We start from the raw sequence: 111,395 nt of genomic DNA on the forward strand, positions 1-111,395 counted from the left end.
AGGCGATGTCGGTGCCGAGCAGCGAGCGGGCTCGTTGCACGATCGCCTGGAGCACGGCGTCCACGTCGCGTGGGCCCGCGAGGTCGTGGGCCGTCTCGAAGAGGGCGGACAGCTCGGCCTCCCGCCGGCGCCGTCCCTCCAGCTCGGAGCGGACCCGCAGCGCCAGCAGCTTGGCGTGTTCGAGTGCCGCGATCCGCTCGCCGGACCCTCCCTCGGCGCGGGCGAGCAGCACGGGCCGGTCGTACGCCTCGGCGGCCGCGCCCCGGGCGAGCAGCTCGAGGAACGGCGCGTCGGCGTCGTAGGTGGGACCGAGGGCTGCCGTGGCGCCCTCCAGGTGATCGCGGGACATGCTCACAGGATTCCTCATCGCCGGGCCGCCCCGTCAGACCTGTGGACAACTCCGCCGACGCGGGAGGGCAGGGTGCTCGGTGCGCTCAGTGCGCGGTCCAGCCGCCGTCGAGGACCAGCGAGGTACCCGTGACGAAGGACGCCTGCGGGCCGCACAGGTACGCGATGGCCTCGGCGACCTCCTCCGGCTCGATGAGCCGTTTGACGGCGCTGTCCCGCAGCAGCACGTCGGCCAGTACGCGTTCTTCGGGCACGCCGTGCGTCCGCGCCTGGTCGGCGAGCTGCCGCTGTACGAGCGGGGTGCGCACATAGGCGGGGTTCACACAGTTGGAGGTCACACCGTGGGGCGCGCCTTCGAGGGCGGCGGTCTTGGAGAGGCCCTCGAGCCCGTGCTTGGCGGCGACGTACGCCGACTTGTAGGCGGAGGCGCGCAGTCCGTGCACGGAGGACACGTTGACGATGCGGCCCCAGCCCTGCCCGTACATGTGGGGCAGGGCGCCGCGGATGAGCCGGAACGGCGCCTCCAGCATCACGGTGAGCACCGTGTGGAAGACGTCCGGCGGGAACTCCTCCAGCGGGGCCACCCGCTGAAGCCCGGCGTTGTTGACCAGCACGTCGGTCCCGGCGGCGGCGAGTTCGGCGGCGTCCAGGTCGGTGAGGTCCAGGACGTACGGTTCGACAGCGCCGGGCAGACCGGCCGCGCTCCCGACGAGCGTCTCCAGTCCTGCCGCGTCCCGGTCGACGGCACGGACCTTGGCCCCGGCGGCCGCGAGCCGCAGCGCGCAGGCCCGTCCGATGCCGCCGGCCGCGCCGGTGACGAGGGCGGTGCGACCGCCGAGGTCGAGCGAGGGAGTGGCGGGGCCGGGAGCGGTGACCTGGGGCGAAGTCATGCGATGAGCCTAGGCAGAGCCGGATCCTCGCCCCATGTGGTCACGGCCCATACTTCACACGGCAGGCGTGGTCTCGAACCACGTGGGTTCGTCGGCGAGCGCCTGCTTGATGCGGAACAGCTGCCCGTCCTGCATCGGCGGCAGTGCGTCCAGCGCGAACCAGCCCACCTCGACGGACTCGTCGTCGTTGACCCGCGCCTCACCGCCCACGGCCCGGCAGCGGAAGGTGACGTCCATGAACTGGCATTCGTCGCCGTTCGGAAACTCCATCCGACTCCCGGCACGGACCAGGACGACGCGCTCGGGGACGCAGTGCACGCCCGCCTCCTCGTACACCTCCCGCACCGCGCAGTCCGCGGGCTGCTCGCCCGGTTCCGGGATGCCCGAGATCACGCACCACTGGTGGTTGTCCGCGCGCTGGCCGAGCAGCACCCGCCCCTCGTCGTCGAAGACGACGGCGCTGACGCCGGGGAGCCAGAGCAGTTGGTGGCCCGCGGAGGCCCGGATCTCGGTGATGAAGTCAGGAGTCGGCATACGGCGACCCTATCCGGGCCGCCTGTTCAGTCGGTGGCGCTCCGTCGGGCCCGCACCCCGGCACCGATCGCCCATCCCAGGCCGCCCAGGGCGACGAGCACCAGGGCGATCTCGGGCAGGATGCCGAGCTTCGTCGCCGGCGTCTCGGAGGAGCGCAGGGGCACCTTCTGCACCAGGGAGTCCGCGACGAACATGCCGGTCTTCTGGGTGATCTTCCCGTCCGGCATGATGATCGCGCTGACGCCGCTGGTCACGGGCACCGTGACGGTACGGCTGTGCTCGACGGCGCGGACCCGCGACATGGCCAGTTGCTGGTAGGTCATCTCGCTGCGGTCGAAGGTGGCGTTGTTGCTGGGCACGGAGATCAGCTGGGCGCCGTGGGTGACCGTGTCGCGCACGGCCCAGTCGAAGGCCGCCTCGTAGCAGGTGGCGAGGCCGACCTCGGTCCCGTCCATGTCGAACACGCCCGGCTTGCTGCCCCGGCTGAAGTCCTGGCCGACCATGGAGGTCCAGTTCTCGTTGATGGCGCCGATGAACGAGCGCAACGGAAGGTACTCGCCGAACGGCTGGACCTGCCGCTTGTCGTACGTCTGGGTGGGCCCCTTCACCGGGTCCCACAGGATCTGCTCGTTGTAGAGCTTGCCGTCCCGCTCGACCACGCCGCCGACCGAGATGGGCGCGTTGATCGCCTTGGCCGCCTTGTCGATGACGGCGGCTGCGTCGGCGTAGGCGAAGGGGTCGATGTCGGAGGAGTTCTCCGGCCACAGGACGAAGTCGGGCTGCGCGATCTTGCCCGCCTTGACCTCGGCGGCCAGGTGCTCCGTCTCGCGCGCGTGGTAGTCGAGCACGGCCCGGCGCTGGGCGTTGAACTCCAGACCGAGACGGGGGACGTTGCCCTGGATGACGGCGACCGTCGCGGTGCCGTCCTCCGCCTTGTCGCTCACCAGCGAGCGGGCGGCCAGGGCGCCGACGACCGGGACGGCCACGCTGAGCAGGGCCAGGGCGGCCGCCGACCGCCGCACCTCACCCGAACGCCGCCGCTCCAGGACGAGGCGCACGACCTCGTACAGGCCGAAACCGCACAGGACGACGGCGAAGCCGAGTACGGGGGTGCCGCCGACCGCGGCGAGGGGGAGGAACACGCCGTCCGCCTGGCCGAAGGCGATCTTGCCCCAGGGGAAGCCGCGGAAAGGCACGCGCGCGCGTGCCGCCTCGCCGGCGATCCAGAGCGCGGCCGCCCACAGCGGCCAGGCCGGCAGCTTGGACACGGCCGCGACGCCCACGCCGACCAGCGCGACGAAGACCGCCTCGATGACCACCAGGGCGAGCCAGGGCCCGGGACCGACCTCGACGCCGGTCCACACCAGGAGCGGCAGCAGGAAACCCAGCCCGAAGAGGTAGCCGAGACCGAGGGCCGCCTTCCAGCTGCGCCCGCGCAGCACCCAGCCGAGGACGGCGAAGGCAGGCAGCGCCAGCCACCACAGGGTGCGCGGCGGGAAACTGACGTAGAGCAGCACTCCGGAGAGCGCCGCTGCGGCGGCCGGGACGAGGCGCAGGAGCCGCGCGCCGCGCGAGGCCCGCGCGGCCTGGGGCTCCAGCTGGTCCGGCTGGCCCACGGAAGTTGCGGTGACGGTCACTCCGGGAGTGTACGGCGAGTGACCTTTTGGCCGACAGCGCAGTCCGTGGGGCGGTCTCCGCTTGCCGCACAACCCGGCGCAACTCATCCACAAACCGCCCATCAGCCGTTACGGTGTGCCAGTGCCCCAGTCGCTCGCGGGCGGCCGGGGTCCGTCACGGTTCAGGTCCGTCACGGTCGGGGGGCGACCGGGTTCGGGGGGACGGGTGGGTTCCACGGGGATGACGTCTGCGGCCGACGCGGACGCGGACGCGGACGGGGAAAGACGAAACGTTTCTGACGCGGCGGGCGTGGTCGTGCTCGGGGCCTGCGCCATCTGGTCCCTGGTCACCGCCACCGTGCACGGCGGACGCCCCGAGGGTGTCCTGCTCGCGGTGCTGGCGGTGGCCGCCGGCTATGCGGCGGGGCGGATCCTCGGGGTGTTGCTGCCGGTCGCCGCGCCCTGTGCCGGGGCGCTGGCGGGGCTCGCCCTGGCGGTGGCCCGGCCCCGGCTCGCTCCGGGCCCCGAGATCGTCGCGCCGCTGGGCCACGCCGGTGCCACCGCCGCGGTGCTGACCCTGTCGGCCGGTGCCGCGTGCTGCGCCGCCTGGGCGACGCGCGTGCCCGTGCTGCGGTTCGGGCTGTGGCTGCTCGCCGGAGGCATCGCGGTGACCGGGGCCCTCCTGGGCTCGACCACGGCCGTGGTGACCTGTTGCGTGGTGCTGCTGTGCTCCCTGGCCGCCGGCCGGATGCGCCACCGGGGGCCGGCTCTCGCGGCCCTGGCCGTGGCCGCCGTCCTGGTGACGGGCCTGATCTGGGCGGTCGCCGGGAACGCGCTGTCCGGCGGCCTCGTCGACTCGCTGACGGACCAGTTGACTCCGCACCGGGTCGATCTGTGGCGCGACGCGCTGGGCATGGCCCGTCGGGAGGCCGGCCTCGGCGTGGGCCCCGGGCGCTTCGGAGAGCTGAGCGGTACGGCGGCGCAGTCGACGCTGTCCGACGGCAAGCCGCACTCGGCGCCGCTTCAGCTGGCCGCGGAGCAGGGTGTCGTCGGTGTGCTGTTGCTCGCCGCGGCCTTCTGCTGGGTGCTGTTCGCCCTGTGGCGCGCGCCGCGCCCCACGCCGGTCGTCCTGACCGCGGGTGCCGCGCTCACGGCTCTGGCCGCCGTCGCCGCGATCGGCAACGCGCTGAGCTTCACCACGGTGTCGGTCGGCGCGGGGCTGCTGGCCGGCCTGGCCACGGCCCGACCGCTCGCCGAGGAACCCGGGGCGCCCGAGGCCCGGCCGGAGTTCGACCGGGGCATGCGCCACGACGACCGCCCGGCCGCCTGACCTCGGCGCGTACCCGGTGAGGGCTTCAGGGCGTGGTGCCGGGGGTGCCCGTCCGCAGCCGGTCCCGGATGACGCGCACCGCGGACTCCGCGTCGTCCACGGTGATCGTGAACGTGTGACCGTCCCAGAGCCGCAGCACCACGCCCTCGCCACGGCGGACGACGACGGCCGTGCCCTTCTCCGGCCGCCAGCGATAGCCCCAGCCGCCCCAGTGGCGCGGTGTGACGAGCGGTTCGAAGTCGACGCCGGCGACATGGGCCAGCGGGATGCGCCGACGCGGCAGCCCGATGTGGCCGCAGCGCACTTCGAGCGACTCCTTGTCGAGCTTCAGGTCGACGTGGACGAAGGCGAGGGTGCCGAAGAGAACCAGCAACCCGGCGGCGATACAGCCGACGACGGACATGGCGAGCGGAGCGATGCCGGACGTCCACGCGGATTCGACGGCGAGCTCGACGCCGAGCGCCATACAGGCGGCGCCGACGAGCGCCAGCACCCACTGGAACCGGTTGGTGGCGCGCCCGGTCCAGACGTCGGGATGCGGGGCTTCGGCATGCGGGACGTCGGGAAGCGGGATGCTCTCGTCGTGGGGGTGGTCCCTCATATTCATGAGGTTACTCAGGTTTCGCTGCGCCGGTAGCACGTTGCGCAGGGTGACTGCTCCGCCTGGCGGCGGGCGGCCCCAAGGGGCCGGTCCCGTGTCCGTCGGTCACTGGGCGGGGCTGACGGCCTCCAGCAGCCGGCCTTCCGCGTAGGCCAGGGCGGGCGCCGGGAGACCGCCGGGACGGCCGCTGAGGAGAACCGTCACGGTGCCGAGCTCCGCCGCCTCGGGTGCGGGGCGCGCGCCGATGCGGCGCAGTGCCTGCGCGGCCACGGCGCCGGCCGAGCCGTGCAGGACGAGCGGCGGCCGCTCGGGGCGCTGCACGGCGGCACGGATGCGGTCGGCGACCAGTTCGTAATGGGTGCAGCCCAGGACGACGGTCGTTACTTCCTCCGGGGTGAGGGCGGCGGCCGCGGTGATCGCGGCATCGATCGCCGCCTCGTCCGCGTGCTCGACCGCCTCCGCCAGTCCCCAGCAGGGCACCTCGGCGACCGTGACGTCTCCGGCGAAGTCCTGGATGAGGTTGCGCTGGTAGGGGCTGCCGGTGGTGGCGGGTGTGGCCCAGATCGCGACGGGGCCGCCGCCGGCCGCGGCGGGTTTGATCGCCGGAACGGTGCCGATCACCGGGATGCCGGGTTCGAGGAGGGTCCGCAGCGCGGGCAGGGCGTGCACGGTCGCCGTGTTGCAGCCGACGATGAGGGCCTCGGGCCGGTACGCGGCGGCGGCCACGGCGACGGCCACGGCACGCTCGGTGAGGTCCTGCGGGGTGCGCGGCCCCCAGGGCATGCCGTCGGGGTCGAGGGAGAGCACGAGATCGGCGTCGGGGCGCAGGCGCCGTACCGCGGCGGTGGCCGCCAGGAGGCCGATTCCGGAGTCCATGAGCGCGATCTTCACCCGGCCACCATAGACGATGTGCTCTTGCGGCCCGGTGGCGTGGGGCAGACTGCGCGCGTGAGCGCCATCGTGTGGATCGCCGCCGTGACTCTGGCCGCCTGGCTGTGGCTGCTGCTCTGTCAGGGCTTCTTCTGGCGCACGGACGTCAGGCTGCCGGCCCGGGAGGAGCCACGGGAGTGGCCGTCCGTCTGCGTCGTCGTCCCCGCGCGCGACGAGGCGGCGGTGCTGCCCGCGAGCCTGCCCTCGCTGCTCGCGCAGGACTATCCGGGGCGGGTGGAGATCTTCCTCGTCGACGACGGCAGCTCCGACGGCACGGGAGAACTGGCGCGCACGCTCGCCCGGCAGTGGGGCGGGCTCCCACTGACCGTGGACTCGCCGGGCGAACCTCCCGCGGGCTGGACCGGGAAGCTGTGGGCGGTGCGTCACGGCATCGGCCTGGCACGCGCGCGTGAGCCCGAGTACCTCCTCCTCACGGATGCCGACATCGCGCACGGGCCCGACAGTCTGCGGGAGCTGGTGGCGGCGGCGCGCACCGGAGGGTTCGACGTCGTCTCCCAGATGGCACGGCTGCGGGTGGAGAGCCTGTGGGAGCGGCTGGTGGTACCCGCCTTCGTCTACTTCTTCGCGCAGCTCTACCCCTTCCGGCGGATCGGCCGACGTGGGGCGCGGACGGCGGCCGCGGCGGGCGGTTGCGTCCTGTTGCGCACCGACGCGGCCGAACGGGCGCGGATCCCGGACGCCATCCGGCACGCCGTCATCGACGACGTGGCGCTCGCGCGCGCGGTGAAGGGCGCGGGCGGCCACATCTGGCTGGGGCTGGCCGACCGCGTGGACAGCGTGCGCCCGTACCCGAGGCTGCACGATCTGTGGCGGATGGTCTCGCGCAGCGCCTACGCGCAGCTGCGGCACAGTCCGCTCCTGCTGACCGGCACGGTGCTCGGCCTCGCGCTGGTGTACCTGGTGCCGCCGCTCGCCCTGCTCGGCGGGCTCGCCGCCGGCAGTGCGGCCACCGCGGTGTTCGGCGGTCTGGCGTGGCTGGTGATGGCGGGGACGTACGTCCCGATGCTGCGCTACTACCGTCAGCCGCTGTGGCTCGCTCCCCTGCTGCCGTTCACCGCGTTCCTCTATCTGCTGATGACGGTCGACTCCGCGGTCCAGCACTACCGGGGACACGGCGCGGCCTGGAAGGGCCGCACCTACGCCCGTCCGGACGCCGTCGCGGACGAGGGCTGAGCCGTCGTACAGGGACCCCTATATCAAAAGAGGCCCCCGACCACAGGGGCCTCTATTTGCGGCCCGGCGTCCAGTTCATGCCCCACCCGTAGGTGTGGTCGACGGTCCGCTGCGGGCTCACCCCGCGCTCGGGCACCAGGTAGCGGGCCTCGCGCTGGACGACGAGGTCACCCCCGTTGTTGGTGATCAGCGCGAGCGCGCACACGGTCGAGGGGACCGTGCACTCGTCCAGGGAGAAGTCGATCGCGGCGCCGAACTGAGGCTGAAGCGTGACGGTGGCGTGCAGGTCGGCGAAGGAACGGGCGCCCTCGTAGATGGTCACGAAGACGAGGATGCGCCGGAAGTCGTTCTTGTGGTCGAGGTTCACGGTGAGGTTCTCACCGCTTGCCACGGCGCCGGTGCGGTCGTCGCCGTCGAGATGGATGTACGGCGGTTGGTGCAGGGCGCCGAAGGCGTTGCCGAGGGACTGGACCACGCCCTTGCGACCGTCGGCGAGCTCGAACAGGGCGCACAGGTCGAGGTCGAGGTCGTTGTGCATGGCGACCGCGCGGCCGCGCTTGCTGCCCCACCCCGAGAACTGCTTGCGCACCTCCCAGTTCAGGTTCACGCGCAGGGCGCCCGAGGTGCCGCCCTGCTTGCTCAGGGACACCGAAGGGGCGGCCTTGGTCAGCGTCACCTTGGTCAGCCGGACCGGCGCGACGGGCGGTATCGGCGGCGGGGGCGGCGGGGCCTGGTGGACCGGCGGGGGCACGGTGGCCGGAAAGGCGGGCATGGTCGGCGGCTGGGCCGGCGGCGCCTGACGGGTCGAGGGGGCCGGGGCGGCAGTCTGCTGTGGCTCGTCGACGGCGATCCCGAAGTCGGTGGCCAGGCCTTCGAGACCGCTGCCGTAGCCCTGGCCGACGGCCCGGAACTTCCAGGCGCCCTGGCGGCGGTAGAACTCCCCCAGCACGAAGGCCGTCTCCACCGTGGCGCCGGCGCTGTCGAACCGCGCCACGACGGTGCCCTGCGCCGCGTCCCGCACCTCGATGTAGAGGTCCGGGACCTGACCGAACGAGCCGCCGTCCGACGAGGCCGCCAGGACGATCGTCTCGATCGCGGGCTCCACGCGCGCGAGGTCGACGAGAAGACTGTCGGTCACCCGGCCTCCGGCGTCGCGCTTGCCCTCGTGGCGGACGGCTCCGGAGGAGTGGGCCGGCTGGTTGTAGAAGACGAAGTCCGCGTCGGAACGGACCTTTCCGCCCACCAGCAGCAGTGCCGACGCGTCCGCGTCCGGAACACCCGTTCCCGAGCGCCAGCCCAGTTCGACCCGCAGTGCCGTGGTCGGCACCGGAACATTGGACCCCTTCGACATTGACATGTACGCCCCCATCGCGTGTCAGTGCACCAGGCCGCGCGCCTCGGCACCCTCAGGTTGTCTTTCCGGCCAACCTATTGCGCGGGACGGTGAACTCCCATCGGGAGCGCAGGATCAGCCCTGACCAACCGCGGGTAACCCGCTCGGAACTCGGCCTTTACACGATCGGAAGGACGCTCGCCGTCCTTTTTTGCCAAGTTCGCTCGCATTGGGGGTCCGAGGTCACGGCGGACACGGAAATCAACCCTCTTATCGGTCTCCCCAACCAGCACATCGTGGGCTTAACTTATGTGCCATGACCTCCCCCCGCTCCACCTATGGCGGCGGCTACTACGCCTCCTTCCCGGACACTCCGATCTACGACTCGCTCGTGGCCGAGCGGGGCACCCCGCAGATCGCCCCGATCCGGGTCCCCGCCGCGTACGACATGGGCAGCAGCAACCTGCCCGCGTTGCCGTCGGCGCTGCCCGCTCTCCCGGCGGGCCCCTCGCAGTCCTACGGCTACGGCTACCCGCAGGCGCAGCAGCCCGCGCCGTTGCAGCAGGCTCCGGCGGCGTACATCCCGCCGCAGGCCGCCGCGCCGCGCGGCTACCCCGGACCCCAGGCGCAGCAGCAGCCGCGTCCGGCGGGCCCCGGCACGGGATACGACGCCATGCGCCCGGCCGCTCCCCGGCCCGCCGCGCCCCAGTACCAGGACCCGTACAACCAGCAGTACCGGGGCTACTGAGCCCACGGGGTTGTCGGTGCCACCTGGCAGGATGACCCCATGGGGCATGTGCAGCTGCTGTCGATTCACGTCCATCCGGTCAAGGCGTTCCGGGGCCAGGCACCCCGGGAGGCCGTCGTTGAGCCCTGGGGGCTGGCCGGGGACCGACGCTGGGCGCTGATCGACGACGGGGGAAAGGTCGTCACACAACGTCAGCAGCCGCGCCTCGCGCTGGCCGCCGCCGAGCTTCTGCCCGGCGGCGGTGTCCGTCTGTCCGCGCCCGGTCTGGAGCCGCTGACCGTGCCGGTGCCCGAGCCGGTGGGCACGGTGTCGATGGAGATCTTCCGTGACAAGGTGGAGGGGGTCCTCGCCGACGACACCGCGCACGCCTGGTGCAGCGCCCACCTCGGCGCCGACGTGCGGCTGGTGCACATGGACGACCCCGCGACCCGCCGGCCCGTCGACCCCGGGTATGCGCGGCCCGGCGAGACCGTCACCTTCGCCGACGGATATCCGCTGCTGGCCACCACGACCGCTTCCCTCGACGCCCTCAACTCGCTGATCGCCCAGGGCGAGCACGCCGAGGAGGGCCCGCTGCCGATGAACCGTTTCCGGCCGAACCTGGTCCTGGCGGGCACCGACCCGTGGGCGGAGGACGGCTGGTCGCGCCTCACCGTCGGCGAGGTCGAGTTCCGGGTCGCCAAGCCGTGCGGTCGATGTGTCGTGACCACCACCGACCAGGACACCGCGGCACGCGGCAAGGAACCGCTCTCCACCCTGGGCCGGCATCGGCGCCTCGACGGCAAGCTGGTCTTCGGACAGAACCTGGTGCCTCTCTGTCACGGCACGATCAGAGTCGGCGATCCGGTGCGCGTCATCGCATAGTTCCGGCCGAGGTCGGAGGCCCGGCGATCCACGGGAACCCCCGCCCGGCTCCGGAGCGTTGGGATTGCGTGAGAAGTTCATGAGAGGTCCCGGGCTCTGGTGATTTCGCTCTCTCTTTCCCCGGGCTCGCGCGTGAACGGCTCCGACGGGGGTTATCACGGAGCGGGAAGGGGGTGCGGGCGGTGCGAGCGATCGGCGGAATCTGGCGCTGGCGACACAACCCACTGCGCCGTACGACGGATCTGGTCGAGGCGTGGGTGGCCTTGTCGGCATTGCTGCTGATCCTCCTCGTCGCGCCCGTGGTGGGTTCCCTCGTCGGCGCCGTGGCGCAGGATGTCCTCCAGCAGTCGGTCCACGAGCAGCGGCAGTCCCGCCACGAGGTCACGGCCACCGTGGTGCGGAAGGTGGCCGGTTCGCCGCTGGAGGTGGACCCGGAGACGGCCACCGGCCGGGAGACCCGCACCCGGGTCGTCGCGGACTGGACGGCGCCGGACGGCACGGCACAGCACGGCACGGTCCTGGCGGGCCTCAAGACCCCGCACATCGGCGACCACTTCGAGATATGGACGGACGGACACGGCGCTCTGGTGGCCCGCCCGCTGGACTCCGCCACGGCGACGACGCACGCCGTGCTCGCCGGCTTCGGCGCGGCCCTGCTCACCGCGGGCGCCGTCGAGGGCGGTCGGCGACTGATCGTCTGGCGCATGGTCCGTCGCCGATACGCCCGTTGGGACCAGGCCTGGGACCGGGCGGGCCCGGACTGGGGCCGCACCGGCACCGGCAGCTGACGGCCTTCCGTCTCTGGTCAACCCACCACCCGCGCGCACGCTACGGTGGTCCGGCCGAACCATTCGGCATCAAGCCGCGTACCACGAGGTGGGGGCACAGCAACGCCATGGCACAGGGCACGGTCCAGGTGACGCACACCGGCACATCGAGGTGGCGGCGCCGCACGGGTGAGTACGCATCGCTCGCCGCCGCCCTGGAGGCCGCGGCCGAGGGTGACGTCCTCACCATCGCTCCCGGAACCTATCGGGAGAACCTGGTCGTGGAGCGGTCGGTGACGCTGCGCGGCCCCGAGGGCTCCCCCGGTTCCGTGCGCCTCGCGCCCTTGGACGGGGTGCCGTTGACCGTCCGCGCCTCGGCGGTGGTACAGGACCTGCACGTGGAGGGCCAGGACGCGGCCGCGCCCGCGGTGCTCGTCGAGGACGGCACACCGGAGCTGCTGGACCTGAGGATCGTCACGCGGTCCGCGGCGGGCATCGAGGTGCGGGGCAGTGCCCGCCCGACGGTGCGGCGGTGCACCGTCGACAACCCGGCGGGCATCGGCATCGCCGTGGTCGACGGCGGCGGTGGGGTCTTCGAGGAGTGCGAGGTCGTCGCGGCGGGTCAGGCCGGCGTCTCGGTGCGCGGCGGCGCCCACCCCCGGCTGGAGCGCTGCCGGGTGCACCACACGTCGGGCGCGGGTCTGAGCGCGACCGGCGACAACTCCTCTTTGGAGGCGGTGGGCTGCGAGGTCTACGAGGTCAGGGGCAGCGGTGTCCAGATCACCGCCCGGGCCACCGCGCACCTCACCGACTGCGATGTGCACCGCACGACGTCCGACGGCGTCACGCTCGACACCGACGCCGTGCTCACCCTGGCCGACTGCCGTATCCACGACATCCCGGAGAACGCGGTCGACCTGCGTTCCCGTTCCGTACTGACGCTGACCCGCACGACGGTGCGTCAGTTCGGTCGCAACGGACTGTCGGTGTGGGACCCGGGCACGCGCGTGGACGCCAACCAGTGCGAGATCTTCGACAGCACCGGCGACTACCCGGCCGTCTGGGTCAGTGACGGCGCCACGGCGGTCCTCGACTCCTGCCGGGTGCACGACGTGCCCGACGCCCTGTTCGTCCTCGACCGGGGCTCCCGCGCGGACGTCGTGGACAGCGACCTGTCCCAGGTGCGCAACACGGCCGTGTCGGTGAGCGACGGGGCGACCGCCCAGCTCGACGACTGCCGGATCCGGGACGCGGCGACCGGCGCGTGGTTCCGCGACCACGGCAGCGGCGGCACCCTCAACAACTGCACCGTGGACAGCACCCAGACCGGCGTGATCGTCACCAAGGGCGCCGACCCCACCGTCGAGCGCTGCACCGTCGACTCCCCCGCCGAGGCCGGGTTCTATGTGTCGGCCGGCGGCCGTGGCACCTTCCTGAACTGCCGGGTGACGAACAGCGGCGGCTATGGCTTCCACGTGATAGACGGCAGTCGTACGACGCTGCGCAAGTGCCGTACGGAGCGCTGCGCGCGCGGCGGTTACGAGTTCGCCGACGCCGGGGCGGACGCGGGCACGGGCTCCGGTCCCGTGGTCGAGGACTGCACCAGCGACGAGAGCGCGGGCGTGCGGACACCCGGGGCCGCGGCGGCGCCGGAGACGGTGGTGCAGACGACCGCGCAGTCGGCGGGTCTGCTGGGCGTGGTTCCCGAGCAGCGGGTCACCGCGCCGGAGCCGCAGCGGGCCGCCGGTGGGCCGGAGACGTCGGTGCGGACCTCGAAGGACGTACTCGGCGAGTTGGACACGCTGGTGGGCCTGGAGAGCGTCAAGCGCGAGGTGCGGGCCCTCATCGACATGATCGAGGTGGGCCGGCGCCGTCAGCAGGCGGGGCTCAAGGCGGCGTCCGTCAAGCGCCATCTGGTCTTCACCGGCTCCCCCGGCACCGGCAAGACGACGGTCGCCCGCCTCTACGGCGAGATCCTCGCCGCCCTGGACGTGCTGGAGAAGGGCCATCTCGTCGAGGTGTCCCGCGTCGACCTGGTCGGCGAGCACATCGGCTCGACGGCGATCCGCACCCAGGAGGCCTTCCAACGGGCGCACGGCGGTGTGCTGTTCATCGACGAGGCGTACGCACTGTCGCCGGAGGACGCGGGCCGCGACTTCGGCAAGGAGGCCATCGACACCCTGGTGAAGCTGATGGAGGACCACCGGGACTCCGTGGTGGTCATCGTGGCGGGCTACACGGCGGAGATGGAGCGCTTCCTTTCGGTCAACCCCGGTGTGGCGTCCCGTTTCTCACGGACCATCACCTTCGGTGACTACGGCCCCGAAGAGCTGTTGCGGATCGTGGAACAGCAGGCCGAGGAGCACGAGTACCGGCTCGCTCAGGGCACCGCGGACGCTCTCCTGAAGTACTTCACGGAGCTCCCCAAGGGACCCGCCTTCGGCAACGGGCGTACCGCGCGCCAGACGTTCGAGGCGATGGTGGAGCGGCACGCCGGCCGGGTCGCCCAGGTGGCCGAGCCGAGCACGGACGACCTGACCTTGCTGTACGCGGAGGACCTGCCCGAGCTGCCCTGATCCGCTCAGGTGCGCTGCACGGGCAGCTCCGGTCGCAGCCGTCCCAGCAGCATCTCGCGCTCCTCCGCGAACGCCGGGTCGGCCTGGTAGTCGGAGTGGCCCAAAATGGGCGCGGGCAGCGGGTGTTCCTCGGTGCGGCCGTACGCCAGCGGGTCCGCGAGGGGCTCGCGGTCCACCTGGGGGCCGCAGTCGTCGCCGGACAGCCGGACCGGGCCGCCGATGGGGTCGGTGAGCCGGTACAGATTGCGCCAGCAGGCGATGTCCTCGTGCAGGGCGGCGAGCGCGGCCGGGCCGAAGTGGGCCGGGAACCAGCGGCCGTAGAGGCGCTCGATCGGGGAGCCGTAGGTGAGCAGGGCGACCCGTTTTCGGTCGGAGGGTTTCAGCTGCCAGGCCGCGGCGGCCGCGAGGACGCTGCCCTGGGAGTGACCGGAGATCACCAGACGTCCACCCGTGGCGCGCGTCCAACTGGCCATCCGCCAGGTCAGGTCGGGGACCGCGCGCTCGGCGTAGCAGGGCGGGGCGAAGGGATGCGCGGCGCGCGGCCAGAAGGTGCCGACGTCCCAGAGGATGCCGATCGTGCGCCGCGCGGAGGGGTCCTTGTAGGCACGCCGGCCCCAGGTGACGAAGAGTACGAAGCCGAGGCCGATGAGCCAGGAGCCCATCGCCTGTGCGGTCTGGGCGGCTCCCTGGACGAAGGACTGGGCGCCGTCCGTGGCGCGGACCGGGGTCTTCCCGGTGCCGAAGGCGCCGACGAGCGCGCCCGCGCCCAGGAGCAGGGTCGCGGTGGAGACGACGGCGACGAGGAGCGGGCCCCGGTCGGTGAGCGTGGCCATCGCGCGGGCGCGGGCGATGCGACGGGTGCGGGCCGGGTCGCCGGGCCCGACCCCGTACTCGCGGCCCACCGCGTCCTGCTCGGCCCGGGTGAGCAGCCAGGTCTGCCGGCCGAGCAGTCCGCACAGCGCCAACAGGACGACGAGCAGCACGGGAATGACGGACGCCTGCCAGGTCAGGAGCACGGGCGGTCCGTCGAGGAAGGTCCCGGTGCCGTCCAGCCAGTCCGACACTCGCTGCGACACCCCGCCGGACATCACTCCGCCGAGCGCACAGGCCAGCATCGCGACCGCCGGCCCGCCGAGCCCGCGCAGGGCGCAGCGCTCCTGCTGGACGAGTTGAACCCGCTCGACGGCGGTGGCCCCGCTCGAGTCCGCCGGCGCGGAGCGCTCCCGTGGGCAGTGGTGCAGGACGCGGGCGACGACCGCGAGGGCGATCACCAGGGCGCCCTGGGCGAGGGCGAGGCCGCCGAAGGTCGCGTCACCGGGGAGCCGTCCCTCGGAGTGCCAGCCGGGGCGCTCCCACCCGGCGTACACCAGGGTGAGGGCGAGCAGGACGAGGGCGGCCAGCGGCAGCCGGTGGACGAGGTGCGCGTCGATGCGGCGGTCGAGGCGGTGCTCGCTGCGGCCCCGGCGGCACACCACCCACACCGTGGCCAGCGCGCCCGCCACCAGGGACGCCTCCAGCAGTCGGCCGAGCCCGTCGAGGAGGGCGGGGCCGCCGGGTCGGCGGTCCTGGCGTACGGCCGCCGTACCGACCGCCGCGGCCACGGTGAGCAGTCCCGCCGCGGTGTGTGCCGCGCGCAGGCGGGCCACCAGGCGGCGCCCGTACCAGAAGCCGGGCCGGCGGAGTGCCGTGTGACCAGGGCCGTTCTCGGGTTCGGACGCGCGGTCGAGGGGTTCCTGGGACTCGTACGCCCGCCAGGTGCGGTGGGACAGGTACCAGAGGAGGCCGACGAGGGCGGTCGGGACCAGGGCGGCGAGGGCGAGCCGGCGGCCGGGCAGGCTCCACCAGCCGCCGTCGGAGACCGCCGGCGAGAGGAAGCCGAGCCAGGAGTGACGCTCGGCGCACGCGGTCGTGCCCGCGCACTGCCAGGCGGTCAGGTCGAGGGCGACCTCGCAGGCCGCGGCGACGAGCAGCACCGTCAGGCTCAGCGCCGCGAGCCGCACGAGCAGCCCGTACAGACGCACCGCGCGGATGCCCTCCCGGGCGGCGGGGCGCATCCAGTGGGCGAGGTTGACGACCATGAACGGCAGCAGCAGGAGCCACAGGGCGCGGGTGCCGTTGCCGGAGGTGAGGTTGGACCACACATAGGCCTCGGGAACCGGGGCGTCGCGGCCGCGGTCGTCGGCGGGGCCGGTGTCCGCGGTGACGTCGTCGGCACGCCGGAACACGGCGGCCGTGTCGTCGCCGGTGATCCGCACCGTGCGCGGATCGTTGAGCATCTTCTCGGGCGTGGCGCCACCCACGCCGTGGACCAGGAGTTCCAGGGCCGTTCTGTCCGCTGAGGCACGTTCCACTGTTCGCACTTCCCCCGTGACACGCCTTCGACATGTGTCCGTGCGGACATAAGGATCGCCACTTCACAGGCTTGATACACCTCCCGTCACGGAACCTCCCCGGACCGCGTGAGGAACGCCCACGCCACGCAGGAGTGGCATGCACGCGTCGGGGTGGTGGACCAGCTGTGAGCAAGCCGTGCGAGGATGGGACGCCCCCGCACCCGAATCGGCGAGAATGGCCTCGTCGGAGCAGGTGAACGGGCCTGTCGGACGGGTTGAGGGAAAGGACCGGAGCGTACGTGAGTGAGAATCAGAACCTCCTCGCGGAGCAGCGCCGCGCCCTGATCCTGGACGAGGTACGCCGCCGGGGCGGCGTACGGGTCAACGAGCTGACCCGCAAGCTCGGCGTGTCGGACATGACCGTGCGCCGCGACCTGGACGCGCTGGCGCGCCAGGGTGTCCTGGAGAAGGTGCACGGCGGCGCGGTGCCGGTCGTGGAGGCGAGCACCCACGAGCCGGGCTTCGAGGCGAAGTCGGGTCTGGAGCTGACCGCCAAGGAGGACATCGCGAAGGCGGCGGCGGAACTCGTCGCCCCGGGCAGCGCGATCGCGCTGTCGGGCGGTACGACGACGTACGCGCTGGCGCATCATCTGGTGGACGTGCCGGATCTGACCGTGGTGACCAACTCGGTGCGTGTGGCCGACGTCTTCCACGTGGCGCAGCGGACCTCGGGCCCCCGGCAGGGCGCGGCCACGGTCGTGCTGACCGGCGGGGTGCGCACGCCGTCCGACTCGCTGGTGGGTCCGGTCGCCGACCAGGCCATCGCGGCGCTCCACTTCGACGTGCTGTTCCTCGGGGTGCACGGGATATCGGCCGAGGCCGGTCTGTCGACGCCGAACCTCGCGGAGGCCGAGACCAACCGGCGCCTGGTGCAGTCGGCGCGCCGGGTCGTGGTGGTCGCGGACCACACCAAGTGGGGTGTGGTGGGCCTGAGTTCGTTCGCGGCGCTGGAGCAGGTCGACACGCTGGTCACGGACGCGGGGCTGCCGGAGACGGCGCGCGTGGAGGTCTCCGAGCATCTGCGGCGGCTGGTGGTCGCGGGCGAGCCCGGTGAGGGTACAGACATCTGAAGGGCCTGCGGCTAGGGTGGCGCACCCGTTTCCTCGCCATGAGGAGGTTGCGCGCATGGCTCACCGGTTGCGCCCCGAAGGGCTCTCGTTCGTCGAGACCGCTCCTGTACGGCTGGTTTTCGCTCGGGAGGTGTCCGCTCCCCCTGAGGTCGTCTTCCGCGCCCTCGCCGAGGACGTGTCCGGCTGGGCGGAGTGGTTCCCGGCCGTGACGTCCGTCCAGCCCCTGGACGACGGCGCGGGGCGCGACGTACGACTCAGGGGCGGCACGCGTTTCCGGGAGACCGTGCTCGTGGCGAAGGAGCCGGAGCTCTACGCCTACCGCGTGGACGTGACCAACGCGCCGGGCGTCCGGGCGCTGGTCGAGGAGTGGCGGCTGTCGCCGGCCGGGGCGGGGACGCGGGTGCAGTGGACGTTCGCCGCCGACGGCAACGGGGCGTTCCGGGCGGTCCTGCGGCTGGCGCGGGCCGGTCTGGGGCGGTCGTTCCGGGACGCGGTGACGAAGCTGGACCGCCGGCTGACCCCGTGAGGGCCCCGGCCCGTCCGCGGGCGGCGCGTACCGGAGGTCAGGCCGGCCACACGCCTGTGGCCAGCAGCGATTCGATCGCGGTGGTGTACGGGGCGATGTCCAGGCCCTGCTCGGCGAGCCAGGCGTCGGAGTAGTACTTGTCGAGGTAGCGGTCGCCCGGGTCGCACAGCAGGGTGACCACGCTGCCGCGATGTCCGTCGGCCACCATCTCGGCGACGATCTTCAACGCGCTCCACAGTCCGGTGCCGGTCGAGCCGCCCGCCTTGCGGCCGATGGCCCGTTCCAGGGCGCGTACGGCGGCGACGCTGGCGGCGTCCGGGACTTTCATCATCCGGTCGACGGCACCGGGCACGAAGCTGGGTTCCATGCGCGGCCGTCCGATGCCCTCGATGCGTGAGCCGCAGTCGCAGGTGACGTCCGGATCGCCGGTGGTCCAGCCTTCGAAGAAGCACGAGTTCTCGGGGTCGGCGACGCAGATGCGGGTGTTGCGCTGCGTGTAGTGAACGTACCGGGCGAGGGTCGCGGAGGTGCCGCCGGTGCCGGCCGTGGCCACGATCCAGGCGGGCTCCGGGAACCGCTCCCACTCCAGTTGGCGGAAGATGGATTCGGCGATGTTGTTGTTCCCGCGCCAGTCCGTGGCCCGTTCGGCGTAGGTGAACTGGTCCATGTAGTGACCGCCGCTGTCCGTCGCGAGGCGGGCCGACTCCTCGTACATCGTGCGGGAGTCGTCGACGAAGTGGCACTGGCCGCCGTGGAACTCGATCAGGCGGATCTTCTCGGCGCTCGTCGTGCGCGGCATGACCGCGATGAAGGGCACGCCGATCAGCTTGGCGAAGTACGCCTCGGAGACGGCCGTCGAACCGCTGGACGCCTCGATCACCGGACGGCCCGGCCGGATCCAGCCATTGCACAGGCCGTAGAGGAAGAGCGAGCGGGCGAGTCGGTGCTTGAGGCTGCCGGTGGGGTGGGTCGACTCGTCTTTGAGATACAGGTCGATGCCCCACTTCTCGGGAAGCGGGAAGCGCAGCAGATGGGTGTCGGCCGAGCGGTTGGCGTCGGCCTGGACCTTGCGGACGGCTTCTTTCAGCCAGTCGCGGTAGGCGGTGTCGCTGCGGTCGACGTCGAGGGTGGCGCCGGTCCTGCTCTGCTGGGGGGTGGTCACGGCGGGGCTCCTTCAGGCTTCGCGCCGACGGTGGTCCGCGCGGCCGACACACCGATCATAAGCACCAGCCGCACGCTTCTCACCTGCATAAACACACCTTTGAGAGCCTCAAAGGCGGCCCTGGGGGGCGGCTTTGGGCGCGCGGGGGCGCATTCCCGCGAATGCTCCGGACGGGTACCGCCGAGGCGTCGTGCGCACTGGTGCTCTACGCCGGGCGCGGGCAGACTGCACCGGGTCGGGCGATGGTCCGGGCGGGGTGATGACGCCGGTCCGGACGCGGGTCCCGGACGGGGGCGCACACTGGATCGAGGACGGGTTCGATCACGACGCGGGCTGGATCACGACCCACGCGGGTGCACGGTTCGGCTCGCCCAGGCACACAAGGGGGCGGGGAGGCATGGCGGAGCCGGAGTTCACGGCCACGGGCGTGCGCATCGGCAAGCGGCTGCGTTCGCTCACCCGAGCCGGCCAGGTCCGGATCAACGACGGCAGGCTGGAGCTGCTGACCAGCTACGGCAGCGAGATCGACAGCGCGCCCGTGCAGGCGGTCCGCGCCTCCAGGCCCTGGTTCGCGCCGGAGGACCGGGCACTGGCCGACCTCAACGGCAAGCGGTATCTGCTGACCCTCGGCGACCACGACCCGGCGCCGGGCGAACCGGGGCCACCCGCGGCGCGCCGCTTCATCGAGGCCGTGCGCAGGGCGGCGGGGCGCGGCGGCTGAGCCGGCGCCGATGAGGCCGGACGGGTGGCCGGGCCGACGCGAGTTGCGGCACCGCTGCCACTGCGCCACTCTGGTCTCACGTCACTCTGGGTTTACCGGCGATAACGCTGCGAACCAGCCCGCCGGCCACGACAGCAGGCGGCCGCCTTGCGCAGACGCTCTGCTCGATCCGAATCCCGTGTTCTTCCGGACCTAAGTCGGGGAGTCGCAGCCGTGATCACCAACCCGAACAGGCACTGCACGGTCGAGCTTCAGGCCCTGCCGTCGCGGATCGGCCAGGTCCGCAGAATCGTATCGGCGCAGTTGCGCTACTGGCATATGGATCCGCTGATAGACCGCGCCGCGCTCGGTGTGACGGAGCTGTTGACCAACGTCCACCTGCACGCGCAGCCCGACAAGCTGTGCGTCGTGGAGATGGAGCTGCTGCTCGACCGGCTCACCGTCTCCGTGCGCGACCACGACCCGCGCCTGCCGGTGGTGGGGGTCGTCGACGACGAGGCGCTCGCCACCTGTGGGCGCGGCCTGGCCATGGTGGCGGCGGTGAGCGAGAGCTGGGGCGCCCGGCCGGACGGCGAATCCGGCAAGGTCGTGTGGTTCACGCTGCCCGCCCCTGTCGCCACCCGCGAGCTGTCGGCGCGTCCGCCGCGTCGTACGCCCCGGGAGCAGGCCCCGCCGCGGTTCACGGAGGTCGTCTCCGTCGACGACCTGCGGCCCGCACATGCCCCCGCCCGGTCGGCCGTCGTCGGCTGACCGGGCGGTGACGTCACCTTCGGGGCGTTGGCCCTGGGCCGCGGTGACCGGTCCCTGGGAAGTACGCCGTTCGGGCGTACGTCACTCCGTGGCGATGGCCCGCAGCACGTCCAGGTGTGCCGCGCGGCGGGCCGGACGGAGCCCGGCGAGGGCTCCGGCGGCGATGCCCACCAGGGCCACCACGGCGAGTCGCGCGGGCGGCAGCGCGAAGGCGAAGGCGCTGTCGCTCGACCCGTCGGAGGCCCGGACGAGCACCCAGCCGAGGAAGGCGCCGAGGGCCAGGCCGCCCACCGTGCCGAACGCGGCGACCAGGACCGACTCCCAGCGGACCATGGCCCGCAGCTGGGACCGGGTCTGGCCGACGGCCCGGAGGAGACCGAGCTCGCGGGTGCGTTCGTGGATCGCCAGTGTCAGCGTGTTGGCGATACCCAGCAGGGCGATGAGGACCGCGAGGGCGAGCAGGGCGTAGACCAGGGTGAGCATCATGTCGATGCCGCCGGCCGAGGACTGCGCGTACTCGTCGCGGGTCTGCACCTCGGGGTTGCCGTATTGGGCCGCGACCTTCTCCACGGCAGCCTTGCCCTCGGCCGTGCTCACGCCGTCCGCGAAGGAGACCGCGAGCAGCGTGTCGGCGTCCTGGGTGCGGTGCGGGGCCCAGGCCTCGCGGGTGATGACGTAGTCGCCGGCGAGTTCGGAGCGGCCGTAGACCGCACGTACGGTGAACGTCCTCTCGTCGCCGTCGGTGAAGGCGAGCCGGGCGGTGTCACCGGTGGTCAGGTGCCGGCGGTCCGCCTCCTGCCGGGTGATCGCGATGCCGTCGGTCCCGAGGGCGCCCAGGTCGCCCTGGACGGTGCCGAGGTCGAAGGTGCGGCGCAGTGCGACCGGGTCGGTGACGGTCAACGCCCGCCCCTTCCCGTCGACTTCCGCGACTCCCCGGCCGAGTCCGACGGCCGTGTCCACCTCGGGCAGCTCGCCGAGGGCCGCGGCGAGCCTGGGGCTGAGTCCGCTGCCGCCCGCGCCGAAGGAGGGGGTGCTGACGGCTACGTCGCCCGCGAAGGAGCGGGAGACGGTCTGGTCCATGGTCGCCTTGAGGGAGGCCCCGAACACGGTGAAGAGGGAGACCACGGCGACGCCGATCATCAGGGCGCCGGCGGTGGCCGCCGTCCGCTTCGGGCTGCGCAGGGCGTTGCGGCGGGCGAGGCCCCCGGTGACGCCCCGCAGCCGGTCCAGCGGGCTGCCGAGGACGCGTACGGCCGTGCCGGCGGCGACCGGACCGAGGACGACGAAGGCGACCAGGGCCAGGACGGCTCCGCCGCCCGCCGGCCATACGGACGGGGAGACCGACACGCCGGTGAGGGTCACCGCGACGGCGAGGGCGAGCAGGCCCGCGCCGGTGACGGCGCGCGGGCGGGAGGCGCCGGAGGAGTCCACGGCTGTCTCGCGCAGCGCGGCCAGCGGGGCGGTGCGGCCGGCGCGCACGGCGGGCAGCAGCGCGGACCCCAGGCAGACCAGGACACCGACCACGAGAGGGAGGGTCAGCGACAGCGCCCCGATCACCAGGTCGCCCTCGGGAAAGGGGAATCCGATGGCCGGGAACAGTGCCTGGAGACCGGCGGCGATACCGATGCCGCCCGCGAGTCCGGCGGCCGAAGCGGTCACGGCGACCGCGGAGGCCTCGACGAGGGTGGCCTCGGTGACCTGGCGGCGGGAGGCGCCGAGAGCGCGCAACAGGGCGTTCTCACGGGCGCGTTGGGCCACGACGATCGCGAACGTGTTGTGGATGGAGAAGGTCGCGACCAGCAGGGCCACACCGGAGAACACCAGCAGGAACGTGGTGAAGATCGTCAGGAACTGGCTGGCGATCATGTCGGTGTTCTCCTGCGCGGACTCCTGACCGGTGATGGCCTCGACGCCCTTGGGCAGTACGGGAGTCAGCCGGTCGACGAGCTCCGACTGGCTCACTCCCGGGTCGGCGCGCACGACGATGCTCGTCGCCCGGCCGGGCCTGGCGGTCAGGTACTTCTCGGCGTCGGCGCGGGTCATACCGGTGAAGGTCACCTGGGCCATGCCGTCCTCGCCGCCGAAGGTCGCGAGTCCGACGATCGTCACACGCACGGGGTCGGGGGTGCGCAGCGTGGTGGTGTCGCCGATCTTCAGGTCGCCCTTCTCGGCGGTGCCCCGGTTGACGACGACCTCGCCGGACCGGGCCGGCGCGCGGCCCTCCGCGAGCCGGTAGGGGTTGAGCTTCGCGTCGGTGATCCAGTTGCCGGCGAGGGTGGGCGGTCCCTGGCCGCCGATCGGTTCGCCGTCAGCGCCGACGAGTTGCCCAGCGCCCTGGATGTCGGGGGCGACGGCCGCGACGCCGGGGACGGCCTCGACGGTGTCGACCAGGTCCGTGGGGACGGGCCGGCGCACGCCCTGGCTCTCGCCGGGGGTGGTGATGGTGTCGGCGCCGCGCACGACGGCGTCGGTGCCCGCGGTCGCGTTGCCGAACATCGAGTCGAAGCCGGCGCGCAGGGTGTCCCCCATGACCAGTGTTCCGGCCAGGAAGGCCACGCCGAGGAAGACGGCGAGGAAGGTTCCGGCGAAGCGGCGACGGTGGGCGCGGAGGGACGAGAGGCTGAGCCGCAGGGACGCGTTCACGACGGCACCTCGAAGGCTTTCATGCGGTCCAGGACGCGGTCGGCGGTCGGGGACTCCATCCGGTCCACGAGCCGTCCGTCGGCGAGGAAGACGACCTCGTCGGCGTGGGCCGCGGCGACCGGGTCGTGGGTGACCATGACGACCGTGCGGCCGGTCCGGCGTACGGTGCGGGCGAGGAGCCCGAGCACCTCTCCCCCGGCGCGGGAGTCGAGGTTGCCGGTGGGCTCGTCGGCGAAGACGACGTCCGGTCTCCCGGCGAACGCCCGTGCCACGGCGACGCGTTGCTGCTGGCCGCCGGAGAGTTCGGCGGGCCGGTGGTGGAGCCGGTCGCGCAGCCCGACGACGTCCACGAGGGCGTCGATCCACTCCGACTCGCCCCGCTCGCCCGCCAGGTCCAGCGGCAGCCGGATGTTCTCCTCGACGGTCAGGGTCGGCACCAGGTTGTACGCCTGGAAGACGAACCCGACCCGGTCGCGGCGCAGAAGGGTGAGGCGACGGTCGTCGAGCGTGCGCAGTTCGGTGTCGCCGATGTACGCGGTGCCCGAGGTGAGGGTGTCCAGGCCGGCGGCGCAGTGCATCAGGGTGGACTTGCCCGAGCCCGACGGGCCCATGATCGCGGTGAACCGCCCGGCCGGAAAGGCCACGTTCACCCCGTCCAGGGCCCGTACGGCGGTGTCGCCGACGCCGTACACCTTCACGGCGTCGACGACCCGTGCGGCGTTCCGCGTGGCCGTGGTGGCGGTCGCGGTGCTCATGCCGCACCGCCCTTGCCCGTGCGGCCGAACTGCTCGTCCAGAACGGACAGCCGACGCCAGTACTCGTCCTCGTCGATCTCACCGGAGGCGAAGCGACGGCCGAGGACGGCCAGCGGCGAGTCGCCGGTGGGCCGGGGGTCGCCGGCCGCGCCCCACGGACCGCGGCGGCCTCGCCACACCGTGCGGCGCAGGAGCGTGACGACGCCCACGACGACGGCCGCCCAGATCAGCGGGAAGAACAGGATCCACGGGCCGGGTCCGCCACCGTCCCAGTTCGCCAGAGTGTTCATCTCGGGTCATCTCCTCATTGGGTCTGCGTGATGCCTCGAGCGTCCCGCCGGGCAGGGGTCCGGGTCGTCGTACGGCCAGCGGCAGTGCGCGTACCTCGCCGGGAGTACGCGCGCGTGTCCCGGCTGCTCCTTGAGGGCTGTTCCACAGGGCTCGACTTCTGTAACTACTAGTATGTACAGTCGATTCATGAGCACTTCGGAGCGGCTGATCGAGTCCACCCGGGAGCTGCTCTGGGAGCGCGGTTACGTGGGGACCAGCCCCAAGGCGATCCTGGAGCGTGCGGGCGCCGGGCAGGGCAGCATGTACCACCACTTCAAGGGCAAACCCGACCTCGCCCTGGCGGCGATCCGGCGGACGGCCGACGAGATGCGGGCCACCGCCGAGGGAGTACTCGACGGGCCGGGCACGCCGTACGAGCGCATCGAGGCCTACCTCACGCGCGAGCGGGACGTGCTGCGCGGCTGCCCCATCGGGCGGCTGACGATGGATCCGGAGGTGATCGCGAGCGACGAGCTGCGCGAGCCCGTCGACGAGACGATCGACCGGATCCGTGAACGGATCGCGCACCTCGTCGAAGAGGGGAAGGAACAGGGGCAGTTCGGGGCCGGGCTGGACGGCGAGGCGATCGCCGCCACCGTCGTCGCGACCGTCCAGGGCGGGTACGTGCTGGCCCGCGCGTCCGGTTCGCCGACCGCCTTCGACGCGGGGGTCCGCGGGCTGCTGTCACTGCTCGCACCTCGTCCGACCGACTAGGAGGCCCGATGCACGCCATGCAGTACGAACTCACGCTCCCCGCCGACTATGACATGAGTGTCATCCACGCGCGCGTGTCCCGTGTCGGGCATCTGCTCGACGACTGGGAGGGCCTCGGCCTCAAGGCGTACCTGCTGCGCGAACGCGGGGTGCGCGGTTCGCCGGTCAACCAGTACGCGCCGTTCTACCTCTGGAACACCGTGGAGGGCATGAACACCTTCCTCTGGGAAGGCGGCTTCCAGCAGCTGAGCGACGACTTCGGGCGTCCGACGGTCCGTCAGTGGACCGGTCTGGCCTACGAGGAGGGGGTCGCCGCCGGTTCCCCCGCCCGGTTCGCCGTACGGCGGCGCGAGCCGGTCCCGGACGGGGTGGCGCTGTCCGAGGTGGCGCGGGACGCGGTGGACGAGGTGGGGCGGCTGGCGCGGGAGGAGGGCGCGGTGCTCGCGGCGGCGGCGGTGGACACGAGCCGCTGGGAGAGCGTGCACTTCTCGCTCTGGGAGCACGACACGCCGAAGGCCGAGGGTGACCTGTTCCAGGTGCTGCATCTGTCGGCGCCCGGTCGGGCCGCCCTGCCAGGGGGCCGGCAGTGGTGAGCGCCGTGCGGACCGTGCTCGGGGACCTGCCGCCGGAGCGGCTCGGCGTGTGCGACGCGCACGACCACCTGTTCTTCGGCAGTCCCCGGCTGCCCGGTCAGGAGCTGAACAGCCGCTCCGCGGCAGGTGCCGAGCTCGCGGCGTTCCGCGCGCAGGGCGGTGACGCCGTCGTGCAGTGGACGCCGTACGGTCTCGGGCGGCGCGCGGCGGATCTGCCGCCGCTGTCCCGGGAGGCCGGGGTGCAGGTGGTGGCCGCGACGGGCTGCACCAGGACGTCCACTACGACGAGTCGACGCTCGACGGTCTGCGGCACCGGCTCGCCGAGGTGTTCGTGGCCGAACTGACCGAGGGCATCGGGACGTCGGGGGTCCGCGCCGGGCTCGTCAAGGTCGCGGGCGGGTTCCACGCCCTCGACGCGCACACCCGCTGGACCATGACCGCCGCGGCCGAGGCGCATCACGCGACGGACGCGCCGATCGCCGTCCATCTGGAGCTGGGCACCGGCGCACTCGACGTGATCGACCTGCTGTGCGGGGAGTTGGGCGTGCCGCCGCACCGGGTGATCCTCGGGCATCTCAACCGCGCGCCCGACGGGGTGGTGCACCGGCAGGCCGCCGAGGCGGGCTGCTGGCTCGCCTTCGACGGGCCGTCCCGCGCCCACCACGCCACCGACTGGCGGATGCCGGACGCCGTACGGGCCCTGGCCGATGCCGGTTTCGGCGACCGGCTGCTGCTCGGCGGCGACACCACGACGGCCGCGGCCCGTTCGGTCGACGGCGGCCCCGGGATGCCGTATCTGCTGCGCCGGGTGCGGCCACGGCTGGCGCTCGCCGTGGGTGAGGAACTCGTGGCGCGGATCCTGGCGGAGAATCCGGGGCGGGCCTTCGGCGTCGAGTGGCGCTGAACGCCGGGCCCGGGCTCGCAACGCTCAGGGGGACGCCTGGTCGCTGTCCTTCAGGGCGCCCCAGCCGTGCCAGCGGTCGATCTCGATCCAGGCGCTGACACGGGAGCGGACCCGGTCGGGGTACGGCTTGCCCGTGTAGTGGGTGGAGATGCGGTCGATGTCGGCCAGGCCTGCGTCCTCGTGCAGCTCGGTCACCCGTCCGATGAGGGTGACGTGCGTGTACCAGTTGTCCGAGTCGAGGACGGTGAGGGTCACCCGCGGGTCGCGGCGCAGGTGTTGGAGGCGGACGCGGCCCTCGTCCAGGCTGATCAGGACGCGCCCGTCCTCCCAGACGTACCAGGTGGGGGTGGAGACGGGGGTTCCGTCGGAACGCAGGGTCGCCATCACACAGGGGTTGGGGCGGCCCAGCAGTTCGACGGCCTCGGGCGGCAGCGGGGGCTTGGACACGGGATCTCCTCGCGGTTCAGGCGTTCTTGTCGAAGCTGGCGAAGTAGGCGGCGGCCATGTCCTCGTCTCCGTGGCCCTGAGCTGCGGCCCGCTCCAGACGCTCGGCACTCGCCGCCGCCACGTCCAGGCGGACGCCGTTCTCGCGGCCGGCCTCGACGATCAGACGCGCGTCCTTCGCCGCCGTAGCCACCGCGAACTGGGCGGGCGAGAGCCGGTCCTCGAGGATCAGGCCGGTCTTCGCCCTCAGGTACCCCATGTCGAGCGGGCCACCCGCGATCAGCTCGAAGAACGCGTTCGGGTCGACATCCAGGGACTGCGAGAGGGCGAGGACCTCGCCGGCCGCGGCGGTGGCCGCGATGACCCAGCTGTTGGCCACCAGCTTCAGGCGCGTCGCACTGCCCTCGCCGCCGTCCTCGCCCGTCCAGACCGTCCGCGCGCCCACCGCGTCGAACACCGGCGCCACCGCGTCGCGGTGCTCGCTCGGGCCGGCCGCGAGCACGGTCAGCTGACCGGCTTCGGCGGGTTGCCGGGTGCCCAGGACGGGCGCGTCGAAGAAGACGAGGTCGTGTGCGCGGGCGAAGGCGGCCAGGTCGCCGACGGCCCCGGTCCCGGCGGTCGTCGACTGCACCCAGACCGCTCCGGCGCGCAGGCCGGGCGCGGCCTCGCGCATGACCTCCAGGGCGGCGGGGCCGTCGTAGAGCATGGTGAGGACGACATCCGCACCCTCGACGGCCTCGGCGGGGGTGTCGACGACGTGGACGCCGTCGGCGGCGAGCGGCTCGGCCTTGGCGCGGGTGCGGTTCCAGGCGCGCACGGTGTGGCCCGCCCGGGCGAGGTTGCGGGCCATCCCGGCGCCCATGATGCCGGTGCCGAGGACGCCCACGGTCAGTTCGTCTGTCATGGCCTCAACCTACTTCGACGCAGCGCCGACCAGGCCGTCCAGCCACGCCTGGTGGCCGCTGAGCATCGGATTCGGCCGCTCGCCCGCCAGGGCAGCCGCGGGCTGCCCGAGACTTGGCTCGCCTGTGGGTCAGGATGCGGACCCGGCCGCCGGGCAGATCCTCCAAAAGGGTGTCGGCGCGGGGTCGGCGGCAACTGACGTACAGACCTTGTCCGTTGAGCCCGCCCAGGTCAGGATGTGAGTCTGCTCCAGGGGGTGCTCATGCGGATCCGGTACGCCGCCGCGGCCTGCGCCGCTCTCGCGGTGCTGGCCTCGTCGACCGGCTGCACGGTGCCGGGGGCGGGCAGTACGGGCATCACGGTGACCGAGGAGGGGCAGCCGGTCGGAGTGCTGATGGTCTGTCATCACCACATCGACAGTGCCGTCCTGTACACCGGCGACGGCGACGAGTCCGAGGGCGTGGGCAACTGGAGCCGTGCGGAGCCTGCCACGGGCTTCGTCACCTGGTCACTGCGCACCGGAGGCGGGGGCTGGAGCGTCGACCGGCAGCCGCCGGCCACGCTCGAACGGCAGCGCACCTACGTCCTGTACGGAGCGACCGAGGACAGCTCCTGGTCGACGACCGACGTCTCCTTCACGCTCGCCCACCTGGCCGCGCTCACCCCGGGCCGGGTGCGCTACTTCGCGGGCGAGGTGCCGGGCGCCGACGACGACGGTTATCTCACCGCGTCGATCGAGGACTTCCGCGCGGACGCCTGTGAGGACGACTGACCCGCCACTCCACCCCATACTTGACCGATCATTCTTGTTTGATCTAGCGTCACCTCATGGCCAGGACCAAGGAATTCGACCCGGATGCGGCCCTCCAGTCGGCGCTGGAGCTGTTCTGGCGGCGCGGCTACGAGGCCACTTCGATGGCGGACCTCGTCGAGCACCTGGGCATCGGCCGCGCCAGTCTCTACGCGACGTTCGGCAACAAGCACGACCTGTACCTGAAGGCGCTGGACCGGTACGGGGAGAAGCACCAGCCGCTGCTCCTGGACGAGTTGTCGCAGCCGGGGCCCGCGCTCCCCGCGGTGCGCGCCGTGGTGCGGCGGTTCGCCGCGGAGGCGACGGACGAGGCGAGCCGGGCGTACGGGTGCCTCGTCACCAACACGGCGGCGGAACTGGCCCCGCACGACACCGCGGCGGCCCGCCGGGTCGAGCGCAGCTGGGAGCACCTGGAGACGCTGCTGGAGTCGGCGCTCGTGCGCGCGCGGGCGCAGGGCGAACTGCCGGCCGGGCGGGATCCGCGCGGGCTGGCGCGCATGCTGCTGGTCCTGCTCCAGGGGCTGCGGGTGGTCGGCAAGGCCTCGCCCGATCCCGCGCGGGTGCGGGACGCGGCGGAGCAGGCGCTCACCCTGCTGGACTGACCGACCCCGGCCCATGGCAACCGTCGGGGTCGCTTTCACCTGCCCACATACTGGAATGATCGGTCTTGAAAGGACTGTCATGTCTTGGAACCGCTTCTCCGGCCGCACCGCACTCGTCACCGGTGGGGGTTCCGGCATCGGACGCACCCTCGCCCTGGCCTTCGCCGCCGAGGGGGCCCGGGTCGTCGTGGCCGGGCGCACCCGCGCCTCGCTCGACGAGACGGTCGGGCTCGTCGAGCGGGCCGGCGGGACGGCGTTCGCCCGGGTCGCCGACGTCTCGCGCGCCGCCGACCTGGACGCGCTCGTCCGGGCGGCCGTCGACCGCTTCGGCTCGCTCGACGTCGCCGTCAACAACGCGGGGGTCCTGCGGGCGGGACGGCCGCTCGCCGACGTCGACGAGGAGGACTGGCGGTCCATGCTCGACACCAATCTGACCGGTGTCTTCCTCGCCCTGCGGGCCGAGGTGCGGCAGATGCGGACACAGCCGGGCGGCGGCGCGATCGTCAACGTGTCGTCCAACATCGGCGTGCACCGGCAGATCCGGGGCCTGACCGCGTACGCCACGAGCAAGGCGGCCGTGACCGCCCTGACCCGTGGTGCCGCGCTGGAACACCTGGGCGACGGCGTCCGGATCAACGCCGTCAGCCCCGGCCCGTCCGAGACGGCCATGTCGCTGCGGCCGGGCGAGTCCGAGGACGAGCGTGCCCTGCGGATGAAGGAGCAGTCGCCGCTGGGCCGGGTGTCGTCGACCGAGGAGGTGGCCCAGGCGGTGCTGTATCTCGCCTCGGACGACGCGGCGTCCGTCGTGGGCACCGACCTGGTGATCGACGGCGGGGCCGCGCTGTAGAGCAGCCGTGCAGTGGACCGGCCGTGCAGTGAGCGACCCATGCGGTGGGCCGCCCCTGCGGCAGACCGGGCAGGGCCGTGCGCAGCCGCCGCGTCTCACACGGGGCCCAGCGCCCCCAGCGGGTCGTCCAGCACCGGCTGCCAGGCCAACTCGGCCGCGCCGACCAGGCTGTTGTGATCGAGGGAGCAGGCGAGGATGGGGACGCCGCCGCTGCGGCCCCACAGGCTCCGGTCGGCGACGACGGCGCGCAGCCGGTCGGGGTCGGCGTCGAGGAGGGTGCGGTGCAGACCGCCGAGGATGATGCGGTCGGGGTTGAGGATGTTCACCAGACCGGCCAGGCCCAGACCGAGCCGGTCGATCAGGGCCTCGGCGGCCATGCGGACCACCGGGTCGCCGTACTCCTCGCGGATCAGCTCATTGGCCTGCTGGAGCAGAGAGCCCTCGGGACCGGGTTCGCGGCCCGCGGCGGTGAGGAGGGCGAGCGGGTCCGCCTCGACGTCGAGACAGCCCCGGCTGCCGCAGTAGCAGGGGCGGCCCTCGGGGTTGACGGTGAGATGGCCGACCTCCAGGGCGAGGCCCGAACTGCCCGTGTGCAGACGGCCGTCCAGCACCAGCGCGCCGCCGACACCCCGGTGCCCGGTGGCCACGCACAGCAGGTCGCGGGCGCCGCGTCCGGCGCCGTGCCGGTGTTCCGCCAGGGCGGCGAGGTTGACGTCGTTGCCCACGAACCCGGGGCCGGTGATACCGGCGGCGCGGATCCGCTCGGCGAAGATCTCCCGCACGGGCGCGCCCACCGGCCACGCCAGGTGCAGGGGGTTCAGCGCGAGCCCCTCGGGTTCGGTGACCGCGGACGGTACGGCGAGTCCGGCGCCCACACAGGGCCGGCCCGTCTGCCGCAGCAGTTCGGCGCCGGCCTCGACGGCGGCGCCGAGCACCTTGGCGGGATCGGCGTCGACGGTCTCGCAGCTGGGCGTGGTGGCGACGATCCGCCCGCCGAGACCGACCAGCGCGGCCCGGAACCCGTCGGCGTGGACCTGCGCGGCGAGGGCGACCGGGCCTCCCTCCGCGACCTCGAGCCGGTGCGAGGGGCGGCCCTGCGAACCGGCGGCGGCACCCGGCCGCGCGTCGACCCTGATCAGGCCCAGCGCCTCCAGCTCCGCTGCCACCGCGCCGGCCGTCGCGCGGGTGACGCCTAGTTCGGCGGTGAGCACCGCGCGGGTGGGCGCCCGCCCGGTGTGCACGAGCTCCAACGCGGGCCCGAGCGCACCGCGCCCCCGGTCCAGCCGCGCTCTCGAGGTGGTCCCATCCCCCGCCGGCCGGGGGTCCGCCTTGCCGCTCATGAGGGCGAGTCTCCCATGATCCGTTCCTCAGGTGGCGTCGGGGAAGCCGCTCACCCGCAGGGTGATGTTCAGCCGTCCGGTCAGGCCGAGGCCGGCCGGCGCCGTGCCCGGCAGGACCCGCGGCACCCCGTGGTACGCGAGCCGCGACGGCCCCCCGAACACGAACAGGTCGCCGCTGCGCAGCTCGACGTCGGTGTAGGGCCGGGTCCGGGTCCGCGGGTTGCCGAAGCGGAACACGCAGGTGTCGCCGAGGCTGAGGGAGACCACGGGCGCGTCGGACTTCTCGTCGGCGTCACGGTGCATGCCCATACGGGCGTCGCCGTCATAGAAGTTGATCAGTGCGATGTCGTACGCGGCTCCCCGGGCCTGGGCCGGTCCCAGCGCGTCGGCCACCGCGCGCCGGCCCAGCTCGCCCAGCCAGGCGGGGAAGGGCTTGACGGGCGCGCCGTCACCGTCGCCGACCGTGCGGGCGTAGGCGTACGGGTACCAGTGCCAGCCCAGGCAGACCTGGCGGGCGGTCATCGTGCCGCCGCCGGGCGTACGGACCGTGCGCAGGCCGGCCGGCGGACGGGCCCAGTCCCGGCAGGCCCGGAGCAGCTCACGCTGGTGTGCCGGGTCCACCCAGTCGGGCACATGCACCGCGCCCGGCGCGACCTGCGCACGTTCCCGCGGAAACAGCTCGGAGTCCATGGATCCATCCTCCGCCATGGGTCGGACACCGGGCCTGAGCTGCTGCTCGGTTAGCCTTGGAGCACGATGAACGACCGTATGACGACGCCGTGGGGCGAGGTCACGCTGGCCCGCCACCCCGAGGATCCGCGAGAGACGCTGCGCGCCTGGGACGCATCCGACGCGTACCTGCTCAGACACCTCGCGGAGCAGGACGTCCCGCTGACCGGCACGGTGGTGGTGCTGGGCGACCGCTGGGGCGCGCTGGTCACGGCGCTCGCGGCGCACCGCCCGACGCAGATCACCGACTCCTGGCTGGGACAGGAGGCGACCCGGGCGAACCTGGCGCGGGCCGGCGTCGAGACCGGCGCGGTCCGGCTGCTCACCACCCAGGACCCGGTGCCGGAGCGGATCGACGTGCTCCTGGTCCGGGTGCCCAAGAGCCTGGCGCTGCTGGAGGACCAGTTGCTGCGGCTGGCGCCCGCCGTGCACGCGGGCACGGTCGTCGTCGGCACCGGCATGGTGAAGGAGATCCACACCTCGACGCTGAGGCTGTTCGAGCGGATCCTGGGGCCGACCCGGACCTCGCTCGCCGAGCAGAAGGCCCGGCTCGTCCTCTGCACCCCGGACCCCTCGCTGCGCCACCCCGCCAACCCGTGGCCGTACGACTACGACCTTCCCGACGATGTCGGCGGTGCCCTCTCCGGCCGTCCGGTCGTCAACCACGCGGGCGTGTTCTGCGCCGAGCGGCTGGACATCGGCACCCGGTTCCTCCTGAAGCACCTGCCGACGACCAGCGGCACCCGCCGGGTCGTCGACCTGGGCTGCGGCAACGGGATCGTCGGTACGGCGGTGGCGCTGGCCAACCCGGAGGCCGAGGTGCTGTTCACGGACGAGTCGTTCCAGGCGGTGGCGTCGGCGGAGGCCACGTACAAGGCGAACGGGGTGCCGGGGCACGCCGAGTTCCGGGTCGGGGACGGGCTGGCGGGGGTGGCGGACGGCAGTGTGGACGTCGTCCTGAACAATCCGCCGTTCCACTCCCACCAGGCGACGACCGATGCCACGGCCTGGCGGATGTTCACGGGGGCCCGGCGCGCACTGCGGCCGGGCGGCGAGCTGTGGGTGGTCGGCAACCGGCACCTGGGCTACCACGTGAAGCTGAAGCGGCTGTTCGGCAACAGTGAACTGGTCGCCGGTGACCGGAAGTTCGTGGTGCTGAGGTCGGTCAGGCAAGGGTGAGCCCCACACCGGTGACGATCCGCTCGACGGTGCGCGCCATGGCCTCCCGGCCCGCGCTCAGGTAGGTGCGGGCGTCGACGGCGTCCGGATGCGCTCCCAGGTGCTCGCGGATCGCGCCGGTCATCGCCTGGTTGAGCGCGGTGCCGATGTTGACCTTGGCGATGCCGCCCGTGACGGCGGCCGTCAGCTCGCGGTCCGGGACGCCGGAGGAGCCGTGCAGGACGAGGGGCACGTCGAGGGCGGTGCGGAGCCGCTCGAGCAGGCCGTGGTCGAGGACGGCGGTGCGGGTGGTCATCGCGTGGACGCTGCCGATGGCGACGGCCAGGGCGTCCACACCGGAGTCCGCCACGAACGCGCGGGCCTCGACCGGATCGGTGCGGGCACCGGGCGCATGTGCGCCCTTGCCGCCTATCTCCCCCAACTCGGCCTCGATCCACAGCCCTTGGGCATGTGCCAGCTCGACGGCGGAACGGGTCGCGGCGAGGTTCTCCTCGTACGGCAGGCGGGAGGCGTCGTACATGACCGAACTGAAGCCCGCGTCGGCCGCCCGGCGGAGCAGCGGGTCGCTCTGGACGTGGTCGAGGTGCAACGCGACCGGTACGGCGGCCCGTTCGGCCGCGACGGCGGCGGCACGCGCGAGCGGGAGCAGCTGCCCCTGGCGGTAGGCGACGGCGTTCTCGCTGACCTGGAGGACGACGGGCGCGCCGGCGGACTCGGCCCCGGCGATGACGGCCTCGACGTGTTCCAGCGTGATGATGTTGAAGGCGGCGACGGCGGTACGGGCCGCGTGCGCCCGGGTGACCAGTTCGCCGGTGGTGGTGAGCGGCACGGCAACTCCTCTTCGAGAGTCGGGGGCTCAGGGGGTGAGGATCACCGAGCGGGTGAGGTGGCGCGGACGGTCCGGATCGAGGCCCCGGGCGGCGGCGACGGCCACGGCGAGGCGTTGGGCGCGGACCAGTTCGGCGAGGGGGTCCAGCTCACCCGGCACCCACAACGCGCCGGTGGCGCCCACCTGACGGGCCAGCCCCTCGGGGGCCTCGCCGAACATCCAGGTCGCCGTGGAGCCGGTGGCGATGCTGATGGGTCCGTGCCGGTACTCCATCGCGGGATAGGCCTCGGTCCAGGACAGCGACGCCTCGCGCATCTTCAGCGCGGCCTCGTTCGCCAGGCCGACGGTCCAGCCGCGTCCGAGGAAGGTGAACTGCCCGCAGTCCACGAGTCCTCGGGGAAGCGGCTCGGCGAGCGCGGTTCGGGCGTCGGTGACGACACTGTCGCCGTGCAGGCCCAGATGGGCGCGGAGCAGGGTGAGCGCGGTGGTCGCGAACCGGGTCTGCACGACCGAGCGTTCGTCGGCGTAGTCCAGGACCACGACGTGGTCGGCCGACTCCATGACCGGGGTGTGCGGGTCGGCGGTGATCGCGGTCGTGCGGGTGTGTCCGCGCAGCCGGCCGAGCAGGCCGAGGACCTCGGTGGTGGTGCCGGACCGGGTCAGGGCGACGACCCGGTCGTAGGAGCGGGCGTGGGGGAACTCCGAGGCGGCGAAGGCGTCGGTCTCGCCGTGCCCCGCGCCCTCGCGCAGGGCGGCCGCGGCCTGGGCCATGAAGTACGAGGTGCCGCACCCGACGATCGCCACCCGCTCCCCGGGCATCGGCAACTCGCCTGCGTATCGGGGGACTTCGGCTGCGGCTCGGGTCCAGCACGCGGGCTGGTCGGTCAGTTCGTCCTCGACGTGGGTCATGCCCCACCTCTCCCCGACGGTGACTGTTCGTGCGTGTTCATGCAAGATAGAGCCATCATTCGAGCAACTTCAAGCATGCGAACGGAGACCGTCGATGTCGCGTGACGCCCGCTGGAAGGCTCTGCTGGAGCTGCTCGTCGAGCGCGGCCGGCTGGACGTCGAGGACGCGGCGGCCGAGCTCGCCGTGTCGGCGGCGACGATCCGCCGCGACTTCGACCAGCTCGCCGAGCAGCAGATGCTGCTGCGCACCCGGGGCGGGGCGGTCGTGCACGGGGTGTCGTACGAGCTGCCGTTGCGGTACAAGACGGCCCGGCAGGCCACCGAGAAGCAGCGGATCGCGAGGGCGGTGGCCGATCTGGTCGCGCCCGGCGAGGCGGTCGGGCTGACCGGCGGCACGACGACCACGGAGGTGGCGCGCGCGCTGGCCGTGCGCGCCGACCTGGCGTCCGGCGCACCCGCGCTGACCGTGGTCACGAACGCGCTGAACATCGCGGCGGAGCTTTCGGTGCGCCCCCAGTTCAAGATCGTGGTGACCGGCGGGGTGGCACGGGCACAGTCGTACGAGCTGGTCGGGCCGCTGGCCGACGGGGTGCTGGGTCAGATCACCCTCGACATGGCGGTGCTCGGTGTCGTGTCCTTCGACGTGACGCACGGCGCCGCCGCGCACGACGAGGCCGAGGCGGCGGTCGACCGGCTGCTGTGCGAGCGCGCCGAGCGCGTGGTGGTGGCCGCCGACTCCAGCAAGCTGGGGCGGCGGGCGTTCGCCCGGATCTGCGCGGCCGACACGGTGGACACACTGGTCACGGACACGGCGGCCGACGCGGTGACGGTGGGCCGGTTCGAGGAGGCGGGGATCAGGGTCCTCCTCGTCTGAACCCGCCGCGCCGCGCGGCCGCCGCCGTCGATGAACTAGTCCCCGGCGTGGGCGAGTTCGATGTCGTGGTCGTCCACGTCACCGCCGCCGAGGCGGATGCCCGTCGCGCGGGGCGGGTAGCCGGTCGCGATGACCGTGTACTGGCCGCCGTCCAGGTCGGAGAAGGCGTACGCCCCGTCGCTGCCGGTCGTGGCGGTCGCCACGACGTTCCCGGCGGCGTCCACCAGGGTCACCAGCGCGTCGGCCAGCGGAGCGCCGGCGCCACGTATGGTGCCCCGCACCAGCGCGCCGGGCCGCAACTCGACGTCGACCCGGGTGACACCGGTGGCGCCGATCTCCACGGGCAGGGCCAGCGGCCGGTGCTTGGGCGAGCTGACCGCGAGGGTCACCGGACCCGGCACCAGTTCGGCGACGGAGAACCCGCCCGTGCCCTCGGTCTGTGTGGTGGCCAGCACATCGCCGCGCACGTCCGTGAGGATGACCACCGCCCCGGCGACCGGCGCCCCGCCCTCCACGGACCGCACCGTGCCGACGAGCCCGCTGGTGCCGCTGAGCAGCACGTCGTACGTCACCGGCGTCGCCCCGACCACCACGGTCGTCGCCTGCGGCTGGTGCCCGTCGGCGGAGGCGATGAGCACGTAGGTGCCCTCTCCCGGCGCCTCGACGGCGTAGGAGCCGTCCGGCCCGGCGACCGCCCGGCTCAACTGCCGTCCGCCCAGCGAGATCAGGGTGACCGCGGCGCCGTCCACCGGCACGCTCTCCGCGCCCCGCACCTGCCCGCGTACCGGATGCCCGCCACCGGCCGGACCGCCGTCGGTCAGCCCGGGGACGACCGCGACGAGTTCCGCGACCGCGCGGGCCAGCGGCACCGCGACCGCGGCGCCCACGACCCGCTCGTCCGGTGCGGCGAGGTCCGGTGCCGCGACGATCTGTTCGGCTCCGCCAGGCCCGGCCTCGACGGGCACCGGGGAAGCGGGTTCGGCGGCCGACGTGGCCGTGCCCGCCGGCCGCTGCCGCGGGATGAACGCGGCGACGACGAGGGCCAGGAGGGCCGCTCCGGCACCGACGGCCATGACCACCTTGAAGCCGTTCTCCGAAGGCAGCGCGGCGCCGCCGAAGGTGGTGGTCATCTGGGCCAGGAGCACGCCGGCGACGGCGCCGGCGGTGGAGGTGCCGATGGACCGCATCAGTGTGTTGAGGCTGTTCGCGGCGGCCGTCTCGGAGGGGTCCACGGCGCCCATGATGAGCGCGGGCATGGCCCCGTAGGCGAAGCCGATGCCGGCGCCGATGACGCAGGAGACCAGGACAAGTTCCCACACCTCGTCCATCAGCACGATGTTGAGGCCGTACCCGGCGGCGACGATGACGGCGCCGAGCATCAGGGTCACCTTCGGGCCCCGCGCCTTGGAGACCAGCGCGGAGAGCGGCGCGGTGGCCATCATCACCAGGCCCGTGGGGGCCATCACCAGGCCGGCGGCCAGCAGCGACCTGCCCAGACCGTAGCCCGTCGCCTCAGGCAACTGGAGCAGCTGAGGGAGGACCAGGGACATCGCGAACATGGAGAAGCCGAAGGCCATCGAGGCGAGGTTGGTCACCAGCACCTGGCGGCGGGCGGTGGTGCGCAGATCCACCAGGGGTTCCCTGACGCGCAGTTCGAACACGCCCCACAGCAGCAGGACGACGACCGCGGCGGCGAAGAGCCCGAGGGTGGTGCCGCTCCCCCAGCCCCAGTCGGCACCCTTGGAGATCGCGAGCAGCAGACACACCAGCCCGGCCGCCATACCGAGGGCACCGACCAGGTCGAACCGCCCGCCGGTGCGCACCTTCGACTCGGGCACGAAGACCGGGACGAGCACGGCGGCGACGACGCCGAGGGCGGCCGACGTCCAGAACAGCGTGTGCCAGTCGAAGTGGTCCGCGATGAGCGCGGCGGCGGGCAGCCCGAGGGCACCGCCGATGCCGAGGGAGGCGCTCATGAGGGCGGTGGCCGAGCCGAGCCGCTCGGCGGGCAGTTCGTCACGCATGATGCTGATGCCGAGCGGGATGACCCCGGAGGCGAGTCCCTGTAGGGCCCTCCCGACGATCATCGGGACGAGCCCGTCGCTGAGGGCGGCCGTGACCGATCCCGCGATCAGCATGAGAAGGCTGACGAGCAGCATGCGGCGCTTGCCGTGCATGTCACCGAGTCGGCCCATGACGGGGGTGGCGACGGCGGCCGCGAGAAGGGTGGCGGTGACCGCCCAGGCCGTGTCGGAGGCCGGGGCGTCGAGCAGCTTCGGCAGCTCCGGGACGATCGGGATCACCAGGGTCTGCATCAGCGAGACCACGATCCCGCCGAAGGCCAGCACCGCCACGACGAGGTCGGCCCGCGGCGCGGCGGATCCCTCCCCCGCCTCCGCGGACCTGGGTTGCGCATGGGACATGGCCGAGCCTCCGTGGGGGGATGCGGTTCTGCACGACTGCGCAGCATCGTAAGCCCGCTTGATTGACTCAAGCAACTAGTACTTTCGGTGTGCGGCGCGTGAAGAAACCGGGCAGAGGACTCCGGGCAGAGGGACCGGGCGGACGGGCCGGGCAGAAGGACCGGGCCGGGCAGAAGGCTCTGCCCGGCCCCCACGGCGTCGGCTACAGCGCGCGCTCCAGCTGTTCCGCCACCAGCTTCACGAACCGTCCGGGCTCCTTCGGCCGCCCGCCCTCGGCGAGGACCGCCAGGCCGTGCAGCAGTTCGGCGGTCTCGGCCAGCCCCGCACGGTCCTCCCGCTCCTTGAATGCCTGGTTCAGGCCCTTCACGAGCGCGTGATCGGGATTGAGTTCGAGGATCCGCAGGGCGCGCGGCACCTCCTGCCCCATCGCCCGGTACATGTTCTCCAGCGCCGGGGTGAGGTCGTGCGCGTCGGAGACGATGCAGGCCGGGGAAACGGTGAGGCGGGACGACAGCCGCACCTCCTTGACGTCCTCTCCCAGTTGCTCCTTCATCCAGTCGAGCAGACCGGCGTACTCCTCGCCCTGCTTCTCGCGCTCGCCCTCGGCCTTGTCGTCGTCCTCCCCGCCGAGGTCGACCTCGCCCTTGGCGACGGACCGCAGCGGCTTGCCCTCGAACTCACCCACCGCGTCGACCCACACCTCGTCGACCGGGTCGGTGAGGAGCAGGACCTCGATGCCCTTCGCCCGGAACGCCTCCATGTGCGGGGAGTTCTCGATGCTCTGCCGGGACTCGCCGGTCAGGTAGTAGACGGCGTCCTGTCCGTCCTTCATCCGCTCCGCGTAGCTCTTCAGCGTGGTCGGTTCGTCCGTGCTGTGCGTGGTCGCGAACGACGAGACGGCGAGCAGGGTGTCGCGGTTGTCGGAGTCGGTCAGCAGCCCTTCCTTCAGGACGGCGCCGAACTCCCGCCAGAAGGTGGCGTAGCGGTCGGGAGCCGCGGTCATCATGTCCTTGACCGTGGAGACGACCTTCTTGGTGAGCCGGCGCTGCATCATCCGGATGTGCCGGTCCTGCTGGAGGATCTCGCGGGAGACGTTCAGCGAGAGGTCCGCCGCGTCGACCACGCCCTTGACGAAGCGCAGGTAGGGCGGCAGCAGCGCCTCGCAGTCGTCCATGATGAAGACGCGCTTCACGTACAGCTGCACACCGCGCTGGTAGTTCTGGTTGTACAGGTCGTGCGGCGCGTGCGAGGGGACGAACAGCAGCGCCTGGTACTCGAAGGTGCCCTCCGCCTGGAGCCGGACGGTCTCCAGCGGTTCGCGCCAGTCGTGGCTGATGTGCTTGTACAGCTCGTGGTACTCGTCGTCGGACACTTCGTCGCGCGAGCGCGCCCACAGGGCCTTCATCGAGTTCAGCGTCTCGGGTTCGGGCGCGGTGTCGGCGGTCGCCTCGGCGTCGGTGGTGTCGGCGGTGGCGCCGTCGACCGCCTGCGGGACCAGCCTGATGGGCCAGGTGATGAAGTCCGAGTAGCGCTTGACGATCTCCTTGATCGTCCGGTCCGCGGTGTAGTCGTGCAGCTGGTCGTCGGCGTCGGCCGGCTTCAGGTGCAGCGTGACCGTGGTGCCCTGCGGCGCGTCGTCCACCCTCGCCAGCGTGTAGGTGCCCTCACCGCGCGACGACCAGCGGGTGCCGTGGCTCTCGCCGGCCCGCCGGGTCAGCAGCGTCATCTCGTCGGCGACCATGAAGCCGGAGTAGAAGCCGACGCCGAACTGCCCGATGAGCCCCTCGGCCCCGGCCTCCTCCTGGGCCTCGCGCAGCTCCTGCGCGAACTTCGCCGTGCCCGAGTTGGCGATCGTGCCGATGAGCCGGCCGACCTCGTCGTACGACATCCCGATGCCGTTGTCCCGCACCGTCAGGGTGCGGGAGGACGCGTCGATCTCGATCTCGATGTGCGGGTCCGAGACGTCGGCGTCGAGCGTGTCGTCCCGCAGCGCGGCGAGACGCAACTTGTCGAGCGCGTCGGAGGCGTTGGAGACGAGCTCGCGGAGAAAGACGTCCTTGTTCGAGTAGACCGAATGGATCATCAACTGCAACAGCTGACGGGCCTCTACCTGGAACTCAAACGTTTCGGTCGACATGATGGGCGTGTACCTCACAGGTTCCGGAGTCTCCTGAACTGGCGAGAGCCACTGTAAAACACCAAGTCAGCCTGCGACGCTCGCTGTTCGTGATCGTCCGCATGCGGGCGAGCAGGGCGCGCGATCAGGGCAGGCGATCAGGGCGGCGGATCAGCGCCGGATCTCCTCCACCTCCGCGAAGCCCTCCGCTCCGCTCCACCGGAGCCGGGTCAGCCACTCGGTGGAACCGCGGGTGAAGACGAGGTCTCCCGAGCCGCCCGCGGGGGCGACCTTCGACCAGCCGTCGAAGCTCCTGGTGAGTTTCGTGTCCCACCGGGTGAGGTCCGCCGTACCGACGGCGGCGAGCGACTCCATGGGCGGTTCGCCGTCGTAGCAGTAGTCGCCCCAGTCCGCGATGACCGCGACCCTCCCGTCGAACACCTTGAGCGTGAGGCTCTGGCACCGGTCGGTCGCGGTCGCGTACACCACGCGCGGCGCGCTCCACACGCCCGTGTCCGCGTCCCGGTGCCGTTCCACGAGCCCGCGTCCCTCGACGTACGCCATGCCCACCCGTCGGCCGTCGGGCAGCCCGATCTCCTCGTCGAACCGGGGGGCCGGTGCGGTCGGCGAGGCATGGGTACCGGTACCCGTGGCCGTGGCCGTGCCCTTGGTGGGCGCGGCAGCCGTGACGGTCGCCGACCCGCCGCCGTCTCCCGGCCCGCCGCAGGCCACCGCGACACCCACCACCAACACCGCTCCCGCCAGAGCCCGCAGCCGCTCTCCGTGCATCCGCATGCCCCTATGTTCGCCTCTCCCCGGGTCGAAGCAGGTCAGGTCGGGTCGGGGCCAGGTCGGGTTCAGGTCCCATGAGTGACGCGGATCTTGGACTGGCCGTGCGGGAGTTCCTCCCAGTCGTCCATGAAGTCGGCTCGCAGGCCGTGCTTCTCGGCCAGGGCCACGAGGGTGTCGGTGCGGTAGTAGAAGTCCTCGCGCAACACGTGGTGTTCCTCGCCCTCGGTGCGGTCGAAGGTGAAGTCGAACCAGCCGCCGGGCGCGAGCACCCGCCCCACGTTGGCCAGGCACTCCTCGATGACCGGGAGCGGCGAGTGCGAGAAGACGCTGTGCGCGTGCACCACGTCGAAGTGGGCGTCGGGCAGGAACCGCAGCGTCAGGTCGCGCACCGGCGTCAGCGCCGGCAGCCGCTGCTGTAGCCCCATCTCCACGATCGTGTCCTGCGCGGCCACGAGGATGTCGGGTGAGATGTCGATGCCGTGGTAGTGACCGGGTTCCAGGTGCCGGATGAACCGCCAGCCGCCCCGCAGGTTGCCGCAGCCGATCTCCAGCATGCGGTGCTCCGGACGCAGGCCGTGTCCGATCAGGTAGTCGAACTGCATGGCCCCGAGGGCGAGCCACCGTTCACGGCTACGGCTGCCGACCGCCGCGTCCGGATCGGCGCGGGTGTCGGAGCGCATCACCGCGCGGTAGTAGGAGACGTGATCCTGGTGGCGGCGGCTCAGCCACAGGTCCCGGGCGACGCGGGCGACATGGCGGGGCACCCGGTCGGGGTGGCGCAGGGCGTACCCGAGGCGGTGACCGAGGGCCGCGCGGTTGACGGTGAGCTTCTTGGCGGGCATGCGTTTCCCGGCCTTTCCGAGCGATGTTCTCGAGTTGCGTGACGTTCGCGAGGTTCCCGGCGTTCACGAGGTTCCCGGCGGTCGCGCATTCCCGAACGGCGTCTCCCGCACGGTGCGGGTTCCGGTTCCAGCCTCGCGGCGCTTCGGCGTCACCGCCTCGTTCGACCGTCTCGGCCCGCAAGCCGGTTCGGGCGATCCGGATGTCAGCCGATCGGTTGATGCGGCCGGGCGTCCGTCGCGTTAGACACGGAGGATGAGACACACCGATCCGGACGAGCGCTGGCTGGGCACGGTCGTCCACCTCGCGTTCTTCGTGCTGCTCGGCTCCTCGTTCGTCCGCTTCCTGAGCCGCGACCGGGGCGGAGCGCACACCGGATGGGTGGTGGCGCTGTACACGGCCTTCTGCCTGCTCCACGTCCTCGGGCGGTTCCTGGCCCCGGCGCCCCGGCCCGGTTCTGCGCCGACCTCGCGCCATCTGGCATGGCTGGGCTCGGTCTCGGCCGTCTGGGTGACTCTCCTGGTGCTCGCCCCGAGCGCGACCTGGTGCGCCATGCCGCTGCTGTTCGCCGGCCTGCACGCGTTGCCGCCACGGATCGCGGTGCCGCTCGCGGTCGTGCTCACCGCGCTGGTCGTCGTCTCGGAGGTGCGCGTGGCCGACGGCGCGCTCAATCCCAACATGGTCCTGGCCCCGCCGGCCGTCGCCGCGGTGGCCACCGCCGTGATGGTCCATCTCCAGCGCCAGGGTGCCCGGCAGCGTGTGCTGATCGACGATCTGGTCCGCACCCGCCGCGACCTCGCGGCCTCCGAGCGGCAGGCGGGTGTCCTGGCGGAGCGTCAGCGGCTGTCCACGGAGATCCACGACACCCTCGCGCAGGGCCTGTCCAGTCAGCGGATGCTGCTGCACGCGGCCGAGCGCGTCTGGGAGTCGGATCCGGACGCGGCCCGGGAGCACCTGCGCGAGGCCGCCGAGATCTCCTCCCGGGGCCTCACCGAGGCCCGCCGTTTCGTGCACGACCTGGCCCCGGCCGACCTCGCCGCACACACGCTCCCCGACGCGCTCACCCTGCTCGCCGCACGGGAGAGCGGACCGGGCCTGGCCCTGGAATTCCGGCTCGACGGCGACCCGGGCCCGCTGCCCGAACGGGTCGAGGCCGCGCTCCTGCGCATCGCCCAGGGGGCACTGGCGAACGTACGCGAACACGCCGCGGCGACCCGCGGTGTCCTGACCCTGACCTGCCTGGACGACCTGGTCTCACTGGACGTCGCCGACAACGGGCGCGGATTCGGGCCGGGGCCGGGCGAACCGGCTCGCCCGCCCGGTGCCGCCGGTGCGTTCGCCCCGGACACCCCTCCTGACACCGATCCGGACAACCCTCCGGACACCGGAACGGCCACCGCTCCGGTGCCGGAACGGGACCGCACGCGCGGGCACGGACTGCCGGCCATGCGGATCCGGGCCCGGCAGGCGGGCGGCACGCTGAGCGTCGAGTCCACCCCGGGCGAGGGCACCGTCGTCACCGTCGCCGTGTCCCTGACCTCGTTCGTCCCCGATCCTCTCAAGGAGCCCGTTTCGTGAGCGCGTCCGTACCCCCGCCGCCCGTCCGGCTGCTGCTCTGCGACGACCATGCCGTCGTCCGGGCGGGACTGCGCGCCCTGCTGTCCAGCGCCGACGGCATCGACGTGGTCGGCGAGGCGGGCACCGGCGAGGAGACACTCGCGCTGGCCGCCCGGCTGCGTCCCGACGTGGTGCTGATGGACCTTCAGCTCGACGGCGGCATGGACGGCGTGACGGCCACACGGCGCCTGACCGGCGGACCGGAGGCGGGTCCCCGGGTCCTGGTGCTCACGATGTTCGACACCGACGCCGACATCACCCGCGCCATCGAGGCGGGCGCCACCGGCTACCTGCTCAAGGCCGAACGGCCGGACGAACTCTTCGCGGCGATCCGAGCCGCGGCGGCCGGCCGCACCGCACTGTCGGCCCCCGTCGCCGACCGTCTGCTGACCAGGCTGCGCAGTCCGCGCCCCACCCTGTCCGCCCGTGAGCACGAGATCCTCGCTCAGCTGGCCCGCGGCCTGGGCAACCGGGAGATCGCCCGGGCGCTGTTCATCAGCGAGGCGACGGTCAAGACCCATCTCGGGCGGATCTACGGCAAGTTGGGGGTGGAGACGCGGTCGGGCGCGGTGGCGGTCGCCAAGGAGCGACGACTGCTGCCGTGACGCCGGCCGCCCTACCGACGCGGCACGGGGGCGCGGCCGCCATCACCTGGCCCGCGCCACCGGCCACGCGCCACCGGCCGACCACCCCGAGCGCCCGTCACCGGTCTCGAGGTCGTGGTCGTGCCGGTCACCGACGAGGGCCTACGGGTCGTCCAGCTGACCCCGCCGGGCTCTTCGGCATCGGTCGTCTTCGGCACCGGGCTGAGCGCGGCCGCGCCGGGGTCCGTCGAAGGCCTGCATCTCGTCGTCCAGGACATCGAGGCGGCCCGGGCCGCACTCGTCGAGCGGGGCGCGGAGGTGAGCGCGGTGTTCCACGACGCGGGCGGCGTGTTCCACCGAGCCGGGACCGAGGGGCGGGTGCCCGGCCCGGACCCGGAGCGCCGCAGCTACGCCTCGTTCGCCTCGTTCAGCGACCCGGACGGCAACGGCTGGGTGCTCCAGGAGATCACCACGCGCCTGCCGGGCCGATGACAAGAGCGAGCCAAGACCCCACGACGGCCTTGTTCAGCTCCGGACAACCACCTAGCCTGATTTTGTGCCGCAAATAAACAAAACCCGAACACGCGACGCGGCGCCGGGTCACGGCAATGACCTCACCCGGCTCCGTATCGCCCTGACCACGTTCTTCGCCCTCGACGGCTTCATCTTCGCCGGATGGGTCGTCCGGATCCCCGCCATCAAGGAACAGACCGGCGCCTCCCCCAGCACCCTCGGTCTCGCGCTCCTCGGCGTCTCCGCGGGCGCGGTGATCACGATGATGTTCACCGGGCGCCTGTGCAGCCGCTACGGCAGCCACCCGGTCACCGTGGTCTGCGCGGTCCTGCTCTCCCTCAGCGTCACGCTTCCCCCGCTCACCCACTCCGCCGCCGCGCTCGGCGCCGTCCTGCTGCTGTTCGGCGCGGCGTACGGCAGCATCAACGTCGCCTTCAACAGTGCCGCCGTCGATCTGGTCGCTGCGCTGCGCAGGCCGGTCATGCCCACCTTCCACGCGGCCTTCAGCCTGGGCGGCATGATCGGCGCCGGTCTCGGCGGGCTGGTCGCGGGATCCCTGTCCCCCACGCACCATCTGCTGGGGCTCGGGATCATCGGCCTGCTCGTCACCGCGCTCACGGCACCCACGCTGCTCCGACAGCAGCCGCCGCGGCCGCCCGAGCACGCCACCGCCGGGCCCGAGCACGCCACCGCCGGGCGCGAGGATCCGGCGCCCGCGAAGGCGGCCCCGCACCGGTTGACGCCCCGCACCCGACGTCTCGTCGTCGTCTTCGGCCTGATCGCCCTCTGCACCGCCTACGGCGAAGGAGCCCTTGCCGACTGGGGCGCCCTCCATCTGCGACAGGACCTGGGGTCCTCCGCCGGGGTCGCCGCGGCCGGTTACTCGTGTTTCGCGCTCGCCATGACGGTCGGCCGGCTCACCGGCACCACCCTCCTCGAACGGCTCGGCCGCACCCGTACGGTGGTGATCGGCGGCGGGGTCGCGGCGGCGGGGATGCTGCTCGGCGCCCTCGCCCCGGCTCTGTGGGCGGCGCTCCTCGGCTACTCGATCGCGGGACTCGGACTGGCCAACCTCTTCCCGGTGGCCGTCGAACGCGCGGGCGCCCTGGCCGGTCCGAGCGGCGTCGCCACCGCCTCGACGCTCGGTTACGGCGGCATGCTTCTGGGCCCGCCCGCCATCGGCTTCATGGCCGACTGGTTCTCCCTGCCCGCCGCCCTCACCAGCGTGGCCGTACTGGCCGGGGTGGCCGCGGCGATCGGCTTCGCCACCCGCCGGGCGACGGCCGGCTGACGACCGCCGCCCCTCCCCTCGACCGCACTCCATCCGGCACACTCCCCCACATGGAGACTTCCGAGTTCATCAGCGCCCTGGACCAGGAGGGCCGGTCGCTCGCCTCGGCGGCGGCGGAAGCGGGCCCCGACGCGAAGGTGCCGACCTGTCCGGACTGGCAGGTCAGGGACCTGCTGCGGCACACGGGCGCGGTGCACCGCTGGGCGACGTCGTTCGTGGCCGAGGGCGACTCTTCGTTCCGCCCCTTCGACGAACCGCCGGAGCTCGACGGCGACGCGCTGCTGGACTGGTTCCGTGAGGGCCACCTGCGGCTCGTCGACACCCTGTCCTGCGCCCCGGCCGACGTACGGTGCTGGCACTTCCTGCCCGCGCCGTCACCGCTCGCGTTCTGGGCCAGGCGGCAGGCGCACGAGACGGCCGTGCACCGCGTGGACGCGGAATCGGCCCGCGGCCGCGCACCCGAGGAGATCGCCCGGGACATCGCCGCGGGCTTCGCGGCGGACGGTATCGACGAGCTGCTGCGCGGGTTCCACGCACGCGCCAAGAGCCGGGTGCGGACCGACGGGCCCCGGGTCCTGCGGGTGCGGGCGACGGACACGGCCGACGCCGTGTGGACCGTACGCCTGTCGGCGGAGCCGCCCGTGACGGAGCGGAACGGCGAAGGGGACGCCGACTGCGAGGTGTCCGGTCCCGCGGCACTGCTCTACCTGTCGTTGTGGAACCGGCTGCCGCTTCCGGCCGTGACCGGGGACGCCGCGCTGGCGACGCTGTGGCGGGAGAAGTCCGCCGTCAACTGACAGGCCGCCGCGGTCAGTCCGTCAGCATCCGGGTCAACACCGCGCGCTGCACCGGCCGTACGTCGCCGTGCAGCGCGCGCCCCTTCCCGGTGAGCGCGACCCGGACGCCTCTGCGGTCCTCCGGGCACATGCCGCGCTCGACCAGACCGTCCTTCTCCAGACGGGCGACGAGCCGTGACAGCGCGCTCTGACTGAGATGGACCCGTTCGGCGATCTCCTGGACGCGATAGCTGCACGAGCCGTCCGGCGCCGCCGACTCCGCGAGGACGTCGAGCACCTCGAAGTCGCTTCCGCACAGGCCGTGTTGATGCAGCGCCCGGTCGAGTTCGCACTGGGTCCGCGCATGCAGCGCCAGCATGTCCCGCCACTGTTCCACGAGCGCCTGCTCGGCCTCGGCCTCGCCCTTCTTCGCCGCCATGGGGCGCACCGTAGCAGAGAAGACCAATTATTGCACCGGAATTAAATGCGCTTGCATTCGATGCATGCGCATGTAGTCTCTCCGTCATGACCTCTCCGCTCCCCTCCCCCGCGTCCCCTCTCGCCGAGGGCCGCTGGACCTCGCGGCTGTGGGGCACCCTGCTGGTGCTGTGCGCCGCGATGTTCCTGGACGCGCTGGACGTGTCGATGGTCGGCGTCGCCCTGCCGTCCATCGGCGCCGACCTCGGCCTCTCCACCTCGACCCTGCAATGGATCGTCAGCGGCTACATCCTGGGCTACGGCGGCCTGCTCCTGCTCGGCGGTCGCGCGGCCGACCTGCTCGGCCGCCGCCAGGTCTTCCTGATCGCCCTCGGTGTCTTCGCGCTGGCCTCGCTGCTCGGCGGGCTGGTCGACTCGGGTCCGCTGCTGATCGCGAGCCGGTTCATCAAGGGCCTCAGCGCCGCCTTCACGGCCCCGGCCGGCCTGTCCATCATCACCACGACGTTCCCGGAGGGCCCGCTGCGCAACCGGGCGCTCTCCATCTACACCACCTGCGCCGCCACCGGCTTCTCGATGGGGCTGGTCCTCTCCGGCCTGCTCACCGAGGCGAGTTGGCGCCTCACCATGCTGCTGCCCGCGCCGATCGCCCTGATCGCGCTGGCGGCCGGTCTGAAGCTGCTGCCGCGCAGCGAACGCGAGAAGGACCACAACGGCTACGACGTGCCCGGCGCCGTCCTCGGCACCGCGTCGATGCTGCTGCTGGTCTTCACCGTGGTCCAGGCACCGGAGTCCGGCTGGACCTCCGCACGCACGCTGCTGTCGTTCCTCGCCGTCGCCGTCCTGCTGACCGTCTTCGTCCTCGTCGAGCGCCGCTCGGCCGGTCCGCTGATCCGGCTCGGCGTGCTGCGTTCCGGCAGCCAGATCCGTGCCCAGCTCGGCGCGATGGCCTTCTTCGGCTCGTACGTCGGCTTCCAGTTCCTGGCCACCCTCTACATGCAGACGCTGCTCGGCTGGTCGGCGCTGCACACTGCACTCGCCTTCCTGCCGGCCGGCGCGCTGGTCGCGGTGTCCTCCACCAAGATGGGCTCGATCGTCGACCGGTTCGGCACTCCGCGGCTGATCGCGGCGGGATTCGCCTTCATGGTCACCGGATACGCGCTGTTCCTGCGCGTCGATCTCGACCCGGTGTACGCGGCCGTGATCCTGCCCACCATGCTGCTGATCGGCGCGGCCTGCGCGCTGGTCTTCCCCTCGCTCAACATCCAGGCCACCAACGGCGTGCCGGACCACGAGCAGGGCATGGTCTCGGGGCTGCTCAACACCTCGGTGCAGGTGGGCGGCGCGATCTTCCTCGCGGTGGTGACGGCGGTGGTGACCGCGGGCGCCCCGGCCGACCCCACCCCGCAGGCCGTCCTCGACAGCTACCGGCCCGGACTGGCGGTGGTGACGGCCATCGCCGCCGTGGGCCTGCTCATCACCGTCCCCGGACTGCGCACCCGACGCGCCCGGAACTCGGTCGTGATCGCCAGGTCCACCGTGCCGGAGGCGGAAGCGGAGCCCGTGGGGGCCCGCGACTAGGGCCTGTCCGGACAGACAGGTCCTGAGGGGGCAGCCGCCTCCAGGAGTGCGTCCGGCGGGGCCGATTGCCTCGCCGGGCGTACACCTGTGAGACTCGCCGTATGAGCGGGTACGGGGGCCGGCGCACGCAGGCCGAGCGGGACGTGATCACCGTCGAGATCGGATACGCGCTGTGCAGTGCGGTGTTCGGGGCGGCGGTGCTCTTCGGGGCGGTGGCCGGTCCGGCGCTGCTGTTCGAACTGCCGGACCTGGCGGAGAAGTCGCTGCTGCGGGCGGGCCTGGCGCTCGCTCCCGTGGTGTTCGTGGTCCGGGTGGTCTCCGTGCTCGTCCGCCTCCGTACGGACCCTCAGCCCAGCCAGCCGGGCCGGACCAGCCCCGACTCGTAGGCCAGGACGACCAGTTGGGCCCGGTCCCGGGCGCCCAGCTTCACCATGGTGCGACTCACATGGGTCTTGGCGGTGAGCGGGCTGACCACCAACCTGCGGGCGATCTCCTCGTTGGAGAGGCCGATCCCGACCAGCGCCATCACCTCCCGTTCCCGCTCGGTGAGCCGGCTCAGCGCGTCGGCCGCCGCGGGCTCCTTGGAGCGTGCGGCGAACTCGGCGATGAGCCGGCGGGTGACTCCCGGCGAGAGAAGCGCGTCCCCGGCGACCACCGCCCGTACGGCACGCAGGAGTTCCTCCGGTTCGGTGTCCTTGACCAGGAAGCCGGAAGCGCCCGAGCGGATCGCCTCGAAGACGTACTCGTCGAGTTCGAAGGTGGTGAGCATGATGACCTTGACCTGGGAGAGCGCCTCGTCGTCGGTGACCCGGCGGGTGGCGGCCAGACCGTCGAGGAGGGGCATCCGGATGTCCATCAGCACGACGTCGGGCCGCAGTTCACGCACCGCGCGCACCGCTTCCTCCCCGTCGGCGGCCTCGGCCGCCACCTCGATGTCCGGCTGCGCGTCCAGCAGCGCCCGGAACCCCGCCCGGACCAACGACTGGTCGTCGGCGAGCAGTACGCGGATCACCGTGCCTCCCTCGTCCACCGGTCCGGCCCCGTTCGCCGGTCCCGCCGCGATCACCGGTTCTCCCCGGCCCTCATGGGCAGTACGGCGAGGACCCGGAAGCCGCCGTCGGGCCGCGGTCCCGCCTCGATCGTGCCACCCAGGGCCGCGGCCCGCTCCCGCATCCCGGCGAGACCGTTGCCGCTGCCGCCCGCGTCGGCACCGGTCGCCGGACCGTCGTCGTCGATGCGTAGCCGTAGTGTCCCGCCGCCCTGTTCGAGCCGCACGCGCGCGTGGCGCGAGCCCGAATGACGTACGACGTTGGTGAGGGCCTCCTGGACGATGCGGAAGGCGGCGAGATCCGTGTGCGGCGGCAACCGGGGCGGCCGACCGGCGACATCGACCGTGAGGCCCGCGCGCGCCGCCTGTTCCACCAGCTCGGGCAACCGGTCCAGGCCAGGTGCGGGGGTGCGCGGCGCGTCCCCCGGCGCGCGAAGGCTGTCGAGCACCTGGCGCACCTCGCCCAGCGCTTCCTTGCTGGCGGACTTGATGGTGGTGAGCGCGGTGCGCGCCTGCTCCGGGTCGGAGTCGAGGAGCGCGAGGCCCACGCCCGACTGCACGTTGATCACCGAGAGGCTGTGCGCGAGGACGTCGTGCAGTTCGCGGGCGATCCGCAGCCGTTCCTCGTCGGCGCGCCGCCGGGCGGCCTGGGCGCGCTCGGCCCGCTCACGGGCCCACTGTTCGCGCCGGATCCGGGCCAGCTCCGCGATCGCCACGATCGCCACGGCCCATCCCGCGACGACGATCTCCTGCCCGAAGGGTGCCGGGTCGTCGCCGGCGGGCGGCAGCCACCGGTACAGCCAGTGCGCGACCAGTAGATGGACGGCCCACAGCAGGCCCAGCGCCGTCCAGGCGGCCCGCCGGTGCCCGGCGACGACGGCGGAGAAGCAGGCCACGGCCACGGTCAGGAAGACCGGTCCGTACGGGTAGCCGGCGCCCAGGTAGAGCGCGGCGGCGGACGCCGTGCCGAACACGACGCCCACCGGGTGCCGCTGCCGCCACAGCAGCAGCCCGGAGGCGAGCACCAACAGCACGCGCGCGAAGGTGTCGAGCGGGGCCCGCTCACCCTCCTGCGCATGGGCCGCGAAGTTCGAGCCGACGAGGACGAAGGCGGTGAGCAGCACGGTGGATCGCCAGGGCCACCGCGCGGCACGCGACTCCGGGTCGGCCCCACCCTCCCGGCCCTCCCGGCCCTCCCAGCGGCGCAGCCAGGGCGGCGGCCCCTGCGACCACCACTGTCCCGGGCCGCCGCGCCCCTGCGTCCGCTCTTCTTCCATGTCCGCCACGCTAGACGCCGCCGACCGCGCCGGACGTCCGCCGGGCGAGGTGATCAGCCGTACTCCCCTGGAAGTACGTGCCGCCCCTGGGGACGGTGCGGGATCTTCATCGATGGCACGCCGCCGACCGGACGCCCTCACGCTCAGCGGCGCGTCCTAGCGGAGTCCCACCCCATGGGCGAGGCGCGTGACCGCGTACCGGAAGAACGGCTCGCGTTCCTCCACGACCCGGTTGAACTGCCCGAACAGCTCGAAGCCGACCAGTCCGTACAGCTGGGCCCACGCCGCCACGAGCGCCGCGGCCGCCCCCGGCGGGAGGTCGGGGGCGAGGTCGGCCGCCAGCCGGACCGCCTCGGGGACCAGCTCGTCCGTCAGGAGCGGCACCTCCAGCGCGTGGCTCTGATGCGCGTCTCGCACGATGCCGATGAGGAGCAGGCCGACGCGGGCGGCGGCCGGCACGGTCGTCTGGGGCGCGCTGTAGCCGGGCACCGGCGAGCCGTAGATCAGCGCGTACTCCTGCGGATGCGCCAGCGCCCAGCCTCGCACCGCCTCGCCGACCGCGACCCAGCGCTCGACGGGAGCGGCGTCGGCGACGGCCGCGTGCGCGGCTTCCGCGGCCTCGCCGAGGGAGTCGTAGGCGTCGATGATGAGTGCGGTGAGCAGGTCGTCGCGGCTCGGGAAGTAGCGGTACAGCGCGGAGGAGACCATGCCGAGCTCACGGGCCACGGCTCGCAGCGAGAGCTTGGCCGCGCCCTCGGACGCGAGTTGTCTGCGGGCCTCCTCCTTGATGGCGGCGGTGACTTCGATCCTGGCGCGGGCGCGTGCCCCTCGAACGATGCTGCTCATGCGTGCCAGTGTCCCACGAAAACAGAGCACCGCACCCAATCGGGATCAGTGAACAAATTAGAGAGCGCTGCTCTTGCTTTGGAGCGACGACCTACGGCAGACTCGCCTCAAGCGAGAGCAGTGCTCACACTTTCCGTTTCAGGAGGCAGCAGCCATGTCCACCCACGTGCAGAAGCCCGGCTGGTTCACCGTCAACGTCTTCAACCGCGCCGTGGCCTGGCTGACCCGCCGGGGTCTGAGCGTGTGGGGGTCCCGGGTGCTGGCGGTCCGCGGCCGCAAGAGCGGCGAGTGGCGGACCACCCCCGTCAACCTGCTGACCGTGGACGGGCAGCAGTACCTGATCGCACCGCGCGGCCACGTCCAGTGGACGCACAACATGCGGGCGGTGGGCGGCGGTGAGCTGCGCCTCGGCAAGAACGTGGAGGAGTTCACCGCGGTCGAGGTCGCCGACGACGACAAGACGCCGTTGCTGCGCGCCTACCTCAAGCGCTGGAAGGCCGAGGTCGGCGTCTTCTTCAACGGGGTGGGTCCCGACTCCCCGGACGCCGAGATGCGCCGCATCGCCCCTGACCACCCGGTGTTCCGGATCACCGTCACGAACCGACGGTGATCCGCGCCCTTCGGGTCAGGAGCCGCTCTCCTCGGCCACCGGCTCGGCCGTCGGCGCCTGCCGCCGGTCCACCGCGGCCAGCGCCCGCTGGGCCAGCGGATGCGAGCGGATGAGCTCTCCCAGGGTCGTCCGGCCGCGGGTGATGTCGGTGAACGCCCGCCAGGCCGGGCGGACACCGGTGAGGGCGGCGTGGAAGAGCCCGGGGCGGCGCTCGAAGAGGGCGAGCAGCCGCTTGCCGACGCTCATCTCCACCCCGAGGCCCGCCTTGATCGCGAAGGCGTAGTTCAGCGCCTGGCGGCGGGCGTCCACCGCGTCGTGCGCCTCGGAGATACGGACCGCCCACTCGCCCGCGAGCCGACCCGAGCGCAGCGCGAAGGAGATGCCCTCGCGGGTCCACGGCTCCAGCAGCCCCGCCGCGTCACCGCACACGAGCACCCGCCCGCGCGACAGCGGGGAGTCGTCGGCCCGGCAACGGGTCAGGTGGCCGGAGGACATGCTCGGCTCGAACCCGGCGAGGCCGAGCCGCCCGATGAAGTCCTCCAGGTAGCGCTTGGTCGCCGCGCCCTCGCCGCGCGCCGAGATGACACCGACCGTCAGCGTGTCCCCCTTGGGGAACACCCAGCCGTAGCTGCCGGGCATCGGACCCCAGTCGATGAGGACCCGGCCCTTCCAGTCCTCGGCGACCGTCTCCGGCACCGGGATCTCCGCCTCCAGGCCGAGATCCACCTGGTCGAGCTTCACCCCGACATGAGCCCCTATGCGGCTCGCGCTGCCGTCCGCGCCGACCACCGCGCGCGCCAGCAGCGTCTCGCCGCCCTGGAGGACGACCGCGACCGTGCGCCGGTCCGGCACCGCCGAGCCGTGCTGCTCGACCCGCTGCACGGTGACGCCCGTGCGCAGCTCGGCGCCCGCCTTCTGGGCGTGCTCGACGAGCTGCTGGTCGAACTCGGGCCGGTTGATCAGCCCGAACAGCATCTGGCGGGACCGGCGGGTGCGGGTGAAGCGCCCGTTGTTCGAGAAGGTCACCGCGTGCACCCGGTCGCGGAAGGGCAGTTCGAAGCCGGGTGGCAGTGCGTCGCGGGAGGGGCCGATGATGCCGCCGCCGCACGTCTTGTAGCGGGGCAGCTCCGCCTTCTCCAGCAACAGCACCTGCCGTCCCGTGACCGCCGCCGCGTAGGCGGCCGAAGCCCCTGCGGGGCCCGCGCCCACCACGACGACGTCCCACACCTGCCGCGCGTCGTCCGCCGAAGAGTTCTCGTCGTCCGCTGGAGAGTTCTCGCTGCTCACGATGGTCTACTGCTCCTGATCAAGCCGCTTGCCGCACCTGTCCCCCGCATCCTACGGCGGAGATCGCCACGGTCCGCTGTGGGAGGATCGGCGGCGTGCGCGCCCCACATCCCGGCAGGCGCGTACGCTCGCACGATCACCCGTACGGACCAGTACACACCAGTACAACGTCGCACCCACAAGGAGCGTGCCCATGTCGTCGAATCCGGTCGCCGAGACCGTCGCCTCGCTGCTGCCCAGGGCACGGGCGGAGCTCACCGAGCTGGTGGCCTTCAAGTCGGTGGCGGACTTCGACCGGTTCCCCAAGAGCGAGAGCGAGGCCGCCGCGAACTGGATCGCGGACGCGCTGCGCGCCGAGGGCTTCCAGGACGTGGCCCTGCTCGACACCCCGGACGGCACGCAGTCGGTGTACGGCTGTCTGCCGGGCCCCGCCGGTTCCAGGACGGTCCTGCTCTACGCCCACTACGACGTGCAGCCGCCGCTGGACGAGGCCGGCTGGGCCACCCCGCCGTTCGAGCTGACGGAGCGCGACGGCCGCTGGTACGGCCGCGGCAGCGCCGACTGCAAGGGCGGCGTCATCATGCATCTGCTCGCGCTGCGCGCCCTGAAGGCGAACGGGGGCGTCCCGGTCGGTGTGAAGGTGATCGTGGAGGGTTCCGAGGAGCAGGGCACCGGCGGTCTGGAGCGGTATGCCGAGCAGCACCCCGGCCTGCTGGCGGCCGACACCATCGTCATCGGCGACGCGGGCAACTTCCGGGTGGGTCTGCCGACCGTCACCTCCACCCTGCGCGGTATGACCATGATGCGGGTGCGGGTCGACACCCTCGAGGGCAATCTGCACTCCGGTCAGTTCGGCGGGGCGGCGCCGGACGCGCTGGGCGCGCTGATCCGCGTCCTGGACTCGCTGCGCGCCGAGGACGGCTCCACGACCGTCGACGGCCTCACCGACGACGCGCGCTGGGAAGGCCTCCAGTACGACGAGGCGCAGTTCCGCCAGGACGCCAAGGTGCTGGACGGCGTCGACCTGATCGGCTCCGGCACGGTCGCCGACCGTATCTGGGCCCGCCCCGCCGTCACCGTCCTGGGCATCGACTGCCCGCCGGTCGTCGGCGCCACCCCGTCCGTGCAGGCGGGTGCCCGCGCGCTGATCAGCCTCCGGGTGCCGCCGGGCGTGGACGCGGCCGAGGCGACGAAGCTGCTCCAGGCCCATCTGGAGGCCCACACGCCGTGGGGCGCGCGCGTGAGCACCGAACAGATCGGCCAGGGCCAGGCGTTCAGTGCCGACACCACCAGCCCGGCGTACGCGGCGATGGCCGACGCGATGGCGATCGCCTACCCCGGCCAGGACATGCAGTACGCGGGTCAGGGTGGTTCCATCCCGCTGTGCAACACCCTGGCCGCCCTCTACCCGCAGGCGGAGATCCTCCTCATCGGCCTGAGCGAGCCCGAGGCGCAGATCCACGCGGTCAACGAGAGCGTGTCCCCCGAGGAGTTGGAGCGGCTCTCGGTGGCGGAGGCCCTGTTCCTGCGCAACTACGCGGCCGGCTGACCCGCTCCGCCGTCGACAGAGGTCCTCACCCACCGGTCGGGGCCCTCTCCATGGTCGCCCCATGGACGTCACCGCCCCGCAGTGAGGTAGGGGATCACCGAGGATGGTGACCATGGACGAGCGCCGCACCGCCCATCACGCGATCGCCGGCATCCCGGACGGAGCCGCCGCGCTCGTCAGTCGGCACGCCCCGGTCGCCGAGGTGATGGAAGGGTTCGAGCGGCGGTTCCGGGAGGAGTGCCGGACGGCTCCCTTCCCGGCGGAGGCGCTGCGGCGGGTCTCGTCCCCGTAGCGGCGCTCACTCGGTCGGCACGCCCGCCTCCAGGTACAGCGCCGCCCCGCGCTCGCGGGCTCGCAGCGCCCAGCGCAGTCGCTCGTAGCGGACCGGTGGCAGGAGATCGGCCGCCTCCTCCTCCGTGACGAAGCGCCAGGCGCGCAGTTCGGGGCCGGGCAGCAGCAGCCCCGCCACGGCGGCGGAGTCGAGCCGTCCGCCGTCGAAGAGGAGGCGCAGCCCACCGTAGGCGGGAGGCGTCGGCCGTTCCCAGTCGACGACCAGCAGCCGGGGTACGTCGTCCAGCCGGATCCCGGTCTCCTCCTCGACCTCGCGCACGCCCGCGCGCGCGGGCGCCTCGCCGGGCTCCACCACCCCGCCGGGGAACTCCCAGCCGGGCTTGTACGTCGGGTCGACGAGCAGCACCCGGTCCTGCTCGTCGAAGAGGAGGACCCCGGCGGCCACCGTCTCGGCGGTGGGCTCGGGGGTCTGCACGATGTCGCACGCGGCCACGGCGCCGCTGCCCACGGCCTCGGCTATCCGGGCGGCCGTCTCCTGCGGAGTGAGGACTCCGTTGTCGACGGGATGGGCGTCGGCGGTGAGCCAGGAGGCGAGGGCGGCGTGGTACGGCTCGATGTGGTCGTACGACCACTGACGGATCCGTATCTCGCCGTCGGGGAGGTCCGGGGGGACCTCGCGGGCGGCTATTCGCTCGCGCAGGATCGTTTCCCCCGGAGCGAGGAGCACATGGCGGACGGGGATCCGGCGGGCGGCGAGACCGCCGAAGATCTCGTCGCGGTACTCCTGGCGCAGCAGGGTCATGGGGACGACGAGGGTGCCGCCCAGTTCGGCGAGCAGCGCGGCCGCCGTGTCGATCACGAGCCGTCGCCAGATCGGCAGGTCCTGGAAGTCGCCGACCTCGGCGAGACGTTTGGGCGGCAGCAGGTGTGGGAGTGCTCCGCCGACGACCTCGGGGTCGAAGAGCGTGCTGTTCGGGATCAGGTCGATCAATTCCCGTGCGGTGGTGGTCTTCCCCGCACCGAACGCGCCGTTGATCCAGACGACGGTCACAGGTCCCCCTCTTCTGTTGGCCCCCTGTGGCTTGCCCGCTCCACCCTGCCACGGAAACCAGTTCCCGTTGAGGGCGCACGAACGCCGTGGCGCCGACCCCCTCGCGGTGGGGTGCCGGCGCCACGGCGTTCGTGGTCCGTGCCCGTCCGTCAGTCGGTCTGCCCCAGGGCGTCGTCGTCGACGGCCAGGCTGTCGCTGGCGATGGTGTGGTCGAGCGTGCTGAGCGTGTCGCCCACGTTCAGTCCGTCGAGGTCCGCACCGCTCAGGCCGTGCGAGGGGGTGATCGCCGCGACGACGAAGCCGGTGGCGAGGGAGGCGATGGCGAGCATGCTGCGCTTCTTCATGCGGGGATCAACGGCGTCAACGGCCACGGGGTCACGCGTCACCCGTCAATCCACGCGCACGAACGACCGGCCTGCGGCGAGAATGCCGTGGTCACCGACGATTCGGAGGAGCTTCGCCATGATCGGCCCGCAGCATGCCCATGTCGGCCTGGACGGTCTGGTGACGGGGGACGCCTTCGGCGACAGCTGGTTCACCCGCTCCGACGAGCCCGCCGAGGAGCTGTGGGCGGCGCGGGAACCGCGTCCCGCGCCGTGGCCGTGGACGGACGACTCGGCGATGGCGTTCGTCCTGTTCGCCCATCTGACGGAGCACGGGGAGGTCCGTCCGGGCGACCTGGCGCGGCAGTTCGCCGCCGAGTACCGCCGCGACCCGGGCCGTAAGTACGGCCCGTCCATGCACAGCGTGCTGCGGCGCGTCGGCGAGGGCGAGGACTGGCGGGCGGTGACGACGGGGCAGTTCGGCGGACAGGGTTCCTACGGCAACGGCGCCGCGATGCGGGTCGCCCCGCTGGGGGCCTGGTTCCGGGACGACCTCGCCGCGGTCCGCGAGCAGGCCCGGCTGTCCGCGCTGGCCACCCACGCCCACCCCGAGGCGGTCGCGGGCGCGGTGGCCGTGGCGATCGCCGCCGCGCTGGCGGCCGCCGGCGCGGGTCGGGACGCCCCTGCGCGCGACGCGTTCCTGCGGGAGGTCGCCTCGCACCTGCCGGACAGCGACGTCCGCTCCGGGCTGCTGGTGGCCGCGAGCCTCCCCGAGCGCGCCTCGGTGCGCCATGCGGCGTCCGTGCTGGGCTCGGGGACGCTGATCTCGGCTCCGGACACGGTGCCGTTCGCCCTATGGTCCGCCGCCGGGCACCTGGACGACCTGCCCGAGGCGCTGTGGCAGACCGTCGGCGGGTGGGGCGACCGCGACACGACCTGCGCCATCGCGGGAGGCGTGGTCGCGTCCCGGACCGGCACGGGCGGCGTCCCCGCCACCTGGCGGCAGTCCTGCGAGGCCATCCCCGCCTGGAGCGGCTGGGACGCCGTCACGGCGGCCGGGGCGGTGGGCCGGCACGTCGTCGAGTGACCGCCACACGGCCGACCGCCGCTCGCGCCGGGCGCCCGCGCCGCCCCCGGGCGCCCGGCGCGAGCACCGGCACGAGCACCGGCAAGCCGGTCCGCCACCGCCCCACACCGCCGCCTCGACGCCGGAACGTTCCTCCAAGGGCCGCGCGTCGGCGTCAGACCCCCGCCGCCGTGGCGCCCGCCCCCGCCCCGGTGCTCGCCGACAGCGCTGCCGCGGCCGCTCCCACCAGGCCCGCGTCCGTGCCCATCTGCGCGGGCGTCACGGTCAGGCGCTGGACGAAGGAGAGCGTGGCGTAGTCGCGGAGCGCCCGGCGCAGGGGGGCGAAGAGCACCTCGCCCGCCTTGCCCACCCCCCCGCCGATCACCGCGATGTCGATCTCGACGAGGGTCGCGGTGGCCGCGATACCGGCGGCCAGAGCCTGGGCGGCCCGTTCGAAGGACGCCACGGCGACCGGGTCGCCCGCGCGGGCGGCGGCGGCCACCGCGGCCGCGGAGGTGTCACCGTCGGGGCCGGGCAGCCAGCCGTTCTCCAGGGCCCGACGGGCGATGTGGGGACCGCTGGCGATGCGTTCCACACAGCCGCGCCCACCGCACGGGCACGGGTCCCCGTCGAGTTCGACGCTGATGTGGCCGATGTGGCCGGCGTTACCGGTCGGGCCGGGGTGCAGTCGGCCGCCCAGGACCAGGCCGCCGCCGACGCCGGTGGAGACCACCATGCACAGCGCGTTGTCGTGCCCGCGGGCGGCACCCTGCCAGTGTTCGGCCGCCGTGATCGCCACACCGTCGCCGATGAGCTCGACCGGGAGGTTCCCCGTCGCCGCCCGGACCCGGTCGACCAGCGGAAAGTCGCGCCAGCCGGGCACGTTCACCGGGCTGACCGTGCCCGCCGAGGCGTCCACCGGGCCCGCGCTGCCGATGCCGACGGCTCGGGCGCGCCCCCACAGCGGAGCCGCGGTCAGCTCCGCCAGCGTCTCCTCGACGGCCCGCATCACGGTGTCGCCGTTCTCCTGGGCGGGCGTGGGGCGCTGCGCGCGGGCCAGGATCTTGCCGTCGCCGTCCACCAGCGCTCCGGCGATCTTGGTGCCGCCGATGTCGAGCGCGGCCACGAGGTCGGTGTACATCAGTCTGGTTTCTCCCGGTCCACCATGGAAAGGGCTGGCCGGTCCAGCGATTGGGGGACGCGGGCCGGAGATTGCGGTGGACAGTGTCTCCCGCATCTGACAACGTTGTCCAGGCTCTATGCTCGACGCCACATCCTCATACAAACCCTGGGACCCACGCATCCCCGTGCGCAACATCTTGTGGACGGCGTGCATGGCCGACCTCCCGTGGACGACAGGACAGGACACAGCATCGTGCCCGAGACGCAGCGCCGGCCCGAGAGCCGTTACGGCAACCGTCCCACCATGAAGGACGTCGCCGCGCGCGCCGGAGTCGGCCTGAAGACGGTCTCGCGCGTGGTGAACGGCGAGCCGGGTGTCACGCCCGAGACGGAACGCCGTGTCCAGGAGGCCATCGACGCGCTCGGCTTCCGTCGCAACGACAGCGCCCGGGTGCTGCGCAAGGGCAGCACGGCCAGTATCGGCCTGGTCCTGGAGGACCTCGCCGACCCGTTCTACGGGCCGCTCAGCCGCGCGGTGGAGGAAGTCGCCCGCGCCCACGGGGCATTGCTCATCAACGGCTCCAGCGCCGAGGACCCGGACCGGGAGCAGGAGCTGGCGCTGGCGCTTTGCGCGCGCCGGGTGGACGGTCTGGTGGTGATCCCGGCCGGTGACGACCACCGGTACCTGGAGCCCGAGATCAAGGCGGGCGTCGCCACGGTGTTCGTGGACCGGCCGGCCGGGCAGATCGACGCCGACTGCGTCCTGTCGGACAACTTCGGCGGCGCCCGCGAGGGCGTCACCCATCTCGTGTCGCACGGGCACCGCCGGATCGGCTTCATCGGCGACATGCCCCGCATCCACACCGCCGCCGAGCGTCTGCGCGGCTACCGGGCGGCGATGGAGGACGCCGGCATACCGGTCGAGGACGCCTGGATGTCGCTGGGCGCCACCGATCCCCTGCGGGTGCGCCGCGCGGCCGAGGAGATGCTGTCCGGGCCCGTACCGGTGACGGCGATCTTCTCGGGCAACAACCGGGTGACGGTCACCGTGATCCGGGTGCTCGCCGAGCGGGCCCGGCGGGTCGCCCTGGTGGCCTTCGACGACCTGGAGCTCGCCGACCTGCTCCAGCCGGGGGTCACGGTGGTCGCCCAGGACGCGGCCACTCTGGGCCGGACCGCCGCGGAGCGCCTGTTCGGGCAGCTGGACGGCACCCTGATCACCCCCGAGCGCATCGAACTGCCGACCCGGCTCGTCACGCGCGGCTCGGGCGAGCTGCCGCCGGCCGACTGAGACGCCATGGACGCCCGCCACGAGCACCGCACACTTCGGGCGCTGGGCCTGGCCGACGCGCCGCGCGACCATCCGCTGAGCTATCCCGGCGCCTGGCCGGCCGCGTCCGGGCTGCTCCGCGGTGACGAACTGCTGCCGCTGGACCGGCTGACGCATCCCGGCCGCACTCCGGTCGTGGCCGTCGGATCCAACGCCAGTCCTGCCCAACTGCGGCACAAGATGGCCGAGTTGGGGGTCAGTTCACCCATCCCCATGGTGAAGGCCCGGGTGACGGGCATCGACATCGGCGTCTCGGCGCATGTCAGCCGCGTCGGCTATGTGTCCGCGTCCCCGGTCGACGCCCCCGCCGTCACACGGGAGTTGTTCGTCATCTGGCTGGACCCGGAACAACTCGCCCTGATCGACGCGACGGAGCCGAACTACGACCGGGTCCTGCTGCCCGCGCCGGGCTTCCGGGTCGAGCTGGAGAACGGCGAGGCCCTCCTCGACGCGTTCGCGTACGTTAACCACCATGGTGTGCTGCACAACGGCGACGGCGTGCCGCGCAGCCATCCCGGGCAGCGCGCCCTGATCACCGAACTCCTTGAGCAGTCACCGGCGTTGCGACTGCTGTTCGGGTCGACACCGGAGGAGTTCTGTGCCCGCGCCCGGGCCGACGCACGGCTGTGCGAGCAGGGTACCCGCCTGTTCGCGGAAGAGAAGATGGTGACCGCGTCCGGCCTGGAACACCTGCGCGTCCGATAAAGTGATCGAACGGCATCGCGTGTCGGTCACCGGCCGGGTGAGGCATGGAGGTGCCCGTGAGTTTGCCTTACGGAGGCATTCCACACATGTCAGTCGAGTTGAACCACACCATCATCCACTCCCGTGACAACCGGGAGTCCGCCGAGTTCCTCGCCCACATCCTGGGACTCGAAGTCGGGCCCGAGTGGGGCCCGTTCGTCCCCGTGAACACCAGCAACGGCGTCACCCTGGACTTCGCCGCCATCCCGGTGGAGTCGATCGTCATGCAGCACTACGCGTTCCTCGTCTCGGACGAGGAGTTCGACGCGGCCTTCGAGCGGATCGAGCGGGCGGGGATCACGTACTTCGCCGATCCGCACGGCAAGCAGCCGGGTGAGATCAACCATCACCACGGCGGCCGGGGTGTGTACTTCATGGATCCGGCCGGGCACGGCATGGAGATCATCACGACCCCGTACACCTTTCCTGAGCAGTAGTCGCCCCTGAGGGCCGGTGGCCGGTCGGGGTCTCCCACCCCGGCCGGTCACACCCCCTCCGCGCTGTCGCCCTGCCACCCTGCTGCCCTACTGTCCGGAGACCGTCAGATCGCCTCGGCGCGGTGTCGCGAAGCCCTCCAGGGCAGCCCGGGTGAGCCCGGTCGCGTCGGTCACCTCGGCGGGGTCGAGGGCGCCGCAGTCCAGGCCGCGCAGCAGATAGCCGCTGAGGGCCTTGGCTGTCGCGGGCTCGTCCATCACATCGCCGCCGGCCCGGTTGGCATACCGCGAGAGCCGCTCGGCGGCCTGGGCGAAGCCCTCCCGGTAGAAGGCGAAGACGGCCGCGTAGCGGGTGGGGATGTGGCCGGGGTGCATGTCCCAGCCCTGGTAATAGGCGCGGGACAGGGCACGGCGGGTGAGGCCGTAGTGCAGCCGCCAGGCGGCGTGGACCTGCTCGGTCGGGCCGACCGGCAGCACGTTCGTGGAGCCGTCCGAGACGCGTACCCCGGTTCCGGCCGCCGCGACCTGCATGATCGCCTTGGCGTGGTCGGCGGCGGGGTGGTCGCTGGCCTGGTAGGCGGCGGAGACGCCGAGGCAGGCGCTGTAGTCGAAGGTGCCGTAGTGGAGGCCGGTGGCGCGGCCCCGGGCCGCCTGGATCATGCGGGCGACCGTCGCGGTGCCGTCGGTGGCGAGGATGGACTGGCTGGTCTCGATCTGGATCTCGAAGCCGAGCCGTCCGGCGTCGAGGCCCCGCGCCTGCTCGAAGGCTTCCAGGAGCCGGACCATCGCGGTGACCTGCTCCGCGTAGGTCACCTTCGGGAGGGTCAGGACCAGGCCGTCGGGGAGGCCGCCGTTCTCCATCAGGCCGGTGAGGAAGATGTCGAGGGTGCGGATGCCCCGGTCGCGTACCGCGGCCTCCATGCACTTCATGCGGATGCCCATGTACGGGGCCGCGGTGCCCTTCGCGCTCGCCTCCGCGATCAGCCGGGCCGCGCGGGCGGCCGTCGCGTCCTCCTCGGCGTCCGGGCGGGGGCCGTAGCCATCCTCGAAGTCGACGCGCAGGTCCTCGATGGGCTCGCGCTCCAGCTTGGCCCGCACGCGCGCGTACACGGGCTCGGCGAGGTCGTCGGAGAGGCCGAGGCAGGCAGCGAAGGAAGCCGCGTCGGGGGCGTGCTCGTCGAGGGCGGTGAGGGCACGGTCTCCCCAGGAGCGGATCGTGTCGGCGTCGAAGGCGTCACCGGGGACGTAGACGGTGTGGACGGGCTGGCGGGTGCCGGGGTCGCCGGGGTAGCGGCGGTCGAGTTCGGCGTCGACCGGGGCGAGGGAGGCGCTGATCTCCTCGCTGACGGCGCCCGCGAGGCTCGTCGTGACCGTCTCCTGTTGGCCCTGACCCATTCCACACCCTCCGGTTTTTCCGCTGTACGGAATCAACAATCCGTAGAGCGAAGTTATCCGTGCAGCTTCCGGCAGGTCAACACCCTGTCCACGGCTCGGCCCCTCGCGTTCACCGCCGTATCCATGCCCTCTTCCGTACAAGGGTTCACACCTTCATCCTGACTCACGAGACAAAGGGGAACACATGACGGACAGCAGTGGGCCGACCCGACGGGCGGGGCTGCGCACGGCCTTGGCCGTCCTGGCCACCGTGCCCGTGCTGGGCACGGCAGGGTCGTCCGCCACCCGGCACGAGAGCCCGGCGCGCGGGCCGCTTCGGCCCGCGACCGTGCCGCCGCTGAAGGTCATGACCTTCAATCTGCGCTACACGGGCGCCAAGGACGCCCACACCTGGGCGGTCCGCCGTCCGGTGATGCGCGCACTGCTGCACCGGGCGGCTCCGCACGTCATCGGCACGCAGGAGGGTCTGCCGGCACAGTTGCGCGACATCGAGGCCGACTTCGGTCCGCACTACGACTGGATCGGCAAGGGCCGCAGCGTGGAAGACCCGGAGGCGGTGGCCGTCTTCTACGACACCCGCCGGCTCGCCCCGGTCGAGCACGCACACTTCTGGCTCTCCGACACACCCGAAGTGCTCGGCTCCAACACCTGGGGGGCGGACTACCCCCGCATGGTCACCTGGGTCCGCTTCCGTGATCTGCGCGCGAGGCAGGAGTTCTACCTCCTCAACACCCATCTCGACAACGCCAGCCAGTACGCGCGCGTGCGCTCCGCAGACCTGATCGCCACACGGATCGCCGGCTTGGACCGCTCCCTGCCGCTACTGCTGACCGGCGACTTCAACGCCATCGCCCACGTCAATCCGGTCTATGACAGGCTGCTGGACGCCGGGCTCGTCGACACCTGGGACACGGCACGCGCGCATGGCGGGGCCTATGCGACCTACCACGGGTACAAGCCGCTCACGCCGAACGGGGACCGCATCGACTGGATCCTGGCGACGCCGGGCGTCACCGTCCACCGCGAGTGGACCGACACCTTCCACCTGGACGGCCAGTACCCGAGCGATCACCTGCCGGTGCAGGCCTCCATGACCCTGGAATGAGCCCTGGAATGAGCCGAGGCCCCCGTGACCTGCGCGGTCACGGGGGCCTCGGACAGTCCTGCGACTGCCGGGTGATCAGCCCTTGCGGGTGTTGATCTCCTCGGTGAGCTGCGGGACGACGTCGAACAGGTCGCCGACGACGCCGTAGTCGACGAGGTCGAAGATCGGGGCCTCGGCGTCCTTGTTGACGGCCACGATGGTCTTCGAGGTCTGCATGCCGGCGCGGTGCTGGATGGCGCCGGAGATGCCGTTGGCGATGTAGAGCTGCGGCGAGACGGACTTGCCGGTCTGGCCGACCTGGTTGGTGTGCGGGTACCAACCGGCGTCCACGGCGGCGCGGGAGGCGCCGACGGCCGCGCCGAGGGAGTCGGCGAGGGACTCGATGATCGCGAAGTTCTCGGCGCCGTTGACGCCGCGGCCGCCGGAGACCACGATCGCGGCCTCGGTCAGCTCCGGGCGCCCGGTCGACTCACGCGGCGTGCGGCCGGTGACCTTGGTGCCGGTGGCCTGGGCGGAGAAGGTCACGGCGAGGGCCTCGACGGCACCGGCGGCCGGGGCTGCCTCGACGGCGGCCGAGTTCGGCTTCACGGTGATGACCGGGGTGCCCTTGGAGACACGGGACTTGGTGGTGAAGGACGCGGCGAACACCGACTGGGTGGCCACCGGGCCCTCGTCGCCGGCCTCGAGGTCGGTCGCGTCCGTGATGATGCCGGAGCCGATGCGCAGCGCCAGACGGGCGGCGATCTCCTTGCCCTCGGCGGAGGACGGGACCAGCACGGCGGCCGGGGAGACGGCGGCGACGGCGGCCTGGAGCGCGTCGACCTTCGGTACGACGAGGTAGTCGGCGTACTCGGACGCGTCGGAGGTCAGGACGCGGGTCGCGCCGTGCTCGGCGAGCGCGGCGGCGGTGTTCTCGGCGCCCGGGCCGAGGGCGACGGCGACCGGCTCACCGATGCGGCGGGCCAGCGTCAGCAGCTCCAGGGTGGGCTTGCGGACGGCGCCGTCCACGTGGTCGACGAAGACGAGGACTTCAGCCATGGGATTGCTCTCCTGCGAAACGAAGTTGAGGGGCGGTCGGCGAAGGGCCTTTAGATGAACTTCTGGCCCGCGAGGAACTCGGCGAGCTGCTTGCCGCCCTCGCCCTCGTCCTTGACGATCGTGCCGGCGGTGCGGGCCGGACGCTCGGTCGCGGAGTCGACCGCGGTCCAGGCGCCCTCGAGGCCGACCTCTTCGGCCTCCAGGTCCAGGTCCGACAGGTCCCAGGACTGAACCGGCTTCTTCTTGGCCGCCATGATGCCCTTGAACGACGGGTAACGCGCCTCGCCCGACTGGTCGGTGACCGACACGACGGCCGGCAGGGAGGCCTCGAGCTGCTCGCTCGCGGCGTCGCCGTCGCGGCGGCCCTTGACGGTGCCGCCCTCGACCGAGACCTCGGAGAGCAGGGTGACCTGCGGGACGCCCAGACGCTCGGCCAGCAGGGCCGGGACGACGCCCATGGTGCCGTCGGTGGAGGCCAGGCCGGAGATGACCAGGTCGTAGCCGGCCTTCTCGATCGCCTTGGCCAGCACCAGGGAGGTGCCGATGGCGTCGGTGCCGTGCAGGTCGTCGTCCTCGACGTGGATCGCCTTGTCGGCGCCCATGGACAGGGCCTTGCGGAGCGCGTCCTTGGCGTCCTCGGGGCCCACCGTCAGGACGGTGATCTCCACGTCGTCGTCGGAGTTCTCGGAGATCTGCAGCGCCTGCTCGACCGCGTACTCGTCGAGCTCGGAGAGCAGACCGTCCACGTCGTCCCGGTCGACGGTCAGGTCATCGGCGAAGTGCCGGTCGCCAGTGGCGTCGGGCACGTACTTCACAGTGACAACGATCCTCAAGCTCACGCCGGCTCTCCTACTGCATCGTCAGTTTTCGGCTGCCTTCTTCCAGGCAGCATAGGCGCCACAAGCGGCCGATCCCGGTCGGGGCGGCCCGCGCTCCGACCGAAATATTACTCGTCAGTACACCCAGTTCGTTCCCGCTAAGCAAGCGCTTTGAACTGTGACCTTTGCAACGCAGCGTAATCGGAACTCGACGACTTCGCAGGACAGCCGGGCAGTGATCAATCCCGCAGGGCGGTGAACCGCCCCTGGTGGTAGAGCAACGGGCGGCCCGCACCCTCCGGGTCACCCAGGACCACCTCGGCCAGCACGATGCGGTGATCGCCCGCCGGGACCCGTGCGACGACCCGGCACACCAGCCAGGCCAGCACGTCGTCCAGAACCGGAACGCCCTGCGGTCCGTCGCGCCAGGCGGTCGGCGCGCCGAAGCGGTCGGCGCCGCTCCTGGCGAAGGTGGCGGCCAGCGACTGCTGGTGCTCGCCGAGTATATGGACGCCCACATGCGTGGCCCGGGACAGCACCGGCCAGCTGGAGGCGCCGGTACCGATGCCGAAGGAGAGCATCGGGGGCTCGGCGGATACGGAGCTGAGCGAGGTGGCGGTGAAGCCGACCGGGCCGCTCTCACCGGAGGCGGTGATCACGGCGACCCCCGCGGCATGCCGGCGGAAGACGGAGCGCAGGAGGTCGGGAGAGGCCAGATGAGGGGAGCCGAGGCCGGGTATGGCCGTCATGGGGTTGTCCTTCTGCGGGAAGTGGCGAGCCGGGCCGTGGGTGCTCAACGGCCCGGACAGCGCGCGCTCGCGGTACGGACCAGGTCGACGTGGACCCGTCCGTGGAGAAGGAGTTCCTCAGGCATACGGTCAGGCTGACGATAGGTGGCGCGCGCAGTCAAGTACGTTCCGGCATCTGGGAGATGCCTCACCGTCCCCCGCGGGCGCATCACACAGCCTCCCCCAGGGCCGCGATGACGTCCGCCTTGCGGGGCTGGCCGGTGGCGCGTCGGACGATGTGGCCGTCGGCGTCGAGCACCAGGACGGTCGGGGTCTTGAGGATGTCGAGCTCGCGGACGAGGTCCAGGTGCGCCTCGGCGTCGATCTCTATGTGGGTGACTCCGGGGACCACGCCGGCCACCTCTCCGAGGACCCTGCGGGTGGCCCGGCAGGGCGCGCAGAAGGCGCTGGAGAACTGTACGAGCGTGGCCCGTTCGCCGAGTTCGCCGCCGAGCCGGTCCGCTCCGAGCCGTTTGCCGTCGTCGCGCCCGCGCACCCGCACCCTCCCGCTCCGCCGCTTGTGCAGCACTCCGTAGGCGCTCGCCGCCGCGAGCACCGCCACGCACACCAGCAGTCCGGTCATCAGGTCCTCCAGCGTTCACGAGACTGCAAAGATTCCCGACCCCAGGAATCGTTTCCGTTGCGGAATGCTTGATTCATGGACATCGATGCGAGGGGCCCGCGCTTCGGGGCCGCCGTGACGACCGTAGTACTCGCGGTCGTGCTGATCAGCGGCAACGCCTGGCTGCTGGCGTGGCAGACGCTGGCGTTCGCGCTCGGCGCGGCGGGCGGGGTGGGGCGCTCACCGTACGGCTGGGTGTTCCGCAGGGCCGTACGGCCGCGGATCGGGCCGCCGACCGAGTTCGAGGCGCCGGAACCGCCGCGGTTCGCGCAGGCGGTGGGTCTGCTGTTCGCGGGGGTCGGACTCGTCGGCCTCACCCTGGGTCCGGACTGGCTGGGCCTCGCGGCGACCGGGGCGGCGCTGGCGGCCGCCTTCCTCAATGCTGCTTTCGGGTACTGCCTCGGATGCGAGATGTACCTGCTCGTACGGCGGGTCGCGGTACGCGCGGAGTAAAGGCGGCTTAAAAGCCCGAGGTCGATCAAGGGGGTTGAAGTGACGAGGATCTCGCCGTTCCCGGGCGCCAGGGCTGGCTCCCCGGCCGTTCTTCGGGCACGATCTGCGAGATGCCGTAAACCTACGGCTGCGTAACTTTGCCGTCGGGAGCCCCTCCCCGGCAAAGAGAAGGAAGGGTTCGCCCCGCCCATGGCAGAGATTGTCTACCGCCCCGTCGTCGGCCTCGCCCAGACGTTGTTCAAGGCCTGGGACCTCAAGATCGACTGCAAGGGTTCGGAGAACATCCCGCGCTCGGGTGGAGCCGTGCTGGTGAGCAATCACATCAGCTACCTCGACTTCATCTTCGACGGTCTGGCCGCGCTCCCGCAGAAACGTCTCGTTCGCTTCATGGCGAAGGAGTCCGTCTTCCGCCACAAGATCTCCGGCCCGCTGATGCGCGGGATGAAGCACATCCCGGTGGACCGCAACCAGGGCGAGACGGCCTACGCGCACGCGCTCGAGTCGCTTCGCTCCGGCGAGATCGTCGGAGTCTTCCCCGAGGCCACCATCTCGCAGTCGTTCACGCTCAAGAGCTTCAAGTCGGGCGCGGCCAGGATGGCCCAGGAGGCGGGCGTCCCGCTGATCCCGGTGGCCCTGTGGGGTACGCAGCGGCTGTGGACCAAGGGCCACCCGCGCAACTTCAAGCGCAGCCACACCCCGGTCACCATCCGCGTCGGCGAGGCCATCGAGGCCTCCCGCGACAAGTACGCGGGCGCGATCACCCGGCAGCTGCGCGAGCGCGTCCAGGAGCTCCTGGAGGCCGCTCAGCGCGCCTACCCCGTCCGCCCCAAGGACGCGAACGACACCTGGTGGATGCCGGCCCACCTGGGCGGCACGGCGCCGACACCGGAGCAGGTACGCGAGGCCGAGGCGCGCTGACGCACGGTTCGCGCGCCCGACGTTCCCCGGCCGGCGTTCGCCCGCCGGGGCTCGTTTCCGCGACCCCGCGCCCCGCACGAGCCGCGGCGGCCGATAGGGTCCCGGCCATAACGGGAAGCCGGGTGCCGGGGCGCCGAGCGGTCGTCGGGCCGGCTGTTGTCTGCCGAACGCGCTACGGGGGCGAAGATGCGGCGCTGGGTCAAGGTGTCGGTCGCGGCTGCGGCCGTGCTCGGTCTGGGCGGCTGGATCGCCCAGCCGTACGTCCACCAGTGGTGGGTGATCCGCACCGCCTGTGACGGGACGCTGCCCGCCGGCGCCGTCCGCGACCTGATTCCCGAGGACGCCCGGGTCACGGGCACCGAGGCGGGCGGGGTGAAGGCGCTCGGCGACTACGGCTGCGAGGTCACCGTCGCGGGCGACCACAGTGCCGACTGGCGGCTGCTGTCCCTGTACGCCTACACCCAGCGCGACGACCAGGACCGCGAGTTCATGTCCGCCTTCCCGGAGAGCGGGTTCGACTCCCAGGCGGCGATGCCGGACGGGCTGCCCGGGTTCGTCTCCCGCTTCGGGACCCTCGAGTTCCTGCTGCCCTGTCCCGACCTGGGCAAGGACGCCGACGGCCGGCAGCGCAAGCTGCTGGTGCACGCGGGCGTCAGCCACAGCGGCTCCTGGCGTCGGCCCGCCTCCTACGAGGTCGCCGTCTCCTTCGTCAACTCCGCCTCGAAGCGCCTGGGATGCGGCGCCGAGCCACTGACGGCGCCGGAGGGCGTCAGCCCGGTCGACCCCGCCGACGACGAACCGAAGACGGTCCCCCTGGCTTCCGCCCGTGACACCGCCTGCGGCTGGCTGGCCGGGGCGGGGCTGCCGGACCCGACGCACTGGAAGCTCGACGTCCAGCTCACCGACGCGGCGCCGACGGGCGGTTGCGATGTGACCATCGGCGACGTGGCCACGAACGGCGGCCCGGAGGGAATGGACTTCGTCGCCTGGTTCGGGGACTGGAGCAACCGGCTCGTCTCCGGCAACGACTCCGAGCGCCCCTCCCTGACCGCGAGCGCCCGCTGCGCCGGCGAGGCCGCCCACTTCGCGCTCGACGCCTCCAAGGACATCCCCGGCGTCGACCGGGCGAAGAAGCGGGAGCTGCTGCGGGCCTTCGCCGCGGCGCAGGTGGAACGGCGGGGCTGCACCGGCCTCGAGGTGGACGCCTGACGCTGGTCGTCGTCAGATCGTCAGCCAGAGCGCCCGTACGTAGCGGTCGTCGATGGCCTGCCGCATGGCGTCGGCCCGCGCCTTCGGGACCTTCCGTGCCGTCGCCCAGAAGGACACGACGCTGAGCAACTGGTGCCGGGCGTCCATCAGATCACCGCTCACCCGGCCCGCGTGCCGCGCGGCGATCCCGGCCATCGGCGGGCGGGTGGTCACCTGCGTGGTGTGGGCGAGATAGACACCGGGCGTGTACCGGCGGACGCTCGCGTCGAAGGCGGTGACGTCGGGGATGGTGCCGTCGCGGGCGTAGCGCGTCCGGTACTTCATCAGGGCGCCGACCCGGTCGGCCATGTGCTCCAGGTCGCTGTCGACCCAGTAGGTGTCGGGCGTCTCGTAGTCGCCCTTGCTCGGCTTCGGACGGTAGTCGGGGTCGCGGCCCTGCCCGTCGAGCCGCTCCAGGTAGTAGGCCAGCCAGGCACGCTCGGCGGAGTAGAGGATCGCGAAGGCCTCGGGGTCCTTGGCCAGTTCGGCGACCAGCTGCTCCGGGTCGGCCTCGACGTCCGAATAGGGCTGGGTGTGCTCGAACTCGGCGTGTGCCTCGCCGGGGGCGAGGAAACGGCCGTACGTGGTCCAGCCTTCGTCGTCGAGGCCGGCCGACCCGGCGGGGACGGCGGGCCGGACGGCGTCGTCGTCGGAGCCCGTGTAGCGGTTCTGGTCGACGACGTACTGGGCGAGCATGCGGGCAACCCAGGGGGCCATCCCGTCGGGCAGCTCGACCCCGTCCAGGGCGGCGGCCACCGCGAAGGCGCTGCGTGCCTGGGCCAGGGTGTGCGGGTTCTCGGTGCCGGTGGCGCGGGTGGCCGCGTCCACGATCCGGCCCAGCACCTCGCCGCCGTCGCCGCAGGGGTGCTCGTACACGAGGAGTTCGCGTACGGCGTCGAACCGGGCGAGGTCGTCGCCCGGGTCGAGGGCGCGGGTCGCGGCCGCCGGGTCCTTCGCCAGGGCGCGGGTGGCGGCGGGGATCTTCCGGCAGGGTGTCTCGTCCCCGGAGCCGGCGAGGACGATCGGGACGGTGGTGGCGGTAGCGAGGAGGACCAGGGCCACGGCGGAGCCGAGCAGCGGGTGCTTCCGCAGCCGGGCGGCGAGGCGCCGCCGCCCACCGGGCGGGTCGTCCGGCCCGCTCGGCTCGGGTGGGGCGTCCTGTCCCAGGTCCTCGTTCCCGTCCGCACCGGCCTCTCGGGCCTCTCCCCCATCACCCATGCCGGGAGATTAGCGACCGCGACGGCCGGGGCCCGCGGCGGGGGTGGTCACAGTGCGGTGGGGAGGGTCTTCCACAGATGCGGCCGGTCGGGGGCGGCCCGCAGCGCGCCGAGGACGGCCGGGTGCGGTGTGGCGTAGAGGCCTGGGTAGTCCAGCTCGCCCGCCGCGGGGTCGGGCAGGAAGGCCAGGTGTTCGCCGTCCAGGGAGAACCGCGCGTCCACACCCGGTTTGTTGCCGCGTGGGTCCTGGCGGTGCCAGGCCCCGTTGAAGCGCACGGCGACGAGCCCGTGGAGGGCGTGTCCGGCGCCCTCGTCGTGCACGAACCGCTGGTAGCAGAGCGCGGTCGGGATGTCCTCGGCCCGCAGCAGGGCGGCCAGGGCATGGGCCTTGGCGTGACAGATGCCCGTGCCCTGCTCCAGTACGTCGGAGGCGCGCCAGGTCACGCGGGGGTCGCCGGCGTCCTGCGAGTGGGGAATGGTGTCGCGGACGAACTCGAAGGCGAGGCGCGCATAAGCATACGAGTCCTCCGCATCCTTCGCGAGGCGGGCGGCCGTGTCCCGCACCAGCGGGTGGTGATGGTCGATGACGCCGTCAGCAGCCAGATAGGCCGAGAGGTCGGGGTTCTCCTGGATCAGCTCCATGACGGGAGAGCATAGGAAAGCGATCACCCGAGAGTCAATGACTTTTCAGGCGACCGCATACCTATGCAATCGATGGTGCTTGCTACCGCGCCATCTCTTCCTTGACCGCGGCGACGAACGTGTCCACGTCCTCCTCGGTCGTGTCGAACGCGCACATCCAGCGCACGACACCCGCCGCCTCGTCCCAGAAGTAGAACCGGAACTTCTTCTGGAGCCGCTCGCTCACCTCGTGCGGGAGCCGCGCGAACACGCCGTTGGCCTGCACGGGGTACAGAATCTCCACGCCGTGCACGGCCCGCACGCCCTCGGCGAGCCGCTGGGCCATCTCGTTGGCGTGGCGGGCGTTGCGCAGCCACAGGTCCTTGGCCAGCAGGGCCTCCAACTGCACCGACACGAAGCGCATCTTGGAGGCGAGCTGCATGGACAGCTTGCGCAGGTGCTTCATGTGCCGGACGGCGTCCTGGTCGATGACGACGACCGCCTCGCCGAACAGCGCGCCGTTCTTCGTCCCGCCCAGCGAGAGGAGGTCGACGCCGACCGCGTTGGTGAACGTCCGCATCGGGACGTTCAGCGAGGCGGCCGCGTTGGCTATCCGGGAGCCGTCCAGATGCACCTTCATGCCGTGCGCGTGGGCGTGGTCGCAGATCGCGCGGATCTCGTCGGGCGTGTAGAGCGTGCCCAGCTCCGTGCTCTGGGTGATCGAGACGACCTGCGGCATCGCGCGGTGCTCGTCGTCCCAGCCCCAGGCCTGCTTGTCGATCAGCTCGGGGGTGAGCTTGCCGTCCGGGGTGGGCACGGTGAGCAGCTTCAGGCCGCCCATGCGCTCGGGCGCGCCGCCCTCGTCGACGTTGATGTGCGCGCTCTCGGCGCAGATCACCGCACCCCAGCGGTCGGTGACCGCCTGGAGCGCGACGACGTTGGCGCCGGTGCCGTTGAAGACCGGGAACGCCTGCGCCGTAGGACCGAAGTGGCTGCGGATGATCCCCTGGAAGTGCTCGGTGTAGTCATCCTCGCCATAAGCCACCTGGTGGCCGCCGTTGGCCAGGGCCAGGGCGGCCATCACCTCCGGGTGGGCCCCGGCGTAGTTGTCGCTGGCGAAACCGCGGACCTCCGGGTCGTGATGGCGCCGCGCGTCGGTCTTCGGAGGGTTCACGGCTTCTCGGTGAGCCACAGGCGCTGTCCGTTCACTTCGGGGGCGGACTTCTCCCAGACTCCGGTGATGGCCTCGGCCAGATCCTTGACGTCGGTGAAGCCCGCGAACTTCGCGTTGGGGCGGTCGGCGCGCATCGCCTCGTGGACCAGCGCCTTGACCACCAGGATCGCAGCCGCGGAGGTCGGCCCCTCGGCGCCCCCGGCCTTCTGGAAGGCGTCGGCGAGCGCGAGGGTCCAGGCCTCGGCGGCGGCCTTCGCGGCGGCGTACGCGGCGTTGCCCGCGGTGGGCTTCGAGGCGCCGGCCGCGCTGATCAGCACGTACCGGCCGCGCTCGCTGCGCTGGAGGCCCTCGAAGAAGGCGAGCGAGGTGTGCTGCACGGTCTTGACGAGCAGCAGCTCCAGGAAGTCCCAGTCGTCCAGGCTGGTCTTGATGAACGTCTCGCTGCCGCGCCAGCCGCCGACGAGGTGGACCACGCCGTCGATCCGGCCGAACTCCTTCTCGACGCGGTTCGCCCAGTCCCTGGTCGAGTCCAGGTCGAGCAGGTCGACCGGCTCACCGGTGACGGTGGCGCCCCCGGCCCCGTAGCGGGCCGCGTCGACGGCCTCCGCCAGGCGCTCGGGGTCGTTGTCCGCGCCGGCGACGATCGCGCCGGCCTCGGCGAGCCTGAGCAGCGCCGCCCGGCCGGCCGGTCCGCCCGCGCCGGCCACCGCGATCACCGCACCGCTGAGAGCCCCGTTCCCCATGGTCTTCGCCTCCTGAGCAGTGTTCTCGGTACGCAGGTCGCTCACGCGGCGATCCGCTCGGCGCCGTCCGCCGTGATACCCCGGGTCGAGGCGATCACGCTCTTCAACTTCTTGGACAGTGCCTCATAGAACATGCTCAGCGGAAACTCGTCCGGAAGCACGTCGTCCACGAGTTTGCGGGGCGGCTGGGTCAGGTCCAGGGCGTCGGGGCCCTTGGCCCACTTGGAGCCCGGGTGCGGGGCGAGGTAGGCGGAGACCAGCTCGTGGGCGGCGAACCAGTGGACGAGCTTGGGGCGGTCGATGCCGTCGCGGTACAGCTGCTCGATGTCGGCGCACAGCTGGTTGGTGACCTGCGGGGCGCGCTGCCAGTCGATGTGCAGCTTGTTGTCGGTCCAGCGGACGACGTCGTGCTTGTGCAGGTAGGCGAAGAGGAGCTGACCGCCGAGGCCGTCGTAGTTGCGTACGCGGTCGCCGGTGACCGGGAAGCGGAACATGCGGTCGAAGAGGACCGCGTACTGCACGTCACGGGCCTGCGGGACGCCGTCGGCCTCCAGCTTCACGGCCTCCTTGAAGGCGGTGAGGTCGCAGCGCAGCTCCTCCAGGCCGTACATCCAGAACGGCTGGCGCTGCTTGATCATGAAGGGGTCGAAGGGCAGGTCGCCGTGGCTGTGGGTGCGGTCGTGGACCATGTCCCACAGGACGAAGGCCTCCTCGCAGCGCTTCTGGTCGTGGACCATGGCGGCGATGTCCTCGGGCAGCGAGAGGCCCAGGACGTCGACGGCGGCGTCGGTCACGCGGCGGAAGCGGGCGGCCTCACGGTCGCAGAAGATGCCACCCCAGGAGAAACGTTCCGGCGCCTCACGGACGGCGATGGTCTCCGGGAAGAGGACGGCGGAGTTGGTGTCGTAGCCGGCCGTGAAGTCCTCGAAGGTGATGCCGCAGAACAGCGGGTTGTCGTAGCGGGTGCGCTCCAGCTCGGCCAGCCACTCCGGCCAGACCATGCGCAGCACGACCGCTTCCAGGTTGCGGTCCGGGTTGCCGTTCTGCGTGTACATCGCGAAGACGACCAGGTGCTGGAGGCCGTCGCGACGGTTCGCGGCGGGCTGGAAGGCCAGCAGCGAGTCGAGGAAGTCCGGCACCTCGAAGCCGCCGTCGGCCCAGACCCGCAGGTCCTTGGCGAGTGCCCGGTGGTAGTCGGCGTCGTGCGGGAGCAGCGGGGACAGCTCCTCGACGGCCTCGATCACCCGCAGGACCGCCTGCTCGGCGTCCGTGCGCAGCGGTGCGCCCTCGGCCGCGAAGTCGATCGACCCGTCCTTCGACTGCCAGGGCCGGATCCGCTCCACCGCATCCTTGAGCACGCGCCACGCCGGGTGCTCAACCACCCTGTCCGCCGGAGGAACCTGCTCCCCCGTAGCCGCCTGCACAAGAATTTCCGTCATGTCCCATCCTTCACTGGAGAAGCTCACGTCAGGACACCGTATGCATATGAGGATTCCTCCAGCAAGTGGGACCTCCGGAAATTATCCTGCGCTCCCGCATCTTCACCGCACTTTTTCCTGCCTGACACGGAGGATGCGGCTACTTCCGCTAGTGCCTGTCCAGCGGGTCGGATCTTCGGCCCGGGCGGGTAGAGGAACCCTCGGTGCACGCTCATGTCCTTGACGGCCCCCGGGCCACTAGGCTGCGTGCTCCTCCAGCCCAAACCGTCGACGGAAGCGGGTCGCGCCTTGAACTTCCTCACCATCGGTCACCGCGGAGTCATGGGTGTCGAGCCCGAGAACACCCTGCGTTCCTTCGTCGCCGCGGAGCACGCAGGCCTGGACGTCATCGAACTCGATCTGCATCTGAGCAAAGACGGTGCTCTGGTGGTCATGCACGACCCCGATGTGGACCGTACGACCGACGGGACCGGGCCCATCGCCGACCAGACGCTCGCGGAGCTGCGGACCCTCGACGCGGGCCGCGGCGAGCGCGTGCCGTTCTTCGAGGAGGTCCTGGACGCCGTGCGGCTCCCGCTCCAGGCCGAGATCAAGGACGTCCAGGCCGCGCGGGCGCTGGCCGAGGTGATGCACGCGCGGGATCTGGTGGACCGCGTGGAGGTGTCCTCCTTCCACGACGAGGCCGTCGCCGAGATCGCGCGCCTCGTCCCCGGGGTCCGCACCGCGCTCATCGGCAGCCGCTACGGCCTCGACGTCGTCGACCGCGCGGTGGAGGCCGGCGCGGCGACGGTCTGCCTCAACCTGCGCCGGCTCACCCTGGAGATCGTCGAGGAGGCGCGGAAGCGGGACCTGCGCATCATCGGCTGGGTGGTCAACACACAGGACCAGCTGCGGCTCGTCCGCGCCCTGGAACTCGACGGCGCGACCACCGACTACCCCGAGATCAGGCGCACGGGCCGCTTCACGGCGTAGGACAGGTCCTGGCGGTCAGGCGAGTTCCTTGACCAGCAGCTCGAACTGGAGGTCGTCGCGCTGCGGAATGCCGAAGCGCTCGTCGCCGTAGGGGAAGGGGGTCATGCGACCGGTGCGCCGGTAGCCGCGACGCTCGTACCAGGCTATGAGGTCCTCGCGTACGGAGATCACGGTCATGTGCATCTCGGTGACGCCCCAGTTCTCGCGGGCCTGCCGCTCGGCCTCCGCCATGACCGTCTTGCCGAGGCCGGCGCCCTGGACCGTGGGGCTGACGGCGAACATGCCGAAGTAGGCGTGGCCGCCGCGGTGTTCCAGCTGACAGCAGGCGACGATCCGGCCCTGCTGCTCGACGATGAGCAGCCTGCTGTCCGGCGCCTTGATGACCGCGAGCACACCGTCGGGGTCGGTCCGCTGCCCCTGGAGGATGTCTGCCTCGGTCGTCCACCCGGCCCGGCTGGCGTCTCCCCGGTAGGCCGACTCGATGAGCGCGACGAGCGCGTCCACGTCGGTGTCGACGGCGTCGCGAAAGGTGAATTCGGTGGCGGCGGTGTCCATGCGGGCGTTCTCCGGTCTCTGACTCGGCTGGGGCATCGCCGAGCGTAGACCCTGCGCCGGTAGGCTCCGGCTGCATGGTGCACGTACTCAGCAGTAGGACCCTGCTCCGGCCGACCGACCCCGAGCGTTCCCGTGCCTTCTACGGCGAGCAGCTGGGCCTGGCGGTCTACCGCGAGTTCGGGACGGGGCCGGAGCGCGGGGTCGTCTACTTCCTCGGCGGCGGTTTCCTCGAGGTCTCGGGCCGCTCGGAGACACCGCCGGATCCCGCCGTACGGCTGTGGCTTCAAGTGACGGACGTGGCGGCGGCGCACGACGAGCTGCGTGCCCAGGGGGTGGAGATCGTCCGGCCGCCGGTCCGCGAGCCGTGGGGGCTGCTCGAGATGTGGATCGCGGATCCGGACGGCACGCCGATCGTCCTGGTGGAGGTGCCGGCGGACCATCCGATCCGGTACCGGCCGGGGATCTGAGACGACCCGTCCCGGTCGGGGATCTGAGCTGGTCCGGTACCGACCGGGGGCGAGTCCGAGGCGCGGTGCGGGGGGGGAGAGAGAGACACCTGAGGACGGGCGGATCCGGGGCGGGGCGAAGACCTGAAGGGCCCCGCCAGCCCCGTTCACCCCGCCAGCCCCGTTCACCCCGCTGGCCCCGCCAGCCCCGTTCACCCCGCTGGCCCCGCCAGCCCCGCTGGCCCCGGCGACCCCGCTGGGCCGACGAAGACCGACCCGGGTCGGCCGGGTCGGCCCCGCCGGCCCGGGTCGGTCTTCGTCGGCCCGGGTCGGTCTTCGTCGGTCGCCTGTGGGCGCCTGGCCGTGCCCGGCGGGCAGCCGGGGTGGCCGGGGTGGTTCAGCGGCGGGTCGTCGGGGCCATCTGGGCAGGCCGGACCGTGTTTCGTGGGCCTCGGCGGCCACCGGATGCCGTGGCGCGGACCGAGGCATAGCGTGCTGAAGGGGGTCCCTTTCGGAAGGAACGCCATGAAGCTCGACGCGCCCGTGCCCGGCGGGCCCTGCTGGGCCGAGCTGGGGACCAGTGACCTGGAGGCGGCGAAGCGGTTCTACGCGGAGCTCTTCGGCTGGCGCGCTGAGACGGATCCGCGTCAGGAGGCGGGTGGCTACACGGTCGCGCACCTCGGCGAAGCGGCCGTCGCCGCGCTCAGCCCCCTGTACCAGGAGGCACAGCCCTGTGCCTGGAACGTGTCGTTCGCGGTGACCGACGCGGATGTCAGCGCGCGGCTGCTCACGGAGGCCGGGGGCAAGGTGCTGGTCGGCCCGATGGACGTCTTCGACGTGGGTCGTTTCGTGGTCGCCCTCGATCCGGGCGGTGCCGCGTTCCAGTTGTGGCAGGCGCGGGCCTTCCCGGGCGCCGGGCTGTTCAACGCGCCCGGCTCGCTCGGCTGGGTCGAGCTGCTGACCCGCGATCGCCACCGGGCGGAGACCTTCTACACCACGGTGTTCGGCTGGACCGTCCGCTCCTCGGAGAACTACCTCCAGTGGGGCGTCGGCGGCGCGGACTTCGGCGGCATGATCACGATGGACGAGAAGTTCCCGCCCGAGGTCCCCCCGCACTGGCTGCCGTACTTCGCGGTGGCGGACGTGGAGGAGTCCACCCGGACGGCGGTGGAGGCGGGCGGCACCGCGCTGATGGAACCGACCTCGGTGCCGGCCGGTCCGCGGATCGCCGTACTGCGCGACCCGCAGGGCGCGGTGTTCGGCGTGTACCGGGCGGGAGACGAGAAGTGAACGTCGACGGGTGGCGTGGTCCGGTCCCGCGTCGACGCGGCGCTCAGACCCGCAACGCCCGCATGTGCCCCTCGAGTCGGCTCAACAACTCGCCCAACAGATCGGCCAGTTCGCCCTGGCGGTCGTCGTCCAGGGCGGACAGCACGGCACTCTCGTAGACGAGCTGCTCGGGCATGATGCCGTCGACGAGGTCACGCCCGGCGTCCGTGAGGCGGAGGTGGGCGACCCGGCGGTCCCGGCTGTCGACGCGACGTTCCACCAGTCCGCGCTCGGTGAGTTGCTTGAGCCGCTTGGTGACGGCCGCCCCGGAGGAGAAGGTCTCACGGGCCAGTTCGCCGGGAGTCAGCTCATGGCCGGTGCGGCGCAGCGCGCCGAGCAGGTCGAACTCCGCACGGCTCAGGCCGGCCCGCCGCAGGGGGGCGTCCTCGGCCTGCTGGAGGAGCGCGGCGCAGCGGTTGACGCGGCCGATGATCTCCATGGGGCCGGTGTCGAGGTCGGGCCGCACCGTCTGCCACTGCCGTACGACGGCAGCGACGGTGTCGTTCCGTACCGGCTGTCCCGGCCGTACCGGGTCGCCGGTGCCTGTCCGGCCACCGCTCCCCCGCGTGCCCCCGCTCCCCCGCGTGCCCCCGCTCCCCCGCCCGTCGCCGCTCCTGGGGCGGTCACCGGTGGTTCCGGGGTCGTCGGCCGTCGGTTCCGCCCCGGTCGCCGGTCCTTCCCCCGTCCCGTTCCCGGCCGCCGCCCGTCCCTGCGTCGCCGTCATCGCCGTACGTCCTCCGCTCCCGTGCTCGCGTCCCGGTCCAGGAGCAGCCCCTGGCGCCGTACCGTCGCCGCGAGCGTACGGTGTCCGGACTGTTCGGCCGACACGACCCGCTCCGCGGGCAGCGCCCGCTGCCACCACTCGCCGGACGCGGCGTCGGCGGTGGCGCGCAGGTCGACCAACGCGGCGGCGAGGCCGCGGCGGGCGGACTCCAGGGCGCCGGGGGCGGGGCGCGGCTCCGCCACGAGACGGGCGGCCTGCTCGCGGGCCCGTTCGACGGCCGTCAGGGCGTGTCCGAGGCGGTCGCCGGCCCTGCGGTTGGTGACGGCGACCGCGGCGACGAAGCCGACCACGGCGCCGACGAGCGTGTCCACCAGTCGCTCGGTGATCAGCCGACCCGGGTCCTGGACCTGCGCGAACTCGGTGATGAGCAGGGCCATCGGGGTCACGCAGACGCTGCCGAGCCAGTAGTTGCGACTGATCAGCGCCTCGGCGCCGAAGTTCAGGGCGAGGCAGATCAGGACGAGGGCGGCCTGCGTGAGATGGGCGAGCGGCACGAGCGCGGCGAAGGCGAGCACGCCGACCAGGTTGCCGACGACGCGCTGGACTCCGCGGCTCCAGGTCAGCGTGATGTTCGCCTGGTAAAGGGATGCGGCGGTGACCAGGGCCCAGTAGGGGCGGCCGACACCGAGGGCGAGGGAGGCGTATCCGGCGAGGGCGCAGCCGAGGGCGGTGCGTGCGGCGATCGGCGCGAGGGGGCCGAGGCGGAGCCACAGCGGCGGACGGCCGGTGGCGAGTTCGGCGTCGACGCCGAGGAGTTCGTCGTCGTCCACCAGGTCGTCCGGGTGCGGAACCGGGCCGGTGCCGCGCAGGTCCCGGGCCCAGTCGCGCAGCCGCTTCGGGTCGGTGTCGGCGGGGGCGGCGAGGGCGATCTCGGCGCGGACGAGGAGACGTTCCAGGGCCCGGCGGGTGTCCGTGGCGCGGGCCGACAGCAGGGTCTGCCAGCCGCCGTGCACGGCGGCGGCCGCGGCTGCGCGGGTCCGGGCGTGACCGTCGCCGGTGCCGTCCGTGGCGGCGTGGGCGGCGGCCGCGTCCAGGGCGTGGGCGGTGGCGCGGCGCTCGGGGCCGTGCGGCCGCAGCAGCCCGGGCGCCATGCCGATCAGCCAGGCCCAGGCTCCCGCGGCGAGTGCCAGTCCCAGATGGCCGGGGACCTGCCCGAGGGTCTGCGGGATGAACAGTGCGGCGGAGGTGATGAAGGTGAGGACGACGTTGGCGGGCGGACCGAGGCGGGTCGCGTCACAGAGGGCCTTCTGCGCTGCCGCGAGCAGGGCGCCGACGGTGACCAGGGCGACGGCGTCGGTGGTCAGCGAGGCCGCGAGCAGGGCGACCGCCAGGCCGACGGTCATGCCCAGTACCACCCAGGCCAGGACACGGGCCCGGGCCGCGTAGGGGCGGTTGTGGGCGTACAGGGCGCACAGCGACCCGGCCATCGTGTACATCGCCAGGTCCAGCCGCCCGAGGGCCAGCAGGATCAGGTTCGGCGGGGCGACGGCGGCGATCACGCTCAGGGCGGGCTTGAACCAGATGTCGGAGGGCCGGCCGAGGCGCAGTACTCCGGCGATCGGGAGGCGGCGTCCCGGGCGCTGCCCGCGCCGACGGCCGTGCTGCCCGCCGCGCGGTTCGGGGCGGGGTTCGGGGCGGGGGCGCTGAGGGGTCGCACTGCTCATACCAACTAATTTAGCATGTGTTTTACCCGTGAAATATTACCCGCGAAATATCTCGTGCTCCGTCGAATGCCCCCCGTGTACACCCTTGCGCCCGCGTGCGCACGGTGTGCCGTGGGCATCGCAACCCTCGATTGCGAACGTCGAGCGGGGAGGTGCGCGTGCACGGACCGGCTTCGCCCGGCTGGCTGCTGGTAGCGCTGTGTGCGGCGACCGGGGCCTACTGCCTGTTGCGGATGCGCAGCGGGGTCGAGGAGCAGCGCAGGGCCGCCGGCGGCGAGGCGCTGATGGGCTTCGGGATGGCCGCGATGGCCGTGCCCGCGGCCGCGTTCACCCCGCCCGCGTGGGCCTGGCCGGCCTTCGCCGCGATCTTCGGGGCGGCCGCGCTGCGGGCGCTGTGGGCGGCCCGCGCGAGCGCCCACCACCTGCACCATCTGGTCGGGGCCGGAGCCATGGTCTACATGGCGGCCGTGATGGCCGCCGCGCCCGCGCACCGGCACGGGCACGGCGGCTCCGGCGTCCCGCTGCTGACGGGGGTGCTGCTGCTGTACTTCACCGGGTACGTCCTGCTCGCCGGGGCCCGGCTGCTGCCGGTGGCCGGGGCGGGCGGCGCCGCCGTGGCCTGGAGCGACCGGCCCGAGGTGGCGCGGGCGTGCCGGCTGTCGATGGGGATCGGGATGCTCGCCATGCTGCTGACGATGTGAACCCAACTCGGGCGTGGTCTGCGTCACTTCGCTGTAACAAGCCGTACCCCTGAGCGGTACGCCGCTCATAGGGTGCTGCTCATGATGGTCCCCGCGGTACTGCTGCTGCTCGGTGCCCTGACCGCCGTGATCGCCCCCCGGCTGATCGCCCGGGCCGACTGGCCGGACCATGAACCGGTGGTCGCGCTGTGGGCGTGGCAGTGCGTGGTGGCCGCGGTCCTGCTGTGCTGTGCGCTGTCGATGACGCTCAGCGCGGCGGCGGCCTGGCAGGCAGTACGCGGACATGTCTTCGCGCCGGCCCCGCGCGCGGTGGTGGAGGCGTACGGGCTGGGCGCGACGGGCCCTTGGGCGGCGGCGACTGCGGTGGCGCTCGCGTGCGGCGGGCTGTGGAGCGGGGCGATGCTCGTACGGGAGGTGCTGCGGAGCCGGGCCGGACGCCGGTCCCGGCACGCCGAACTCCGGTTGCGTGCACCGTTGTTGCCGGGCGAGGAGTCCGCGTCCGGCCGACTGCTCGTACTGGAGGGTGAGCGGCCCGACGCCTGGTGGATGGCGGGTGCGGCTCCCCAACTGGTGGTCACCACAGCCGCGCTGCGACGCCTGAAGGGTCGTCAGCTGGATGCCGTGCTGGCGCACGAGCAGGGGCACGCCCAGGCGCGTCACGACTGGTTGCTGAACTGCTCGACGGCGCTGGCCACCGGCTTTCCGCAGGTACCGGTGTTCGCCGCGTTCCGCGACGAGATGCACCGGCTGGTCGAGTTGTCGGCGGACGACATGGCCTCCCGGCGCTTCGGCCGGCTGACGACCGCGCTGGCGCTGGTCGAACTCAACGAGGACCGGGGCGTGTTCGGCCCCTCCCCCGCCCCGCAGGCCCATGTCCCGCAGCGCGTGGACCGGTTGCTCACACCGCCCGACCGCCTCACCGCGGCCCGCAGACTACGACTGACGGCAGCGGCCTCCCTCGTACCGGTGATCCCGGTACTGGTAACCCTGGTCCCCGCCCTCCGGACACTGGGCTGAACCCCACGGCCCCGGAGAACCCACCCATAGCGACGATCAGCCACTCCCGACACGGGCCCGGCGACTCCGTCGGCCGGCCCGGCCACCCCGTCGGCCGACCCGGCGACCTCGGGGCCCGGCCACCTCGGGGCCCGCCCTCTCTGGGCCGCCAACCACTCCGGCTCCCCTCGGGCATCCACCCCAGCGGCCAGAACCTTCACCCCCAGAAGCCCGGCCAGCCGCCCCAGGGCCACGACCAGCAGCTCCTGGCACCGCCCCGCGCCCCCACCCGGCCGACTCGGCCACCCCCGGACCCGACCCGGCCACCCCCTGGCCAGGACATCCACCGCCGGCCCAGGACGGACCACCGCCGGACCGGGACAGGCCACCCCAGTAGCCGGGACAGCCGCACTCAGCGGCCGAGGCAGGCGCGCCGGAACCCACCCCCCGGCGCCCCCAGAACGGGGGCCGACCGCCCCGGAACCCGGACCGACCGCCCCGAGTTCGCTTCCGGCCCCGCCGTTCGGCGAGGATCTCCGTATGCACCATCCGTCGGTCGAATCCCCGCCCCGCCTCCCGGCTCTGCGCACGACGCTCCGGACCGGCCTCGTCCTGGGGCTGTGCTCGGCCCTGCTCCTGCTCCTGGTCGCGGCCGACTGGCATCCCCTCATCTCCGTCGACGGCGGCATCTCCCGCACCACCCACCGCTGGGCCGTCGCCGATCCCGACCTCACCCAGGTCTGCCGCATCCTCACGGACTGGGTCTGGGACCCCCTGACCATGCGTCTGCTGGGGGCGGCGGTCGCCGTATGGCTGGTGTGGCGGCACGGGGCCTGGTGGACGGCCGGGTGGCTGGCCGTCACATCGGCGGTGGGCACACTGATCCAGCAGTCCCTCAAGGCCGGGTTGGGCCGCGCCCGTCCGGTCTGGCCCGACCCGGTCGACTCCGCCCACTACGCGGCGTATCCCTCCGGGCACGCCCTGACGGCCACGGTGGTGTTCGGCCTCCTGCTGTGGCTGCTGCACCGGCACGGCGTCGCCCCTGTCGTGTGGCGTACGGCGCTGGCGGTGGCGGTGGTCTCGGTGGTGGGCGTGGGACTGACCCGGATCTGGCTGGGCGTGCACTGGCCCTCGGACGTCCTGGGCGGCTGGCTGCTGGGCGCCCTGCTGGTGGCGCTGGCGATCGCGGCGCACATGCGGTGGCGCCCGTGACCCTGCCGGAGCGACGGTACGGCTACGTGGGGCCGGAGGACGTGCGGCGGGCGGTCGTTCCCGGCGCCGGCGGCCGGGTGATCCGCCGTGCCGCGGATCTGGACGCGCACGCGGGGGCGGAGGAGAGCGAGCCGTTCACGTACGTCGTCGGGCTCGACGGCCTGCTGCGGCTCGCGCCCCGGCGCAGCGAGCACGTGGCCTGCGCGGGCGGCGGAGACGTGCTCGGCGCGGGCGAGATCTCGTTCCGCCGCACCCCGCAGGGACCGCGCGTGCACGAGGTCAGCAACCAGTCCACCGGTTACTGTCCCGACCCCGACTCCTGGCCGGCCGTGGCCGCCGCCCTGGACGAGGCCGGCATCGGCCGTCCCGACGGCTTCACGCATGCGCTGGTCTTCCGGCGCTGCGAGCGGTGCGGGGAGAACAACGTGGTGCGTGAGGGGGTCTTCGTCTGCGTGTTCTGTGACGGCGATCTTCCACTCGTGTGGAACGTGAGCCCGCGGGATCCGTGAATCCGGCCGGGAGTGCGGGGCCCGTGAGAGCCGACTGATTCATAGACTCGGCGCCATGCCCATGAAAGCCGTGTTGTTCGACTTCTCCGGGACCCTGTTCCGCATCGAGTCCGCCGAGTCCTGGCTGCGGGCGGTGCTGGAGGCGGCGGGTGTCGCGCTGCCCGCGTCGGAGCTCGCCGATAAGGCGCGGGCGCTGGAGACGGCCGGCGCGCTGCCCGGCGGGGCGAGTCCGGTCCGGTTGCCCGCCGGGGTCGCCGAGGTGTGGCGGGTGCGGGACGAGAGCGCGGAGCTGCACCGGGCCGCGTACACCGGTCTGTCCCGTCAGGTGCCGCTGCCGGACCCGGCGCTGTACGACGCCCTGTACGAACGGCACAGGATCCCGGCGGCCTGGGCGCCCTACCCCGACGCCCTCGACGTACTGAGCGGGTTGCGCGAACGCGGGCTCCGGGTCGGTGTGGTCAGCAACATCGGCTGGGACCTGCGACCGGTGTTCCGGGAGCACGGCCTCGACCGGTACGTCGACGCGTACGCGCTGTCGTACGAGCACGGGTTCCAGAAGCCGGACCCCCGGCTGTTCACGGTCGCCTGCGAGGCGCTGGACGCCGATCCCGGCGGGACCCTGATGGTGGGCGACGACCGGCGCGCGGACGGCGGGGCTGCGGCGCTGGGCTGCGCGGTGCACTTCGTGGACCATCTGCCGGCGGCCGAACGTCCGGACGCGCTGCGGACGGTGCTGGACCTGGTGGGGTGACCCGCCGAAGTGATCCGACGGACCCGGCCCGCTCTCTACCGACGGTCGCCTCAGGCCACCATTACGGGAAAAGCACGCCCACTCTGGACGATCCCCCGCGTCGCCCAGAGCAGGCGGCAGCCCGATGCGTTCCGAAGCGGAACCCCACCGGGTTACCCTGAGTATAGTTGGCTGGCAGCCAGTCAACACAGGAGTTCCAGGATGTCCCCGCGCAGCGCGTCGGTCAATGAAGAATTGCGGCGCCGTTCCCGGGAGCGGCTCCTTCAGGCCGCGGTGGAGCTGGTGAGCGAGCGCGGGTACGAGGCGACGACGCTCGGTGACATCGCGGACCGGGCCGGCTCGGCGCGCGGTCTGGTGTCGTACTACTTCCCCGGCAAGCGGCAGCTGGTCCAGTCGGCCGTGCATCGGCTGATGCACCGCACGCTGGAGGAGGCGCTGGAGCGGGAGCCGCGCACCGAGGACGGCCGGGAGCGGATGGCGCGGGCCATCGACGGCATTCTGGGCCTGGCCCGGGACCGTACGGTGCTGATGCGCCAGCACATGGCGGGCCTCTTGCAGGCCGAGGGGTTCGTGCAGTGTCCGGAGCAGCAGCGGCTGGCCGAGCTGCTGCGGGACACCGCGGCCCGGCACGGGTCGCAGGACGTCGGCCACGACTACCCGATGCTGCGCTCCCAGCTGATGGGAGCCGTCTACGCGATGGTGCTGCCGAACGTGCCCCTGCCGCTCACGACGCTGCGCGCCGAACTGTTCGCGCGCTACCGGCTCGACTGGGAGCAGGGGGTCCCGCCGGGCGCCGAGGCGCCCGGCGGGAGGAGTGACACCGATCTGTCGCGCTTCTTCGCGACCGACCCGACGGCTCCGCGGAGCGAGGGTCAGTCGAAGTAGTCCGGCTGGGTCTGGACGTTGAGCTCGTGGACACGGACCCGCTTGGCCGGGTCGGTGCGCCGGTCGCTGAGCTTCAGCACGTCGAAGCCCTTGGCGATGTCGTTCGAGTAGATGTAGCCGTTGTAGTAGTACGCCGACCAGGAGCCGCCGCCCCTCAGCACCTGGGTGTCGAGCGGACCGCGCTCGAAGTAGGCGATCTCCTTCGGCTTCGACGAGTCGGTGAAGTCCCAGACCGAGACTCCGCCCTGGTACCAGGCCTGGACCATGATGTCCTTGCCCTTGACCGGGATCAGCGAGCCGTTGTGGGCCACACAGTTCTCGGTGTCCGCCTGGTGGCGGGGGATCTTGTAGTAGCTGCGGAAGACCAGCTTGCGCCTGTCGCCCTTGCCGACGATGTCGTAGATGCCGTCGGCGCCCTTGTCCGGCCCGATCGCCGCGTTGCACGTGGCCGCACCGCCGCCGCCGAGCTCGTCGGTGAACACGACCTTGTTCGCCTTCTGGTTGAAGGTCGCCGAGTGCCAGAACGCGAAGTTCACGTTGTCCTGGACCTGGTCGATGACCTTCGGGTGCTCCGGGTCCTTGATGGAGAACAGGATGCCGTCACCCATGCAGGCGCCCGCCGCCAGGTCCTTGGAGGGCAGGACCGTGATGTCGTGGCAGCCGGTCGTCTTGGAGACCCCGGGGTTGGTGGGCGAGCCCGGGTTGCCGCCGCCGTCCGGGCCCTCCCCCGGGAACAGCACGGGGAAGCTCACGATCGCGGCCTTCTCCGGCGTCTTGCGCGGCACCTTGATGACCGAGATGCCGTCGTGCGGGGGCTGGCAGTCCGGGTAGGCGGCGTTCGGCGAGTACGAGGAGACGTAGATGTAGACGTTCTTGCGTTCGGGCACCAGGGTGTGGGTGTGCGAGCCGCAGGCGGTCTCGACGGCGGCGACGTACTTCGGGTTCGCCTTGTCGCTGATGTCGAAGACCTTCATGCCCTCCCAGGAGGACTTCTCGGTCACCGGCTGCGTGGTGCTGTTGCAACTGCTGTCGCTGCGCGAGGAGTCGGTGGACAGGAAGAGCAGGTCGCCCGAGACGGAGATGTCGTTCTGCGAGCCGGGGCAGAGCACCTGGGCGATGGTCTTGGGCGACTTCGGGTTGCTGATGTCGAAGACGCGGAAGCCGTCGTAGTTGCCGGAGAAGGCGTACTTGCCCTGGAAGGCGAGGTCCGAGTTGGTGCCCGGCAAGGCGTCCTTGGGGATGTTCGTCAGGTGCTCGATGTTGTCGGAATGGACGATCTCGTCCTGCCCCGGTATCTCGCCGTCGGCGATCGCCGCCGTCGCCTCGGCCCGGGCGCCCTCGGACACCTCCTGCTGCACGGCGGGCCCGTCCCCCGGGTCGGGGGTCGCGGCCGCCGGGACGGCCGTCAGGAGTGCGGCCAGCAGTCCGGTACACGCGGCGGCCACCCCCAGCCGTCTGCGTCGCGTTCGAAGGTCGTTCAACAGGGTCACTGTGTCCTCCCTTGTCGCCGTTCTCGTGGAACGGTTCGCGGTGCTCCGAAGTATCGTCTTCATCATGCACATATCAAGGGCTGGCAACGCACTCGTAATGAATCTTTCGGTTCAGTAGTGCGATCCATGGTGCAAAGATCCAGACGAGGACGGCCCCCCGCCCTCAACTCACCTGCTTCAGGAGGTCGTTGTGCTCGTCCGCCGCGCGCCCCTCGTCTCAGCCTCACTGCTGCTCGCCCTCGCCCTCGCGGGGTGCGACTCCGCGCCGGACACCAAGTCGGGCGCGGCGAGCGGCCCTTCGGTGATCGCGCCGGGCAAGCCGGGTGAGACGAACCGGACCCTCTCCGCCCAGGACGCGGCCGAGCAACGCGCCGACGACGACACACCCAACTCCGCCGACGTGGCGTACGCGCGGATGATGATCCAGCACCACACCCAGGCCCTGGAGATGACCGAACTCGCCCCGAAGCAGGCCGAGTCGAAGGCCGTCAAGGGCCTCGCGACGCGGATCGGCGCCGCGCAGGAGCCGGAGATCGAAGCCATGAAGGGCTGGCTCACGACCTACGGCGAGGACGAGACGGGCGGCGAGCACGAGCACGCGGCGATGCCCGGGATGGCCACCGAGGCACAGCTGACCGAGCTGCGCGCGGCCCGCGGCAAGGCGTTCGACGCGCTCTTCCTCACCCTGATGATCACCCACCACGGGGGCGCCCTCACCATGGCCGCGGACGTCAAGGCACAGGGCAACAACGTGCGGATCGAGGAGATGGCGGACGATGTGATCGCACAGCAGACGAGTGAGATCACGCGGATGCGCGGGATGCAGTAGCGCCCCGGTCCACGAACCCCGTCAGCAGGCCTCGCCAGCAGGCCTCGACCACGGGACTGGTCGACGGCCCTCGTCAACGGGCCCTGTCAGCGCCGGACATGACGCGGCGTCAGGTAGCCCGCGTCGCGCGCCTGCGCGATCAGCCTCAGCGATCTGCGGCGACTGTGTCCCGTCGCGCACATGACCGCAAGGACGGGGTCCGCCCCCTTCTCCTGGGCCGCGCGGTACTCCTGCGCCACCAGCCACCGCCCCTCGATGCCGCGCGGCCAGGCCGGACGGGCCCGCCGGGCCACGAGCGCCTCGTCGGCATCCCCGGCGACGGCCGGCTCCCGCACGCCCTCCGCGCCGTCGGCACCCTCCGCGCCGTACACGCCGTCGGCACCCTCCGCGCCGCACACGCCGTCGGCACCCTCCGCGCCGTACACGCCGTCGGCGTCCTCCGCGTCCTCCGCGTCCTCCACGCCCGCAGCCTCGAGGCCGCCGCCTTCGTCGCACCTCTCGAACAGCGGCCCCTCGATCCAGTCCGCGAGCACCGTCAGGTCCACGAGCGACAGGGGCGGCTGGGCGCTGACGTCCTCGACCGAGACGCGCCCCTCGCAGACGACGGCCAGCAGCTCCACCCGCGCACCGTCGACGAACGCCAGCCGCACATGAAACCAGGAAGTGACGCCCCCGGCTTCCCGGACCTCCCACGCGGGCCACACGGACACCGTGCCGTCCTCGGCGGGACGATCAGAAAGATCAAGAAACGATGCGTCTAGCACACACGCAACGTAACCGCATGATCACTTTCCATACGAACGGACACGCACGCATCGGGCGCGCACAGCACCCTGTCAGCGGAGCCGCGCTGATGCGATGCTGGAGACACGAGCGATCTCCTCCGTCCCCCTGGGTAAGGAGTTCCGCGTGCTGCGTGTCGCCGTCGTCGGCTCAGGGCCGAGTGGGGTCTACACCGCCCAGAGTCTGGTCCAGCAGGACCCCGAGGTGCTCGTCGACGTCCTGGACCGGCTGCCGTGCCCCTACGGGCTGGTGCGGTACGGCGTCGCTCCGGACCACGAGAAGATCAAGTCACTCCAGAACAATCTGCGCGCGGTGCTCGAGCACGAGCGGGTGCGCTTCCTCGGCGGGATCCGGGTCGGGACGGGCGGGATGTCGGCGTCCCGGCTGCGCGAGCTGTACCACGCGGTCGTGTACTGCGTGGGCGCCGCGACGGACCGGCACCTCGGTGTGCCCGGCGAGGAGCTGCCGGGCAGCTGGTCGGCGACGGAGTTCGTGTCCTGGTACAGCGCGCACCCGGACACGGTCGCCGACGGGTTCCTGCGGAACGTCCGCTCGGCGGTGGTGGTGGGAGTGGGGAACGTGGCGGTGGACGTCACCCGGATCCTGGCCCGGCAGACGGCCGAGCTCAGCCCGACCGACATGCCCCAGGCGGCGCTGACCGCGCTGGCGGCGAGCGAGGTCGCCGAGATCCACATGGTGGGGCGGCGCGGCCCGTCCCAGGCCCGCTTCACCACCAAGGAGCTGCGCGAGCTGGCCGGCCTGCCGGACACCGAGGTGGTCGTGGACGAGGCCGAGCTGGCGCTGGACCCGGCGTACGGCGACCCCTCCGCGCTGCCGGCGGCGCAGCGGCGCAACGTGGAGGTGCTGCGCGGCTGGGCGGCGGCCGCGCCGGCCCGCGGCACCCGGCGGCGGATCCGGCTCCGGTTCTTCCTGCGACCCGTCGAACTGCTCGCCGACAAAGGCCGGTTGGGCGCGGTGCGCTTCGAGCGGACCGCGCCGGACACGCACGGCGGGGTGACCGGCACCGGACGGTACGAGGACATCGAGGCGCAGTTGGTGCTGCGGTCGGTGGGCTATCGCGGGGTGCCGCTGGAGGGGTTGCCGTTCGATCCGGAGCGGGGCACGGTGCCGCATCTCGCGGGGCGGGTCCTGCGCGAGGGGGTGGTGGCACCGGGCGAGTACGTGGCGGGCTGGATCAAGCGGGGTCCCACGGGGGTCATCGGCACCAACCGGCCGTGCGCGAAGGAGACGGCGACGTCCCTGCTGGAGGACGGCCCCGTCCTCGTAAGGCGGGAGCTGCCCGGCGATCCGCTCGAGCTGCTGCGGGCCGCCGGGGCCGAACCCGTCGAATGGGCCGGATGGCTGGCGATCGAGCGGGCCGAGGCGGCGCTGGGCGCCTCACTGGGGCGGGGTGTGGTGAAGCTGCCGGACTGGGCGGCGCTGTGGACGGCGGCGAGTCCCCCCGGGATCGGTGTACAGGACACACAGCAGCAACACCGGTGAAATCAACAAACTGTTTAAGTCCCGTACGTTCTCGTTCCGTTCGCCCGTTCCGGCCTGTCCGGCCCGTTCAGCCCGTCCGGTCCGTTCAGCCTGTCCGGATGCCCGCGCCGCCGCCCTGGAGTGCCCATGACCACGACCGCGCCCGTTCATCCCGTCGACGAGGTGCCACCCGCACGGCAGTTGGCCGCCTTCGGCCTCCAGCACGTGCTCGCGATGTACGCGGGCGCGGTGGCCGTGCCCCTGATCGTGGGCGGTGCGATGAAACTGTCGCCCGCCGACCTGGCGTATCTGATCACCGCCGACCTACTGGTGTGCGGCATCGCCACGCTGATCCAGTGTGTCGGCTTCTGGCGGTTCGGCGTACGGCTGCCGATCATGCAGGGCTGTACCTTCGCGGCGGTGTCGCCCATGGTGCTGATCGGGACGACGGGCGGTGGACTGCCCGCGATCTACGGGTCGGTGATCGTGGCGGGGCTCGCGATCATGCTGCTGGCGCCCCTGTTCGGCAGGCTGCTGCGCTTCTTCCCGCCGCTGGTCACCGGCACCGTCATCCTGATCATCGGCATCTCGCTGCTGCCGGTCGCGGGCAACTGGGTGGCGGGCGGCGTCGGTTCGGCGGACTTCGGGGAGCCGAAGAACATCGGACTCGCCGCGTTCGTCCTCGCCGTGGTACTCGCCGTGCAGCGGTTCGCGCCGGCGTTCCTGAGCCGGATCGCTGTGCTGATCGGCATCGTGGTGGGGCTCGGGGTCTCGGTTCCGTTCGGGTTCACCGACTTCGACGGCGTCGGGGACGCCGACTGGGTCGGGATCAGTACGCCGTTCCACTTCGGCGCGCCCGCCTTCGAGGCGTCGGCGATCATCTCGATGCTGGTCGTGGCGCTGGTCACGATGACCGAGACGACCGGTGACCTCATCGCGGTCGGCGAGATGACCGGCCGCAAGGTCGATCCGCGCAGCCTCTCCGACGGGCTGCGCGCCGACGGTCTGTCGACCGTCCTCGGCGGCGTCTTCAACACCTTCCCCTACACCGCGTACGCGCAGAACGTCGGCCTGGTGGGCATGACCCGGGTGCGCAGCCGCTGGGTCGTCGCCACCGCGGGCGGCATCCTCGTGCTGCTGGGTCTGCTGCCCAAGCTGGGCGCGGTGGTGGCCGCGGTTCCGGCGCCGGTCCTCGGCGGGGCGGGCCTGGTGATGTTCGGGACGGTCGCCGCGAGCGGTCTGCGGACGCTGGCCGAGGTCGACTTCAAGGGGAACCACAACCTGACGGTGGTCGCCGTATCGGTCGCGATGGGCGTGCTGCCGGTCGGCGTACCGACCATCTACGAGCAGTTCCCCGACTGGTTCCGGACGGTGATGAACAGCGGTATCAGCGCGGGCTGCCTGACGGCGATCGTCCTGAACCTGCTCTTCAACCACCTGCCCTCGAAGGCCGGCCCGGCACCGGAGACGGTCGCCCTGCCGACCGGCGGCGGCGAGGAGCCCGTCGGGGACGTGCCGGAGAAGTCCAGGGAAGAGGTCGTCTAGTAGTCCAGCCCAGCCATACTTCGCGATCTGCTTCGACAGCATCAGAGGTGCTGGTCCGAGCTGCATCACGGGATGGGTGGTTGGACGAGCGCACGGTCGGGCCGAACGAGCTCGCGCAGGGACTGAGCGTGCGTCCGGCCGGCATCCGGCCGGACGCACACTCCGGCAGTCCTGATCACGCGCGGGCAGCTGCCGGCGCAGCCGACAAAGATCATCAATCTGCCGCAGGACGAGCGAGTGAAGGCATTTTCGGCTGCTTGTAGCCCCGCTCGGAGTGGCCGACAAGCGGCGCCGGGAGCGGTTCTGCGCCGGGAGGTGCACCCACGCCTGGCACCAGCCGGTCCGGAATCAACCCGCCGGATTCGGGCCGAACCGCAGGGCGTCGAACTGTAGGCTCCGGCAGTGAACGCCGACGACGTCTGGCCGTTGCGCGCCCCCGCGGGTAGGAGATCGCATGCAGGACCCTTCGGACTCGATGGAGATCGCCGAGCCTGAGGAGAACGGCCGGAGCACTACCGCCGACTCACCTGGTGCGGACGATCCGACACCCAACCCGGACGTCGACCCAACGGCCGCATCGACGGTCATAGCGGAGGTACTCCCGGGGGTTGCCGTCGTCTTCGGTGAGGTACCGGCGGAACTCAAGCCCGATCTGCTCGACTTCGGGTTCGTGTCGGCCGCCGACCGCAAGCAGATCTCCGCAGTCCTCGCCTCGATCGGGAACACGGCGACCGTGGCGGGAAACCTCGGCAACGCATTCGCCGGCGCTCAGGGGCTCTACAGGATCAGCAGCGCGACACAGGCCCTCCTGAAGGCCGGCGGAACACTCGCGGTCAAGGATGGCGCGAACCTCGGAACAGTGATGATTCCGGGCCGCTTCATCGGTCAGGCCCGCTTCTACCCGGTGAATGCGGTGAGCGCGGCGCAGAACGCGGCGTCGATCGGGCCCGCGCTGGCCATGGTCGCCCTTCAGATGCAGCTGAGTGAGGTCGAGGGCCTTGTCAGAACCAACATCGCGCTGACCAGCCAGGTGCTCGCGACTGTCCGCCACGGGCAGTGGGCCGAGCTGACGGCGCTCGTCGCCACCGTCGATCACGTCGTCGACCAGGCGCGAGAGGTCGGATCGGTCCCGACATCCCTGTGGGACACCGTCGCGGGCAAGAAGGCGGACCTGCGTACGCAGCGTGACCTGTACCGCCTGAACGTCGGCAGTCACATCCGGCAGATCCATCAGCTCGACGGACATGCCCGCCGTGAGTATCTCGAGACGAACGCCGAGGCAATCCTCTTCGACGCGAACGCCCTCCTGTCCTCCGTCAAGGCATGGACCGGGTATCAGGCGCTCCACGCCGCGCGGGCGAGAGCCGCCGGCCCCGAAGACGTCGGCGAGGCCCGGCTGGTCGACTCCATCGCGCGCGACACTCGCACAGAGCTCGACGCCGCCCTCGCCGAGACGACGAGCCTCGTCGACTCACTGACGCGGGAGCTGCGCATCATCGCCGAACTCCCCGGACGCGACACACTGCCACTGCCGGGGAAGCGGAAGGACTCGATCGCAGCGCGCCAGACCTCCGCCCGTCTTCTGGAAGCGATCGAGCCTCTTGCCGATGCCCTGCATCCGCCGGCCCCTCCGCTCGATGCTCCGGGCGTCGTCTGCGCTCCCACATCGCTGGATCTCGAGCCGTACCTTCGCATCCTGCGATGGTTCCTCGAGGACGGTGAGACCCTACGTGTCCTCGGCTTCCCCGATCAGCTCGATGCTCTCGGTCCGATCTCCGCGATCCTCAGCGGAGCGAAGGAGAAGTTGGCGGCAGCGAGGGACAAGATGGCGGCAAGGACACTGGTCGCCGTCACGGATCGCCGCATCATCACGGCCAAGACGAACGCGTTCCTCGAGCAAGGCGAGATCCGTCTGGACATCCCCGTCGACCAGGTGCGATACGTCCGAGCATCGACCACGAAGGACAGAGGCGGGCGCTTGGCGATCGACCTCATCACGCGCGACGAGAACACCCGGTGGCTCTTCCACGCTGACATCGACGACACTCAAGTGGACGCGCTTGCCGCCGTGCTTGCCGAGTCGATGACGATCCCGGACGTCGAACGCGATGAGCTTCAACGGCGGCGCCACGCCCCCATCGAGGCGGGCAGGAAGGGCGAGAGTGCCGGCACGAGGTCCACGGAACCGACTGGATCCGAGGCCACGACCTGCGATGCCGAGTAGGCCTCGAGCCAATTGACCTTTCGGGCGCCCGTTGCGGTACTAGCGTTGCCGTTCCACGGCCGACAGCACCTGCCGTTCGTGGTCCACACGGTAGAACTTGCCCCGTTCCATCTGGCGATGAGGAACGCTGAGCACGGCAAGGTCAGCCGCTTCCCGTTCTCTTACCTGAGGGGAGACGTAGCTCAGTGCGGTCTGCTCCATCTGTTCACGGTCGCGGACTTCCGCTCCGGGCAGGTTGACCACCTGATGAATGTGATGGATCGCCCCGCTGCCCCTATTGTACACGACAAACACATACTGTGATTCGGGCTCTACGGATCCGTCGGTTCCGCCGGTTCCGCCGGTTCCGCCGGTTCCGCCGAGAGGGTCTTGCGGCAGCATGTGATCAGCTCCATTGAAAGATGTTGCAGACAGCGGTGCCTTCTTGCCCTGAGCCGAGCGCAATCGCGAACGTGACGCCGCTCAGGTGCTCATCGAATACGGTGTTCGGCCAGTTGTAGAAGTTGTCGCCGAAATCCGTCACCTGCTCCGCCCCCGTGGAACTCGGGCGCGTCCGAAAGCCACGAATGCCCGAATTACAGAGACCGGCGCCATCGGCCTGCCCCAGACTTACCTGTCCCACAGCTTTCTGGGCGCCGAAGTTCATCTCCAGCGTGCGAGTTCCGGTACTGGACCAGAGGATATTCCACGTCATATTGGCGATCGGCATGGATTCTCTTTTCTCGCACTGGAGTCAACGAAGCGTATTCACATCATCACCCTTGGTTAAGGAGCTCGCAACTTCAGCTCGGAACCGCGGGAGACGCCTCCGGTCTCCCCGCAAGGGCTGATCGCTCCACTGCCGCGCAGGTACCGGACAACTCCCGGACGGCCGTGGGCGGCCGGGCTCATCGGCCGCCCACGGAACATCAACTCGCGCCGCAGGTGGCTCCGTTGAGCGTGAAGGCGCCGGGCGCCGCACTGTTGCCGGTGTGGTTCGCCTGGTAGCCGATGGTGACGCTCGCGTTGGGGGCGAGCGTGCCGTTGTACGTGGCGTTGGTCGCCGTCACCGCTCCGGAGGCCGGTGCGTAGGTGGCGCCCCAGCCGTTGGTGATGGTCTGGCCGGAGGGCAGGGTGAAGCCGAGCTGCCAGCCGTCGACCGTGGTGGTGCCGGTGTTGGTCAGGGTCACGGAGGCGGTCAGGCCGGTGTTCCAGGCGTTGGTCGTCGCGGTCACCCGGCAGCCGCCGGGCTGGGGGGCGGGGCCGCCGGCGTCCAGGCCGAAGAAGGTGATCACGCGGGCGGCCATACCCCAGGCGTACAGGTTGTGGCCGACGCCCTGGAGGCTGACGGCCTCCACGGGAGCCTGGTCACCCGTGCCGCCGTACCGGGTGCGGGTCCAGCCCGAGACGGGCGAGTCGGTGCCGGCCGGGGTCTGGCTCACGCCCCGCACATTGGTCCACTGCTTGATCTCCTCACCGAAGTTGGGGTAGCGCAGCACGTCGTCCTCGGTGCCGTGCCACACCTGCATACGCGGCCGGGACCCGGTGTAGCCGGGGTAGGCGGCGCGAACGAGGTCGCCCCACTCCTGCGCGGTGTGGATCACGGTGCCGCCGGAGCAGGCGCTGTTCCACTCGGAGCCGTCGGTGGTGGCGAAGCAGCCGAAGGGCACCCCGGAGAAGGCGGATCCGGCGGCGAACACGTCGGGGTAGTCGCCGAGCAGGACGTTGGTCATCATCGCCCCGGAGGAGATACCGGTGGCGTAGACGCGACTGGTGTCGGCCGCGTACGCGGCGGTCACCCAGTCGATCATCGACTTGACGCCGACCGGGTCGCTGCCGCCGCCGCGCTTGAGCGCCTGGGGCGAGGAGACGTCGAAGCACTTGCTGCTGCGGGTGACGGACGGGTAGACGATCACGAACCCGTACTGGTCGGCGAGTTGGGAGTACTCGGTGCCGGAGTACATCGCGGGCCCGGAGCCGCCGCACCAGTGCACGGCGACGAGCACCGGCGGGTGAGCGGTGACGGTGGCCGGTGCGTAGACGTACATCTGGAGATTGCTGGGGTTGGCACCGAAGCCGGTGACCTCGGTGAGGGTGGCCGCCGGGACCGGCGCGGCGGCCTGTGGGCGGGCGGAGGCGGCGGGAGCGGTGAGGAGAGCGGCGGTGAGCAGGAGCAGCAATGCCCCGCATAACGAACGCAGGGCTCTCCCAAGGGAGTTCGACACGCGCTTGTCCCTTTCTGGTAGCGGCTCGGGGGACGTCGTACGTGGGGTGCGCGAGAGGAAAGCGGCGGCTCGGCAGGTGGCGCCGGTCTGCGCCGGCAGACCCGGACGCACGCCCCTCACCGACGGGTCGGGAGGGGGACGTCCGCACCGCATGGTGGCATGCGCGCGCTTGCCATGGAAGCGCTCCCACGCCAACTCCCCGCAAGCCCTTACCGGTTGGCCGGGGCCTGGCCGGGTGGCTGAATGTGTTCTGCGCAAAGCGTTGACTAGAAAGCGCTTGCCCCCTACGTTCCGTTCAGCAGTGTGACCGAGCCGCTCACGCTGACCCCACAAAGGGCCGCGCCACCCGTGCACCTCGTTCAACATGGCGTACGACATTCAGATAGGTGATCCTCCTCCCTCCCCCGAAGGGACGCACCCGCATGCGCACAGGGCCCCCACGTACACAGGAGCAAAGGTCCGCTCTGGTCGCGTACGGCTGCACCGCCGAGGCCGCCCGGAACACTCCGGCCGCCCGGAGCACGCTCACCATCCCCCACCTGGAAGAAGGCATCGGGACATGACTTCACCAGCACTGCCGCGCCGAAGGCGCTCCCTGACGGGCGCACTCGCCGCCCTCGCACTTTCCGTTGGCATGATCATGACCACCGGGGCGCTGACTCCGGCGCACGCCGCCACCTGGCCCAGCGCGACCGGCAGCCAGGGGGTCTCCTCCACCATCGCGGTGTCCGGCACCAAGGACTACGGGATGATCCGCCTCTACGGCACCGGTGATCTGGGCAGCGGCAGCCAGGACGAGGACCAGGGGCCGATCCTGGAACTGGCCGCCGGCGCGGTGCTCAAGAACGTCATCATCGGCGCCCCCGCCGCCGACGGCATCCACTGCAAGGGCACCTGCACGCTTCAGAACGTCTGGTGGGAGGACGTCGGCGAGGACGCGGCGACCTTCCGCGGCTCCTCGTCGTCCAACGTGTACACCGTCTCGGGCGGCGGCGCGCGGTCGGCCAGCGACAAGGTGTTCCAGTTCAACGGCGCCGGCACGCTGAACGTCTCCAACTTCGCGGTGCAGACCTTCGGCACCTTCGTGCGCTCCTGCGGCAACTGCTCGACGCAGTACAAGCGGACGATCAACCTCAACACCATCGAGGCGACCTACTCGGGCAGCAAGCTCGTCGGCATCAACACCAACTACGGCGACAGCGCGACCCTGAAGAAGATCACGATCGTCGGGGACAGCAGCAAGAAGATCATCCCGTGCCAGAAGTACATCGGCAACAACACGGGGGCCGAGCCGACCACCAACGGCACCAGCGCGGACGGGACTTACTGCAAGTACGCGTCGTCCGACATCACCTACAAGTAGCCCCCTCCTCCACCGGTCCCCCCACGGTAAGAAGGCGGCCGTACGAAGCGTCCCCGCACGGCGCTTCGCACGGCCGCCGTACCTATGCGCCCGCCCCCGACACCGTGGCGACGAGCTCCCGTTGGTGGTGACCGTAGGCGGTGCGCAGGGCCGGTCCCGGCCAGTCGGCGGGAAGGAGCCCGGCCGGCAGCACCGGGTCGGCGAGGAGATGCCGTACGACCGCCGCGAGGGCCGTGAAGCGGTCCGCGGGCCGCTGGGTCCACTCGACATGGGCCAGCAGGACCCGGGCCGTCCGCGCCCAAGCGTCGAGCGGCCACAGCCCGGCGGCCAGGTCAGGGGCGGACGGGTCGGGGTGGGCGGTGAAGTGCTGGAGCACGCCGCCGAGATCCGCGGGCCAGGGCCGGCCCAGATTGGCGGGCCGCAGCCAGACCCCCTCACGGAGCTCGGCGAGCCGGAGGGCGCTCAACCGGCCGCGCAGTTCGGCGCGCTCGGCGGGGCCGCGACCGGTCGCGGTGATGACGGCCATCTCCCAATCGCCGTGCCACGCGCGCGTGTCCGGGTGCACGGCGTCGTCCTGGCGGCGCTGGCGCTCCAGCAGCCGGTCGCTGAGCCGGTAGACGCCGTCCGTCCGCCGCAGGTCGCCCGCCGCCACCATCCGGCTGAGCGCGGCCCGCACCGTCGATCCACCGACACCGAACGGCTCCACCCCACGCACCAGGTCCTTCGCCGCCATCTCGGGCGGGTGCGTGCCCAGCAGCAGACTCAGGACCACCGACCGCGCGGACAGCGGAGGCAGGTCGACCTCGTCGGGCTGCGCCGTCACGTTCATCCGCATGAGGCCGTACTTTACGTGCGGCTCTGATGTTGCACTATTGCTGCACCCGTAGAGAAAGTGCAACATGGTCGTATGGCCCAGATACTCACCCAGCCGCAGGCTCAGCCTGCGCCGCCCGTCTCGTCGTACGGCACGCACGACGTCACCAATCAGCCGCCGCCCCTGGCCCCCTACGACGCCTCCGACGACGTGGCCCTGCTGGAGGGGCTGCGGCGGGAGGGCGCCGGATGGGCGGAGCCGGACGTCCGCCGGATCGGTCTGCTGGCGGGCGGCGTCGAGGCGCAGGAGTGGGGCGAGCTGGCCAACCGGCACGAGCCCGCCCTGCGCACGCACGACCGGTACGGACACCGCGTCGACGAGGTCGACTTCCATCCCAGCTGGCACGAGCTGATGAGGGTCGCGGTCGCGGAGGGGCTGGCCGGCGCGCCCTGGGCGGACGACCGGCCGGGCGCCCATGTGGCGCGCACGGCGGGCGGTCTCGCCTGGGGGCACACGGACGCCGGGCACGGCTGCCCCACGTCCATGACCTACGCGGCCGTCCCCGCGCTGCGCCGCCAGCCGGAGCTCGCCGCCGTCTACGAGCCGCTGCTGACCGGCCGGGTGTACGACCCGGGGCTGCGGGTGCCGACGCAGAAGCGCGGGCTGCTCGCAGGCATGGGGATGACCGAGAAGCAGGGCGGCTCCGACGTCCGGACGAACACGACGGCGGCTCTGCCCACGGCGGAGCCCGGTGTGTACACCCTGCGCGGGCACAAGTGGTTCACGTCGGCGCCGATGTGCGATGTCTTCCTGGTGCTGGCGCAGGCGCCGGACGGGCTCTCGTGTTTCCTGGTGCCGCGTGTGCTGCCCGACGGCACCCGCAACACGTTCCGCGTCCAGCGGCTGAAGGACAAGCTGGGCAACCGCTCCAACGCGTCGTCCGAGCCCGAGTTCGACGGGACCGTGGCCTGGCTGGTCGGGCCCGAGGGACAGGGCGTGAAGACCATCATCGAGATGGTCAACTGCACCCGCCTGGACTGCGTGATGATGTCGGCGACGCTGATGCGCAAGACGCTCGTCGAGGCGGGGCATCATGTGCGGCACCGCAGCGCGTTCGGGGCGCGGCTGCTGGACCAGCCGCTGATGCGCAACGTGCTGGCCGACCTGGCACTGGAGTCGGAGGCCGCCACCACGCTCACCCTGCGGCTGGCAGGGGCGGCCGACCGGGCGGTGCGCGGAGACGACGAGCAGGGGCCCGAGCGGGCCTTCCGGCGGATCGCCACCGCCGTCGGCAAGTACTGGGTGACCAAACGGGGGCCGGCGTTCACCGCGGAGGCCCTGGAGTGCCTCGGCGGCAACGGCTATGTGGAGGACTCCGGGATGCCCCGCCACTACCGCGAGGCGCCCCTGCTGTCCATCTGGGAGGGCTCGGGCAACGTCAACGCCCTCGACGTACTGCGGGCGTTGACCCGCGAACCGGCGACGGCGGACGCCCTGTTCGGCGAACTCGCCCTGGCGCGGGGGGCCGACGCCCGCCTCGACGCCGCCGTCTCGCGGCTGCGGACCCGGCTGGGCGAGGCGACGCCGACCGGCGCCCGCCGTCTGGTGGAGCAGATGGCCCTCACCCTCCAGGCCTCGCTCCTGGTCCGGCACGCCCCGCCCGCCGTCGCCGACGCGTTCTGCGCCACCCGGCTGGGCGGCGACTGGGGGTACGCCTTCGGCACGCTCCCGGACGGCGCCGATCTGGACGGGATCCTGGAACGGAGCCTTCCCGACACGAAATGACGTCTCGCACGTGCGAGACGTCGCCGGGCCCCTCGGGGGCCTGCGTTCCCCGCCCGGTCGTCGGGCTGGTGTCCGGGCGGGGGTTCGCGGGGCGGGTCAGCCCGTCGGGCGGCCCCAGAGCGCGTCGAAGCGGGCCCAGTCGGTGTCCCACTGCTCCACGCGCCGGCGTTCCAGTCGGCCCCGCAGGACACGGCCGCCCGCGAAGGGCAGAACGGCCGCGCCGACTCCCGCCAGGCCGCCGACGAGGGAGGCGCGCAGTCTGGCCTGGGCGGCGGTGGCCGGTTTCGTCACCAGGCGGCCCTGCCGGTCCGTCCAGACCGTGACGGGGGTGCCCGCGGCGCTGCCGGGGCCGACCCGGACCTGGCCGTTGTGCGCGGAGCCGTCCGGTCCGGTCCAGCCGACCTTCGCCCACACCTGATCACCGACGGCGGAGCCGTTCACGGCGGCCTTGCCCGGGGCCTGCTCGGTCAGCCGCCCCATGAGAGGCCGCCACTCGACGCGCTCCCGCGCCAGACCCTGTTCGACGGACCCCGCGGTCGCCCACCCCGCCAGCACCCCGGCGAGGACGGTCAGCGCCCACACGCCGAGCACGACCCAGGCCTCCACCGTGTCGGCGCGACGCTTGAGCGCGTTGCGCCGCCAGCGCCACAGCCACACCTTCGGACCACGGAACGCCATCGAAGGCTTCCTCCTCATGAGCGCATGAACATCCCGGCCGCCCTCCCATACGGGGCAGGCGGGCCTGATGCTCAGGCCGAATCCCTCGTCCCGACGGTCCCACGGGCCCGGCGCCCGCGCAGGCGTCCCGGCGAAAGTGGCCGAAGTCATGCGCTCCCGACCCGCCGTCGCCGCTGTGACCTGCGGCAACGCCACTTCCAGAGGTGACTGTCAGTGGTGGGGTGCAGACTGGCCGGTGTCTGGGGCAAGGACGTCAAAGACACCGCGGAGGTGATCGGCATGACCGAGGCACTGCTCGCCGTGGGCACGCGCAAAGGCCTGTTCATCGGGCGTCGGCGCGGTGGCGCATGGGAGTTCGACGAATCCCCCTACTTCAACGCACAGGCGATCTACTCGGTCGCCATCGACACCCGCGGCGACCGCCCGCGGCTGCTGGCCGGCGGCGACAGCGCGCACTGGGGCCCGTCGGTGTTCCACTCCGACGACCTCGGCCGGACCTGGACCGAACCGGCCGCCCCCGCCGTCAAGTTCCCGCAGGACACGGAGGCCTCGCTGGAGCGGGTGTGGCAGCTACACCCGGCGGCCGCCGAACCGGACGTGGTGTACGCGGGCACGGAACCGGCGGCGCTGTACCGCTCGCGGGACCGCGGCGAGAGCTTCGAGCTGGTCCGACCGCTGTGGGAGCACCCCACCCGCTCGAAGTGGGTGCCGGGCGGTGGCGGGGAGGGCCTGCACACGGTCCTCACCGACAGCCGCGACCCGCGGTCGGTGACCGTGGCCGTGTCGACGGCCGGGGTGTTCCGCACGAGCGACGGCGGCGCGAGCTGGGCGCCGGCCAACTCCGGTGTCGCCGCGGTGTTCCTGCCGGATCCGAACCCGGAGTTCGGCCAGTGCGTGCACAAGGTGGCGAGGGACGCGGCGAACCCGGACCGCCTCTACCTCCAGAACCACTGGGGGGTCTACCGGAGCGACGACAAGGGCGGGCGGTGGATCGACATCGGCGCGGGCCTGCCCTCCACCTTCGGCTTCGCCGTCGCCGCGCACCCGACGCGCGGGGACACGGCGTACGTGTTCCCGATCAACGCCGACGCGGACCGGGTGCCCGCCGACCACCGGTGCCGGGTCTTCCGTACCGCGGACGCGGGCCGGAGCTGGGAGCCGCTCACGGCGGGCCTGCCGCAGGAGGACCACTACGGCACAGTGCTGCGCGACGCGCTCTGCACGGACGACGGGGATCCGGCTGGCGTGTACTTCGGCAACCGCAACGGCGAGGTGTTCGCCTCGGCCGACGACGGCGACAGCTGGCGGCAGTTGGCCTCGCACCTGCCGGACGTCCTGTGCGTACGGGCCGCGGTGACCGGATGAGCCGACCCGCACGCGAGGGCCGACCGTTGAGCCTTGGCCACCGGTTGATCACCGCCGTGTGTACGGCAGTAGGGTGACGCCGTGGCACCACGACCCTTGCATGAAATCGTCGAACCGGGCTGGGCCGAGGCCCTTGGACCTGTCGCCGGGAAGATCGCCGAGATGGGCGACTTCCTGCGCGCGGAGATCGCCGCGGGACGCACCTACCTCCCTGCCGGACAGAACGTCCTGCGGGCCTTCCAGCAGCCGTTCGACGACGTCCGCGTCCTGATCGTCGGACAGGACCCGTATCCGACGCCCGGGCACGCGGTGGGTCTGTCGTTCTCGGTCGCCCCGGAGGTCCGCCCGCTGCCCGGCAGCCTGATCAACATATACCGGGAGCTGAACACCGACCTGGGCCTGCCCCAGCCGTCCGACGGCGACCTGACGCCGTGGACGCGGCAGGGGGTGCTGCTGCTCAACAGGGCGCTCACCACGGCCCCGCGCAAGCCGGCCGCGCATCGCGGGAAGGGCTGGGAGGAGGTCACCGAGCAGGCGATCCGGGCGCTGGCGGCGCGCGGCAAGCCCCTGGTGTCCATCCTGTGGGGCCGGGACGCCCGCAACCTGCGTCCACTGCTCGGGGACCTGCCCTCGGTGGAGTCCGCGCACCCCTCCCCCATGTCGGCGGACCGGGGCTTCTTCGGCTCACGGCCGTTCAGCAGGGCGAACGACCTGCTGGTCCGGCAGGGAGGTCAGCCGGTGGACTGGCGCCTGCCGTGACCGTCGGCGCCGGTCCGGCCGACGGAGCCGGGACCGGCACCGCGGTCGGCTCCGGCAGCGGCATCCTCGCCGTGGACTCGGGCGGTTCCGGTCTCCGGGTCGTGCTGGGGACCGCCGAGCGCGGTGCCCTCGCCCAGCGCTCGTCCCCGGTGCCCGTGCGCACCTGCGCACGGGGCATCGACCCGGACCACCTGATGGCACAACTGACACCGCTGGTCAGGGCGTTGTCGGCCGAGACCGGTGTCCCCCGGCCCGCCACGGCGGTCGTGGGCGCGGCGGGGCTCAGCACCTTGGGCGACGCGCTGCGCGCCGAGCTCCCGGGCGCCCTGGCGCGGGAGTTCGGCGTCCGTACGACCGCGCTCGTCGCCGACGCCGTCACCGCCTATGTCGGCGCGCTCGGACCGCGGCCGGGCGCCGTGGTGGCCGCGGGTACGGGCCTGATCGCGATCGGTACGGACCTGACTACATGGCAGCGGGCGGACGGCTGGGGCCATCTGCTGGGCGACTGCGGCAGCGGCGCCTGGATCGGGCGGGCCGGTCTGGAAGCCGCCCTGCGCGCGTACGACGGGCGTCCCGGCGGGTCGGCCGCGCTGCTGGCCCGGGCCGAGGAGCGGTTCGGGCCGATGACCGGGCTGCCCGGTCTGCTGTACCCGCGTCAGGACCGCCCGGCCGTCCTCGCCTCCTTCGCGCCGCAGGTGGCCGCCTGCGCCGAGGACGACCCGGTCGCCGCCGGCGTTCTGCGCGACGCGGCCCGGCACATGGCCGAGTCGGCCGCCGCCGTCTGCCCGGTCGGCGGAGAGCCCCGGATCGCTCTCACCGGCGGCCTGTTCAGGATGGGCGACCCCCTCCTCGTCCCCCTGGAGAGGGAACTCGCGCGGCTGCTGCCGCATGCCCTGCGGGTGCCCGCCGAGGGCGATCCGCTGGACGGCGCCGTGCGCATCGCCACCGAACTGGCGGCGGGCACGCTCACGCTGCCGAGGGAGGAAAGTCTGTTCTCGGTGGAGAGCCCCACCTGATGCATCGTGCGTAGGGAACGTACGTCATGCCCCAAAAGGGGGATTACCGCCTCCGAGGGCAAGTCGCCTGGAAAACACGCTGATCACTTCTGATCCGTACGTAACTCATCAGACAAAACCGGACGGATACCGCTCACGTGCACCCTCCCCGAACAGGGGAGCCCAGGAAGCCAGTAACATGCGTCGCCATGAGCTCCCCCACTGGGCCCGCGTCCGGCCTGCCAGTACGAATGCCGCGGCCTCGCCAGCCTGGGCGGCACCGCCGACCCGAGCCGCTGGCGGCTCCCGAGGGCGCGCCCGCGCTCGTCCTCGCGGTGCCTGGTCCGCCGAGCGCCGCCACCCGTGGCCTCGCCGAGGAGATCGTGAGCATCGCCCGCTCCGAGCTGCCCGGCCTCGACGCACGCATCGGCTACCTGGACGGGGACGACACCGGTTTCCCCACCCTCCAGGCCGTTCTCGCGCACGCCGCCGGCGAACGCACCGCCCGCTTCGAGCAGGCCCGTGCCGCCGGACTGGACGTCAAGGAGCCCGACGGCCCGGTCGGCGTCGTGGTGCCGCTGCTGGCCGGTCCCGACGGCGCCCTGCTGCGCCAGGTCCGCCAGGCCGTCATGGAGAGCCGGATCGCGGCCGAGCTGACCGATGTGCTCGGCCCGCACCCGCTGCTCGCCGAGGCCCTGCACGTGCGGCTGTCCGAGGCGGGTCTGGCCCGCGCCGACCGCGCCCGGCTGTTCACCGTGGCCACGGCCGCGGACGGCATCATCCTCGCCTCCGTGGGCGGCGAGGAGGCCGTGCAGGCCGCCGGGATCACCGGCATGCTGCTCGCCGCGCGCCTCGCCGTGCCCGTGATGGCCGCGGCCCTCGACCAGGAGGGCTCCATCGCCTCCGTCGCGGAGCAGCTGCGCTCCTCCGGCTCCCAGCAGCTGGCGCTGGCGCCCTACCTGATCGGCCCGGAGATCGACGCCACGCTGATCGAGGAGGCCGCCAGGGAAGCCGGTTGCGCCGCCGCCGAGGCGCTCGGCCCGTACCCGGCCATCGGCAAGCTCGCGCTGGCCAAGTACACGACCGCCCTCGGTATCGCCCCGCCGCAGCCCCAGGGCGCGCCGGTGCGCTGAGCCGGCCGTAAGGACGCCGTACGAACGAAGGGCCCGCTCCGGGTGTGGAGCGGGCCCTTCGCGTCGGCGCCCCGGTCGGCGCGAGGCCGGTCGACGGCACGGAACAGCGGCGCCGGTCAGCCGAGGACCACGCAGGAGGCGGCGGGGACCGCGATCGAGCCGGCGCGCCGGGGCAGGCCGGTCGCCGGGTCGAGGGAGAACCAGGTGACGTCGCCCGAGCGTTCGTTCGCGACATAGAGGAAACCGCCGGACTCGGCGACGGCCCGCGGCCAGTGTCCGGCGCAGGGCACGGTCCCGACCAGCCGCAGCGCCTCGCCCGCGCCCTCCACGGCGAACACGGAGAGCACGTCCTCGCCTCGGGTCGCGGTCCAGACGAACCGGCCGTCGGGCGAGACGACGAGGCCCGAGGGGTAGGCGTCCCCGGCCGGGGCGCCGGGCAGGACGGCGGCCTCGGACAGCGGCTTCAGCGAGCCGTCCGAGGCATCCCAGCGGCAGACGGTGACGGTCGGGGTGAGTTCGTTGACCACGTAGGCGTACCCGCCTCCCGGATGGAAGGCCAGGTGGCGCGGCCCCGAGCCGGGGCGCAGCGCGTGCTCCCGGTGCAGGACGGGGCTGCCGTCGCGCAGGGCGCACACCCGCACGGAATCCGTCCCGAGGTCCACACTGACCGCCCAGCGCCCGCTCGGGTCCGGCTGCACCTGGTGGGCGTGCGGGCCCTGCTGGCGTCGTGTGTGCGGGCCCGAGCCGGTGTGCCGGAGGACGCCGGAGGCGACGCGGGCGAGGGTGCCGTCGGCGCGGACCGGGACGGCGGTGACGCTGCCGGAGCCGTAGTTGGCGGTGAGCACGTGTCCGTCGAACACGCTGAGGTGCGTGGGGCCGCTGCCGCCGACCGGCACGGGCGGCCCGGTCTGCTCCGGCGCGTCGCCCGTCACCCGGTACGCGGCCACCGCGCCGTCCGCCGTCTCGCTGACCGCGTACAGCGTGTCCCCGGTGGCCGACAGGGCCAGATACGAGGGGTCGGGGACGCCGTTCACGCTGCTCAGGACGGTGAGCGCACCGCTGACCGGGTCCACGGCGGCGGCCACGATCCCGGGCCCTCCAGCCGCCGTGAACGAGCCGATGAACGCCCGCCGTCGCCTTCCGCCGAGGTCTGCCACCGCTGTCCCCTCCCGGGTCGCCGCTGCCGCTGCTGACGCTGCTGCTCGGGGTGACGGTAGCAGTCGATCACCAGCGGTCTAGACCAGGCGCGCTCGCCCGCCGGCCGACGGCCCCCGGCCGGCGGGCCGCCACGTCCGGGACCCGCGCCCGCTCGGGCGCCGAGCGGTACGGCGACGGGTGCGGCCGTCCGTCGACAGGTGCGGCCAATCACGCTCGGGCGGCGGGTCGCCGCGCCGAGAGGGCCGCGTCCGTTCAGGCGCCGACCGAGACGCGGGCCGCGCCGCGAAGGGGCACGGCGAGTTCGAGAAGGGCCCGCTCCAGGGCGTGGAGGTGGGCCAGCACCGGCTCGGCCGCCGCGCCGGGCGGTACGGCGACGGTTTCGGCGGGGCGGGGCCGTCCGTCGGCCGGTGAGGCGGTGAGCGCCTCGACCGCGGACTCCACCCGCCAGCAGGCGGCGACGAGGCGGGCGTCGTGCGAAGCCTCGGGGTCCGCGGCGACCGAGGCCAGCCCGCGCACCTCCCGGGCGCAGTCGTCGAGCAGCTCCAGCACCTGCCGGGCCCGGCCCTTGCGCGCCCGCAGGGGGCTGAGCGGATGCACCAGCGGCGCCAGGGACAACCGGACCCGGGCGAGGATCTGCTCCAGTTCGACCACCCGCCGGGCCGGATCCGCCGCCGCGGAACCCGCGAGCCGGGCGGCGGCCTCGGCGGTGCAGAGGTGCACACAGCGCAGCGCGCGCTCCACCCAGGCGTCGGTGACGGAGTGCGTGGTCACCGGGAGCACCAGCAGCACCGCCAGTGCGGCCCCCAGCGCCCCGACGGCCGTCTCGGTCACCCGCAGGGCGAGCAGCGCCGGGTCGAGCAGGCCGAGCAGCCCGTACAGCGCGCTCGCCATGACCGTGACGGCGAGCATCATCCAGGTGTACGACACGGCGGCCGAGTAGAAGATCCCGAAGACGCCGACCGCGACGACCACGGCGGTCGCCACCGGCGCCCCGTGCAGGGGCAGGGCCACGACCAGACCCAGCACGATCCCGAGGACGGTCCCGAGGAACCGCCGGAACCCCCGCACGAGGGTCTCGCCGCGCGAGGTGGTGTTCACGAAGACCCACCAGGTGGCACCCACGGCCCAGTACCACCGCTGGTCCGACAGGGCCTGCCCGACGACGAGCGCGATCCCGGCACCCACGGTCGCCTGCGTCGCCTGCCGTGTGGTGATCCGCGCCAGCCCCGTACCGCCGGTCGGCGGGGCGACGGCCGCCGGCGCCGGCAGCCGTCGTTCGTAGGGCCACACCCCGAACCGCACGGCGGACGACGCGGCGATCGACAGCAGGACGGCCGCGCACAGCTCGGGCAGCTGACCGGGGACGGTGTGCAGGAACTGGGCGGCGAAGAAGGTCATGAACGCGAACACCCCGAGCGAGTGCCCGCGCGGCCCCCAGCGTCGCGCGTACACCCCGGCCCCGACCACGGCGAGGAAGGCCGCGTCACGGGCGACGGGCACATCGTGCAGGACGGCCGCGAGCGCCAGCACCGGCAGCCCGACGACCGGGAGCAGGGCGGTGGTCACGGCCTGTCCGCGCACCGTCGCGTCCGTCACCGTGAACAGCGCGAGCAGCGCGGCCAGGCCACCGGTGATGGCCGCCACCAGCGAATGCCCGGCCAGCCCGCACAGCACGACGGCGAGCCCGATGCCGAGCACGGCCCGGGAGGCGAACCGCAGTCGCACCCGTCCGGGATCCGGTGCCACGAACGCCCTCTTCAGCAAGCTGCCCCGCCCTTTCCCCACCCTGATGTACCGCATGTACCGCGACATGAGAAAGGCGCCGCGGGGGTCCGCAGCGCCATCGACTCCGCCATTTGAGCATCCGGAGGGCTGGTGGTTCAACAGGTGGCGACACGAGTGGGCCAATGGCCCAGACGGAGAGCGAACAGCCCGGCCATCAGCCTGCCAACGGCACACCTTTGCCGACGGCATCGGCGACGGCTTTGGCGACCGCGCCCGCACGGCCAGTGACTCGGACCCCGCCCGCCATGCTGGGCCATTGGTACAGTCGGCGCTGATCACGAACGTGCGAGGAGGCCCGCCGGATGGCCGTGGACGAGCTGGACACGCGCATCCTGCGCCTGCTGCTCGAGCAGCCGCGGACGAGCGTGCGGGAGTACGCCCGGCTCCTCGGCATCGCGCGCGGCACCCTTCAGGCCCGTCTCGACCGGCTGGAGCGGGACGGCGTGATCACCGGCGCGGCACCGTCGCTCTCCCCCGCCGCACTGGGCCACCCGGTGCTCGCGTTCGTGCACATCGAGGTCACCCAGGGGCACCTCGACGACGTGGGCGACGCGCTGGCCGCCGTACCGGAGATCGTCGAGGCGTTCTCCATCACCGGCGGCGGCGACCTCATCACCCGGGTCGTGGCGCGCGACAACGCACACCTGGAGGACGTGATCCAGAAGCTGATCAGTCTGCCCGGAGTGGTCCGCACCCGCACCGAGGTCGCGCTGCGCGAGCGTGTGCCGCACCGGCTGCTGCCGCTGGTGGAGTCGATCGGGCGAGCGGCCTCGAAGTAGCGCCCGCTTTCGCAACTTTCCGTCCCGTCAGGACCGTTGACGCTCTCCCGCCACCCCTCTAACGTCTGGTCGACCATCCGCACGTCGTTCGTGATATCGAACGGCATCGTCGATCCCCTGTGGACCGGAGGAGCAGCACATGGCACCGCCCCTCACCCGACGGATCCTTCTCCAGAGCGCGATGCTCGCGGCGGCCGTCCCCGCTGTCTCCGCCACGGCCGCCGCGGGGGTCTCGGCGGCCGCGCTCCCGCCCTCGGCCGCCTGGTCACTCCAGCCCTTCGGCCTCGAGGACGTCGCGCTCGGCGCCGGTGTCTTCGCCGCCAAGCGGCGGCTGATGCTCGACCACGCCCGCGGCTACGACGTGAACCGGCTGCTCCAGGTCTTCCGCGCCAACGCCGGCCTCTCCACCCTCGGCGCGGTCGCCCCCGGCGGCTGGGAGGGCCTGGACGGGGAGGCCAACGGCAACCTGCGCGGCCACTACACCGGGCACTTCCTGACCATGCTCTCCCAGGCGTACGCGAGCACCGGAGAGCAGGTGTTCGCGGACCGGATCCGCACGGCGATCGGCGCGCTGACGGAGGTGCGCGAGGCCCTGCGGCACGACCCCGCCGTCCTGAGCACCGAAGGGCAGTCCGGTACGGCCGTGGAGAACGTCCGCGGCTCCTACCAGTACGTCGATCTGCCCTCCGGCGTGCTCGGCGAGGCCACCGCGGTCACCCTCGCCGCCTGGGTGAAGCCCACCCATGACGCCGCCTGGACCCGGATCCTCGACTTCGGCAACGACACGACCCGGTATCTGTACCTGGCCGCCCGCAACGCGAGCGGGGTGCCCCGGTTCGCCATCACCACCGGCGGGGCGGGCGGCGAGCAGGGACTCGACGGCACGGCCGCGCTGCCCCTGAACCAGTGGAGCCACCTCGCGGTGACCCTCGCCGGGGGCACCGGCACCCTGTACGTCAACGGCACGGCCGTGGCCCGCAACACCGCCATGTCACTCACCCCGGCCGCCCTCGGCACCCTCACCGGCCACTGGCTCGGCCGGTCCCACTACGCGTCCGACCCCGTCTTCGCGGGTGCCTTCGGCGGCTTCGACGTCTGGTCGCGTGCGCTGACCGCCGACGAGGTCGCCGGGCTGCGCAGCGCCCGGGCGGCCGGCGACCTCGCCTCGTACGCCTTCGACGAGACCTCGGGAAGCACCTTCGCGGACGCCTCCGGACGAGGCCTGACCGCCACCCTGCGCCGCACCTGGGGCGGGCCCAGCCATCCCGGGTTCCTCGCGGCCTACCCGGAGACCCAGTTCATCCAGCTGGAGTCGATGACCGGCCCCGACTACACGAAGGTGTGGGCGCCCTACTACACCGCTCACAAGATCCTCAGGGGTCTGCTGGACGCGTACCTGGCCACCGACGACGACCGCGCGCTCGACCTGGCGTCCGGGATGTGCGACTGGATGTACTCGCGGCTGTCGAAGCTGCCCGCGGCGACGCTCCAGCGCATGTGGGGAATCTTCTCCAGCGGGGAGTTCGGCGGCATCGTCGAGGCGATCTGCGATCTGCACGTCCTCTCCGGCAGAGCCGAACACCTCGCGCTGGCCCGGCTGTTCGACCTCGACAAGCTCATCGACGCCTGCGCGGCCGACACCGACACGCTCGACGGGCTGCACGCCAACCAGCACATCCCGATCTTCACCGGACTGGTGCGGCTGTACGACGCGACGGGCGAGGCGCGCTACCTCACCGCCGCGAAGAACTTCTGGCGCATGGTCGTACCGCACCGCATGTACGGCATCGGCGGCACCAGCACGGCGGAGTTCTGGAAGGCGAGGGACGTCATCGCGGGGACGATCGGCGCGACCACCGCCGAGACGTGCTGCGCGTACAACATGCTGAAGCTGAGCCGGATGCTCTTCTTCCACGAGCAGGACCCGGCCTACATGGACTACTACGAGCGGGCCCTGTACAACCAGGTACTCGGCTCCAGGCAGGACACCCCGGACTCGGAGAAGCCGCTGGTCACGTACTTCATCGGGCTCACCCCGGGCCATGTGCGCGACTACACCCCCAAGCAGGGCACGACCTGCTGCGAGGGCACCGGCATGGAGAGCGCCACCAAGTACCAGGACTCGGTGTACTTCCG

At 72.3% G+C, this 111,395-nt stretch carries 110 protein-coding genes and 1 pseudogene (2 of these 111 cut by a window edge); 59 read left to right on the forward strand and 52 right to left on the reverse strand.

What is annotated here, in order from left to right; genetic code table 11:
• The 4 genes from G9272_RS06080 to lnt form a co-directional block, all read right to left on the reverse strand.
• Window positions 1–349: the 5' portion of a helix-turn-helix domain-containing protein gene (locus G9272_RS06080; RefSeq protein ID WP_171395568.1), read on the reverse strand. It extends 1,580 nt beyond the left edge of the window; 349 of the gene's 1,929 nt are visible here — the first part of the coding sequence; it begins with the start codon at window positions 347–349; its stop codon lies beyond the left edge, outside the window.
• 85 nt (window positions 350–434) lie between these two features.
• The gene (locus tag G9272_RS06085) at window positions 435–1,238 is read right to left on the reverse strand and encodes a 3-hydroxybutyrate dehydrogenase (protein WP_171395569.1); all 804 of its coding nucleotides are present in this window, start codon (window positions 1,236–1,238) and stop codon (window positions 435–437) included.
• Window positions 1,239–1,292: 54 nt separating this feature from the next.
• Window positions 1,293–1,772 (reverse strand): NUDIX hydrolase, encoded by a 480-nt coding sequence (locus tag G9272_RS06090; RefSeq protein ID WP_171395570.1) that lies wholly within the window; start codon window positions 1,770–1,772, stop codon window positions 1,293–1,295.
• Window positions 1,773–1,798: 26 nt separating this feature from the next.
• Complete coding sequence (lnt, locus tag G9272_RS06095; protein ID WP_171395571.1) at window positions 1,799–3,409, reverse strand: apolipoprotein N-acyltransferase; 1,611 nt, start codon at window positions 3,407–3,409, stop codon at window positions 1,799–1,801.
• 220 nt (window positions 3,410–3,629) lie between these two features.
• Between lnt and G9272_RS06100 the strand changes: the two genes are divergently transcribed.
• Window positions 3,630–4,718 carry an O-antigen ligase family protein gene (locus tag G9272_RS06100; RefSeq protein ID WP_253267731.1) on the forward strand — a complete coding sequence of 363 codons (1,089 nt, stop codon included), beginning with the start codon at window positions 3,630–3,632 and terminating at the stop codon, window positions 4,716–4,718.
• A 25-nt stretch (window positions 4,719–4,743) separates the two neighbouring features.
• Here the strand turns inward: G9272_RS06100 and G9272_RS06105 are convergent, their stop codons facing one another.
• Both G9272_RS06105 and G9272_RS06110 read right to left on the reverse strand, forming a co-directional pair.
• Window positions 4,744–5,319, reverse strand: a complete 576-nt coding sequence (locus tag G9272_RS06105) for a hypothetical protein (RefSeq protein ID WP_171395572.1) — start codon at window positions 5,317–5,319, stop codon at window positions 4,744–4,746.
• Window positions 5,320–5,424: 105 nt separating this feature from the next.
• The gene (locus G9272_RS06110) at window positions 5,425–6,210 is read right to left on the reverse strand and encodes a glutamate racemase (RefSeq protein ID WP_171395573.1); all 786 of its coding nucleotides are present in this window, start codon (window positions 6,208–6,210) and stop codon (window positions 5,425–5,427) included.
• Window positions 6,211–6,279: 69 nt separating this feature from the next.
• Between G9272_RS06110 and G9272_RS06115 the strand changes: the two genes are divergently transcribed.
• A complete protein-coding gene (locus G9272_RS06115; protein ID WP_171401870.1) occupies window positions 6,280–7,443 on the forward strand; it encodes a glycosyltransferase in 1,164 nt (387 codons plus the stop codon).
• Between the two features lie 52 nt (window positions 7,444–7,495).
• Here G9272_RS06115 and G9272_RS06120 read toward each other — a convergent pair whose 3' ends face one another.
• The gene (locus tag G9272_RS06120) at window positions 7,496–8,794 is read right to left on the reverse strand and encodes a TerD family protein (protein WP_253268178.1); all 1,299 of its coding nucleotides are present in this window, start codon (window positions 8,792–8,794) and stop codon (window positions 7,496–7,498) included.
• A gap of 298 nt (window positions 8,795–9,092) precedes the next feature.
• Here G9272_RS06120 and G9272_RS06125 point away from each other — a divergent pair, with 298 nt between their 5' ends.
• The 4 genes from G9272_RS06125 to G9272_RS06140 all read left to right on the forward strand — a co-directional run bounded on the left by G9272_RS06125 (window position 9,093) and on the right by G9272_RS06140 (window position 13,731).
• Entirely contained in the window at window positions 9,093–9,524 is a 432-nt protein-coding gene (locus tag G9272_RS06125; protein ID WP_171395575.1) for a DUF6643 family protein, read from the forward strand.
• A gap of 39 nt (window positions 9,525–9,563) precedes the next feature.
• The gene (locus G9272_RS06130; protein ID WP_171395576.1) at window positions 9,564–10,388 is read left to right on the forward strand and encodes an MOSC domain-containing protein; all 825 of its coding nucleotides are present in this window, start codon (window positions 9,564–9,566) and stop codon (window positions 10,386–10,388) included.
• A 182-nt stretch (window positions 10,389–10,570) separates the two neighbouring features.
• Window positions 10,571–11,176 (forward strand): Rv1733c family protein, encoded by a 606-nt coding sequence (locus G9272_RS06135; protein WP_171395577.1) that lies wholly within the window; start codon window positions 10,571–10,573, stop codon window positions 11,174–11,176.
• A gap of 107 nt (window positions 11,177–11,283) precedes the next feature.
• On the forward strand, window positions 11,284–13,731 hold the full coding sequence (locus tag G9272_RS06140; protein WP_171395578.1) for a right-handed parallel beta-helix repeat-containing protein: 2,448 nt from the start codon (window positions 11,284–11,286) through the stop codon (window positions 13,729–13,731).
• A gap of 5 nt (window positions 13,732–13,736) precedes the next feature.
• On the opposite strand, the gene G9272_RS06145 is transcribed toward G9272_RS06140, so the two are convergent.
• Window positions 13,737–16,082 (reverse strand): hypothetical protein, encoded by a 2,346-nt coding sequence (locus G9272_RS06145; RefSeq protein ID WP_171395579.1) that lies wholly within the window; start codon window positions 16,080–16,082, stop codon window positions 13,737–13,739.
• A 281-nt stretch (window positions 16,083–16,363) separates the two neighbouring features.
• Between G9272_RS06145 and G9272_RS06150 the strand changes: the two genes are divergently transcribed.
• Together G9272_RS06150 and G9272_RS06155 are read left to right on the forward strand one after the other, a co-directional pair.
• Window positions 16,364–17,194, forward strand: a complete 831-nt coding sequence (locus G9272_RS06150) for a DeoR/GlpR family DNA-binding transcription regulator (RefSeq protein WP_171395580.1) — start codon at window positions 16,364–16,366, stop codon at window positions 17,192–17,194.
• Window positions 17,195–17,249: 55 nt separating this feature from the next.
• A complete protein-coding gene (locus tag G9272_RS06155) occupies window positions 17,250–17,720 on the forward strand; it encodes an SRPBCC family protein (RefSeq protein WP_171395581.1) in 471 nt (156 codons plus the stop codon).
• Between the two features lie 37 nt (window positions 17,721–17,757).
• Here the strand turns inward: G9272_RS06155 and G9272_RS06160 are convergent, their stop codons facing one another.
• On the reverse strand, window positions 17,758–18,882 hold the full coding sequence (locus G9272_RS06160; RefSeq protein WP_171395582.1) for a PLP-dependent cysteine synthase family protein: 1,125 nt from the start codon (window positions 18,880–18,882) through the stop codon (window positions 17,758–17,760).
• Window positions 18,883–19,279: 397 nt separating this feature from the next.
• On the opposite strand from G9272_RS06160, the gene G9272_RS06165 reads away from it, so the two are divergent.
• Window positions 19,280–19,603 (forward strand): hypothetical protein, encoded by a 324-nt coding sequence (locus G9272_RS06165; protein ID WP_028806191.1) that lies wholly within the window; start codon window positions 19,280–19,282, stop codon window positions 19,601–19,603.
• A 213-nt stretch (window positions 19,604–19,816) separates the two neighbouring features.
• On the forward strand, window positions 19,817–20,353 hold the full coding sequence (locus G9272_RS06170) for an ATP-binding protein (protein ID WP_171395583.1): 537 nt from the start codon (window positions 19,817–19,819) through the stop codon (window positions 20,351–20,353).
• An 81-nt stretch (window positions 20,354–20,434) separates the two neighbouring features.
• Here G9272_RS06170 and G9272_RS06175 read toward each other — a convergent pair whose 3' ends face one another.
• Genes G9272_RS06175 through G9272_RS06185 form a run of 3 tightly spaced genes read right to left on the reverse strand, consistent with a single transcriptional unit; the run spans window position 20,435 to window position 24,041 of the window.
• Window positions 20,435–22,996, reverse strand: coding sequence for an ABC transporter permease (locus tag G9272_RS06175; RefSeq protein WP_171395584.1), 2,562 nt, complete (start codon window positions 22,994–22,996; stop codon window positions 20,435–20,437).
• Entirely contained in the window at window positions 22,993–23,751 is a 759-nt protein-coding gene (locus G9272_RS06180; protein ID WP_171395585.1) for an ABC transporter ATP-binding protein, read from the reverse strand. Before G9272_RS06180 ends, G9272_RS06175 begins: the two co-directional genes overlap by 4 nt.
• Window positions 23,748–24,041 (reverse strand): SHOCT domain-containing protein, encoded by a 294-nt coding sequence (locus G9272_RS06185; RefSeq protein WP_171395586.1) that lies wholly within the window; start codon window positions 24,039–24,041, stop codon window positions 23,748–23,750. The genes G9272_RS06180 and G9272_RS06185 overlap by 4 nt, the downstream gene beginning before the upstream one ends.
• Window positions 24,042–24,228: 187 nt before the next feature.
• Between G9272_RS06185 and G9272_RS06190 the strand changes: the two genes are divergently transcribed.
• The 3 genes and pseudogenes from G9272_RS06190 (at window position 24,229) to G9272_RS06200 (ending at window position 26,292) form a co-directional block, all read left to right on the forward strand.
• Window positions 24,229–24,795: a TetR/AcrR family transcriptional regulator gene (locus G9272_RS06190; protein WP_171395587.1), complete on the forward strand. Its 567-nt coding sequence runs from the start codon at window positions 24,229–24,231 to the stop codon at window positions 24,793–24,795.
• Between the two features lie 8 nt (window positions 24,796–24,803).
• Window positions 24,804–25,388 (forward strand): DUF4865 family protein, encoded by a 585-nt coding sequence (locus G9272_RS06195; RefSeq protein ID WP_171395588.1) that lies wholly within the window; start codon window positions 24,804–24,806, stop codon window positions 25,386–25,388.
• Window positions 25,385–26,292: pseudogene (locus G9272_RS06200) on the forward strand (phosphotriesterase family protein). The gene G9272_RS06195 and the pseudogene G9272_RS06200 overlap by 4 nt, the downstream one beginning before the upstream one ends.
• A 24-nt stretch (window positions 26,293–26,316) precedes the next feature.
• Here G9272_RS06200 and G9272_RS06205 read toward each other — a convergent pair.
• Window positions 26,317–26,739, reverse strand: coding sequence for a PPOX class F420-dependent oxidoreductase (locus G9272_RS06205; protein WP_171395589.1), 423 nt, complete (start codon window positions 26,737–26,739; stop codon window positions 26,317–26,319).
• Window positions 26,740–26,755: 16 nt separating this feature from the next.
• A complete protein-coding gene (locus tag G9272_RS06210) occupies window positions 26,756–27,640 on the reverse strand; it encodes an NAD(P)-dependent oxidoreductase (RefSeq protein ID WP_171395590.1) in 885 nt (294 codons plus the stop codon).
• 237 nt (window positions 27,641–27,877) lie between these two features.
• On the opposite strand from G9272_RS06210, the gene G9272_RS06215 reads away from it, so the two are divergent.
• The 3 genes from G9272_RS06215 (at window position 27,878) to G9272_RS06225 (ending at window position 29,899) form a co-directional block, all read left to right on the forward strand.
• Entirely contained in the window at window positions 27,878–28,411 is a 534-nt protein-coding gene (locus G9272_RS06215) for a hypothetical protein (protein WP_253267733.1), read from the forward strand.
• A 56-nt stretch (window positions 28,412–28,467) separates the two neighbouring features.
• A complete protein-coding gene (locus tag G9272_RS06220) occupies window positions 28,468–29,052 on the forward strand; it encodes a TetR/AcrR family transcriptional regulator (RefSeq protein WP_171395591.1) in 585 nt (194 codons plus the stop codon).
• A gap of 79 nt (window positions 29,053–29,131) precedes the next feature.
• Window positions 29,132–29,899 carry an SDR family NAD(P)-dependent oxidoreductase gene (locus G9272_RS06225; RefSeq protein WP_171395592.1) on the forward strand — a complete coding sequence of 256 codons (768 nt, stop codon included), beginning with the start codon at window positions 29,132–29,134 and terminating at the stop codon, window positions 29,897–29,899.
• 95 nt (window positions 29,900–29,994) lie between these two features.
• Here G9272_RS06225 and G9272_RS06230 read toward each other — a convergent pair whose 3' ends face one another.
• Both G9272_RS06230 and G9272_RS06235 read right to left on the reverse strand, forming a co-directional pair.
• The gene (locus G9272_RS06230; RefSeq protein ID WP_171395593.1) at window positions 29,995–31,239 is read right to left on the reverse strand and encodes an ROK family protein; all 1,245 of its coding nucleotides are present in this window, start codon (window positions 31,237–31,239) and stop codon (window positions 29,995–29,997) included.
• A 27-nt stretch (window positions 31,240–31,266) separates the two neighbouring features.
• Entirely contained in the window at window positions 31,267–31,929 is a 663-nt protein-coding gene (locus G9272_RS06235; protein ID WP_171395594.1) for an alpha-ketoglutarate-dependent dioxygenase AlkB family protein, read from the reverse strand.
• Between the two features lie 78 nt (window positions 31,930–32,007).
• On the opposite strand from G9272_RS06235, the gene G9272_RS06240 reads away from it, so the two are divergent.
• Window positions 32,008–33,147: a methyltransferase gene (locus G9272_RS06240; protein WP_171401872.1), complete on the forward strand. Its 1,140-nt coding sequence runs from the start codon at window positions 32,008–32,010 to the stop codon at window positions 33,145–33,147.
• Here G9272_RS06240 and G9272_RS06245 read toward each other — a convergent pair.
• Window positions 33,134–33,976 carry a class II fructose-bisphosphate aldolase gene (locus G9272_RS06245; protein ID WP_171395595.1) on the reverse strand — a complete coding sequence of 281 codons (843 nt, stop codon included), beginning with the start codon at window positions 33,974–33,976 and terminating at the stop codon, window positions 33,134–33,136. The two genes, G9272_RS06240 and G9272_RS06245, sit on opposite strands and share 14 nt — an antisense overlap.
• A gap of 27 nt (window positions 33,977–34,003) precedes the next feature.
• Window positions 34,004–34,885 (reverse strand): SIS domain-containing protein, encoded by an 882-nt coding sequence (locus tag G9272_RS06250; RefSeq protein ID WP_171395596.1) that lies wholly within the window; start codon window positions 34,883–34,885, stop codon window positions 34,004–34,006.
• A 94-nt stretch (window positions 34,886–34,979) separates the two neighbouring features.
• Between G9272_RS06250 and G9272_RS06255 the strand changes: the two genes are divergently transcribed.
• Complete coding sequence (locus G9272_RS06255) at window positions 34,980–35,759, forward strand: DeoR/GlpR family DNA-binding transcription regulator (RefSeq protein WP_171395597.1); 780 nt, start codon at window positions 34,980–34,982, stop codon at window positions 35,757–35,759.
• Window positions 35,760–35,794: 35 nt separating this feature from the next.
• On the opposite strand, the gene G9272_RS06260 is transcribed toward G9272_RS06255, so the two are convergent.
• The 4 genes from G9272_RS06260 to G9272_RS06275 form a co-directional block, all read right to left on the reverse strand.
• Window positions 35,795–38,182: an MFS transporter gene (locus G9272_RS06260; protein WP_171395598.1), complete on the reverse strand. Its 2,388-nt coding sequence runs from the start codon at window positions 38,180–38,182 to the stop codon at window positions 35,795–35,797.
• A gap of 202 nt (window positions 38,183–38,384) precedes the next feature.
• Window positions 38,385–40,319: a molecular chaperone HtpG gene (gene htpG, locus G9272_RS06265; protein ID WP_171395599.1), complete on the reverse strand. Its 1,935-nt coding sequence runs from the start codon at window positions 40,317–40,319 to the stop codon at window positions 38,385–38,387.
• A gap of 150 nt (window positions 40,320–40,469) precedes the next feature.
• The gene (locus tag G9272_RS06270; RefSeq protein WP_253267734.1) at window positions 40,470–41,093 is read right to left on the reverse strand and encodes a hypothetical protein; all 624 of its coding nucleotides are present in this window, start codon (window positions 41,091–41,093) and stop codon (window positions 40,470–40,472) included.
• Window positions 41,094–41,155: 62 nt separating this feature from the next.
• Window positions 41,156–41,932: a class I SAM-dependent methyltransferase gene (locus G9272_RS06275; protein WP_171395600.1), complete on the reverse strand. Its 777-nt coding sequence runs from the start codon at window positions 41,930–41,932 to the stop codon at window positions 41,156–41,158.
• Between G9272_RS06275 and G9272_RS06280 the strand changes: the two genes are divergently transcribed.
• From G9272_RS06280 to G9272_RS06305, 6 genes are all read left to right on the forward strand, one after another.
• The gene (locus tag G9272_RS06280) at window positions 41,922–42,176 is read left to right on the forward strand and encodes a hypothetical protein (RefSeq protein WP_171395601.1); all 255 of its coding nucleotides are present in this window, start codon (window positions 41,922–41,924) and stop codon (window positions 42,174–42,176) included. The two genes, G9272_RS06275 and G9272_RS06280, sit on opposite strands and share 11 nt — an antisense overlap.
• Before the next feature lie 9 nt (window positions 42,177–42,185).
• Window positions 42,186–43,508 (forward strand): sensor histidine kinase, encoded by a 1,323-nt coding sequence (locus G9272_RS06285; protein WP_171395602.1) that lies wholly within the window; start codon window positions 42,186–42,188, stop codon window positions 43,506–43,508.
• Window positions 43,505–44,152: a response regulator gene (locus G9272_RS06290; protein ID WP_171395603.1), complete on the forward strand. Its 648-nt coding sequence runs from the start codon at window positions 43,505–43,507 to the stop codon at window positions 44,150–44,152. The genes G9272_RS06285 and G9272_RS06290 overlap by 4 nt, the downstream gene beginning before the upstream one ends.
• Window positions 44,153–44,272: 120 nt before the next feature.
• Window positions 44,273–44,623, forward strand: coding sequence for a glyoxalase (locus G9272_RS06295; protein WP_253267735.1), 351 nt, complete (start codon window positions 44,273–44,275; stop codon window positions 44,621–44,623).
• Window positions 44,624–44,687: 64 nt separating this feature from the next.
• Window positions 44,688–45,935 (forward strand): MFS transporter, encoded by a 1,248-nt coding sequence (locus G9272_RS06300; protein ID WP_171395604.1) that lies wholly within the window; start codon window positions 44,688–44,690, stop codon window positions 45,933–45,935.
• Between the two features lie 50 nt (window positions 45,936–45,985).
• A complete protein-coding gene (locus tag G9272_RS06305) occupies window positions 45,986–46,732 on the forward strand; it encodes a maleylpyruvate isomerase family mycothiol-dependent enzyme (RefSeq protein ID WP_171395605.1) in 747 nt (248 codons plus the stop codon).
• 13 nt (window positions 46,733–46,745) lie between these two features.
• Here the strand turns inward: G9272_RS06305 and G9272_RS06310 are convergent, their stop codons facing one another.
• On the reverse strand, window positions 46,746–47,150 hold the full coding sequence (locus tag G9272_RS06310) for a MarR family winged helix-turn-helix transcriptional regulator (protein ID WP_171395606.1): 405 nt from the start codon (window positions 47,148–47,150) through the stop codon (window positions 46,746–46,748).
• Between the two features lie 86 nt (window positions 47,151–47,236).
• On the opposite strand from G9272_RS06310, the gene G9272_RS06315 reads away from it, so the two are divergent.
• Together G9272_RS06315 and G9272_RS06320 are read left to right on the forward strand one after the other, a co-directional pair.
• Window positions 47,237–48,727, forward strand: a complete 1,491-nt coding sequence (locus G9272_RS06315; protein ID WP_171395607.1) for an MFS transporter — start codon at window positions 47,237–47,239, stop codon at window positions 48,725–48,727.
• Window positions 48,728–48,828: 101 nt separating this feature from the next.
• Window positions 48,829–49,113 (forward strand): DUF6332 family protein, encoded by a 285-nt coding sequence (locus G9272_RS06320; protein ID WP_171395608.1) that lies wholly within the window; start codon window positions 48,829–48,831, stop codon window positions 49,111–49,113.
• Here G9272_RS06320 and G9272_RS06325 read toward each other — a convergent pair.
• From G9272_RS06325 to G9272_RS06335, 3 genes are all read right to left on the reverse strand, one after another.
• On the reverse strand, window positions 49,074–49,739 hold the full coding sequence (locus G9272_RS06325; RefSeq protein ID WP_057605352.1) for a response regulator: 666 nt from the start codon (window positions 49,737–49,739) through the stop codon (window positions 49,074–49,076). The genes G9272_RS06320 and G9272_RS06325 overlap by 40 nt on opposite strands.
• Window positions 49,740–49,789: 50 nt before the next feature.
• Window positions 49,790–51,052 (reverse strand): sensor histidine kinase, encoded by a 1,263-nt coding sequence (locus G9272_RS06330; RefSeq protein WP_171395609.1) that lies wholly within the window; start codon window positions 51,050–51,052, stop codon window positions 49,790–49,792.
• A gap of 156 nt (window positions 51,053–51,208) precedes the next feature.
• On the reverse strand, window positions 51,209–51,898 hold the full coding sequence (locus G9272_RS06335; RefSeq protein WP_171395610.1) for a TetR/AcrR family transcriptional regulator: 690 nt from the start codon (window positions 51,896–51,898) through the stop codon (window positions 51,209–51,211).
• A gap of 154 nt (window positions 51,899–52,052) precedes the next feature.
• Between G9272_RS06335 and G9272_RS06340 the strand changes: the two genes are divergently transcribed.
• Window positions 52,053–52,508, forward strand: coding sequence for a nitroreductase family deazaflavin-dependent oxidoreductase (locus G9272_RS06340; protein ID WP_171395611.1), 456 nt, complete (start codon window positions 52,053–52,055; stop codon window positions 52,506–52,508).
• Between the two features lie 15 nt (window positions 52,509–52,523).
• On the opposite strand, the gene G9272_RS06345 is transcribed toward G9272_RS06340, so the two are convergent.
• A complete protein-coding gene (locus G9272_RS06345; RefSeq protein ID WP_171395612.1) occupies window positions 52,524–53,795 on the reverse strand; it encodes a geranylgeranyl reductase family protein in 1,272 nt (423 codons plus the stop codon).
• Between the two features lie 193 nt (window positions 53,796–53,988).
• On the opposite strand from G9272_RS06345, the gene G9272_RS06350 reads away from it, so the two are divergent.
• On the forward strand, window positions 53,989–55,344 hold the full coding sequence (locus G9272_RS06350) for a dipeptidase (RefSeq protein ID WP_171395613.1): 1,356 nt from the start codon (window positions 53,989–53,991) through the stop codon (window positions 55,342–55,344).
• 112 nt (window positions 55,345–55,456) lie between these two features.
• Entirely contained in the window at window positions 55,457–55,636 is a 180-nt protein-coding gene (locus G9272_RS06355) for a hypothetical protein (RefSeq protein WP_171395614.1), read from the forward strand.
• Between the two features lie 6 nt (window positions 55,637–55,642).
• Here G9272_RS06355 and G9272_RS06360 read toward each other — a convergent pair whose 3' ends face one another.
• Together G9272_RS06360 and G9272_RS06365 are read right to left on the reverse strand one after the other, a co-directional pair.
• The gene (locus G9272_RS06360) at window positions 55,643–56,686 is read right to left on the reverse strand and encodes an NUDIX hydrolase (protein WP_171395615.1); all 1,044 of its coding nucleotides are present in this window, start codon (window positions 56,684–56,686) and stop codon (window positions 55,643–55,645) included.
• Window positions 56,687–56,835: 149 nt separating this feature from the next.
• On the reverse strand, window positions 56,836–57,030 hold the full coding sequence (locus tag G9272_RS06365) for a hypothetical protein (RefSeq protein WP_171395616.1): 195 nt from the start codon (window positions 57,028–57,030) through the stop codon (window positions 56,836–56,838).
• A gap of 118 nt (window positions 57,031–57,148) precedes the next feature.
• On the opposite strand from G9272_RS06365, the gene G9272_RS06370 reads away from it, so the two are divergent.
• Window positions 57,149–58,096 (forward strand): ADP-ribosylglycohydrolase family protein, encoded by a 948-nt coding sequence (locus G9272_RS06370; RefSeq protein ID WP_171395617.1) that lies wholly within the window; start codon window positions 57,149–57,151, stop codon window positions 58,094–58,096.
• A 154-nt stretch (window positions 58,097–58,250) separates the two neighbouring features.
• On the opposite strand, the gene G9272_RS06375 is transcribed toward G9272_RS06370, so the two are convergent.
• Complete coding sequence (locus tag G9272_RS06375) at window positions 58,251–59,216, reverse strand: ROK family protein (RefSeq protein WP_171395618.1); 966 nt, start codon at window positions 59,214–59,216, stop codon at window positions 58,251–58,253.
• Window positions 59,217–59,450: 234 nt separating this feature from the next.
• On the opposite strand from G9272_RS06375, the gene G9272_RS06380 reads away from it, so the two are divergent.
• The 3 genes from G9272_RS06380 to G9272_RS06390 all read left to right on the forward strand — a co-directional run bounded on the left by G9272_RS06380 (window position 59,451) and on the right by G9272_RS06390 (window position 61,708).
• Complete coding sequence (locus G9272_RS06380) at window positions 59,451–60,488, forward strand: LacI family DNA-binding transcriptional regulator (RefSeq protein WP_171395619.1); 1,038 nt, start codon at window positions 59,451–59,453, stop codon at window positions 60,486–60,488.
• A gap of 6 nt (window positions 60,489–60,494) precedes the next feature.
• Entirely contained in the window at window positions 60,495–61,232 is a 738-nt protein-coding gene (locus G9272_RS06385; protein WP_171395620.1) for a hypothetical protein, read from the forward strand.
• 86 nt (window positions 61,233–61,318) lie between these two features.
• Window positions 61,319–61,708: a VOC family protein gene (locus tag G9272_RS06390; RefSeq protein ID WP_171395621.1), complete on the forward strand. Its 390-nt coding sequence runs from the start codon at window positions 61,319–61,321 to the stop codon at window positions 61,706–61,708.
• Window positions 61,709–61,795: 87 nt separating this feature from the next.
• Here the strand turns inward: G9272_RS06390 and G9272_RS06395 are convergent, their stop codons facing one another.
• Window positions 61,796–63,100, reverse strand: a complete 1,305-nt coding sequence (locus tag G9272_RS06395; RefSeq protein WP_171395622.1) for a DUF6986 family protein — start codon at window positions 63,098–63,100, stop codon at window positions 61,796–61,798.
• 184 nt (window positions 63,101–63,284) lie between these two features.
• Between G9272_RS06395 and G9272_RS06400 the strand changes: the two genes are divergently transcribed.
• Window positions 63,285–64,205: an endonuclease/exonuclease/phosphatase family protein gene (locus tag G9272_RS06400; RefSeq protein WP_171395623.1), complete on the forward strand. Its 921-nt coding sequence runs from the start codon at window positions 63,285–63,287 to the stop codon at window positions 64,203–64,205.
• 75 nt (window positions 64,206–64,280) lie between these two features.
• On the opposite strand, the gene G9272_RS06405 is transcribed toward G9272_RS06400, so the two are convergent.
• The 4 genes from G9272_RS06405 to G9272_RS06420 all read right to left on the reverse strand — a co-directional run bounded on the left by G9272_RS06405 (window position 64,281) and on the right by G9272_RS06420 (window position 67,432).
• A complete protein-coding gene (locus G9272_RS06405) occupies window positions 64,281–65,243 on the reverse strand; it encodes an electron transfer flavoprotein subunit alpha/FixB family protein (RefSeq protein ID WP_171395624.1) in 963 nt (320 codons plus the stop codon).
• A gap of 50 nt (window positions 65,244–65,293) precedes the next feature.
• Window positions 65,294–66,082, reverse strand: coding sequence for an electron transfer flavoprotein subunit beta/FixA family protein (locus G9272_RS06410; RefSeq protein WP_171395625.1), 789 nt, complete (start codon window positions 66,080–66,082; stop codon window positions 65,294–65,296).
• A 218-nt stretch (window positions 66,083–66,300) separates the two neighbouring features.
• Window positions 66,301–66,810 (reverse strand): flavin reductase family protein, encoded by a 510-nt coding sequence (locus tag G9272_RS06415; RefSeq protein ID WP_171395626.1) that lies wholly within the window; start codon window positions 66,808–66,810, stop codon window positions 66,301–66,303.
• Window positions 66,811–67,018: 208 nt separating this feature from the next.
• Window positions 67,019–67,432, reverse strand: coding sequence for a thioredoxin family protein (locus G9272_RS06420; RefSeq protein ID WP_171395627.1), 414 nt, complete (start codon window positions 67,430–67,432; stop codon window positions 67,019–67,021).
• Between the two features lie 75 nt (window positions 67,433–67,507).
• Between G9272_RS06420 and G9272_RS06425 the strand changes: the two genes are divergently transcribed.
• The 3 genes from G9272_RS06425 (at window position 67,508) to G9272_RS06435 (ending at window position 70,051) form a co-directional block, all read left to right on the forward strand.
• Window positions 67,508–67,924 (forward strand): DUF4395 domain-containing protein, encoded by a 417-nt coding sequence (locus tag G9272_RS06425; RefSeq protein ID WP_171395628.1) that lies wholly within the window; start codon window positions 67,508–67,510, stop codon window positions 67,922–67,924.
• Between the two features lie 189 nt (window positions 67,925–68,113).
• On the forward strand, window positions 68,114–68,842 hold the full coding sequence (locus G9272_RS06430; RefSeq protein ID WP_171395629.1) for a lysophospholipid acyltransferase family protein: 729 nt from the start codon (window positions 68,114–68,116) through the stop codon (window positions 68,840–68,842).
• Window positions 68,843–69,028: 186 nt separating this feature from the next.
• A complete protein-coding gene (locus G9272_RS06435) occupies window positions 69,029–70,051 on the forward strand; it encodes a hypothetical protein (RefSeq protein WP_171395630.1) in 1,023 nt (340 codons plus the stop codon).
• A 12-nt stretch (window positions 70,052–70,063) separates the two neighbouring features.
• Here the strand turns inward: G9272_RS06435 and G9272_RS06440 are convergent, their stop codons facing one another.
• The 5 genes from G9272_RS06440 to G9272_RS06460 form a co-directional block, all read right to left on the reverse strand.
• Entirely contained in the window at window positions 70,064–71,308 is a 1,245-nt protein-coding gene (locus tag G9272_RS06440) for a hypothetical protein (RefSeq protein ID WP_171395631.1), read from the reverse strand.
• 47 nt (window positions 71,309–71,355) lie between these two features.
• Window positions 71,356–71,949 (reverse strand): transglutaminase domain-containing protein, encoded by a 594-nt coding sequence (locus tag G9272_RS06445; protein WP_171395632.1) that lies wholly within the window; start codon window positions 71,947–71,949, stop codon window positions 71,356–71,358.
• A gap of 82 nt (window positions 71,950–72,031) precedes the next feature.
• Window positions 72,032–73,102 carry a threonine aldolase family protein gene (locus G9272_RS06450; protein WP_171395633.1) on the reverse strand — a complete coding sequence of 357 codons (1,071 nt, stop codon included), beginning with the start codon at window positions 73,100–73,102 and terminating at the stop codon, window positions 72,032–72,034.
• Window positions 73,099–73,845, reverse strand: coding sequence for an SDR family oxidoreductase (locus G9272_RS06455; protein ID WP_171401874.1), 747 nt, complete (start codon window positions 73,843–73,845; stop codon window positions 73,099–73,101). The genes G9272_RS06450 and G9272_RS06455 overlap by 4 nt, the downstream gene beginning before the upstream one ends.
• Window positions 73,846–73,886: 41 nt before the next feature.
• Entirely contained in the window at window positions 73,887–75,284 is a 1,398-nt protein-coding gene (locus G9272_RS06460) for a DUF6421 family protein (protein WP_171395634.1), read from the reverse strand.
• Window positions 75,285–75,572: 288 nt separating this feature from the next.
• Between G9272_RS06460 and G9272_RS06465 the strand changes: the two genes are divergently transcribed.
• Complete coding sequence (locus G9272_RS06465; protein ID WP_171395635.1) at window positions 75,573–76,256, forward strand: glycerophosphodiester phosphodiesterase; 684 nt, start codon at window positions 75,573–75,575, stop codon at window positions 76,254–76,256.
• A gap of 15 nt (window positions 76,257–76,271) precedes the next feature.
• Here the strand turns inward: G9272_RS06465 and G9272_RS06470 are convergent, their stop codons facing one another.
• Window positions 76,272–76,811: a GNAT family N-acetyltransferase gene (locus G9272_RS06470; RefSeq protein ID WP_171401875.1), complete on the reverse strand. Its 540-nt coding sequence runs from the start codon at window positions 76,809–76,811 to the stop codon at window positions 76,272–76,274.
• Between the two features lie 74 nt (window positions 76,812–76,885).
• On the opposite strand from G9272_RS06470, the gene G9272_RS06475 reads away from it, so the two are divergent.
• Window positions 76,886–77,278: a VOC family protein gene (locus tag G9272_RS06475; protein WP_171395636.1), complete on the forward strand. Its 393-nt coding sequence runs from the start codon at window positions 76,886–76,888 to the stop codon at window positions 77,276–77,278.
• 504 nt (window positions 77,279–77,782) lie between these two features.
• Window positions 77,783–78,547 (forward strand): VOC family protein, encoded by a 765-nt coding sequence (locus G9272_RS06485; RefSeq protein ID WP_171395637.1) that lies wholly within the window; start codon window positions 77,783–77,785, stop codon window positions 78,545–78,547.
• Window positions 78,548–78,590: 43 nt separating this feature from the next.
• Here the strand turns inward: G9272_RS06485 and G9272_RS06490 are convergent, their stop codons facing one another.
• Complete coding sequence (locus G9272_RS06490) at window positions 78,591–79,052, reverse strand: MarR family winged helix-turn-helix transcriptional regulator (protein ID WP_171401876.1); 462 nt, start codon at window positions 79,050–79,052, stop codon at window positions 78,591–78,593.
• A gap of 254 nt (window positions 79,053–79,306) precedes the next feature.
• Window positions 79,307–81,034 (reverse strand): FUSC family protein, encoded by a 1,728-nt coding sequence (locus G9272_RS06495; protein WP_253267736.1) that lies wholly within the window; start codon window positions 81,032–81,034, stop codon window positions 79,307–79,309.
• 158 nt (window positions 81,035–81,192) lie between these two features.
• On the opposite strand from G9272_RS06495, the gene G9272_RS06500 reads away from it, so the two are divergent.
• The 6 genes from G9272_RS06500 (at window position 81,193) to G9272_RS06525 (ending at window position 86,088) form a co-directional block, all read left to right on the forward strand.
• The gene (locus G9272_RS06500; protein WP_171395638.1) at window positions 81,193–81,735 is read left to right on the forward strand and encodes a DUF5134 domain-containing protein; all 543 of its coding nucleotides are present in this window, start codon (window positions 81,193–81,195) and stop codon (window positions 81,733–81,735) included.
• Window positions 81,736–81,816: 81 nt separating this feature from the next.
• The gene (locus G9272_RS06505) at window positions 81,817–82,752 is read left to right on the forward strand and encodes a M56 family metallopeptidase (protein ID WP_171395639.1); all 936 of its coding nucleotides are present in this window, start codon (window positions 81,817–81,819) and stop codon (window positions 82,750–82,752) included.
• 519 nt (window positions 82,753–83,271) lie between these two features.
• Complete coding sequence (locus G9272_RS06510; protein WP_171395640.1) at window positions 83,272–83,943, forward strand: phosphatase PAP2 family protein; 672 nt, start codon at window positions 83,272–83,274, stop codon at window positions 83,941–83,943.
• Window positions 83,940–84,452 carry a hypothetical protein gene (locus G9272_RS06515; protein WP_171395641.1) on the forward strand — a complete coding sequence of 171 codons (513 nt, stop codon included), beginning with the start codon at window positions 83,940–83,942 and terminating at the stop codon, window positions 84,450–84,452. The genes G9272_RS06510 and G9272_RS06515 overlap by 4 nt, the downstream gene beginning before the upstream one ends.
• Window positions 84,453–84,513: 61 nt before the next feature.
• Window positions 84,514–85,203, forward strand: a complete 690-nt coding sequence (locus G9272_RS06520; RefSeq protein WP_171401878.1) for an HAD family hydrolase — start codon at window positions 84,514–84,516, stop codon at window positions 85,201–85,203.
• Window positions 85,204–85,404: 201 nt separating this feature from the next.
• Complete coding sequence (locus G9272_RS06525) at window positions 85,405–86,088, forward strand: TetR/AcrR family transcriptional regulator (RefSeq protein ID WP_171395642.1); 684 nt, start codon at window positions 85,405–85,407, stop codon at window positions 86,086–86,088.
• Here G9272_RS06525 and G9272_RS06530 read toward each other — a convergent pair.
• Entirely contained in the window at window positions 86,076–87,578 is a 1,503-nt protein-coding gene (locus tag G9272_RS06530) for an LVIVD repeat-containing protein (RefSeq protein ID WP_171395643.1), read from the reverse strand. The two genes, G9272_RS06525 and G9272_RS06530, sit on opposite strands and share 13 nt — an antisense overlap.
• Window positions 87,579–87,768: 190 nt before the next feature.
• Here G9272_RS06530 and G9272_RS06535 point away from each other — a divergent pair, with 190 nt between their 5' ends.
• Window positions 87,769–88,407 carry a DUF305 domain-containing protein gene (locus G9272_RS06535; protein WP_171395644.1) on the forward strand — a complete coding sequence of 213 codons (639 nt, stop codon included), beginning with the start codon at window positions 87,769–87,771 and terminating at the stop codon, window positions 88,405–88,407.
• Window positions 88,408–88,493: 86 nt separating this feature from the next.
• Here the strand turns inward: G9272_RS06535 and G9272_RS06540 are convergent, their stop codons facing one another.
• Window positions 88,494–89,117: a DUF6214 family protein gene (locus G9272_RS06540; protein ID WP_171395645.1), complete on the reverse strand. Its 624-nt coding sequence runs from the start codon at window positions 89,115–89,117 to the stop codon at window positions 88,494–88,496.
• 199 nt (window positions 89,118–89,316) lie between these two features.
• Between G9272_RS06540 and G9272_RS06545 the strand changes: the two genes are divergently transcribed.
• The 4 genes from G9272_RS06545 to G9272_RS06555 all read left to right on the forward strand — a co-directional run bounded on the left by G9272_RS06545 (window position 89,317) and on the right by G9272_RS06555 (window position 94,441).
• The gene (locus G9272_RS06545) at window positions 89,317–90,693 is read left to right on the forward strand and encodes an FAD-dependent oxidoreductase (RefSeq protein WP_171401879.1); all 1,377 of its coding nucleotides are present in this window, start codon (window positions 89,317–89,319) and stop codon (window positions 90,691–90,693) included.
• Between the two features lie 126 nt (window positions 90,694–90,819).
• Window positions 90,820–92,217 (forward strand): nucleobase:cation symporter-2 family protein, encoded by a 1,398-nt coding sequence (locus G9272_RS06550; RefSeq protein WP_171395646.1) that lies wholly within the window; start codon window positions 90,820–90,822, stop codon window positions 92,215–92,217.
• Between the two features lie 274 nt (window positions 92,218–92,491).
• On the forward strand, window positions 92,492–92,623 hold the full coding sequence (locus tag G9272_RS45170) for a hypothetical protein (RefSeq protein WP_253267737.1): 132 nt from the start codon (window positions 92,492–92,494) through the stop codon (window positions 92,621–92,623).
• Window positions 92,624–92,671: 48 nt separating this feature from the next.
• Window positions 92,672–94,441, forward strand: a complete 1,770-nt coding sequence (locus G9272_RS06555; RefSeq protein WP_171395647.1) for a hypothetical protein — start codon at window positions 92,672–92,674, stop codon at window positions 94,439–94,441.
• A 39-nt stretch (window positions 94,442–94,480) separates the two neighbouring features.
• Here the strand turns inward: G9272_RS06555 and G9272_RS06560 are convergent, their stop codons facing one another.
• The 3 genes from G9272_RS06560 to G9272_RS06570 form a co-directional block, all read right to left on the reverse strand.
• Entirely contained in the window at window positions 94,481–94,822 is a 342-nt protein-coding gene (locus G9272_RS06560) for a hypothetical protein (protein ID WP_171395648.1), read from the reverse strand.
• Window positions 94,823–94,826: 4 nt separating this feature from the next.
• The gene (locus G9272_RS06565; RefSeq protein ID WP_171395649.1) at window positions 94,827–95,150 is read right to left on the reverse strand and encodes a hypothetical protein; all 324 of its coding nucleotides are present in this window, start codon (window positions 95,148–95,150) and stop codon (window positions 94,827–94,829) included.
• Between the two features lie 199 nt (window positions 95,151–95,349).
• Window positions 95,350–96,600: an extracellular catalytic domain type 1 short-chain-length polyhydroxyalkanoate depolymerase gene (locus tag G9272_RS06570; protein WP_253267738.1), complete on the reverse strand. Its 1,251-nt coding sequence runs from the start codon at window positions 96,598–96,600 to the stop codon at window positions 95,350–95,352.
• 604 nt (window positions 96,601–97,204) lie between these two features.
• Between G9272_RS06570 and G9272_RS06575 the strand changes: the two genes are divergently transcribed.
• On the forward strand, window positions 97,205–98,008 hold the full coding sequence (locus tag G9272_RS06575) for a pectate lyase (RefSeq protein WP_171395651.1): 804 nt from the start codon (window positions 97,205–97,207) through the stop codon (window positions 98,006–98,008).
• Window positions 98,009–98,090: 82 nt separating this feature from the next.
• Here G9272_RS06575 and G9272_RS06580 read toward each other — a convergent pair whose 3' ends face one another.
• Window positions 98,091–98,843 carry a PaaX family transcriptional regulator C-terminal domain-containing protein gene (locus G9272_RS06580; protein WP_171395652.1) on the reverse strand — a complete coding sequence of 251 codons (753 nt, stop codon included), beginning with the start codon at window positions 98,841–98,843 and terminating at the stop codon, window positions 98,091–98,093.
• Window positions 98,844–98,915: 72 nt separating this feature from the next.
• Between G9272_RS06580 and G9272_RS06585 the strand changes: the two genes are divergently transcribed.
• Complete coding sequence (locus G9272_RS06585) at window positions 98,916–100,607, forward strand: acyl-CoA dehydrogenase family protein (RefSeq protein ID WP_171395653.1); 1,692 nt, start codon at window positions 98,916–98,918, stop codon at window positions 100,605–100,607.
• A gap of 96 nt (window positions 100,608–100,703) precedes the next feature.
• Here G9272_RS06585 and G9272_RS06590 read toward each other — a convergent pair whose 3' ends face one another.
• Entirely contained in the window at window positions 100,704–101,285 is a 582-nt protein-coding gene (locus G9272_RS06590) for an Rv1733c family protein (protein WP_171395654.1), read from the reverse strand.
• Window positions 101,286–101,498: 213 nt separating this feature from the next.
• Between G9272_RS06590 and G9272_RS06595 the strand changes: the two genes are divergently transcribed.
• The 4 genes from G9272_RS06595 (at window position 101,499) to G9272_RS06610 (ending at window position 105,537) form a co-directional block, all read left to right on the forward strand.
• Complete coding sequence (locus tag G9272_RS06595; RefSeq protein WP_171395655.1) at window positions 101,499–102,650, forward strand: WD40/YVTN/BNR-like repeat-containing protein; 1,152 nt, start codon at window positions 101,499–101,501, stop codon at window positions 102,648–102,650.
• Window positions 102,651–102,731: 81 nt separating this feature from the next.
• Window positions 102,732–103,409, forward strand: coding sequence for a uracil-DNA glycosylase (locus tag G9272_RS06600; protein WP_171395656.1), 678 nt, complete (start codon window positions 102,732–102,734; stop codon window positions 103,407–103,409).
• Window positions 103,406–104,425, forward strand: a complete 1,020-nt coding sequence (locus G9272_RS06605; RefSeq protein ID WP_171395657.1) for an N-acetylglucosamine kinase — start codon at window positions 103,406–103,408, stop codon at window positions 104,423–104,425. The genes G9272_RS06600 and G9272_RS06605 overlap by 4 nt, the downstream gene beginning before the upstream one ends.
• Before the next feature lie 188 nt (window positions 104,426–104,613).
• A complete protein-coding gene (locus G9272_RS06610) occupies window positions 104,614–105,537 on the forward strand; it encodes a sirohydrochlorin chelatase (protein ID WP_171395658.1) in 924 nt (307 codons plus the stop codon).
• A 116-nt stretch (window positions 105,538–105,653) separates the two neighbouring features.
• Here the strand turns inward: G9272_RS06610 and G9272_RS06615 are convergent, their stop codons facing one another.
• Window positions 105,654–106,694: a lactonase family protein gene (locus G9272_RS06615; protein WP_171395659.1), complete on the reverse strand. Its 1,041-nt coding sequence runs from the start codon at window positions 106,692–106,694 to the stop codon at window positions 105,654–105,656.
• Window positions 106,695–106,947: 253 nt separating this feature from the next.
• Window positions 106,948–108,459, reverse strand: coding sequence for an FUSC family protein (locus G9272_RS06620; protein WP_171395660.1), 1,512 nt, complete (start codon window positions 108,457–108,459; stop codon window positions 106,948–106,950).
• Between the two features lie 323 nt (window positions 108,460–108,782).
• Here G9272_RS06620 and G9272_RS06625 point away from each other — a divergent pair, with 323 nt between their 5' ends.
• Both G9272_RS06625 and G9272_RS06630 read left to right on the forward strand, forming a co-directional pair.
• Window positions 108,783–109,259 (forward strand): Lrp/AsnC family transcriptional regulator, encoded by a 477-nt coding sequence (locus G9272_RS06625; RefSeq protein WP_171395661.1) that lies wholly within the window; start codon window positions 108,783–108,785, stop codon window positions 109,257–109,259.
• Between the two features lie 139 nt (window positions 109,260–109,398).
• Window positions 109,399–111,395, forward strand: partial view of a beta-L-arabinofuranosidase domain-containing protein gene (locus G9272_RS06630; protein ID WP_171395662.1) — the 5' portion only. 790 nt of this gene lie beyond the right edge of the window; 1,997 of the gene's 2,787 nt are visible here — the first part of the coding sequence; its start codon is at window positions 109,399–109,401; its stop codon lies off the right edge, out of view.

Source organism: Streptomyces asoensis (assembly GCF_013085465.1).
Classification (GTDB): Bacteria; Actinomycetota; Actinomycetes; order Streptomycetales; family Streptomycetaceae; genus Streptomyces; species Streptomyces cacaoi_A.

Coding starts and splice junctions, on each gene's coding strand:
- G9272_RS06335 (WP_171395610.1), bottom strand. CDS start 51,898: ATGAGCAGCATCGTTCGAGGGGCACGCGCCCGCGCCAGGATCGAAGTC.
- G9272_RS06210 (WP_171395590.1), bottom strand. CDS start 27,640: ATGACAGACGAACTGACCGTGGGCGTCCTCGGCACCGGCATCATGGGC.
- G9272_RS06085 (WP_171395569.1), bottom strand. CDS start 1,238: ATGACTTCGCCCCAGGTCACCGCTCCCGGCCCCGCCACTCCCTCGCTC.
- G9272_RS06475 (WP_171395636.1), top strand. CDS start 76,886: ATGGTGCACGTACTCAGCAGTAGGACCCTGCTCCGGCCGACCGACCCC.
- G9272_RS06400 (WP_171395623.1), top strand. CDS start 63,285: ATGACGGACAGCAGTGGGCCGACCCGACGGGCGGGGCTGCGCACGGCC.
- G9272_RS06580 (WP_171395652.1), bottom strand. CDS start 98,843: ATGCGGATGAACGTGACGGCGCAGCCCGACGAGGTCGACCTGCCTCCG.
- G9272_RS06090 (WP_171395570.1), bottom strand. CDS start 1,772: ATGCCGACTCCTGACTTCATCACCGAGATCCGGGCCTCCGCGGGCCAC.
- G9272_RS06520 (WP_171401878.1), top strand. CDS start 84,514: ATGAAAGCCGTGTTGTTCGACTTCTCCGGGACCCTGTTCCGCATCGAG.
- G9272_RS06130 (WP_171395576.1), top strand. CDS start 9,564: ATGGGGCATGTGCAGCTGCTGTCGATTCACGTCCATCCGGTCAAGGCG.
- G9272_RS06165 (WP_028806191.1), top strand. CDS start 19,280: ATGGCGGAGCCGGAGTTCACGGCCACGGGCGTGCGCATCGGCAAGCGG.
- G9272_RS06340 (WP_171395611.1), top strand. CDS start 52,053: ATGTCCACCCACGTGCAGAAGCCCGGCTGGTTCACCGTCAACGTCTTC.
- G9272_RS06420 (WP_171395627.1), bottom strand. CDS start 67,432: ATGACCGGACTGCTGGTGTGCGTGGCGGTGCTCGCGGCGGCGAGCGCC.
- G9272_RS06285 (WP_171395602.1), top strand. CDS start 42,186: ATGAGACACACCGATCCGGACGAGCGCTGGCTGGGCACGGTCGTCCAC.
- G9272_RS06495 (WP_253267736.1), bottom strand. CDS start 81,034: ATGAGCAGTGCGACCCCTCAGCGCCCCCGCCCCGAACCCCGCCCCGAA.
- G9272_RS06230 (WP_171395593.1), bottom strand. CDS start 31,239: ATGAGCGGCAAGGCGGACCCCCGGCCGGCGGGGGATGGGACCACCTCG.
- G9272_RS06585 (WP_171395653.1), top strand. CDS start 98,916: ATGGCCCAGATACTCACCCAGCCGCAGGCTCAGCCTGCGCCGCCCGTC.
- G9272_RS06195 (WP_171395588.1), top strand. CDS start 24,804: ATGCACGCCATGCAGTACGAACTCACGCTCCCCGCCGACTATGACATG.
- htpG (WP_171395599.1), bottom strand. CDS start 40,319: ATGTCGACCGAAACGTTTGAGTTCCAGGTAGAGGCCCGTCAGCTGTTG.
- G9272_RS06125 (WP_171395575.1), top strand. CDS start 9,093: ATGACCTCCCCCCGCTCCACCTATGGCGGCGGCTACTACGCCTCCTTC.
- G9272_RS06525 (WP_171395642.1), top strand. CDS start 85,405: ATGTCCCCGCGCAGCGCGTCGGTCAATGAAGAATTGCGGCGCCGTTCC.
- G9272_RS06235 (WP_171395594.1), bottom strand. CDS start 31,929: ATGGACTCCGAGCTGTTTCCGCGGGAACGTGCGCAGGTCGCGCCGGGC.
- G9272_RS06320 (WP_171395608.1), top strand. CDS start 48,829: ATGAGCGGGTACGGGGGCCGGCGCACGCAGGCCGAGCGGGACGTGATC.
- G9272_RS06350 (WP_171395613.1), top strand. CDS start 53,989: ATGTCGTCGAATCCGGTCGCCGAGACCGTCGCCTCGCTGCTGCCCAGG.
- G9272_RS06275 (WP_171395600.1), bottom strand. CDS start 41,932: ATGCCCGCCAAGAAGCTCACCGTCAACCGCGCGGCCCTCGGTCACCGC.
- G9272_RS06485 (WP_171395637.1), top strand. CDS start 77,783: ATGAAGCTCGACGCGCCCGTGCCCGGCGGGCCCTGCTGGGCCGAGCTG.
- G9272_RS06140 (WP_171395578.1), top strand. CDS start 11,284: ATGGCACAGGGCACGGTCCAGGTGACGCACACCGGCACATCGAGGTGG.
- G9272_RS06415 (WP_171395626.1), bottom strand. CDS start 66,810: ATGACGGCCATACCCGGCCTCGGCTCCCCTCATCTGGCCTCTCCCGAC.
- G9272_RS06315 (WP_171395607.1), top strand. CDS start 47,237: ATGACCTCTCCGCTCCCCTCCCCCGCGTCCCCTCTCGCCGAGGGCCGC.
- G9272_RS06370 (WP_171395617.1), top strand. CDS start 57,149: ATGATCGGCCCGCAGCATGCCCATGTCGGCCTGGACGGTCTGGTGACG.
- G9272_RS06240 (WP_171401872.1), top strand. CDS start 32,008: ATGACGACGCCGTGGGGCGAGGTCACGCTGGCCCGCCACCCCGAGGAT.
- G9272_RS06510 (WP_171395640.1), top strand. CDS start 83,272: ATGCACCATCCGTCGGTCGAATCCCCGCCCCGCCTCCCGGCTCTGCGC.
- G9272_RS06565 (WP_171395649.1), bottom strand. CDS start 95,150: ATGCCGATCGCCAATATGACGTGGAATATCCTCTGGTCCAGTACCGGA.
- G9272_RS06330 (WP_171395609.1), bottom strand. CDS start 51,052: ATGGAAGAAGAGCGGACGCAGGGGCGCGGCGGCCCGGGACAGTGGTGG.
- G9272_RS06590 (WP_171395654.1), bottom strand. CDS start 101,285: ATGGCGTTCCGTGGTCCGAAGGTGTGGCTGTGGCGCTGGCGGCGCAAC.
- G9272_RS06440 (WP_171395631.1), bottom strand. CDS start 71,308: ATGGGTGATGGGGGAGAGGCCCGAGAGGCCGGTGCGGACGGGAACGAG.
- G9272_RS06250 (WP_171395596.1), bottom strand. CDS start 34,885: ATGACCCACGTCGAGGACGAACTGACCGACCAGCCCGCGTGCTGGACC.
- G9272_RS06430 (WP_171395629.1), top strand. CDS start 68,114: ATGGCAGAGATTGTCTACCGCCCCGTCGTCGGCCTCGCCCAGACGTTG.
- G9272_RS06455 (WP_171401874.1), bottom strand. CDS start 73,845: ATGGGGAACGGGGCTCTCAGCGGTGCGGTGATCGCGGTGGCCGGCGCG.
- G9272_RS06270 (WP_253267734.1), bottom strand. CDS start 41,093: ATGCGGATGCACGGAGAGCGGCTGCGGGCTCTGGCGGGAGCGGTGTTG.
- G9272_RS06425 (WP_171395628.1), top strand. CDS start 67,508: ATGGACATCGATGCGAGGGGCCCGCGCTTCGGGGCCGCCGTGACGACC.
- G9272_RS06560 (WP_171395648.1), bottom strand. CDS start 94,822: ATGCTGCCGCAAGACCCTCTCGGCGGAACCGGCGGAACCGGCGGAACC.
- G9272_RS06435 (WP_171395630.1), top strand. CDS start 69,029: ATGCGGCGCTGGGTCAAGGTGTCGGTCGCGGCTGCGGCCGTGCTCGGT.
- G9272_RS06180 (WP_171395585.1), bottom strand. CDS start 23,751: ATGAGCACCGCGACCGCCACCACGGCCACGCGGAACGCCGCACGGGTC.
- G9272_RS06550 (WP_171395646.1), top strand. CDS start 90,820: ATGACCACGACCGCGCCCGTTCATCCCGTCGACGAGGTGCCACCCGCA.
- G9272_RS06555 (WP_171395647.1), top strand. CDS start 92,672: ATGCAGGACCCTTCGGACTCGATGGAGATCGCCGAGCCTGAGGAGAAC.
- G9272_RS06390 (WP_171395621.1), top strand. CDS start 61,319: ATGTCAGTCGAGTTGAACCACACCATCATCCACTCCCGTGACAACCGG.
- G9272_RS06610 (WP_171395658.1), top strand. CDS start 104,614: ATGAGCTCCCCCACTGGGCCCGCGTCCGGCCTGCCAGTACGAATGCCG.
- G9272_RS06120 (WP_253268178.1), bottom strand. CDS start 8,794: ATGTCGAAGGGGTCCAATGTTCCGGTGCCGACCACGGCACTGCGGGTC.
- G9272_RS06505 (WP_171395639.1), top strand. CDS start 81,817: ATGATGGTCCCCGCGGTACTGCTGCTGCTCGGTGCCCTGACCGCCGTG.
- G9272_RS06305 (WP_171395605.1), top strand. CDS start 45,986: ATGGAGACTTCCGAGTTCATCAGCGCCCTGGACCAGGAGGGCCGGTCG.
- G9272_RS06190 (WP_171395587.1), top strand. CDS start 24,229: ATGAGCACTTCGGAGCGGCTGATCGAGTCCACCCGGGAGCTGCTCTGG.
- G9272_RS06100 (WP_253267731.1), top strand. CDS start 3,630: ATGACGTCTGCGGCCGACGCGGACGCGGACGCGGACGGGGAAAGACGA.
- G9272_RS06385 (WP_171395620.1), top strand. CDS start 60,495: ATGGACGCCCGCCACGAGCACCGCACACTTCGGGCGCTGGGCCTGGCC.
- G9272_RS06625 (WP_171395661.1), top strand. CDS start 108,783: ATGGCCGTGGACGAGCTGGACACGCGCATCCTGCGCCTGCTGCTCGAG.
- G9272_RS06395 (WP_171395622.1), bottom strand. CDS start 63,100: ATGGGTCAGGGCCAACAGGAGACGGTCACGACGAGCCTCGCGGGCGCC.
- G9272_RS06460 (WP_171395634.1), bottom strand. CDS start 75,284: ATGACGGAAATTCTTGTGCAGGCGGCTACGGGGGAGCAGGTTCCTCCG.
- G9272_RS06355 (WP_171395614.1), top strand. CDS start 55,457: ATGGACGAGCGCCGCACCGCCCATCACGCGATCGCCGGCATCCCGGAC.
- G9272_RS06405 (WP_171395624.1), bottom strand. CDS start 65,243: ATGGCTGAAGTCCTCGTCTTCGTCGACCACGTGGACGGCGCCGTCCGC.
- G9272_RS06260 (WP_171395598.1), bottom strand. CDS start 38,182: ATGTCCCATGCGCAACCCAGGTCCGCGGAGGCGGGGGAGGGATCCGCC.
- G9272_RS06375 (WP_171395618.1), bottom strand. CDS start 59,216: ATGTACACCGACCTCGTGGCCGCGCTCGACATCGGCGGCACCAAGATC.
- G9272_RS06225 (WP_171395592.1), top strand. CDS start 29,132: ATGTCTTGGAACCGCTTCTCCGGCCGCACCGCACTCGTCACCGGTGGG.
- G9272_RS06445 (WP_171395632.1), bottom strand. CDS start 71,949: ATGGAGCTGATCCAGGAGAACCCCGACCTCTCGGCCTATCTGGCTGCT.
- G9272_RS06255 (WP_171395597.1), top strand. CDS start 34,980: ATGTCGCGTGACGCCCGCTGGAAGGCTCTGCTGGAGCTGCTCGTCGAG.
- G9272_RS06575 (WP_171395651.1), top strand. CDS start 97,205: ATGACTTCACCAGCACTGCCGCGCCGAAGGCGCTCCCTGACGGGCGCA.
- G9272_RS06185 (WP_171395586.1), bottom strand. CDS start 24,041: ATGAACACTCTGGCGAACTGGGACGGTGGCGGACCCGGCCCGTGGATC.
- G9272_RS06365 (WP_171395616.1), bottom strand. CDS start 57,030: ATGAAGAAGCGCAGCATGCTCGCCATCGCCTCCCTCGCCACCGGCTTC.
- G9272_RS06155 (WP_171395581.1), top strand. CDS start 17,250: ATGGCTCACCGGTTGCGCCCCGAAGGGCTCTCGTTCGTCGAGACCGCT.
- G9272_RS06105 (WP_171395572.1), bottom strand. CDS start 5,319: ATGAGGGACCACCCCCACGACGAGAGCATCCCGCTTCCCGACGTCCCG.
- G9272_RS06470 (WP_171401875.1), bottom strand. CDS start 76,811: ATGGACACCGCCGCCACCGAATTCACCTTTCGCGACGCCGTCGACACC.
- G9272_RS06220 (WP_171395591.1), top strand. CDS start 28,468: ATGGCCAGGACCAAGGAATTCGACCCGGATGCGGCCCTCCAGTCGGCG.
- G9272_RS06310 (WP_171395606.1), bottom strand. CDS start 47,150: ATGGCGGCGAAGAAGGGCGAGGCCGAGGCCGAGCAGGCGCTCGTGGAA.